Below are 109,916 nucleotides of genomic sequence, written 5' to 3'. Positions count from 1 at the left end.
TCACCGGGCTTCGCGCCCACGGCGTCGGCCAGACCGGACAGGTGCTCGGCGGACAGGTTCTTGGCGACCGGACCGCGCGCCTCGCCCGACTCGGCGTCCAGCACCACGTACGCGAGACCGCGCGCACCCCGGGCCTTGGCCCAGTCCTGCCAGCCGTCGAGCTCCTTGCGGGTCTGCGACGCGCCGCCGGGCATCACGACCGCGCCCACGTAACCACCGGCCGCGATGGCTCCGGCGAAGACGCGGAACTCGGTGCCCTGCAGGTAGGACGTGAGCTCGACCAGCTCGACGCCGTAGCGCAGGTCGGGCTTGTCGGAGCCGTACCGGTTCATCGCGTCGGTCCAGGTGATCCGCGGGATCGGCAGCTGCACCTGGTAGCCGGCGAGCTCGCTCCACAGCTTGGACACGATCTCCTCGCCGAGCGCGATGATGTCGTCCTGCGTGACGAAGGACATCTCGATGTCGAGCTGGGTGAACTCGGGCTGCCGGTCGGCCCGGAAGTCCTCGTCGCGGTAGCAGCGGGCGATCTGGTAGTACCGCTCCAGGCCCGCCACCATCAGCAGCTGCTTGAACAGCTGGGGCGACTGGGGCAGGGCGTACCACGTGCCGGGCTGCAGCCGGACGGGGACCAGGAAGTCACGGGCGCCCTCGGGCGTCGACCGGGTCAGCGTCGGCGTCTCGATCTCGTTGAAGTCGCGGGCGTGCAGCACCTCGCGGGCGATCTGGTTGGCCCGCGAGCGCAGGCGCAGTGCCTTGGCCGGGCCGGACCGCCGCAGGTCGAGGTAGCGATACTTCAGGCGCAGGTCGTCGGAGGCGGTGATCGCGTCGTCGACCGGCAGGGGCAGCGGCGCGGCCTCGGAGAGCACGGTCAGCTGCGACGCCACGACCTCGATCTCGCCGGTGGCCAGCTCGGGGTTGGCGTTGCCCTCGGGGCGGGCGTTGACCTCGCCCACCACGAGCACGCAGAACTCGTTGCGCAGCGCGTGCGCGTCCTCCTCGCGGAAGACCACCTGGACCACGCCGGAGGCGTCACGCAGGTCGACGAAGATGACCCCGCCGTGGTCGCGCCGGCGGGCCACCCACCCGGCGAGCGTCACCGTCGTGCCGGCGTCGCTCGCGCGAAGAGTGCCGGCTTCATGGGTACGGATCACGGGAAGGTCTCCTCACAGCTGTCACGGGGCGCACCCGACATTCTGTCAGGGGCGCCCGGCACGACCGCCGTCAGGCCGCTACTTTCCAGGACGTCGCGCGCATACCAGCGGTTCCGGTCCGGCCGACATCGGTGATCTCGACCAGCACCATGCGGGCCGGGCTGGCCGCCGTCAGCACGCAGAGCACGGCCCCCTTGCGGACGGGAACGCTCGCCCCCGGCCCGATGGGGCTGGTGCGGATGGCCCGGGCGCACCCCGCGGCGTCGGTGTCGTTGTTGCGGACCTGGCTGCCGCCGGCCGCGCCGGAACCGAGGGTCAGGCTGGGCGGCTGATCGCCGCAGCGGCTGTCGTAGCGCAGGTCACTCACCTTCTCACCGGCGTTCGAGCGAGGCTCGTCGAGGTCGAGGAAGAGCACCGCGGAGCAGCCCACCTGCACCCGCAACGGTTCCTGGGCGTACGAGACGTCGAAGTCCTCCCCCGGGCCGGGCGCGGCGGCCGCCACCGGCTGCTGCTGCAGCGCGGCCCGGGCCAGGTGAGCGGCCCGCCAGGCCACGAAGACGGCCACCCCGGCCACGTTCAGGGCGAACAACGCCACCGCCGTGACCAGGAGGAACCCCCAGTTGCGGCGCTTGCCCGGGCGGCGCTCGCCGATCTGCTCGGTCGGGCCGTCCGGGATCTCGGTTTTCGGCGGGGCCGCCACCGCGAACGGTTCGCGGGCCTTGGGTGGGGTGTTGTTGGTCGCGCGGAACGTGGACATCGGCGGCTCCGAGGGGGTGATGCCGGCGTGACAAAACGACCCTAAAACCACCATCGATCGCATCCCATCCCTCGCCGAGGGGACACGGTCATCGGCCCGCCGGCCCGTAGAATTCCCTGGTGGCGCCCGATCGGATCGATCAACGGATCCCGCCCGCGTTGCAGTTGCCGCCGCGGCGGTGGCGACCGTGCCCCTGCTGACCCGGATCGAGCAGGCCCACTTCCTCATGCAGAACGGCCGCGTACGAGAGCCCGGACCGCCCGCGGCACGGCCGCGTCGCTGATGTTGCCGTAGCCCAGCACCAGCCCCGGCGGGCCGGGCGCGACCCGGTAGTCGGCCAGCGTCATCACGTCGACGCCGGCCCCGCGGGCGGCCGCCGCCACCGCGCGCTCGTCGAGGCCGGGCCAGGAGCAGACCACGTGCAGGCCGGCCGAGACGCCCTGGGTGGTGCAGCCCGGCCGGTGCGCGGTGAGCTCGGCGATCAGCAGGTCGCGGCGGGCCCGGTAGCGCTGGCGGGCCCGGTGCAGGTGCCGGTCGTAGCGGCCCGCGGCCACGAACCCGGCGAACGCCGCCTGGTCGATGGCCGTGGGCGACGGGCCCGACTCCAGGGCGGGCCGCCAGCGGGGTGGCGCCACGGCCCAGCCGACGCCGACCGCCGGGGCCAGGGTCTTGTGGGCCGAGCCGACCAGCACCACGCGCGCCGGGTCGAGGCCCTGCAGGCAGCCCACCGGCTTGCGGTCGTAGCGGAACTCGCTGTCGTACTCGTCCTCCACGATCACGCCGTCGACCGCGCGGGCCCAGTCGACCAGGGCGGCCCGGCGGGCCGGGGCCAGCACGGCGCCGGTCGGGAACTGGTGGGCCGGGGAGAGCAGCACCGCCCGTACGGGGGAAGAAAGCTCAGCCACCCGCAAGCCGTCACCGTCGACCGGGACCGGCACGGGTCGCAGGCCCGCGTCGGCGGCGATCGCGCGCAGGGCACCCCAGCCCGGGTCCTCGACGGCGATCGCGCGGTGCCCGGCGGCGAACAGACCGCGGCAGAGCCGGCCGACCGCGTTGCGGATGCTGGTGCAGACGAGCACCGAGGCGGGGTCGGCGGCGGCGGCCCGGGAACGGGACAGATATTCGGCAAGCACCCTGCGCAGCTCGGGATGGCCGCCGGGTGGCGGGTAGCCGAGGTCTGCCGAGGCGGCCGCTTCGGACAGCGCGTCGGCCCACTGGCGGCGCGGGAAGAACCGGAGGTCGGGCCGGCCCGGCGCCAAGTCGAACGCCTTCCGGTCCGGAGTCGTCGCGACTTCGGTGGGCGGTGTGCCGTGATAGCGAACGCGGGTGGCCGAACCCGTCCGCCCCTCCAGATAGCCCTCGGTGGCGAGCTGCGCATAGGCCTGCGTGACGACCCACCGCGAGCAGCCCAGCACCGGCGCCAGCACCCGGCTCGGCGGCAACGCGGACCCCGACGGCACCCGCCCCGACCGGATCGCCGCCCGCAGCGCGGCCGCCAGCGCCACGTGCCGAGGGCCCCGGGCGGGCAGCTCGAGAAGCGTCTCCCAGGCCGAATTGGTACGGGATTCCGGCATGGAAATGGATCGTAGGCGCAGACCGATCCGGCCGTACTGTCGCATCATGCGCTATCGATTTCTGGGCCGCACCTCGCTGGCCGTCAGCGAACTCTGCCTCGGGGCGATGACCTTCGGGCGTGAGGCCGACGAAGAGACCAGCCTCCGCATGATGGACCGGTTCGCCGAGGCCGGGGGCACGTTCCTCGACACCGCCGACGCGTACGGGGCGGGACGCAGCGAACAGATCGTGGGCCACTGGCTGAAACAGCACGACCGGGCCGACTGGGTGATCTCGACGAAGGTGCGCTGGGGCCCCGGCGGCAACCGGGCCGGGCTCGGCCGCAAACACGTCATGGCCGCGGCCGAGGGCAGCCTGCGCCGGCTGGGCACCGACCACATCGACCTCTACCACGTGCACGGCTGGGACCCGGCCGCGGCCGTGGAGGACGTCGTCCGCACCCTCGACCTGCTGGTGACCAGCGGCAAGGTGCGTTACCTGGCCGTCAGCAACTGGGCCGCCTGGCAGATCCAGAAGGCGCTCGGCGTCGCCGACAAGCGCGGATGGGAACCGTTCGCCGCCGTCCAGCCGCGCTACAACCTGCTCGACCGCGAGTTCGAGTGGGAGCAGGGCCCGCTGGCGGCCGACGCCGGGCTGGGTGTGCTGCCGTGGAGCCCGCTGCGCGGCGGGTGGCTGACCGGGCGCTACACGCGGGGCGGGTCGGCCCCGGCGGACAGCCGGATCGGGATGGCCGAGGCCGAGAACTGGGGCGAACGCTGGGGTGTCTACGACACCGACCGCACGTGGCGGGTCCTCGACGAGCTGCGGGCGGTGGCCACGGCGGCGGGACGCGAGCCGGCCCAGGTCGCCCTGAACTGGCTGCTGCAACGGCCCACGGTGACGGCCCCGATCATCGGGGCGCGCAACCTGGAGCAGCTGGAGTCCGATCTGGGCGCCGCCGGCTGGGACCTCGACCCGGCGCTGGTGCGGAGACTGGACGACGTGACCGCTGTCGATCCGCTGCCGTTCCCGTACGACACGCTCGCCAACAGCGGCCACGACGCGGCCCCGGAGTAGAACCGGACCGCTAGGTGGTGGAAGGGGTTCCGCCAGGAACGAACCATCCGTCGCGCAATACCGGCACGACCGGGCTGGCCCCCACGTCCCCGGCCACCGTGACGTCCCCGGCGAACCCGTTGGCCCGCAGCTCCAGGCCGCTGGCCGACTCGGGCAGCTCCGCCTCGATCCGCCCGGCCACCCCCCGGTACGCCGCCAGGGCGGTCAGCGCCTCGGGCGAGAACCCGTCGGTGGAGTCCAGGTCGGCCAGCCGGGCCAGAAACGCGCCCGCGCCCCACAGGTCCTCGACGGCGGGCCGCAGCGACCCGTCCGGCCACCGCTCCCCGGCCGCCACCACGGCCACCGGCTTGTCCCCGGCCCGCTCCCACACCCAGGCCGCGGCGGCCGCCGCGTTGCGCAGGCAGACGCCGACCACCGTGCAGCCCGCGTCGGCCAGCCGCACCGAGATGGCCGAGCCGTTGGGCGAGGGCAGCACGAGCCGGTCGATCTTCGCCGCCTCCAGGTCGGTGCGCAGGATGCTCTCCGGCGACAGCGTCACCTGGCCGGGCCCGGCCTGCGAGCGCAGCACCGCGAGGATCGCCCCGTGCCGCCGGGCCACCGCCACCGCGGAGTCGTCCCGCCACCGGTACGGCAGCACGCTGATGCCCTGCTCGACGGCGACGGTCAGCGTGGTGGTGAACGAGAGCACGTCGACCACGGCCACGTAGGCCGCACCGGGGGCCACCGCGTCGGCGCCCAGCGGCCCCCAGTCGAATCGAACCCGAGACATGCTCGCAGTCTGCCAGCCGCGGCCCGGTCAGAAGTACGTGGCGAGCACGTCGACCACGCGCCGGTCGTCGTCAACCACCGGAATGTGCCGCCATTTGTCGAAAGCCGTGCAGGGGTGCGAGATGCCGAACCGGACGAGGTCGCCCGGCACCAGCGATGTGTCCGCGATGGACAGATAGGTGTGGTGGTCGTTGAGCTTGGTCACCTCGATGCCGGTGGTCGCCGCGTACGTGCCGTCGGCCCGGCGGATCTCCATCGGCACCGGCAGCCCCTCGTCGAACGGCGCGTCCCGCTTGCCCATGCCGGCCAGCGCCAGCCCCGGCTCGGGGACCGAAATGATCTGGGCCCAGAGGTCGAGCGCGGCGGCCAGCGGGCCCTCCTGCGGCACGCGCAGGAACGGCGTGCGCTCGCGATAGAAGCCGTCGTCGTGGGTCACCGAGGCGCCGCTGCGCAGCACGAGGGTGGCGTCCACGGGTTTGACCCGCTCGACCACGCGGTCGAACCAGGCGCTGCCGCCGGCGGACAGGACGGGCCGCTCCGGCAGGAGTCCCGCCGCCCGCAGCCGTTCGAAGGCGGCCACCACCTGGTCGAGGAAGCCGTCCACTTCCGCCTCGGTCCGGAGCTGGCCCTCGTACGCGGTCAGGCCGGCCAGCTGCACCTCGGGCGCGGCCGCGATCATCCGGGCCACTTCCTCGACCGCGGCCGCCGACCGGATTCCCGTACGTCCGTGCTCGTGGCCCAGTTCGATGAGCACCCGCACCGGCCCGGCGCCGGCCGCGGCGCGCACCCCCTCGACCGAGTCGACCTGGAAGTAGACCTCCCACCCGGCCGCGGTCTCGCGGGCCAGCCAGCGCAGCGTGGTCGGATCGAGCACCTCGTTGGCGATCAGCACCCGCGGCACGCCGAGCCTCCGCAGCACGAGGGCCTGGTTGGCGGTCGCGACGGTCATGCCCCAGGCGCCCGCCGCCAGCTGCCGGGCCAGCAGCCCCGGAGCCATGGTCGTCTTGGCGTGGGGGCTGAACTCCCAGCCGTGGCGCCGGCAGTAGGCGGCCATGGTCGCGATGTTGGCCTCGGCCGCCTCGCGCCGCAGCACCAGCAGGGGCCAGGTGAACTGCCCGCCGAAGAGGTCGGCCGGGAGGTCGAGCCTGCCCTCGGGCAGCCAGAACCCTTTGCTGCGCCAGTCGACGGCTGGTTCAGGCACGTCCATCGGTCACCTCGATCCCTAGGTCGCCCATCGGTTCCAGGGCGTTGAGCACCGACACGAGGCGCTTCTCCTCGCCGATGAAGTGGGTCTCCAGAACGGCGCTGATCGCGTCCAGTTCCTCGTACGTGGTGGAGCGCTGCAGCCGTCCCAGCATGTGCGCGAGCATGTTGTGGTCGCTCTTGAGGCTGCGCAGGAACGCCTCCAGCTCGGGGTGCCGCGCGGCCAGCAACGGGAAGACGTCGAGGTCCTCGGCCGTGTGGTGCTTGGTCACCGCCCCGCACAGCGTCAGGCAGTACAGCTGCAGTTCTTGCTCCCCGCGGCCCTCGTCCAGCGCCACGTAGAGGTCTTCGACCATCTCGCGCAGCCGCAGGTGCGCGCTGATCAGTTGATCGCCGTAGGCGCGGAACCGCGCCCGTTCGTTGTCATAGCTGTCCACGGATGTCCCATGGTTCCACGCCTCCATGCCCTCGGCGGTCTCCTTGCCGGGTACACCGCGACGCTGAGAGCAGCTCATCAGACCGGCCCACCGGATGGCAAGCGCCGGGTCATCTCGCGCAGCTCGGCCAGCCGGTCGGGCCAGGTGCGCGGGTTGCCGGGCGCGTCGGGCCGCGCGTCCCACGGCCGCGGCCCGGTCAGCGGGCGGTAGTTCACGCCGAGCGCGTCCAGCCGGGCCAGGTGCTCCGGCAGCCGCGACGCGAAGTCCTCGTACGACCGGCGGCCCCACACCGCCTCGGCGAACGCGCTGAGCCGCGGGTACGTCATGTAGTCGACGGCGCGGGCCGAGTCCATGTGCTCGGTCCACACGTTCGCCTGCCCACCCAGCACCAGTTCGCGTTCCTTTTCCGACAAGCCTTCCGGTACGGGCGTGAACGCGTACACGTCGGCCAGGGTGAGCCGGGTGCCCACCGGAGTCGGCTCGCCCGGGTCGTCGGACTGGCGGTAGTCGAGGTAGACCTCGATGTCGGGGCACGCCACCACCGGATGCCCGAGCCGGGCCGCGACCGATGCCGGTCCGGCCCCGCGCCAGGCGGCCACCACCGCGCCGGCCGGGGCGCCGCCCTCCAGGATCTCGTCCCACCCGTAGACGCGGCGGCCGCGATCCGCCAGGTGCTCGGCCATCCGCGCGGTGAACCAGGGCTGACGGTCGGGGTCGTCCCACTCCTCAGTCGGGCACTCGTCGCCGCCGATGCCGATCACCTCGCTGGGGAACACGTCGCAGAGGTGGTCGAGCACCGCCCGGCAGAAGGCCAGCGACTCCTCACCCAGGTTGAGCACGTGCGGCGAGATCCCCCAGCTCGTCCGCACCGGTTGCGGGCCCGCGCCGAGCTGCGGGTACGCCGCCACGGCGGCCTGCATGTGGCCCGGCATGTCGACCTCGGGCACCACGCGGACGTGCCGCTCCTCCGCGTACGCCACGATCTCGCGCAGGTCGTCGGTGGTGTAGAAGCCGCCGTGGGGCCGCCCGTCGAACGTCGCGTGCTGCCGCGCACCCAGCATCGACTCCGTCCGCCACGAGCCGGTCTCGGTCAGCCGCGGCCACCCCGGCACCTCGAGCCGCCAGCCCTGGTCGTCGGTGAGGTGCAGGTGCAGCACGTTGAGCTTGTGAAAGGCAGCCAGGTCGACGAAGCGCAGCACATCAGCCACGGGCATGAAGTGACGCGCGACGTCGAGCATGACACCCCGCCACCCGTACGCGGGCCGGTCCCGCACCCGCACGGCGGCCAGCGGCCAGTCGGCCGGCCCGGCCCGGCGCAGCGCCTGCGGCGGCAGCAACTGGCGCAGCGTCTGACACCCGTAGAACACCCCGGCGGCCGACCCACCCGTGATCGTCAGCCCGTCCAGCCGGTACGCCTCGGCGCCCAGGCCGGGGTCGAGGCGCAGGTCGAGGCCGCCCGCACCGACCGGCAGCGGCAGGCGCAGCGCACCCCGCAGCCACTGCGCCACGCCGGCCAGCTCCGGCGGGCAAGCCAGCGGCGTGCCTGCCCACAGCCGGAACCCGCCCTCCGCCGCGTCCACCGACTCCGGCTCCGGCACCAACCCCCGCGCGCTCATCCGTTCAAGATAGTGTCGGCCCGGGAGGTGGCCGTGACGTACGACTTGCTGCTGGCCGGCGGCGACCCGTTCGACGTGGCGGTCACCGCCGGCGTGATCACCGCGACCGGCCCCGGCCTGCCCCGCGACGCGCACACGGTCGTCGACGTCTCCGGCCTGCTCGTCACCCCCGGCCTGATCGACCTGCACACCCACGTCGGCCCCGGCTACTGGGGCATCGCGCCCGACCCGATCGCCTGGCACACCGGCGTCACCACGTGGGTCGACGCCGGCTCCGCGGGGGCGTACACGCTCGACGGCCTGCGCCAGGTCGCCGCCACCACCGCCGTACGGGTCCCGGCCCTGCTCAACATCGCCGCGCTGGGCCTGGCCGGCCGCACGGGCGAGAGCCGCGACCTGACCACCTGCGACGTCCCGCTGGCGATCGACACCGTGCAGCGCAACCGCGACCTGATCCGCGGGCTCAAGGTGCGCATCGACCGCGACACCGTGGGCGCGAACGGGGTCGAGCCGCTGCGCCGCGGCCTGGCCGTCGGAGAAGCCTGCGGCGTGCCGGTGATGGTCCACATCGGCACCACCCCGCCCGCGCTCGAGGAGGTGCTCGACCTGCTGCGCCCGGGCGACATCGTCACGCACAGCGCCAGCGGCATCGCCTCCCCGCTCGGGCCGGCCGTGCGGGCCGCGGTCGACCGGGGTGTGCTGCTCGACCTCGGCCACGGCTCCGGCGGCTTCGCCTTCGACGTGCTCGACCGGCAGCTCGGCCTGGGCCTGGGCCCGCACACGATCTCGACCGACCTGCACTGCCGCTCGCTCTACGGCCCCGTCTTCGACCTGCCGACCACGATGGCCAAAGTGCTCGCGGCCGGTGTGCCGCTGCCCGACGTGCTGGCGATGGTCACCGCGCGGCCCGCGCGCGCCCTGGGCCTGCCCGGCGGCACCCTCGACGTCGGGGCGCCGGCCGACCTGGCCGTGTTCGAGGTGCGCGCCGAGCCCCACGAGCTCGTCGACTCCCACCGCCAGACCCGGGTGGCCCCCGTACGGCTGATCAACGTGGCCACGTACGTCGGTGGCCGCCGCCTGCCGCCCGCCTGGCCCGCCGCACCCCCGCCGTGGTCGCCGCTGACCCCGGCCCAGCGGGCGGCGCTGGCCCACCGCGAACAGGCGCTGCGCGACCTGCTCAACACCCCCCTCGTCGGCGCCGAAGCCCTCGAGGAACAGTTCCCACGCACCTCCTAGGAGACACGAAATGCCCAAGCGCGCCATCAAGGCCGAGAACGCAGCCCCGGCCGGCGGCCCGTATTCGCACGCGGTCGTGGCCGGCGACTTCATCTACCTGGCCGGTTCGGTGCCCGCGCAGCCCGACGGCACCCGGGTGACCGGCAGCTTCGCCGAGCAGGCGCACGCCGCGTTCCGCAATCTGGCCGCGGTGGCCGAGGCCGCCGGGTCCAGCCTCGACCAGGCCGTCCGGGTCGGGGTCTACCTGCGCGACTTCGCCGACTTCGCGGAGCTGAACGAGATCTACCCGCAGTACATCAAGGGCCCGGAGCTGCCCGTACGCACCACGCTGCCGGTGCCGCTGGTCGGCTTCGACATCGAGATCGACGCGGTCCTCTACACCGGGGCCTGACCGTTTCTCCCCTGGGGAGCGCCCCGCGTCTGCTTTGATCGACATGGGTAACACGTCGGAAACGTCGAACTGCGAGCATCGCGGAGCGCAACCTGCGGGGAGGGATCCGTTTGTACCTCAGCCAGCACGAGCAGGAACGTCTGCTCATCCACGTCGCGGCCGACGTGGCCCGGCGGCGTCAGGAACGGGGTCTCAAGCTCAACCACCCCGAGGCGACCGCCATCATCACCGCCTTCCTGCTGGAAGGGGCGCGCGACGGGCGCACGGTGGCCGATCTGATGGACGCGGGGCGGCGCGTGCTGACCCGCGACGACGTCATGGACGGCGTGCCCGAGATGCTGGCCGAGGTGCAGGTGGAAGCCACCTTCCCGGACGGCACCAAGCTGGTCACCGTGCACGGGCCCATCTCATGATCCCCGGCGAGATCCTCTTCGGCGCGGGCGACATCGAGATCAACCCCGGGCGCCCCGAGCTGGCCCTCACCGTGCGCAACACAGGTGACCGGCCCGTGCAGGTCGGCTCGCACTTCCACTTCGCCGAGTCCAACGAGGCCCTCTCCTTCGACCGCCGGGCCGCCTGGGGGCATCGCCTCGCCGTCCCGGCCGGCACGTCCGTCCGCTTCGAGCCGGGCATCCCCCGCGACATCACGCTGGTGCCCCTGGCCGGCGCCCGCATCGTGCCGGGCCTGCGCGGCCTGGCCGGCGGCCCGCTCGACAACGGCCCCGCCGCACCCGACACCACCCCACCCAGCGCCACCCCACCCAGCGCCACGCCTGCCGGTGCCGCCTCTCCCCGACTTGGCAAATCCGACTTATCCGATTCGTCGGACGGCGGCGGGTTGGTCGACGACTCTGCGCAGCCCGAGAACGGGAGCTCGCGATGACCACTCTGGACCGGGGCCGCTACGCCGCTCTCTACGGGCCCACCGCCGGGGACCGCATCCGGCTGGCCGACACCAACCTGCTCATCGAGGTCGAGGAGGACCGCAGCGCCGGCCCCCGGCCCGGGGACGAGGTCGTCTTCGGCGGCGGCAAGGTGATCCGCGAGTCGATGGGCCAGTCGAGGGCCACCCGGGCCGAGGGCACACCCGACACGGTCATCACCGGGGCGGTCGTGCTCGACCACTGGGGCATCGTGAAAGCCGACATCGGCCTCCGCGACGGCCGGATCGTGGCCATCGGCAAGGCCGGCAACCCGGACACGATGGACGGCGTCCACCCCGACCTGGTGATCGGGCCGGGCACCGAGATCATCGCGGGCAACGGCAAGATCCTGACGGCGGGCGCGATCGACAGCCACGTCCACCTGATCAGCCCGACCATCCTCGACACCGCGGTCGCCGCGGGCATCACGACGATCATCGGCGGCGGCACCGGGCCGGCCGAGGGCACCAAGGCGACCACTGTCACCCCGAACGCCTGGCACCTGGCCCGCATGCTCGAGGCGATCGACCCGTACCCGGTCAACGTGCTGCTGCTGGGCAAGGGCAACACCATGTCGGCGGAGTCGATGTGGGAGCAGCTGCGCGGCGGCGCGGGCGGCTTCAAGCTGCACGAGGACTGGGGCACCACCCCCGCCGTCATCGACGCCTGCCTCCAGGTCGCGGACGCCTCCGGCGTACAGGTGGCCATTCACACCGACACGCTGAACGAGGCCGGCTTCGTCGAGGAGACGCTGCGCGCGATCGCGGGCCGGTCGATCCACGCCTATCACACCGAGGGCGCGGGCGGCGGCCACGCTCCGGACATCATCACGGTCGCCGGGCAGCCCAACGTGCTGCCGTCGTCGACCAACCCGACCCGGCCGTACACCCGGAACACCCTCAGCGAGCACCTCGACATGCTGATGGTCTGCCACCACCTGAACTCGGCCGTGCCCGAGGACCTGGCGTTCGCCGAGAGCCGCATCCGCCCGTCCACGATGGCCGCCGAGGACCTGCTGCACGACCTGGGCGCGATCTCGATGATCGGTTCCGACTCGCAGGCGATGGGCCGGGTCGGCGAGGTCGTCCTGCGCACCTGGCAGACCGCCCACGTCATGAAGGCCCGCCGCGGCGCCCTGCCCGGCGACACCACTGCCGACAACAACCGCGCGAAGCGGTACGTCGCCAAATACACGATCTGCCCCGCGGTCGCGCACGGCATGGCGTCGCAGATCGGCTCGGTCGAACCGGGCAAGCTGGCCGACCTGGTGCTGTGGGAGCCCGCTTTCTTCGGCGTACGCCCGGCGCTCGTGCTCAAGGGCGGCATGATCGCCTATGCCCAGATGGGCGACGCCAACGCCTCGATCCCCACGCCGCAGCCCATGCTGCCGCGCCCGATGTTCGGCGCCAAGGGCGTGGTGCCGGCCCAGACGTCGCTGGCTTTCGTGGCCGAGGCCGCCATCGACGCCATGCTGACCGACCGCATCGGCGTCAAGCGGGCCTTCGCCCCGGTCGAGAACACCCGCGAGGTCACGAAGGCCGACATGCCCCGCAACGACGCCCTGCCTCGCATCGAGGTCGACGCCGACACGTTCGAGGTGCGCGTGGACGGCGAGATCATCGACCCCGACCCGGTGACCGAGCTCCCCATGGCCCAGCGTTACTTCCTCTTCTGACATGTCCCTGGCCACCCTGCTCGTCCTGGCCGACGGCCGCCTGCCGTCCGGTGGGCACGCGCATTCCGGCGGGCTCGAGGCGCAGGTCTCGGCCGGGCGGGTGCGCGATGCCGACGCTGTGGCCGGCTTCCTGCGCGGCAAGCTGGCCACCGCGGGCCTCGTGGCCGCGGCGTTCGCGGCCGCGGCCTGCGCGCGACCGGGCGAGTGGGCCGAGCTGGATCAAGGGCTTGATTCCCGTACGCCGTCGCCCGCGCTGCGCAAGGCGTCGCGCGCGCAGGGGCGGGCGTTGCTGCGGGCCGCCCGGGCCATGTGGGCCCTGCCGCCCGTCGGCCGGGAGGTGCACCAGCCGGTCGCGCTCGGGGTAGTGGCGAGCGCGGCCGGGCTCGGGCCCGAGGCAGCCGCCGTGGCCGCGGCACACACGACCGTCAGCGGTGTGGCGTCGGCCGCCGTACGGCTGCTCGGTCTTGACCCGTTCGCCGTGCACGGGCTGCTGGCCCGGCTGGCCCCCGAGTGCGACCGGATCGCGGCTTCAGCGGCGGCCCGACGTGATCAACCAGTCGACGATCTGCCGGCCGCGGGCGGTCCCCTGCTCGATGTCGGCGCCGAGCTCCACGCCACCTGGGAGGTGCGTCTCTTTGCATCCTGAACATCAGCACTCCGTCGCCGGTGGGGCCCTCCCCCACCCGTCGGACGGTTACGTCGCGCCGCACGAGCACGGCCCGGACGAGGTGCCGCACACCCATCCCGACCCCGGTATCGACCCGCACCAGCCGCTGGGCAACGGCCCACGGGCCCTGCGGGTGGGCATCGGCGGCCCGGTCGGCTCGGGCAAGACCGCGCTGGTGGCCGCGCTCTGCCGGGCCCTGGGCGACGAGCTGCGCCTGGCCGTGGTGACCAACGACATCTACACCACCGAGGACGCCGACTTCCTGCTGCGCAACGGGGTGCTGCCGGCCGACCGGGTGCGTGCGGTCGAGACCGGCTGCTGCCCGCACACCGCGATCCGCGACGACATCTCGGCCAACCTGGACGCCGTCGAGGATCTCGAGGACGCGCTCGGGCCGCTCGATCTGGTGCTGGTCGAGAGCGGCGGCGACAACCTCACCGCCACGTTCAGCAAAGGGCTGATCGACCGGCAGATCTTCGTGGTCGACGTGGCCGGCGGGGACAAGGTGCCGCGCAAGGGCGGTCCCGGCGTCACCACCGCCGACCTGCTGGTCATCAACAAGACCGACCTGGCCCCGATGGTGGGGGCCGACCTGTCGGTGATGGACCGGGACGCCCAGGCCCGCCGGGGCGACCTGCCGACCGTGTTCCTGTCGCTGGTCGGCGACCGCACCGCCACGCCGGTGGCCGACTGGATCCGCGGCCTGATCGCCGCCGCGTGAGGGCGTTCTCCCGGGTCGTGGCCGAGCCGGACGGGCTCGGCGGCACCCGGCTGAGCGTCCTGCGCAGCGAGTCCCCGCTGCTGTTGCGGCGGACGGGGACCGACGGGGGCGGGCCGGGAGGCCCGACGGTGCATCTGGTGGGTGGCGGCGCGGGCCCGCTGCGCGGCGACGACCTGCGGCTCGACATCGTGGTCGGCCCGGGCGCGAGCCTGGAGATCCGCAGCGTGGCCGCCCAGCTGGCGCTGCCCGGCCGGGCGCACCTGCCGCAGTCCCGGTTCACGATCACCGCGACCGTCGCCGGCGGTGGCTGCCTGCGCTGGTGGCCGGAGCCGCTGATCGCCGCGGCGGGCTGCGACCACCTCACGGTCACCCGGGTCGACGTGGCGGAAGGCGGTTCGCTGCTCTGGCGCGACGACCTGGTCTGCGGCCGCCACCACGAGGCCGCGGGCGACGTCCGCACCGACACCACGATCCGGTACGCGGGCCGCACGCTCTACCGCCACGAACTGGCCGTCGGTCCGGGCGCGCCGGGCTGGTCGGGCGCCGCGGTGCTGGGCGGCGGCCGGGCGATCGGCACTCTGGTCACCGCGCCCACCGGCCCCGCCCCGCGGTCGGGGCCGGGCGACTTCGCGGTCATGCCGCTGGCCGGGCCGGGTGTGCTGGCCACGGCGGTCGGGGCCGACATCCGCCCGGTGCGAACCGCCCTCGATCCGCTCTGTGCGCAGGGATCGAGGGCGGCAACACCAGCGGGGGCCGCGGTCTAGGCCGCGACCGCGATCGGCACTCCGTGCTCGTCGGTGAGCGCCAGCCGGGTGTGCAGGTTGCCCTGCTGGGCGACCCGGGCGAAGTACTCCGAGCGGCGCCGCTGCATACAACCCTTGCGCGTACGGGGTCCGCCCGCGGCCACCGTGAGCAGCTCCGGCGCCAGCGAGCTGTTGAGTCCCTCGCGCAGCAGCTGCAACGCCTCGGTGCGCAGCTGGGAGATGCGCGACTCGGTCACGCCCAGCCGGGCCGCGACGTCGCTGAGCGGCTGTTCCTGCAGGAACGACTCCGTCACCACCATGCGCAGCCGCTCGGGCAGGGCCTGGATGGCCTGGTGCAGGTAGCCGAGCCGTTCCCGCTTGAGCAGCAGGTCCTCCGGCCCCTCGGACGTCTCCGGCACCATCTCCTCGGCCGCGCCCGTGGGGAAGCCCTGCAGGCTGAGCAGGGCCGCCTTCTGCACGTCGTCCTCGACCGTGGCCAGCTCGGCCACGCCGATGCCGAGCAGTTCGGCCACCTCGGCATCGGTCGGGGTCCGGCCCAGCGCCGCGGTGAGCTCCTGCCGGGCGGCAGCGCTCTTGCGGGCCCGGGCCCGCACCGATCGGCTCGCCCAGTCCTGCCCGCGCAGCTCGTCGAGGAGCGCACCGCGGATGCGGACCGCGGCGAAGCGGTGGAACGGGATACCTCGGGTCACGTCGAAGGATCGGGCGGCCCCCAGCAGCGCGGCGAAGCCGGCTGAGGACAGATCGTCCGCATGGACGTGACCCGGTACCCGGTTCAGAAGTTCCCGGACCAGATGGCCAACCATCGGCATGTGTTCGCGGACCAGGTCCTCGATGTCCCGCGCGGACGGCGCGTCGTGGGTCGTGCCGATGGTGGCGGGGAGTTCGGTCGCGTCGGTCACGTAGTCCTCCTCGCTCGTACGACCGGTTGGGTGAAAACCGGCTGATGAGGAGAACTTTTGCCGTCGAAAGGTGCGAAGGCGGCCGAACTCGGTTGCTTTTAGGGTGCTTTTCGCGAGAAAAGCTCAGGTTTTCAGTGGAAGACGGCGGCGCGCCGAGGCTCCATGACCTCGGTCAACTCGGTGTGCACCCAGTGCATGCGACGCACCGCGACATCCGGGTGGTCACCGAACTCCACCGCCACCTCGGCCGCGCATCCGTCGCTGCCGTGCAACAGGATCATGTCGGTCACAGCCTGCTCCACTGCCTCATTGCTGGGGCACTGGGACGGCTGCAGGTCGGAGACGAACAGAGCCTCCGCCGCCAGATCCTTGACAATGCTGATCATGTCGAACTCCCCGATGGACGACCTGCTGTGCGCAGCACCCATGGCCCGCGCACAGTTCCGCTATCTCATCTTTTGCCTGCGCACGGTCCCCGCCCGGCCGCCACGCCGGGGCGAAAAGGAGGAAAGTGCCTGATGCATCGGTTTCACAGTAACTCCGCAGCGTGCGGCGTCGCGTCCGATTTCGGCCGTTGACCGGTTCACCACCCGGCCCGCGGGCCCGCGCCGGTCCCGAGCGTCCGCGTCGACGCCCCCGGCCGTGCGCACCGGTCCCATCGGCAATGCGGTCGGCCGGACAAGAAAAAGGCCGGCTCGGATGAGCCGGCCTTTCCTGATGCAGCTTGCTACGGGGTCGTCTCACAGTCCGCCGGGACATCCGAGTCGCACTCCGTGCCCACGCCGGGGTTGTCCGGCGGCCGCTGAGTGGTGACCGGAGGCTCCGTCGTCACCGGAGGAGGCGGCGGCATAGACGATGGCGGAGGCGGAGGCGGCGGCGCCTCCGTAGTCGCGGGCGGCGTGGTCGCGGGCGGCGTGGTCGCCGGCGGCGTCTCCGAGGGAGTCTCTTCCGGCGGATTCACGACCCCCGGGCCCGGCTTCGTCGTACTGCCCGGCTTGGTCGGAGTGATGTTGATGATCCGGCCGTCATCACCGATCGAGACACCCGGTATCGGAGACGAAGTATTCGGCGACAACCGCTGCTGTCCGTTGACCGTCTCGACGTAGCGCGAGGGCTCGCCCGGCTTGGCCGACACGAACGTCTCGCACTGCTCGCCGTTGAGCTTGAACGCCATCGGCGGGTTGTTGCTGGACGCGTAGCGACCGTTCAGCTGCAGCGAGGCAGTCTTGAGCGCCCCGATCTGCTGCTCCGAGTTGACCGTGACGGCGCCGCCCTTGGGCGAGTCCTGTGTGAGGGCGACCTGACCGGCCCCCGACACCACCTGGTCGCCCGGCATCACGAACCAGAGGTTCCAGTCCTTGATCGGCGTCTGGTTGCGGTTGGCCACGGTCACCTGGGCCACGAAGCGTTTGTCCCTGTCGCTCCACACCGCGTAGCTGACGACGCACCGCTCGGTCTGCGGCGCGGCGACAGCGGGTGCGCCACCCGTGCCGCCCGTGCCGCTGGTCAGGCTCCACCCGTACGTCCCCACGCCCAGCAGCAGCACACCGAGGGCCACCACGAGCACGCGGCGCGTCTTGGTCTGCGAGATGCGGGCCCAGGACGGCGCGGTGGTGCGGCCCGGCTCCGACGGCGTCTTGTCGTTCCCGTACGCCGGGCGCAGCGCGCCCGAACCCGCCGACGCCACCGGAGCGGCGTTGTAGACCGGACCGGACGGCAGGTCGGCGAAGCGGCTGTTACGGGCCGGAGCGACCGGCTCAGCGGCGGCCGCGGCGGCACCGGCAGCGGCGGCACCGGCAGCGGCGGCACCGGCTGCGGCGGCCGGAGCAGCCGCGGCGGGTGAGACCGGAGCGGACGCCGGCGAGACCGGGGCGGCAGCCGGCGAGACCGGAGCCGCGCCCGCACCGAGGATCTCGGCGTACGCCTGCGGCGACGGCAGGATCGTGGTGTCCTCGCCGCCCTCGGACCAGTCGGGAACGTAGCCCCGCGCGGTCGCCGGCGCTCCCAGCGCGAGGGCGGCCAGCGTGCCGGCCAGCTCGGCGCTCGACGGCCGGTCGTCCGGGCGCTTCTCGAGACACCGCCCGACCAGCGCGTCGACCTCGTCGGGCAGGCCGTCGACGGGCGGCAGCGGCTCGGGCTCGGTGTACTGGTGAGCCCGCAGCAGCGCCGTCGTCGTGCCGACGTCCCACGGCAGCTGACCGATCAGCGTGCGATAGATGAGCAGGCCCACCGCGTAGACGTCGGTGGCCGGGCTCACCTGGCCGCCCTCGAGCCGCTCGGGCGCGAGGTAGGCCGGCGTGCCGAGCAGGCTGCCGTCGGGGTCGATGTCGTTCTCGCCGATCAGGGCGGAGATGCCGAAGTCGACGACCTTGGCCCCGGTCGCGGTGAGCATCACGTTGGCCGGGGTGACGTCACGGTGCACGATGCCCCGCGAGTGCGCGGCGGCCAGCGCCGCGGCCACCTCGGCCGTTATCCGCACGGCGTGCTGCCAGGGCAGCTTGCGCACGCGCGCGAGCACGGCGGCGAGCGACTCGCCGTCGATGAGCTCCATGACGACGTACGGCACGGGCTCACCGTCGACGGTGGTCGCCTCGCCGTAGTCGTAGACATTCGTAATGTTTGGGTGGCTGAGCCGAGCAGCAGCCTGAGCCTCCGCACGGAGTCGGCGCCGGAACGCCGGATCCGCGCTTGTCGACGGTGGCAGAACCTTCACCGCGACCTGGCGCCCGAGGACTTCGTCGAACCCTCGCCACACCACTGACATCCCGCCGGCGCCGAGCCGCTCGACCAGTCGATAACGACCGGCCAGCAGACTCGAACCCGGAAGGTCCGTCGTGCTCATGTGCCCCCACATGCGCGCTTCGAAGAAACACCGAGTTGCACCGCCATGCCCCTCGGCGTCGGGGTGCCCGGCCCTGTAGCCGAACGTTCCCCATCGACGGAAGGGATGCTAGCCGATGATCGGCCCCCTCACGATCCCGCGCACATACGGCCTTACCTGCGGTTCATCACCGTCCGTTTCCGAACGAATCGCACCCGCGACGGGTTCTCGTCCAGTACCCGAAAGTCGGATGCCTGACTGAAAACCGGGGGCATTAACCGGATGCGGCCGGTTATGCCCGCTTTATCGGAAGTTTCTTTTGGCACAAGTTTCCCGGTGTCCAGCATGGACGGTTCCACTAGTCGTCACCTCGCCGTCACGCAAGGCAATGTGACGCGAAAGTCGAGAAAAACGTGCCCGATGACAACTGTTCAGGGATCTACCTGTGCAACCCCGCCTGAACGGTCAGTTCCCTCAGCCGATCAGACCATTTTGCGTGCCAACCTCGACCGATGGAAGATCAACCGTGATAACCGGGGATCGGAACGCGCTCGTTCCCCATTAGCGATCTACCTGGCGACCGTACGGCACTCGGGGCACGTCCGGGAAGGGCCCGCGGCGCCTCGGCCGCGACCACGGCGCCCAGCTCGGACAGCAGCGCCAGCACCGGGGCGAGCTTCTCGTAGACGACCAGGACGACGTCGCCCGGCCGGGCCAGCCGCAGCGCCTCGGTCACGGCCGCCCGGCACCCCTCGGCCCGGACGGAGAAAAGCTTGGGCCGCCGCGCCCGCATCTCGCGCTCGACCAGCGCCGGCACCTCCCCGGGCGGACGGCCGCGGGGTTCCTCGTCGTCGTAGAGCACCACCCGGGTCACCGCGTCCGCCACCACCTGGGCGCACGCGGCGATCAGGTCGTCGCGCCGGTCGCCGGGCAGGGTCAGGGCGGCCACGCAGCGGTCCGCGCCCCAGAGCCGGTGCAGGGTGCGCAGGGTCGCCGCCAGCGCCGCCGGGTTGTGGCCGTAGTCGACGAACACCGACACGTCGCCGAGGCGGAACAGCGTGCCGCGGCCCGCGTTGTCGACCGCGGGATCGAACTCGGCCACCCGCCGCGCCACCGCGTCCTGACTGGCACCGAGCGCCCGGGCCGCCGCCATCGCCGCCAGCGTGTTGGCCACGACGTGCGGGGCGGCACCCCCGTACGCGCCGGGGATCTCCGCCACCCGCAGCAGCGACGTCCGCCGGGCCCCGGTCGCCTGCAGCACCCACCCGTCTTCGAGCAGGTAGGCCGTGCCGCCTCGCGCTAGATGCTCGACCACCACGGGCTGCCCGGCGTCGAGCCCGAACCACACCACACGCTTGCGGTCGGCGCGCACCCGCGGCCGGCTCACCAGCGTGCGCACCCACGGGTCGTCGGCGTTGAGCACGAGCGTCCCGCCGTCACGCACCCGCTCGGCCACCAGCGCCTTGACGTGGGCCAGATCCTCGATGGTGGCCAGTCCGTCCTGCCCCAGGTGGTCGGCGGTGATGTTGGTGAGCACCCCCACGTCGGTCCAGTCGTAGCCCAGCCCCCGGTTGAGCAGCCCGCCCCGCGCCGTCTCCAGCACCGCGGCCTGCACACCCGGGTCGCCCAGCACCATCTGCGCCGACCTCGGCCCGGTGGCATCGGCCCGGAAGACCACGCGCCCGCCGATCCGGACGTCGTCGGTGGTCGTCAGGCCCACCCGCAGCCCGGTGTCGGCCAGCAGGTGCGCGGTCATCCGGGCCACTGTCGTCTTGCCGTTCGTGCCGGTGATCGCGACCGCCGGGATCCGCCCGTCCGAGCCGGCCGGGAACATCGCCCGCACGATGGCGTCGCCCACGTCGCGGGCGCGGCCGCGCGCCGGGGCCAGGTGCATGCGCAACCCGGGCACGGCGTTGACCTCGATCACCCCGGCCGTGACGTCGGCGCCGATCTCGACCGGCGGCAGCGGCTCACCGATGCCGGGCAGCCGCAGATCGATGCCGGCGATGTCGAGCCCGAGCAGCGCGGTGACCCGCAGGCACAGCCGGGCCACCTCGGGATGCACGTCGTCGGTGACGTCGAGGCTGGTGCCGCCGGTGGACAGGTTGCCGGTGTCGGCCAGCCACACCCGCTGCCCGGCCGCGGGCACGCTCCGCTCGGTGAGCCCCTGCCGGTCCAGCAGCGCGGGCTCGAGGGTTACCCGGGTCAGCACCCGCGAGTGCCCGGGACCGCGGCGGGGGTCGGCGTTGACCCGCTCCACCAGCTCGCCGACGGTGCCGCGGCCGTCGCCGACGACGTGCGCGGCGATCCGTTCCGCGGCCGCGACGACCTCGCCCGCCACCACCAGAACGCGGTAGTCGCGGCCGGCCAGTTGCCGCTCGACGATCACGTCGGCGCCGGCCGCCCGGAACGCCCGCTCGACCTGCTCGGGCGTGCTCAGCTGCAGGGCCACGTGCCGGCCCTGATGTCCCTGCCGGGGTTTCACCACCACCGGGCCGCCGAGCCGGTCGAGCCAGGCCAGTGCGTCCGGGACCGTACGGGCGGCGCCGCCGGTGGGCATGGGCACGCCCGCCTCGGTGAGCAGCCGCCGGGTCACCTGTTTGTCACCGGCGATGTCGATGCCCACGCCGCTGGTCCGGTCGGTCATCGCGGCCCAGGCCAGCCGTCGGCGGTTGCCCCAGCCCAGGCGGAGCAGGCTCAGGTCGTCGTAGCGTTCGACCGGGATGCCCCGCCGCCGCGCCGCCGCGATGATCGAGCGGGTGCTGGGGCCGGCCGCCTCCCGTTCCGCGCGTGCCGCGAGGTCGTCCAGAACCGGTTTCTCCGTACGGCCGGCAATCACCGAAAGCACCAGGTCCACCGCGGCCTGCAGCAGATCGCGGGGCAACCGGGAGTCCGGGGACTCGTCGACCGGGCACTCGATGATCAGGTCGTAACGGCCGGGTTCCCCCGCCGACACCGTGCGGCCGAAGCTCACGTCCCGCCCGATCAGCTGCGACAGCTCGAGACACACGTGCTCGCTGACGTGCCCGAAGTAGGTGCCGCCGCGCAGCCGGCTGACGAACCCGCCCGGCGCCCCGGCCGCGCAGTGGTGCTCGGCCAGCCCCGGCAGGACCCGCAGCAGCCGCTCGGCGAACCCGGTCACGTCGGAGGTCTCGACGCCGGTCAGCTCGCCCAGGCGCAACCGTGCGACCACCGCCGGGCGGGAGAGATAGACGTTGGGCCCGCGCAGGTGACGCAGGCGTTCGATCTTCATGACGCCTCGCCACCCCCTCAGTCGGCCACCTCTGAGGTTAAACGGAACAAATACGAAACATCTCACTAATCGTCTTTGTCGGTGGGCAGCAGGTGGGTCACTTCGGCCGGGCCCTCGGCCAGCGCGACCGCCCGCTTCTCGGCCTGCTCGTCGCTGCCGGTCAGGCGGCCCTCGTGCTGGCGCAGATGGTCCTCCCACGTCGGCACCTGGTAGACCTCGACGAAACGCACCGGGTCCTCGCCGTCGCGGAACAGGCCCCAACGCGTCGCCCCCGTCCGCAATCGCGTCAGCCGGACGGCGTCCATCGCCTCGACAAAACCGCCGGCCTGCTCCTCCCGTACGCGATAGGTCGCGGTGACCAGCACGGGCCCGTCGTCACGGTGGGGTTCGAGCATGATGTGCGGCTCGGCCCAGAACACCGCGGGACTGCGGTCGGCGTCGTCGTGCTCGTGCACCGGCAGCCACGGCACGGTCGCCGTGCCCAGCAGCATGACCACCGCGGCCGCCACAAAAGTCGCGGGCAGCCCGAACGCCTCGGCCACCTGCCCCCACAGCAGCGCCCCCAGCGCCTGCGCCCCCGCGAAGACGACCTGATAGATCCCGAAACCGCGGGCGCGGACCCAGTTCGGCAGCAGCAGTTGCAGGCTCGCGTTCATCCGCGACACCAGGCACATCCAGCCCGCCCCGGCCGGCACCAGCACGGCGGTGACCGCGAACTCGTCCGGCACCAGCGCGACGACCAGCAAGGCCGCGGCGTAACCCAGCCCGGCCAGCACGATCAGCCGGTTCGCCGACAACGCCCGGCGGACGCGGGGCATCAGCAGCGCCCCCGCGATCGCCCCCACCCCCAGCGCGGCCAGCAACCCGCCGTACCCGCCGGCGCCCAGGCCCAGCTCGCGGCGCGCGACGACGGGCAGCAGACCCCAGACGACACTGCCCGGCACCACGAACAGGACCACGCGGATCAGCAGGCGGCGCACGTCGGGCGAGTACCGGACGAAGCGGCCCCCGGCGCGGACGGCGGGCCCGAACCGCTCCGGATGGCTCGGCCCGCGGCGCGGCCGGCGACGCCAGAACAGCAGAGCGAGGGCGAAGACCCCGTACGAGAAGGCATTGAGACCGAAAACGGCGGCCGGCCCGACATGAGCGACCAGCAGACCCGCGACGGCCGGACCGGCGGACCGGGCCACGTTGGTGTTGACGGCGCCCAGAGCGGACGCGGCGGGCAGCTCGTCGCGCGACACGACCTCGGGGATGACGGCCTGCCAGGTGGGCAACGTGAGGGCCTGCCCCACGCCGAGCAGGAAAGTGAAAAGGAGCAGCAGGGGCGGCGGCATCAGATCGAGCACGGTCAGCGCCGTGAGCACGCCACCGACGAGGAACAGCACGACCTGCACCACCAGCAGCAGACGGCGGCGGTCGAGCACGTCGGCGATCGCCCCGGCCGGCAGGGCCAGCAGCAGGACGGGCAGCATCGTCACGGTCTGCACGAGACTGGTCCAGGTGGCCGCGTCCGGCTCCTGCACGACCAGCCACTGCGCGCCGACCGTCTGCATCCACGTGCCGACGTTGCCTGCCAGCACCGCGACCCACAACATCCGGAAGACGCGGCCCCGCAACGGCGCCCAGGGTGAATCCACCCCGGGAATCTATCGACGGCGCGCGCCCGGCCCCGGCTCGGGCAACACTTCCCGTACGTCGGCCAGCTCATGATCATGCCCGCACGTGAGGGTGGCCCCGACCCGTGCGCCGCAGTCGCGGTGCGTGAACACCAGCGGCGGACCCTCCGGGCCGGCCAGGTAGCGATCACCCCAGGCGGCCACGGCAACCAGCACGGGATAAAGGTCGAAGCCCTTGGCGGTGAGCCGATACTCGTGGCGGGCGCGGGCGCCCGGCACCTGATACGGCACGCGGTGCAACACGTCGTTGCCGACGAGCATGGCCAGCCGGTTGGTGAGCACCTGCCGGGGGATGCCGGTGCGCACCCGCATGTCGTCGAAACGCCTGACGCCCGCGAACACCTCCCGCAACACGACCAGGGTCCACTTCTCGCCGAGAACCTCCATGGCCCGGCCGATCGTGCAGTTGTCGATCGACCAGTTGAGCGCCTCAGGAGTGGTTGTGGAACTCATGACAGAACCCTAAGTCCACTGGACAGACCCAGCAAGCGAGTGCCAGGCTGCGTCCATGACCCAGACTCAGCCCCGCACCCGCACGTTCAGCTGGACCGACCCCTCGGTGCACGCGGCGATGATCGGCCGGAGTTCGGGGCTGGAGCTCCTGCAGGCCATGGCCGCGGGTTCGGTCCCGGCCCCGCCGATCATGTCCCTGATCGACCTCGCGTCGATGTCCGTCGCCCCGGGGTCGGTGACCCTCCTGCTCGATCCCCAGGAGTTCCACTACAACCCTCTGGGCACCATGCACGGGGGCGTCATCTCCACGCTCCTCGACACCGCGGCCGCCTGCTCGGTCCATTCGACCCTGCCGGCCGGCGTCGGATATACGTCGCTCGATCTGAACGTGAAGTTCTTGCGGGCGGTGACGCTCTCTTCGGGACGTCTCACCTGTGTCGGCACTGTCCTTCAGTCCGGGCGGCGTACTGCGCTGGCGGAGGCCCGCCTCACCGATTCATCCGGGCGGCTCGTTGCTCAGGCGATGTCCAGTTGCATGGTGTTCCCCCTGCCCGGCGCCTAGGTGCCGCGCTCAGGCCGGGCGAAACGAGGGAACCCGATCAGCGAGCCAACCGCACCCGACGGGCTTCACGCTTCTCCTCGAACCGAGCCGCCTGCACCTCGAGAGAAGCCATGTGATCGGCCAACTCATCCCGAGCAGCAGCCCCGTCGGCACTCAGATCGGTGCGGGAGAACACGTCCCACTGCCGCAGAACAGGCTGCAGGACCTCATCCCGATGCTGCCGCAGGTCATAGATCCCGGCCAAAGCGATAGACAGAGCCTTACGGCCGAACCCCTCGATGTTGGCCCCTGGCATCTGGAACGACGAAACCACATCGGTCACCGCACGCATGGCCGCGTTGGGGTCCAGATCGAACGCAGCCGACAGCAGGTTGCGGTAGAAGACCATGTGCAGGTTCTCGTCCGCCGCCACCCGGGCCAGCAACTGCTCGGCGATCGGATCCCCCGTCGCCTTGCCCGTGTTCCGGTGCGAGATACGCGTAGCCAGTTCCTGGAAAGCCACGTACGCCAGCGAGTGCAGCATCTCTTCCGGATGGTCGTTGGAATACCCGGCGGACATGTGCGTCATCCGCGCCCGTTCGAGTTCGACCGGGTCCACCGCCCGCGTCACCGTCAGATAGTCACGCAAGGCGATTCCGTGCCGGCCCTCTTCGGCCGTCCACCGATGCACCCATGTCCCCCAGGCCCCGTCCCGCCCGAACAGGGTCGCGATCTCGTGGTGGTAGGAGGGCAGGTTGTCCTCGGTCAGCAGGTTCACGATCAGCGCGGTCCGCGCCACGTCGGGCAGTTTCGAGTCGTCCGGGGAGTAGGCCTCGCCGCCCAGCAGCCCGTCGAAGGTGCGCCCCTCGCTCCACGGCACGTATTCGTGCGGGAACCATTCTTTGGCCAGCGTCAGGTGCCGGTCGAGGTTGGTCGCCACGACGGGTTCGAGTTCGATCAGCAGGGCGGTCTGGTCCAGCGGCATGACGATCACTCCCTACGGTGGCGTAACTTACGGCACCGTAGGTAAGGGTACCGCTGCCGAGCTGCGCGACCGCGGCCGGACGAGCCGCACCCGATCAGCGTGGCCGCGGCGACGTTCCTGGTCACCGTGTTCTGTGGGGACCGGGCCGCTGCCACGACCACACCGAGGCAGGCGGGTGGCTAGCCCGCGATGACGGGGTGCAGGTCGCCGGAGGGCGGCTGCCAGGCGGCGGCGTCGGCTTCGACCTGTGCCCCGGAGCGGATGTCTTTGACCGTGTCCGGCTCGCCCGGGAACCACACATACGGAATGCCGCGCCGGTCGGCGTACTGGATCTGTTTGCCGAACTTGGCCGCGGTCGGCGCGACCTCGGTGGGGATGCCCCGTTTGCGCAGGGCGGCCGCGACCCGGTCGCACGTCGTGCGCTGCTCCTCGGCCGGCACGGCGACCAGCACGCAGGTCGGCACCGAGCGCGACACGTTCAGCGCGTTGTGCCCGAACAGCAGGCCGAGGATCCGGGTGACACCGATCGAGATGCCGACGCCGGGGAACGTCTCCTTGCCGGTGGAGGCCAGGCTGTCGTACCGGCCACCGGAGGTGACCGAACCGAACCGCTCGTAGCCTTCGAGCTGGGTCTCGTAGACCGTGCCGGTGTAGTAGTCGAGGCCGCGGGCGATCTTCAGCTCGGCCACGACCAGGCCCGGGGCGTGCTCGCGGGCGGTTTCGACGACGCGCAGCAGTTCGTCGAGACCCTCGTCGAGCAGCGGGTCGGTGACGCCCAGTTTGCGGACGGCGTCGGCGAACGAGCCGTCCTCGGCCGTGATCGCGGCCAGTTCGAGGCACGCGTCGGCCTGGGCCCGGGTGGCGCCGGCCGTCTCGATCAGCGCGTCGGCCACGCGGGCCGGGCCGATTTTGTCGAGCTTGTCCACCGTACGGAGAACCTGGGCCGTGTCCTCGAGTCCGAGCCCACGGTAGAAGCCCTCGCAGACCTTGCGGTTGTTGACCTGGATGCGCACGCGCGGGATGGGCAGGCCGCCGAGCGCGTCCCCGATCACCAGCGGCATCTCGGTGTCGTAGTGGAACGGCAGCTCGCCGCGGGCCACCACGTCGATGTCGGCCTGCAGGAACTCGCGGTAGCGACCCTCCTGCGGGCGTTCGCCGCGCCACACCTTCTGGATCTGGTAGCGCCGGAACGGGAACTGCAGCTTGCCCGCGTTCTCCACCACGAACCGGGCGAACGGCACGGTCAGGTCGAAGTGCAGGCCGAGGGAGTCGTCGTCCTTGGCGTTCTCGTCGGCCTGCAGACGGCGCAGCAGATAGACCTCCTTCGAGGTCTCACCCTTGCTCAGCAACGTGTCGAGCGGCTCCACCGAGCGAGTTTCCAACGGGGCGAAGCCGTACAGCTCGAATGTGGTGCGAATGCGATCGAGAAGACGCTGCTCGATCATGCGCTGGGGCGGCATCCATTCGGGAAAACCGGAAATGGGCATTGCTCAGAGTCTCCTCAAAAAAGGCTTAGAGTCCGCGGCGCGGCGCGGCGACCAGTTCCCGCAGGTACGGATTCTGGGCGCGCTCGCGGCCGATGGTGGTGGCCGGTCCGTGGCCGGGCAGGACGACGGTGTCGTCGGCCAGCGGCAGGATCTTTTCCCGCAGGCTGGTCATCATCGTCTCGGTGCTGCCGCCCGGCAGGTCGGTGCGTCCGATCGACCCGGCGAACAGCACGTCCCCGGAGAGGCAGACCTGTTCCGCCTCGAACTCCGAGCCCGTGCCGGGCAGCCGGAAGAGCACCGACCCGCCGGTATGGCCGGGCGCATGGTCGACGGTCACTTCGAGGCCGGCCAGCGTGAGCGTCGCGCCGTCGGTCAGCTCGGCCACGTCCTCCGGCTCCGAGTACGGCAGGCGGCCGCCGAACAGCTGCGTGAGGTCCATGCTCAGGCCCTTGGCCGGGTCGGCCAGCATCTCGAGGTCGGCCGGGTGCACGTACGCCGTGATGCCGCGGGCGCCGCAGACCGGCGCGACCGAGAAGGTGTGGTCGAGGTGGCCGTGGGTGAGCAGCACGGCGGCCGGGCTCAGGCGGTGCTCGGCGAGGACCTCGTCGAGCCGGTCGAGCACACCGATGCCGGGATCGACGATCAGGCATTGCTCCCCCGGGCCGGCGGCCACCACATAGCAATTGGTGCCGAAAGCCTGGGCCTCCACGCCGGTGACGAGCACAACGGGCCTCTCTGGAGAAGCGAGCAGAAAAAACAGTAGCGAATCGTAACGAGCCTAGCCCGGCGGGCGCACACCACTTTCTCAGGAGGTACCCGTACACTCTTGCGGGCGTGTGACATGGGTCGTACGAGAGGAAAGCGTTCGGTGGCATCAAGCAGGGACCGGCAGCGCAAGCTGGCGCGCGCGAAGCTCGATCGGCAAATGGCACGACGGGCTGTTCAGGAGCGCCGCAAGCGCCGATTGCTGGCCGGTGTCGGCGCCGGTGTCGCGGTCCTGCTCATCGTGGCCGGCGTGGCGTGGATCGGTGGGGCGTTCGACTCCGACGAGCCTTCGACCGACGCGGCCGATCAGGACATCTGTCTCTGGACCCCGCAGAACGCGAGCACCAACTCGAACCTCAAGGACGTGGGCACGCCCCCGACCAAGGACATCCCGACGCTGGGCACGCAGACCATGACGGTCACCACCAGCCAGGGTGCGCCGATCGTGGTGGGCCTGGACAGCGAGCTCGCGCCGTGCGGCACGGCCGACATCACGTACCTGGCGAGCAAGAAGTTCTACGACAACACGGACTGCCACGAGATCACCTCGTACGGGGCTCTGCGCTGCGGCGACCCGAGCGGCACCGGTCTCGGCGGCCCGACGTACAGCATCTACAACGAGAACGTGCCGACCGCTCCGGAGCCCAGCGCGTCGCCCGCCCCGGACGCGGGCGCGAAGACGCCGCTCTACCCGAAGGGCACCGTGGCGCTGATCGGCGATCCGCCCGGCACCAACGGCAGCCAGTTCCTGATCTTCTTCAAGGACTACAGCCCGCCCACCCCGGAGTATTCGATCGTGGGCAAGGTGACCGGCGGGCAGGCCACACTCGACAAGATCGCCAAGATCCCGACGTCGAACAACGACGCCGGCGAGAAGGTCCGGCCCACCCAGAAGATCACGATCAAGACCCTGACCGTCGGCGACGCTCCAGCGTCCGCAGCCCCGTCGGCGAGCACCCAGTCCTAGGAAATCCCCCAGGCCGACATATTCAGCAGGAGGAACACCGTGTCGTCGATCAAGGACCGGCAGCGCGCGGCGGCGCGGGCCCGGCTCGAGAAGGAGATGGCCGAGCGCTCCGCGGCCGCTCGCAAGCGCCGGCAGAAGCAGGCCATCATCGGTTCCGCGATCGCCGTCGTGCTGATCGCGGGAGCGGCGGTGTGGATCGTGACCGCGCTCGGTGACGACGACAAGCCGGCCGACAAGACGGCTGCGAGCACCGTGCCCGCGGGCCAGGTCGCCTGCACGTGGACACCCGACCAGGGCGGCGGCGGCAAGGTCAAGGACGTCGGCGGCACCCCGCCCGCCAACGTGCCCAACACCGGCAAGGACGTGCTGACCATGGACACCAACCTGGGTGTCATCAAGGCCAGCGTCGACAAGAGCAAGGTGCCGTGCACCGCGGCCAGCTTCGAGTTCCTGGCGGGCAAGAAGTTCTGGGACAACTCGAAGTGCCACCGTCTGGTCAACGAAGCGACCTTCAAGGTGCTGCAGTGCGGCGACCCGTTCGCGACCGGCAAGGGCTGGCGCGAGACCGACGGTCAGGGCGGCCCGAGCTACACCATGGGCGAGGAGAACCTGCCGACCGACACCCAGAAGCCGTACCCGGCGGGGTCGCTCGCGATGGCCAACACGGGCCAGCCCAACAGCACGGGCAGCCAGTTCTTCATCGTCTCGGAGGACACGCAACTGCCGGCGAACTACACGCTGCTCGGCACGATCACCGAGGGCCTCGACATCATCAAGGGCGTCGTCAAAGCCGGTGACGACGGCGCGTTCGCGCAGTCGGCGGGGGGTGGCCACCCGAAGAAGGAGGTCACCATCAAGACGCTGACGATGGCCGCCGCGTAACAGGGTTTTTCAGAGCGGGGCCTCCGATCGGAGGCCCCGCTTTTTCATGCTCCTGAGGTGACGCGGTAGGCGTCGAAGACGCCGTCGACCTTGCGCACGGCGGCCACCAGGTGGCCCAGGTGCTTGGGATCGGCCATCTCAAACGTGAACCGGCTGACGGCCACCCGGTCGCGGGTGGTGGTGACCGTGGCCGACAGGATGTTGACCCGCTCCTCCGAGAGGACCCGGGTGACGTCGGCCAGCAGCTTGTGCCGGTCGAGCGCCTCGACCTGGATGGCCACCAGGAATGTCGACGCGCTGGTCGGCTTCCAGGTCACCTCGACCACACGCTCCACCTGGTCGCGCAGGTCCTCGGCGTTGGCGCAGTCCTCCCGGTGGACGCTGACGCCGCCCGAGCGCGTGACGAAGCCGAACACCGCGTCGCCGGGCACCGGGGTGCAGCAGCGGGCCAGTTTGACCCACACGTCGCTGACACCCTTGACGACCACGCCCGGGTCCTGCGCCGTGCTGCGGTTGCGCGGCGGCCGGGTCGCGACGGCGGTCTCGGCGATGTCCTCGACCGCGCCCTCCTCGCCACCGAAACCGGCGACCAGTTTCTGCACGACCGACTGGGCCGACACGGTGTTCTCCCCGATCGCCGCGTAGAGCGAGGCGACGTCGGGCAGGTGCAGGTCACGCGCGATGGTCGTGAGGTTCTCGTTCGTCAGCATGCGCTGCAGGGGCAGGCCCTGCTTGCGCATCGCCTTGACGATCGCCTCCTTGCCGACCTCGATCGCTTCCTCGCGGCGCTCCTTGTTGAAGTACTGCCGGATCTTCGTGCGGGCGCGCGGGCTCTTGACGAAGCCCAGCCAGTCCTGCGTGGGGCCGGCGTTTGACGACTTCGACGTGAAGATCTCGATGACGTCGCCGTTGGACAGCGTCGACTCGAGCGGCACCAGCTTGCCGTTGACCCGGGCCCCGATGCACTTGTGCCCGACCTCGGTGTGCACCGCGTACGCGAAGTCGACAGGCGTGGAACCCGTCGGCAGCGGGATGACGTCGCCCTTGGGGGTGAAGACGTACACCTCCTGGCTCGACAGGTCGAAGCGCAGGGCGTCGAGGAACTCCGACGGGTCGCTCGCCTCGCGCTGCCAGTCGAGCAGCTGCCGCAGCCAGGTCATCTCGTCGATGTGGGCCGGCGGGCCGACGATCGTCGCGCCCTTCTGCTCCTTGTACTTCCAGTGCGCGGCGATGCCGAACTCGGCCGTGCGGTGCATCGCGAACGTACGGATCTGCATCTCGACCGGCTTGCCGGTGGGGCCGATGACCGTCGTGTGCAACGACTGGTACATGTTGAACTTCGGCATCGCGATGTAGTCCTTGAACCGGCCCGGCACGGGCTGCCAGTTCGCGTGGATGACTCCGAGCGCGGCGTAGCAGTCCCGAACCGTGTCGACCAGGATGCGGACGCCGACGAGGTCGTAGATGTCGTTGAAGTCGCGGCCCCGCACGATCATCTTTTGGTAGATCGAGTAGAGGTGCTTGGGGCGGCCGGTCGTCTCGGCCTTGATCTTCGCCGACTTGAGGTCGAGGCTGACCCTGTTCGTCACCTGGCGCAGCAGCGCCTCACGCTGCGGCTGGTGCTCCCCGATGAGGCGGTTGATCTCCTCGAACCGCTTCGGGAACAGGGTGCCGAACGCGAGGTCCTCGAGCTCCCACTTGATCGTGTTCATGCCGAGGCGGTGGGCCAGCGGCGCCAGGATCTCGAGCGTCTCCTTGGCCTTCTGCTCCTGCTTGGGGCGGGGCAGGAAGGTCAGGGTGCGCATGTTGTGCAGCCGGTCGGCCAGCTTGATGACCAGGACGCGCGGGTCCTTGGCCATCGCGACCACCATCTTGCGGATGGTCTCGGCCTTGGCCGCGTCGCCCAGCTTGACCCGGTCGAGCTTGGTGACACCGTCGACCAGCAGCGCGACCTCGGGGCCGAAGTCGCTGCGCATCGACTCGAGCGAGTAGTCGGTGTCCTCGATGGTGTCGTGCAGGAGAGCCGCTACCAGGGTGGTCGTGTCCATGCCGAGGTTGGCCAGGATCGTCGCCACGGCGAGCGGATGCGTGATGTAGGGGTCGCCGGATTTCCGGTACTGACCCGAGTGCCACCGCGCGGCGACGTCGAACGCACGCTGAAGCATGCGGCCGTCGGCCTTGGGGTGGCTCGCCCGGTGGGTGGCGATCAGTGGTTCGAGAACCTCACTGACCTGGGTGCTCTGCCACGGCGCGTTGAACCGGGCCAGGCGGGCTCGCACCCGGCGGCCGGTCGGCGCGCTGGCCAGCCCGAAACCACCAGCCGAACTGTCGGCAGGCGGCATCGGCTGGGTGACATCGGGGTCGGAGACCTCGGCCGGCCGTGCCTCGTCGGCGGGCACCGCAGCGCCCGCGCCGTTTTGTGAGTCCTCGGTCGGCTGCACCGTGCCCTCCGCCGGAGGGACGACGTCGCTGGACACCGGCCTCCTCACACCATCGCTCGGGACCTCACCGATCGTCGCCGGCCGGGGAAGTCCGCCAATGCCAGGGTTGGTCACCTGGTTAGGAACGCCATCCTACCCGCACACTCTTCCCGGATGGCCCGGCCGAACCTCCGAAAGAGCGGGTCCGACCGGGCAAAGAGCCATCAAACGGTCAGCAGCGCATGGACCGTGCGGGGACTGAGACGCTCGCGGCCCTTCAGGAAGGCCAGTTCCATCAGCACGGTGAAACCCACGACCGTGCCCCCCGCCCGCTCCACCAGCTCGAGCGCGGCCCCCGCGGTGCCCCCGGTGGCCAGCACGTCATCGACCACCAGCACGCGCTGACCGGCGATGAAAGCGTCCTCGTGCACCTCGAGGGTGGCCTCGCCGTATTCGAGCTCGTACGACGCCGACAGGGCCTGCCGCGGCAGCTTGCCCGCCTTGCGCACCGGCACGACGCCCACCCCCGTCGCATACGCGATCGCGGCCGCCACGACGAAGCCGCGGGCCTCGACACCGGCCACCACGTCGAACGACTCGGGCCCGTAGTGGGCGACGATGCCGTCGATCACCTCGTGGAACGCCCGCCCGTCGGCGAACAGCGGCATCAGGTCCTTGAAGACGACGCCCGGCTTGGGGAAATCCGGCACGTCGATCGTGCCGCCGAGCACGACGGCGGCCAGGTCGCGGCCACTGTCGCCGGTGGCGCGGGGGATCTCATCGCTCACCGGGCCAGCCTAACGACAGTGGGGGCGGCCGCATGGCGGCCGCCCCCACTGATCAGTTACGTACGTCTAGCGCCGCTTGTTGCCCCCGCTGGGCCGGGGCCCGGCGCCACCGGGACGTCCGCCCCGGTTGGTGTTGCGCTTGCCCGTGGGCCGCGAACCGGGCCGCGGGGCGGCCGACGCGAGCGCCGGGGCTTCCTCGTCCGAGTCGGTGGCGTTGGCGTTGCGGCCCGAGCGCTCGGCGCGCGGGGCCACGTCGCCCGAGCGGGCCGCGGCCCGCCGGGCCAGCACCCGGGCGGTGTGCGCCTTGATCTTGGGCTCGCGCTCTTTGAGCACGGTCAGCACGGGCGCCGCGAACATGATCGAGAAGAGCACGCCCAGGCCCATACCGACGAACAGCACCAGGCCGAGGTCCTTCAGCGTGCCCGCGCCGAGCAGGCCGGCCCCGATGAAGAGCAGACCACCGACCGGCAGCAGCGCCACCAGACCGGTGTTGATCGAGCGCATCAGGGTCTGGTTGACCGCCAGGTTGGCGGCCTCGCTGTAGGTGCGCGTGCTGCCCGCCGTGATGCCGCGGGTGTTCTCCTGCACCTTGTCGAACACCACCACCACGTCGTACAGCGAATAACCCAGAATCGTCAGGAAGCCGATCACCGTGGACGGCGTGACCTCGAACCCGACGAGCGAGTAGATGCCCGCGGTGACGATCAGGTCGAGCAGCAGCGACGAGATCGCCGCGACGGCCATCCGCCACTCGAACCGGACGATCAGATAGACCATCACCAGCACGAGGAAGATGACCAGGCCGAGCATGGCCTGCCGGGTCACCTGACCACCCCAGGCGGCCGACACCTGGTCGTCGCTGATCTCCCCAGCCGGCACGCCCAGGTCCTCGACCAGGGCCGCCTTGGCCGCCTCGGCCTGCTGCGCGGTCATCGCCGACGCGCGGACCGTGAACCGCTGGTCGCCGCCGGTCAGACCGACCTGCTGGGCGGCGCCGATCTCGGCCGCCGGGTCGACCGACTGGATCGCCCGCTCGACGGCCTCGGACGCCTCGGCCTGGGTCAGGGTCCGGTCGTCGCCGACCTTGGCCGGCACGCTGAACGACGTGCCACCGGCGAACTCGATGCCCAGGTGGAACCGGTTGATCGCGAAACTGCCGATCGAGAGCAGCACCAGCGCCGCGGCGATCGCGAACCAGATCTTCCGCTTGCCGATGATGTTGACGTTTGCCTCACCCGCGTACAAGCGGGCGGCGAGACCTTCGCGGGCCATGTCAGGCCTCCTTGGGGTCGGTCGAAGCGCGGCGCAGGACACGGCCGAGACCGCTGACCCGCGGCGACAGGAACGCCTTGGTGCTCGCGAACATCGTCATGATCGGGTGACGGAAGAGGAACACCACGAGCAGGTCCAGAACCGTCGACAGACCCAGCGCGAAGGCGAAGCCCTGCACCGCGCCGACCGAGACGATGTAGAGCACGACCGCGGCCAGGATCGTGATCGCGTTGGCCGAGATGATCGTACGCCGGGCGCGGACCCAGGCTCGGGGCACCGCACTGCGCGGACTTCGGCCCTCGTGGATCTCGTCCTTGAGTCTCTCGAAGTAGATGACGAACGAGTCGGCCGCGACACCCAGCGAGACGATGAAACCGGCGATGCCGGCCAGGGTCAGGGTGAAGCCCATCGACCGGCCCAGCACGACCAGCGCGCCGAAGGTGAGCAGACCCGAGATGATCAAGCTCAGGAAGATCACGGAGCCGAGCAGGCGGTAGTAGAAGAACGCGTAGATCGCGACCAGGCCCATGCCGATCGCGGCGGCCAGCAGACCGGCCTGCAGCTGCTGGATGCCCAGGGTGGCCGAGACGGTCTGGGCCGGGCCCGAGGTGAACGTGACCGGCAGCGCGCCGAAGTTGAGCTGGTCGGCCAGCTGCTTCGCCGACGACGAGTTGAACTGGCCGGTGATCTGCGAGGTGCCGCTGAGCACGCCCTGGATCTGCGGGGCCGAGACCACGGTCTTGTCGAGCACCACGGCCACGGCGCAGTGGTCGACCTGGCCGTAGAGCGACTGGGCGGCCACGAAGCACGGGTCGCTCTGGGTGGCCTCGTACGCCTTGCGGGTGAGCGCGGCCCACTTGGCCGAACCCTCGCTCTTGAAGTCGAGCGAGACGACCCACTGGCCCGACTGCTGCTCGATCTGCGGGCTGGCCTTGGAGATGTCGTCCCCGACGACCTCGGCCTTGTCCAGCAGCACCTTGGCGCTCTGGTAGCAGACGGCGGCCTCGGACTTGACGTCGTCGATCGTGCCGTTGGGCCGGTCGTCGAGCTGCTTGCAGCTGATCGTCGGCACGTTGAACTGCATCTTCGCCGGCAGCACGCCGACCTCGGGGCCGGTCAGCTTGGCGAAGGGCGCGAACGGCTTGCCCGCCTCGGGGTTGCTGCTCAGGTCGACCGGGGCGGTCAGCTTCTCGGCCGCGGCCCACGCGGCCGCGCCCACCTTCTTCTCCACGTCGGCGCGCTGCGCCTGCTGCTCGGCCGAGACCGGCGCCTCCGCGGGGGCGGAGGCCGACGGGGCCGGCGCGCTCGGGGTCGGGGTCGGCGTCGGGGCCTTGGCCACCTCGCCACCGCCCTGGCCGCCCGACGACGGGCTGCTGGTGGCGGCGGGCGCGCTGCCGCCCGGGGCGGCCGGAGCCGAGGCCGGGGCGCTGCCCGACGAGGCCGCGCCGCTGGGCTGCGCCGACGGCGGGTTCAGCGCGACCGAGGAGACGTCACCGGTCGTGCCGATCAGCAGGCGGAACCGCATCTGGGCGGCCTGCGACAGGTCCTTGAGCTGGTCGTCGGCCTTGCCCGCGAGCGAGACCACGATGTTGCGGTCACCCTGGATGACGACCTCGGCCTCGGAGACGCCCAGCGCGTTGACGCGCTGGTCGATGATCTCGCGGGCCTGCTCCATGCTCTCCTTCGACGGCACCTGACCGCCCTGCACCGACGCGATGTACGTGGCCTGCGTGCCACCCACCAGGTCGAGACCGAGCTTGGGGTGCAGACGGTCGGTGAAGCTGCCGCTCGCACCGCCCGTGAAGAAAACCAGCAGGTACAGGACGACGAAGATTCCGCCGAGCACGGCTAGCTGCCGTCCGGGATGCATCTGTCCCTGTGGTGGTCGTGCCACGGCTTCGGTCTCCCTGTTGTCTTACGGCTCTGGTCTGTTCTGGTCGGTCACGTTCACGCGGCTGCGTCCGCGCACGCCCGACGAACCGGCCCGGCAGCTAGAAGTCGCCGCGGGCCGGCCCGTAGGGACTAACGTCAGTCCTTTTTACGCGTATCGGTCACCGGGTCGACAACCGGCTCCTCCACCACGGGCTCGAGGGGCTCCTCGATCGTCTCGGCCACGGGTTCGACGGACTCGGCGGGCAGGACGCGGGCGATCGCCGGGCGGGCGAACTGCACGTGCACACCGTCGGCGATGTCGAGGGTCACCACGTCGTCGTCGACGGAGACGACCGTGCCGTGCAGGCCGCCGATGGTGACGATGCGGTCGCCCGGGCCCAGGGCGTTCTGCATCTGCTGAGCCTCACGGCGCCGCTTCTGCTGCGGCCGGATCATCAGGAAATACATCACGGCGAAGAGCAGAACGATGAGGAGCAGCGGCGTGAAGCTGCCACCGCCGGATGCCTCGGCTGCCTGAATCACGAATTAAAGCCTTCCGTTGGCCGCCGGCGGCGCGGATCACGCGCACCGGGGCGATAAGCACATCCCGGGTTGAACCGCGGCGAGTCTAATCGGTCAACCTGGGAAGTCCGAATGCGGCACACATCACGTTCGCATTACGAGGGGATTTCACGCATCCCGCGCGAACAAATCACCTTGGATCGTGCCGGACGGCGGCGTCTTTCCCAAATGGGCCCAGCCCGCCTCGGTCGCGACCCGCCCGCGCGGCGTCCGCGCGAGCAACCCCGCCCGTACGAGAAAAGGCTCGCAGACCTCCTCGACGGTGTCGGACTGCTCGCCGACGGCAACCGCCAGCGTGGACAGACCGACCGGGCCACCCTTGAACGACTCGATCAGCGCGCGCAGCACGGCCCGGTCGAGCCGGTCCAGGCCCAGAGCGTCCACGTCGTACACCTTGAGCGCCTCGCGCGCCGTCTGCTCGGTCACGACCCCGTCGGCCCGCACCTCGGCGAAGTCCCGCACGCGCCTGAGCAGGCGATTCGCGATACGCGGGGTGCCTCGCGACCGGCCCGCGATCTCGGCCGCGCCGCCCTCGGTGATCGGCACCCCCAGAATGCGGGCCGACCGGTGCAGCAGCGAGTCGAGATCCTCAGGCGAATAGAAGTCGAGATGTGCCACGAACCCGAACCGGTCACGCATCGGCCCCGACAGCAGACCGGCCCGTGTCGTCGCCCCCACCAGCGTGAACGGCTCGACATCGATCGGGATCGCGGTGGCCCCGGGCCCCTTGCCCACGATCACGTCGACCCGGAAGTCCTCCATCGCGCTGTAGAGCAGCTCCTCGGCCGGCTTGGCGATGCGGTGGATCTCGTCGATGAACAACACGTCGCCGGGCCCGAGGCTGGTCAGGATCGCGGCCAGATCCCCCGACCGCTCGATCACCGGCCCGCTCGTCGTCCGGATCCCCGTCCCCAGCTCAGCCGCGGTGATGTTGGCCAGGGTGGTCTTACCCAAGCCGGGTGGCCCCGACAGCAGGATGTGGTCGGGTGGGGTGCCACGGCCCATCGCGCCCTTGAGCAGGAGTTCCAGCTGGTCGCGGACGCGGTGCTGGGCGATGAAGTCGGCCAGGCGGCGCGGGCGGACGCTCGCCTCGGCGTCGAGCTCGTCGTCGCCCGCGTCGGCCGAGACCAGGTCGCTCATCGGGTCTTGCCCAGCAGCCGGATGGCCCGGCGCAGCAGCTCGGGCACGGGCGGGACGTCGCCGTCGATGCTCTCGGCGACCGCGGCCACCGCCTGGTCGGCCTGCACGGCGGACCAGCCCAGCGCGAGCACACCCTGGCGCACCTGGTCGTGCCAGGCGCCGTTGAGCACCCCGGCCGGGCCGCCCTCGACCGTGGGCATCGGGCCGATGCGATCGCGCAGCTCGAGCACCATGCGCTCGGCGCCCTTCTTGCCGATGCCGGGCACCCGGGTCAACGTGGCCAGGTCGCCCCCGGCGATCGCCCGGCGCACGGTCTCGGGCTGGTGCACGGCCAGCACGGCCTGGGCCAGCCGGGGGCCGACCCCGCTGGCCGTCTGCAGCAGCTCGAACAGGTGCTTCTCGTCGTCGTCGGCAAAGCCGTACAGGGTCAGCGAGTCCTCCCGCACCACCATGCTGGTGGCCAGCCGGGCCTCGGCGCCCGCTTTCAGGCCGGCCAGGGTGCCCGGGGCGCACTGCACCTGCAGGCCGACGCCGCCGACCTCGATGACCGCGCCATCCGGCATGATCGCCGCCACCACCCCGCGCACGCTGGCAATCATCGCTTCCTGACCCCTCTCCGAGCGGCGGCCACCGCGGCCGCTTGAATGCGGGCGCGGGTGCCGCCGCGCCAGATGTGGCAGATGGCGAGGGCGAGCGCGTCGGCCGCGTCGGCCGGTTTGGGCGGCGCGTCGAGCGACAGCAGCCGCGTGACCATCGCCGTCACCTGCGCCTTGCCCGCCGTGCCGGAGCCGGTGACGGCCGCCTTGACCTCGCTCGGCGTGTACGTCTCGACGGGGAGCCCGGCCCGGGCGCCGGAGAGCACGCCGACCGCGCTGGCCTGCGCGGTGCCCATGACCGTCCGCACGTTGTGCTGGGAGAACACCCGCTCCACGGCGACGCTGTCGGGTCTGTGCTCGGCCACCAGCTCACCCAGGGAACGGTCGAGATGCAGCAGGCGCAGCGAGATGTCGTCGTCGGGGTCGGTGTAGACCACGTAATAGCCGACCAGCTTGCACGGCCGGCCCGGCACGCCCTCGACGACCCCGACCCCGCAACGGGTGAGACCCGGGTCGATCCCGAGCACGCGCACCACGGACCTCCCCTGCCTCACGTACGTGTGTTCGACACCCTAATACCCCGCCCTCTTGCGCCCGGCGGCGACACGCCTCGACGATGAGGGGCGGGGGTGAGTGATGTATCTCGTTCCACCCATGGACGACGAGCCGCCACCGGGCTACGTCACCTTTGTCGCGACCCACCTGGACGACCTCCGCCGGGAGACGAACCGGCTGGTCGGCGGGGACACCGAGGCCGCTCACATCTACATGGACGTGCTGGCCGACGTGGCCGGGCACTGGCGCCGGTTGTCGTGGCGCCGGCGGCTGCTGGGCCGGCCGGACGCCGCGCGCGAATACCTGCAACACCGTCTGGCCGTACGCACGAAGCAGTGGCGCGACGAGCAGATCTACGAGGTCGACGTGCGGGTGCTGCGCCCTCCGGCGTACTCCCCAGAGGTCTACGGCCGGGGCGGCAGCCTGGCCCTGCGCAAGGCCGGACTGGTCGGCGGCACAGTGCGCAGCGGAGTGGTCGCGCGGGCCGACGCCGGGATCGCGTGGTGTCAGGCGTACCGGCGGCAGCAGTGGCACGCGGTGGGTCGCCGGATCGTGTTCGGGGTGCTTCTCATCGCCACCCTGATCCAAACCATGCAGTGGCTCTCCGTCGATTACTGAAGAATTCCCGGGACATAGACCAGCGACATTAGCCAACCGCTGAATCGGGATACTCGGTCTCCAGTTCGGACAGGAGCACGTTGCGTTCCCGTCCGTAGATCGGTTCGCCGCCGGCCAGCAACAGCCGGTGCACCAGAACGAAGGCATCGTCCTCGGCCCGGTCGGGCGTCCGGTCGACGATCCAGTACTCCGGGATGCCGTGCTCGGCGTACCAGGCGGCCTTGTCCGTGTACTCGCCGTTGGCCGCGCCCTCGCTGACGATCTCGACGACCAGGCTGAACGAGCTCGCGGGCAGGTTGGAGTAGGTGGCCCGGCCGGCCGGCAGGCGCGAGACGACGCCGAGGTCGGGCACCCGGTTGTCGCGTGGCCGATCCCCCCGTACGCCGGGATCCTGGAACACGTTGAGCCCCGACGCGTGCAGCATGAGCAGCACGCGGCGGGCCATGACCTTGTGCCAGAAACTGGACGGGGCCGCGATCACGAGGTTGCCCTGACGCAACTCGTAGCGGTAGGGCTTGGGCAGCGACGCGAGGTCGTCGAGCTCGAGATCTTCGATGGGCGGTAGCGAGAGGCCGGACATGGCGGGTCACACCCCCCGGAAAGACGAAACGGGGCCGATCACCGATCGGCCCCGCCACAATACTGTGCGTCAGGCGTCGATGGCCGCCATGACCTCGTCGCTGATGTCCGCGTTGGGGTAGACCTCCTGGACGTCGTCGCAGTCGTCCAGCGCGTCGACCAGCTTGAGGAACTTGCGCGCGGCCTCCTCGTCGAGCGGCACGGTCATCGTCGGCAGCAGCGAGGAATCGGCCGAGTCGTACTCGATGCCGGCCTCCTGCAGGGCCGTGCGCACCGCGATCAGGTCAGTCGGCTCGCTGACGACCTCGAACGAGTCGCCGAGGTCGTTGATCTCCTCCGCGCCCGCGTCGAGCACGGCCAGCATCAGGTCGTCCTCGCTGAGGCCGGCCTTGGGGACGATCACGACACCCTTGCGGTTGAACAGGTAGGACACGGAACCGGCGTCCGCGAACGTGCCGCCGTTGCGGGTCAGCGCGGTGCGCACCTCGGTGGCCGCGCGGTTGCGGTTGTCGGTGAGGCACTCGATCAGCAGAGCGACACCGTTCGGGCCGTAACCCTCATACATGATCGTCTGCCAGTCGGCGCCGCCGGCCTCGAGACCCGACCCGCGCTTGACCGCGTTGTCGATGTTGTTGTTGGGGACCGAGCTCTTCTTCGCCTTCTGGATGGCGTCGTAGAGGGTCGGGTTACCGGCCGGGTCCCCGCCGCCGGTGCGCGCCGCAACCTCGATGTTCTTGATCAGCTTGGCGAACATCTTGCCGCGCTTGGCGTCGATGACGGCCTTCTTGTGCTTGGTCGTCGCCCATTTTGAGTGGCCGGACATGCGAAAAACCTCCGTGTCGTACCTAAGCGTCTACGGCCTGGCGGACCATCTCGACGAAGTACCGGTGGACGCGGAGGTCGCCGGTGAGCTCCGGGTGGAAAGCCGTGGCGAGCAGGTTCCCCTGCCGAACGGCGACAATCCTACCGGCGGCCGGCCCGTCCGTGACGCGGCCCAACACCCGCACGTCGCCACCGACCTCCTCGACCCAGGGCGCGCGGATGAAGACGGCGTGAAAATCCCCGCCCCCGATGTCGTCGATCGCGACGTCACCCTCGAACGAATCGACCTGCCGGCCGAACGCGTTGCGCCGCACAGTCATGTCGATGCCGTGGAACGACTCCTGGTCTGCCCGCCCGTCGAGCACCCTCGTAGCCAGCAGGATCATGCCCGCGCAGGACCCGTAGACCGGCATGCCGTCGGCGATCCGCTTCCGGATCGGGTCGAGCAGCCCGAACGACACCGCCAGCTTGCTGATGGTGGTCGACTCGCCGCCCGGGACGACCAGCGCCTCCACGTCGGCCAGCTCCTCGGGCCGGCGGACCGGCCGGGCCAGCACGTCGCTCTCGGCCAGCGCGGCCAGATGCTCCCGCACGTCGCCCTGCAGGGCCAGCACTCCGATGTTCACGAAGGTCAGCTTAGGCTCGACCGGTGTTCGCTTTGCGAAGGGTGCGCGACCCGCTGGTCGGCGAAAGCCCGCTCGCGTACCAGCGGCGCTACGCGGGTGGGTCGCCGCACATTCCCGGGTGCTGGCTTTTCATGCGCGGGGTGATTGCCATCGGCTCGGGTGATCGCGATCGCTCGTCAGCGCAATTCGGGAGAAGCCTTCCCATCCCCGTACGGCCTAGCGTCGAACCATGATTCTCAACGTCTCGCTGATGACCGTCTACTGCCTCGACCAGGACGCCACCCGGGAGTTCTACGTGCGCCACCTGGGGTTCGAGCCGCGCGTGGACGCGCGCATGGGCGAAATGCGCTGGGTCACTCTGGCCCACCCCAACCAGCCCGAACTCGAACTGACCCTGATGACGCCCGGGCCGCCGCTGTCGCCCTCCGCCGCGGACTTCATCCGGGGGCAACTGGAAGCGGGCCAGATGGGCGGCTTCGGCCTAAGGGTCGACGACTGCCGCAAAACCCACGCTGAGCTGGCCGCGGCCGGGGTGGAGTTTCTGCAGGAACCGGCGGAGCGCCCGTACGGGGTGGAGGCCGTGATGCGCGACAACACCGGCAACTGGTTGGTGCTGGTCGAGAAGAAGAACTTCGCCCCGGCTGAGTTGGCGTGAGCAGGACCTGGATCCGGTCCTGGCCCTGGGTGATGCGTGCCAGCGACTGTCGGGAGCCGGGCCGGACAGAGCAGATCGGGCGGCTGCCACGAATTCGGGCCAGAGTCGGGTCGGGGCCGGCCGTGACGGTGCCAGGCGGGGCAGCGCCTCGGATGAGGCGGCGCCGGGGGCGAGGCGGCGCCAGGGCGGTGACGCGGGGCGGCGCCGGGGCGGTGGTAGAGCTGCGGGACCCGTGAGGACGTTGGGGCTGCGAGCAGGCCACCGGGGGGTCGATTGGCCATCGGCCGGGCCCTTCGGCGTGGTTACGATCCGGCTGACCTGAATGCCTGTCTGAGGAGCCGTCCATGTCTGAGAACCAGCCCGCCGTCGGCACTGCGCGGGTCAAGCGCGGTATGGCGGAGATGCTCAAGGGCGGCGTGATCATGGACGTGGTCACGCCGGAGCAGGCGAGGATCGCCGAGGATGCGGGGGCCGTGGCGGTCATGGCCCTGGAGCGGGTGCCGGCCGACATCCGTGCTCAGGGTGGGGTGTCGCGCATGTCCGACCCTGACATGATCGACGGGATCATCAGCGCGGTGTCGATCCCGGTCATGGCCAAGGCCCGCATCGGGCATTTCGTGGAGGCGCAGGTGCTGCAGGCGCTGGGCGTCGATTACGTGGACGAGTCCGAGGTGCTGACCCCGGCCGACTACGCCAACCACATCGACAAGTGGAACTTCACGGTGCCGTTCGTGTGCGGCGCGACCAATCTGGGTGAGGCGCTGCGCCGCATCACCGAGGGCGCGGCCATGATCCGGTCGAAGGGCGAGGCCGGTACGGGCGACGTCTCCAACGCGACCACCCACATGCGCAAGATCCGGCAGGAGATCCGCCGGCTGCAGACGCTGCCCGAGGATGAGCTGTTCGTCGCGGCCAAGGAGCTGCAGGCCCCGTACGAGCTGGTCCGTGAGGTGGCCGAGCTGGGCAAGCTGCCGGTCGTGCTGTTCACCGCGGGCGGCATCGCTACCCCCGCCGACGCGGCGATGATGATGCAGCTGGGCGCCGAGGGTGTGTTCGTCGGTTCCGGCATTTTCAAGTCGGGCAATCCGGCCCAGCGCGCGGCCGCGATCGTCAAGGCCACCACGTTCCACGACGACCCGGACGTGCTGGCCAAGGTGTCGCGCGGCCTGGGCGAGGCCATGGTCGGCATCAACGTCGAGGACGAGCCGGTCCCCCACCGCCTCGCCGAGCGGGGCTGGTGAGCTAGACCGGCTCGAGAGGGACCGCCGGCACCGGGGCGGCCGGGGCGGGGATCGCCGGGGGCATCGGCGGTTCCTCGATGTCGAAGTACTGCGGGAGCGGATACCGCCGGGCCATGCGCAGGGCTCGCACCAGGGGGCGGCGGCGGGCGGTCAACGCATCCCGGACGAGGTCGGTGTGCACCTGGCGGGCCAGCACCACGCGCCGGCTGGAGGCGACCAGCGTACGGGTGGCGGGGTCGCCCCCGGACAGCGTGATCGACTGCAGTTGGCGGGTGAGGTCGTTCTCGGCGGACTCGCGTTCGTCGGCGCCGGCGTCGAGGGCGAGCCGCGCGGCGGCGTAGAGCTCGACTATGTCGGCTTGTTCGGCGACGACGGCCGCGGCGGCGGCCCGGCGCATCAGGTGGGCGTCGAGCGCCCGTTCGGCCGACTGGGCCCGCACGTGCACCCGCTCGACCCGGTGGGCCGTCCAGCCGAGGTAGGCCGCGAGCAGCACGACCGCCGCGACGGCACCCACGACCCACCACATGGCGGGAATCGTAGTGCCCCCGAGCCCGCCGGTGTCAGGTGCCGGAGCGTGGTTCGGCCCACTCCTCGTCCATGACACGCCCGTCCGTGGCCTCTATCGCCGTTGTGTAGACCTCGAGCACACGCTGCGCGACGGCAGGCCAGTCGAAGGCGGTCACCGCGGCCGACGCCGCCTCGGACAGGGCCGACCGCCGGGCTTCGTCGTCCAGCAGTGAATCAAGGAGAACACACAGCGCTTGGGCATCGCCCGTGCGGAAGAGGGCACCCGCGCGGCCGCCGTCGAGCACCCGCCGGAAGGCGTCGAGGTCGCTGGCCGCGATCGCCGTGCCGGCCGCCATCGCCTCGGTGAGGATCATGCCGAAGCTCTCCCCGCCCGTGTTCGGCGCCACATAGACGTCGACGCTGCGCAACATGCGAGCTTTGTCCGCCTCGGAAACCAATCCGAGAAATGTCACCCGGTCGTGCAGATCAACCGGAATTTCGCGGTAAAGGTCGGAACGGTCACCGGGGCCCGCCACGAGCAGCCGCAACCCGGGCCGGGCACGGGCCAGCTCGACATAAGCCGACCGCAGCAGATCAAACCCCTTACGCGGCTCGGTGAAGCGCCCCAGGAAGCCCAAGGTCCCATCGGGGCCGGGCCACCCGTCCAGCGGCACAGCGGAGGCGAACTTGGCCACGGCCACCCCGTTGGGGATCTCCACCGCTCCCCCGCCCAGATGCTCGACCTGCACCTTCCGGGCCAGCTCACTGACCGCGATCCGCGCCGTGATCTTCTCGACGACCAGCTGCAGCATGCCCTGAGCGGCCGACAAAGCCCGCGACCGGGTCATGGCGGTATGGAAGGTCGCCACCACCGGCCCCCGTGCGGAGAGCACGGCCAGCAGCGACAGGCTGAGCGTCATCGGCTCGTGCACGTGCAGCACGTCGAACTGCCCGGCCTTGAGCCACCGCCGCACCCGCGCGGTCGACACCGGCCCGAACGCGATCCGCGCGACCGACCCGTTGTACGGCAGCGGCACCGCCCGGCCGGCCGAGACCACGTACGGGGGAAGCTCGGCGCCCTCCTCGGCCGGGGCCAGCACGCTCACCTCGTGCCCGAGGCCGAGCAGCGCCTCGGCGAGGTCCATGATGTGGTTCTGCACGCCACCGGGCACGTCGAACGAGTAGGGCGAGACGATCCCGATCCGCATACCGACTCCTCAGAGCCACAGTTTCTGCAGCATGTGCCAGTCCTGCGGATGGTCCGCGATGCCGATGGCGAAGGCGTCGGCGAGCAGTTGAGTGGTGGCCTTGACCCGTACGTCGAGCGCGCCCTCGGTGGGCGGCGTGATGCGGCGCAGCACGGCCCGGGTCTGCGTCTCGGTGAAGAACAGGTCGACCGCGAACAACGGAGCCCCGGTGCGGATGGCCAGGATCGCGGGCCCGGCCGGCATCTTGGTGCGCCCGCCGAAGAATTCGACCTCGACGCCGTTGCGGGACAGGTCACGGTCGCCGAGCAGGCACACCGCGAAGCCTTGGTCGAGCCGTTCGGCCAGCACGTCGAGCGGGGCACGCCGGCCGCCGGTGAGCGGCAGCACCTCCATACCGAGCTTTTCCCGGTACGCCACGAACTGCTCGAAGACGCCCTCGGGCTTGAGCCGCTCGGCCACCGTGACCATGCGCCAGTCGTTCGAGACCAGCCAGGCGGCGGCCGCGTCCCAGTTGCCGACGTGCGGCAGCGCGAGCACGACGCCCTTACCGTCGGCGATCACCGACTTGAGGTCGGCGAAGTTCTCGTCGGACATGCCGAAGCTGTCGAGGAAGAACTGTTTGCTCTGCGAGGGCAACCGGAACGCCTCGAGCCAGTACCGCGCGTACGATCGCAGCCCGTCGCGCACCAGCGTGTCGTCCATGTCCGGCTTGACCTGCTGCAGGTTGCGGCGCAGCCGCTGGGTGCCCGGACCGTTCTTCGCGTACGCCCGATCGGCCGCAGCCTGGAAGAGCCGGCGCGCGACCGGCAGCGGCAGTGTCCGCACGACACGCCACCCGGCGGCATAGCCGAGCTCGATCAGCCGGTCCTTCACGCAGGGTCGTCCTTCGCGGTGAGGGGAGCCGTAGGGTCGATCGGCACCGTGGCCCGCTCGGCCGGGGTGGGCGCCGGTTCCGTACGGAACGCGTGGATCAGCCGCTGACACACGGTGATCATGGAGAGCGCGGCCAGCACCCACAGCGCGGCGGACAGACCCCAGTCGAGGCCGAAACCGCTGAGCAGACCGCCGGCGCCCACGATCAGCAGCCGCTCGAGGCGCTCGGCGATGCCCACGTCGGCGTTGAGGCCCAGGCTCTGAGCGCGTGCTTTAACGTACGAGACGACCTGACCGGCGGCCAGGCTGACCAGGGCCGCGACCATCCCCCCGTACGGGTTGCCCTCGGTGTGCAGGTAATAGACGACCGCACCGAAGACCGCCGCGTCGGCGATCCGGTCCATCGACGAGTCGAGCAGGGCGCCGTATTTGCTGGAGCCCCCCCGCATCCGGGCCATCGTGCCGTCGAGCACGTCGGTCAGCGCGCACGCGGTGACGAAGAGCGTGGCGAAGACGAGGTGGCCCATCGCGCCGAAGTAGGAACCGATCAGCACGCCGACGGTGCCGGCGATGGTGACCGCGTTGGGCGAAATGCCGATCCGCAGGAGAAAACGGGCGGTCGGGTTGACGCCGTAGGACACAACGGCGCGCGCAGTTACTTGGACGATCTTTGCCATGGCCGTCCCACCATATCGGCCTGGACCCCGCACCCCCGACTTCGGCGAGCGGCCTTGGCCGTATCGTCATTTCTGCGACGTTTGCCAACTACAAAGGGTTGCCCTGCGCACACCGGCGGGTGTGGGATTCAACAACAGCGTCGTAACAGTCACGAAACGACGGGAGCGGCAGCCATGGCCCAAAAAACCTCGGAGAAGGGGCTCAACGGCGCGGCGGCGCCGGTGGTGACCGAGCCCGGCAGAGTACGCAACGTGGTGCTGGTGGGACACTCCGGCGCGGGCAAGACCACCCTGGTCGAGGCCCTGCTGGCGGCCACCGGGACGATTTCCCGGGCCGGTTCGGTGGCCGAGGGCACCACGGTGTCGGATCACGACCCGGCCGCGATCCGTCAGCAGCGCTCGGTCGCGCTGGCGTGCGCGCCCCTGGTCCACCAGGACGTCAAGATCAACCTGCTCGACACCCCCGGGTACGCCGACTTCGTCGGGGAGCTGCGCGCCGGCCTGCGGGCCGCGGACGCCGCGCTCTTCGTCGTCTCAGCCGTCGACGGCGTGGACGACGCCACCGTTGCCCTGTGGGAGGAATGCGCCTCGGTCGGCATGCCCCGGGCCGTGGCGATCACCCGGCTCGACCACCCGCGCGCCGACTACGAGGAAACCCTGGCCACCTGTCAGGAGGCGTTCGGCGAAAATGTCATGCCGATCTATCAGCCCATGCTGGGCGACGACGGCGAATCCGTGGTGGGCCTGATCGGCCTGGTCACGCTGCGCGTGCTCGACTACTCCGAGGGCTACCCGCCGCGCGCGGGCGAGGCGGAGCCCGAGCATCTCAACCCGATCGCCGACGACCGGAACGCGCTCATCGAGGGGATCATCGCCGAGAGCGAGGACGAGTCGCTGATGGACCGCTACCTCGGCGGCGAGCTGATCAGCACGGCGACCCTGCTGCCGGATCTGGAGAAGGCGGTCGCGCGGGGCAACTTCTACCCCGTCATCCCGGTCTGCGCGGGCACCGGCGTCGGGCTTGACGCGCTGCTCGACGGGCTGGTCAGCGGGGCGCCGTCGCCGCTGGAGCACGAGCTGCCGGTGGTCACCGGCGTCGACGGCTCGGCCCGGCCGCCGCTGACCTGCGACCCGGACGGCCCGCTGGTGGCCGAGGTGGTGAAGACGACCATCGACCGGCACGTGGGCCGGGTCTCGCTGGTGCGGGTCTTCTCGGGCACCCTGCGGCCGGAGCAGACGCTGCACGTGTCGGGGCACGGCATGGCCGAGCGCGGCCACCCCGACCACGACGCCGACGAGCGGGTCGCGCACATCTACTCCCCGCTCGGCGCCCAGCTGCGCGAGGTGGGCCAGTGCGTCGCCGGTGACATCTGCGCGATCACGAAGTCGGGCAGCGCCGAGACCGGTGACACGCTCAGCAGCAAGGAACTGCCGCTGCTGATGGAGCCGTGGTCGATGCCGGAGCCGCTGCTGCCGATCGCCGTGGTCGCCAAGTCGCGCTCGGACGAGGACGCGATGGCCAAGAACCTGGCCCGGCTCGTGGCCGGTGACCCGACCATGCGGCTCGAGCGCAACCCCGACACCCATCAGCTGGTGCTCTGGACCATGGGCGAGTCGCACGCCGACGTGGTGCTCGACCGGCTCCGCGCGGGCGGCGTCGAGCTCGACACCGAGCCGGTCAAGGTGGCGTTGCGCGAGACGTTCGGCTGCGGCTCGCAGGGCCACGGGCGGCACGTCAAGCAGTCCGGCGGTCACGGGCAGTACGCGGTCTGCGACATCCGGGTCGAGCCGCTGCCGCGCGGGTCGGGCTTCGAGTTCGTCGACAAGGTGGTCGGCGGGGCGGTGCCGCACAACTACATCCCCTCGGTCGAGAAGGGCGTACGGGCGCAGCTCGACCGCGGCCTGGTGGCCGGTTATCCCGTGGTCGACCTGCGGGTGACCCTGTACGACGGCAAGGCGCACAGCGTCGACTCGTCGGACGCCGCGTTTCAGACCGCGGGGGCCCTGGCGCTGCGCGAGGCGGCCACGAACGGGCAGCTCACGCTGCTCGAGCCGATCGACGAGATCGTGGTGCGGGTGCCCGACACCTACGTGGGGGCGGTGATGAGCGACCTCTCCGGGCGCCGGGGCCGGCCGCTGGGCAGCGAGGCCGACGGCGACGGCGCGTACAGCCTGGTGCGGGCCGAGGTGCCGGCCACCGAGCTGGTGCGGTACGCGGTCGAGCTGCGCGCGCTCTCCTCGGGCGCGGGCACGTTCACCCGTACGTACGCCCGGCACGAGCCGATGCCCCCGCACCTGGCCGAGACCGTGAAGAAGGAGTCGGCCGCGAAGTAGCTAAGGCCACGCCCCGATGAGCAGGCGGCGGGTTTCGTCGAGCAGCTGGGGCAGCACCTTGGTCTGCCCCACCACCGACATGAAGTTCGCGTCGCCGCCCCACCGCGGCACGATGTGCTGATGCAGGTGGGCGGCGATGCCCGCGCCCGCGATGGCACCCTGGTTCATGCCCAGGTTGAAGCCGTGCGGGCTGCTGATCGACCGGATCACCCGCATCGCCGTACGGGTGAAGGCGGCGACCTCGACCGTCTCGGCGTCGGTGAGATCGGTGTAGTCGGCCACGTGCCGGTAGGGGCAGACCATGACGTGCCCGGGGTTGTACGGATAGAGGTTGAGCAAGGCGAACACGAGCTCGCCGCGGGCCACCACCAGGCTGCCGGCCTCGGGATCGCTCGGGGCCGCGCAGAACGGGCAGCCGTCGGGACGGTCCTCACCCGTGACGTAGTCGAGGCGGTGCGGCGTCCAGAGCCGCTCGAGGCCGTCGGGATCGCTCACAGGGGCACCCTACGTCAGCGCGGGCTCGGCCTCCGGCACCCCGTGCAGGTGGTGACCGCCCCCGCCGCGGCGCTTGGCCCGATACATCGCGGCGTCGGCCAGGCGCAGCAGTTCGTCCGGGCCGGTGACCTCGCTGTGCGACAGGGCGATGCCGACGCTGGCCGGGGTGCGCAACCGGTGCGGCCCGATCGGGATGACCGCGTCGAGCGACGCGACGATCCGCTCGGCCACCACGACGGCGTCCCGGGCCGAGGTCAGATCCTCGGTGATCACCACGAACTCGTCGCCGCCGAGCCGGCCGACGACGTCCTCGGCCCGCACGCATTCGTGCAGCCGCGCGGCCACCGCCTGCAGCAGCTCGTCGCCGACGTGGTGCCCGTACCTGTCGTTGACCTGCTTGAAGCCGTTGAGGTCGAGTAGCAGCACGCCGGCCGGGCGGCCGCTGCGCCGGGCCCGGGCCAGCGCGGCGCCGAGCCGTTCGCGCAGCATCGCCCGGTTGCCCAGACCGGTCAGCGGGTCGCTCAGGGCCTGATCGCTCAGCTCGGCGGTCAGGGCCACGCCGGCCAGTGCCGGCGCCACCTGGCCGCGCAGGGCCTGCAGGGCCGGGAAAACCTCGGCCGGCAGGTCGGCGTCGGCGCTGACCGCGAGCGTGCCGAAGAACCGGCCGCCGGCGGTCAGGGACAGCTGCGTGCCGTGCCGGTCGGTGGCCGCGCCGAGGTCGGTGCAGCCCGGAGCGGCCACCGCCGCGCGGGCGCCGGGAATGTCGGCCAGCAGGGCGCCGGCCGCCTCGACGGCGAGCCGGTGCACGTCGGCCCGAGTGGTGGCGGTGATCAGCGCGGCGCCCAGCTCGCCGAGGACCCGCTCGCGGGCCACCGCCCGGCGCAGCGCGCGCAGGTCGGCGTCGCGCCGGGCCAGCACGCGGACCACCATGAGCAGCACGGCGATGACCACCGCGGCCTGGGCGGCGCCGGACCAGGTCCGGTGCAGCACGGACCAGGCCGCCGTGACCGCGAGGCCGGCGACGACGACGAGATTCGTACCGCGGAGCATGCCCGCTGTTTCGGCCCGCCGGCGGGCGAGCTGAGCCGGCACCGGGTAGCGAACCGGTTGGTTCTCGCCCTAGGCCCGTTCTGTAACTGGACCCTGCGGCAGCCCCGTCCCCGTTACAGAACAGGCCTCAGCCACCCGGGCAGCGGCTCGCGGGCCGCCCGCCAGCCGGCCGGGATGCCGTCGATTCCCGTGTACGCCGCCACGATGCCCCCGGCGATGGCGCAGGTGGTGTCGACGTCGCCGCCCGCGCGCAGACAGGCCGCGATCGCCGCCGGGTAGTCGTCGAGGAACCGGTCGGCCACCCAGATCGCGAACGGCACCGTGTCGCGCGCCATCGCCCTGGTCCCGTTGCCCAGCTCGTACGCCGCCAGGCCGGGCTCGGTGAGCCGGCCGGCCGCGATCAGGCCGTCGCGGACGAGCCCGTCGGGGGTGTGCGCGGCCACGGCGCCCAGCAGCGCGGGCCGCACCCCGTCGAGCCGGCCCGCCGCCGCGGCAGCCGCGGCCACGGTCACCGCCACTCCCCCGGCGACGCCCTCGGCGTGGGCATGGGTGACCTCGGCGGCCCGGGCGCCCTGAGCGGCCGCGTGCGCCAAGGAGTCGGCGTGCCAGGCGCCGAGCGGGGCGGCCCGCATGGCGGCGCCGTTGCCGGCCGAGCCCTGCCCGTCGAAGGCCGCGGCGGCCGCGATCGGCCAGGGCAGTCCCTCGCGGATCTCGCGCAGCATCACGACCGCGCCCGGGCCGTAGCCGCGATAAGGGTCGTGGTGGCGGCCCAGCAGCTCGGCGAACGTGTCGCGGTCGAAGTCACCCTCCGCGAGCACGGCGACCAGGCAGCACGCCTCCTCGGTGTCGTCGGTCCACGGCCACGGGCCGGGTGGCGGGGCGGCCGGATCGACCGCCGACACGAAATGCTGGGCGCCCAGCGCGTCACCCACGCTCAGGCCGGCCAGGCTGGCGAGGGCCAGCGCCTTGCGCGTATCGGGAAAAAGAGTGAACGACATCGGCACAACGGATGGTATTCCACCACGCTCGGTAATCGAGAGGTGTCCCTGCATCACCGGTTAGGCCCTGGCTGCCGGGCGCAGTACCTTCTTCGGCATGGCCACGGTGTTGCTCGTCGAGGACGATCACGTCGTGCGCGGTGCCATGCTCCGATCGCTCGCCGACCGGGGGCATGCCGTGCACGCCGTCGGCACGGCGCTGGACGCGCTCCGGCGGGTCGCCGCCGAGACGCCCGACCTCGTCGTGCTCGACCTCGGTCTGCCCGACCTGGACGGTTCCGACGCCCTGCGCATGCTGCGCGGCATCACGGACGTGCCGATCATCATCGCCACCGCCCGCGACGACGAACAGACCGTGGTGCGGTTGCTGCGGGCCGGCGCCGACGACTACATGGTCAAGCCGTTCACCGGCGCCCACCTCGACGCCCGCATCGGCACGGTGCTGCGGCGCGTGGGCCGGGCCAGCCGCACCGCCCAGCCCGCCGTGCACGAGGTGGGCGAGCTGCGCGTCGACATCGGCGAGCGCAGCGCCACCCTGGCCGAGCAGCCCCTGGCGCTCACGCGCAAGGAGTTCGATCTGCTGGCCTATCTGGCCGCCCGCCCGGGCCGGGTGGTTTCCCGTCGTGAGCTGTTGGAGGAGGTATGGCGACAGCCATCGGTCGGCGAGGACCAGACGATCGACGTTCATCTGTACTGGCTGCGCCGGAAACTGGGCGAGTCCGCGGCGAAACCTCGCTACCTGCGCACCGTGCGGGGGGTCGGATTCCGGTTGGTGGCGCCGGACTGAGGGGCCGCCTGGCCTACATCACCGCCGCGACCACCGCCGTCGCCGCCCTCGCCTTCCTCGTCCCGCTCGGCTGGGAACTGCGCAACGACCACCGCGACCAGGCGATGAGCGCCGCCGAGCAGCAGAGCGCCAAAGTCGTGGGCGCGATCACGGCCGGCGCCGGGGCCAAGGGGCTGGCCGCCGCGACGGCCGGCACCGGGGGCCGGGTCAAGGTCTACGGCCCCGGCGCGACGACCGGCGGCCGTGCCTCCGGTGAGGAGGTCCGGCACGCGGCCGGCAGCGGTTCGACGGTGACCGAGGAGGTCGACGGCGGCGTCGTGCGCCTGGAGCCGGTGACGGCCGGGACCCGTACGTCGGTGGTCGAGGTCTTCGTGCCCGACAGTGAGCTCAGCGCGGGCACCGCGGGCGACTGGTGGCTGCTTCTCGGCATCGCGCTGGCCCTGGTCGGGGGCAGCGTCGTCGTGGTCGACCGGCTGGCCCGGGGCGCGGTCAACTCGGCCCGCAACCTCGTGCAGGTGGCGATGGCCGTGGGCGGCGGTGACCTCGGGGTGCGCATCCAGCCCTCCGGCCCGCGCGAGCTGGCCGAGGCCGGTTACGCGTTCAACCGCATGGCCGATCGGCTGGTGACCTCGCGCACCAACGAGCGCGAGCTGATCGCCGACCTGTCGCACCGGCTGCGCACCCCGCTGACCGCGCTGCGCCTGGACGCCGAGGCCCTCGACCCGGACGACACCCAGATCATCAGCCTGAGCCCCGACGAGATCGACCGGCGGCGCGGCATCCGGCGCATCCGGCAGGCCATCGTCACCCTCGAGGGCGAGGTCAACCAGCTCATCAACACCACCCGCAAGGCCGTCGCGGCCCAGGTCGCGGCCGCGCCCGAGACCGGGGTGTGCGACGCCAGCGAGGTCGTGCGGGAACGGATGACGTTCTGGTCGGCGCTGGCCGGCGACCAGAACCGCAGCTATCGCGTGGCCGGGGCAAGTGTTCGCATCCCCGTACCTGTTGCCCGCGCCGAACTGGCTGCCGCGCTCGACGCCATTCTGGGTAATGTGTTCCGCTACACCCCCCAGGGAACGGCATTCGAGGTGGGCATCTCACGGCGTGACGGATGGGTCGCCGTGCGTGTCGACGATGCCGGTCCCGGCATCCCCGATCCGGAGAACGCAATGCAACGTGGCCAGAGCAACCAGGGTTCGACAGGCCTGGGGCTCGACATCGCCCGCCGGGCGGCCCAGTCCGCGGGCGGCTCGGTCAGCCTCGACCGCGCGGCCATGGGCGGCGCCAGCGTGGTCATGCTCTTCTCCGACGCCGAGGCGACGCCCAAACAGGCGAGCCGTTTCGGCCTGGTCGGCCGGCTGGCCCGGGAACGCGGCGGCCGCCCTGCCCGGTCCGAGTGAAGCGGACCAAGTTCTTGCTTAGATCTGTATTAAAGGCGTTCCGCTCGCCGGGCCGGGCTGGCAGTGTTCCCCCCGATCCCATCCGGTCTCCCGGTTCGACGCCCGCACCCGCGAGCCGGCGAGGCCCCCGCGCGGTGAGGGGTGGTAACCCCATGACCACCTCCCACCGCGCGCCCGCAAGACTAGGAGTGGCCTTGTCCGCGCACCGCCCGCCGGCCCCGCGTGGTCACCGCCGGGCCGTTTCCCGGCGGCCCCACCGGCTGGTCCCGGTGGCCCTGGGCCTGGCCCTGCTGGGCATCGGCGGGGTCGTCGGCCCGAGCGTGGTGGACAACGTCGCCGGCAGCAACGGCTCGCGCAACTTCGCCCTCACCGCCCTGCCGGCCGACAAGCCCGATCAGGGCCTGGTCTATGAGGGACTCAAGCCGGCCAAGGCCGGGTCGCTCTGCGCGGGGTCGTACGAACTGGACAAGCAGACCTGCACGCACGGCCCCGACGAGGCGCCGGCCGGGCTCAAGGTGCGCACCGCCGTCAGCCCGGTGACCGCGAAGGCCCCCGAGCCCAAGAACCCCGTACGGGAATCCGCCGCGGCCACGCCGACCGACGCCGAGATCGCCCGCGACGAGGGTGGCAGCGCGCTGACCGCCGACGCGCCGGCGCTGGTGCCCGACGCGGCCCCCGGCGACGCCGACTTCATCATGGGCGCGCACGACGTGGCCTGCGAGGGCGACGGACGCAGCGGCAAGCGGGTCCAGGTGCTCTACCTCCACGAGTACGGCACGCCGAGCCGTTACAGCGAGTTCGTGGGCTCGATCCGCAACTGGTCGGCCGGCGTCGACCAGATCTTCGACGAGAGCGCGGCCGAGACCGGCGGCTCCCGGCACGTGCGCTTCGTGACCACTCCGCAGTGCCGGGTCGACGTGTCCGAGGTGCAGTTGCCGACCGGCGGGCTGGCCTCGTTCGCCGGCAGCATCGCCGCGCTGGACAAGCTGGGCTACAACCGCACCGACCGCAAATACCTGATCTTCGCCGACGCCACGGTCTACTGCGGCATCGCGACCTACGTCGCCGACCGGCGGCCGGGTCTGGGCAACCGCAACAACGGCGGACCGTCGTACGGGCGGGTCGACTCGGGCTGCTGGAGCTCGGCCATGGCCGCCCACGAGCTGACCCACACGCTGGGCGCGACGCTGATCGACTCGCCCAACTCGAGCGGCGCCGGCGGCTGCCTCGACGAGTACGACCTGCTCTGCGGCCCCGACCGTTCGGGCCGGCAGGTGCGCACGGCCTGCCCCAAGAAGAACGAGATGCGGCTCGACTGCGGCAAGGACGACTACTTCAACACCAACCCGAAGCCGGGCAGCTACCTCGACGAGAACTGGAACATCGCGCGCAGCGAGTTCCTGCTGCGCAGCGACGGCGGCGACGACATCCCCGACGCGATCGGGGCGCCCCAGCCGGTCGAGACGCCCAGCGCCGCCCCCAGCCGGCCCGCCGCCCCCACCCCGACCGCCGTGCCCACCCCGACGGCGACCGAGCCGGGTGAGGCCGATGGCGGCGGCGACGCCCCGCCCTCGCCTGGTGTGCCGCCGAGCGAGTCGGCGCCGGCCTCCGAGCCCGCCGATCCGGTCGAGACGCCCGGTGACGAGGCCGGCGTGCCGTCGGTGCCGGTCGCGGCGACCACCGCGCCCCCGGCCGAGCCCGCCGCCGGCGTGCAGGCCGAGCCGGTGCAGGCGGTCGTCGAGGTGCGCGACGCGACCAGCGGCTCGGTGCGGCTCAACTGGAGCGCGGCGTCGGCCACGGCGACCTATCAGGTGCTGGTCGACAACGAGCCGGTGGCGACGACCAAGGCCACCCGGGCCCGGCTGATCGGCCTCAAGCCCGATGCGAAGTATCAGGTGACCGTCAAGTCCGGCCCGAAGTACACCGCGCGGGCCACGGCCGAGACGGCGCCCGCGGCCCGGCCCGCCGAGAATTCGTGGTTCACGCTGACCAACGCCCTGACCGGCGGCGCGGCCAACCTGTACGCCGCCCGCGGGACGACCGGCACGCCGATCACTTTGAGCAACGCCGACGACGACGCCCAGCAGCAGTGGCAGCTCGTGCCGGCCGGCAACAAGACGTACTCGATGGTCTCGCGGGCCTCCGGCAAATGTGTCGGCCCGCTCGGCCGCGAGCCGGTCGCGGGCGCACCGCTCGTCCAGACCGATTGCGACACCAGCGCGGCGAAGTGGACCCTGCAGGCCTCGCCCTACGGGTTCACGCTGCGCACCACGGACGGCGGCCTCGTGGCCGGCGTCGGCGACCAGCGGTACGGCGCCCACCGGGTGCTCGTGCTGCAGGCCGGCAACGACCAGCGCTATCAGAGCTGGACAGCGGTACCCGACTAGGCGGGAGGCAAGCTGTGCGCGACACCCTGGAACGCCCGATGACCGAGCCCGAGGAGGGCCCGGCCAGGTTCACCAAGCGGCGGCTGGTGCGCTGGATCGCGGTGCTGACGATCGGCATCGTCGTCGTGCTGGCGATCTGGCAGGAACCCCTTTACGCGCTCCGGCCCGAGTAGGCGTCGATCTCGGCGAGCAGGGCGGCCTTACCCGACGGGTCGAGGAAGCTCTGCTCGACGGCCGCCTTGGCCAGCCCGGCGACCCCCTGTTCGTCGAGGCTGAGCAGCCGCGCGGCCACCGCGTACTCCGCCTCCAGCGTGGTGCCGAACATGGGCGGGTCGTCGGAGTTGATGCTGATCGGCACGCCCGCGCCGACCAGCGCGGCCAGCGGGTGCTCCTCGATCGCGGCGACCGCACGGGTGCGCACGTTCGAGGTGGGGCAGACCTCGAGCGGGATCCGGTGCTCGGCCAGATAGGCCATCAGCTCGGGGTCCTGCGCCGCGGCGATGCCGTGCCCGATGCGTTCCGCGCCGAGTTCCCGTACGGCGTCCCACACGGTCTGCGGCCCGGTGGTCTCGCCGGCGTGCGGCACGCTGCGCAGCCCGGCCGCGCGGGCCTGGTCGAAGTACGGCTTGAACTGCGGCCGGGGCACGCCGATCTCGGGGCCGCCCAGCCCGAAACTGATCAGACCCTCGGGCCGCTCCTCGAGCGCGATCCGCAGGGTCTCCTCGGCCGCGGGCAGACCGGCCTCGCCCGGAATGTCGAAGCACCAGCGCAGGTCGATGCCGAACTCGGCCGCGGCTCCCCGTCGTGCGTCCTCAATGGCCTCGCAGAAGGCCTTGGCCGGGATGCCCCGCTTGACGCTGGAATACGGCGTGACGGTCAGTTCGGCGTACCGGACCTGCTGGCGGGCCAGCTCGCGGCCCACCTCGAAGGTCAGCACGCGCACGTCCTCGTCGTCGCGGATCAGGTCGACCACGGTCAGGTAGACGTCGATGAAGTGGGCGAAGTCGCGGAACGCGAAGTAGTCGGCCAGCGCGGCCGGGTCGGCCGGCACCGGCGAGGCGCCCTCGTGCCGGGCGGCCAGTTCGGCCACGATGCGCGGTGAGGCCGAGCCCACGTGGTGCACGTGCAGCTCGGCCTTGGGCAGGCCGGCGATGAACGAGGTCAGCTCGGTCACCTCGAGTCCTTTCTCACGAGCGTTCGGTCCGGGCCACCACGAAGATGCGGCGGAACGGGAACGCGACGTACGGGCCGGTCGCCGGATAGGCGCCGGACAGCTTCCGGGCCAGGTCGGCCCGGAAGGACTGCCATGCATTGTCGTCCAGGGCGGCCTTGACGGGCCGCAACGCCGTGCCCTCCATCCAGCGCAGCACGGGATGCTCACCGGCGACCGGCAGCAGGTGCAGGTAGGTGGTCTCCCACGCGTCCACCTCGGCGCCGGCCCCGGTGAGCAGCGCGGCGTATCCGGCCGGTTCGTCGACGGGGGCCTCCCGCAGCACCTCGCTCAGGCCGTAGCGCTGCCCGACCTCGCGCAGCAGCACGTGCGAGGGCGCACCGAAGTTGCCCGGCACCTGCATGGCCAGCCAGGCGCCGGGGGCCAGCTCGCGGGCCCAGCGGACGAGCAGGTCGCGATGCTCGGGCACCCACTGCAGGGTGGCGTTGGTGATCAGCACGTCGACGTCGGGTCCGGGCCGCCACTCGCGCACGTCACCGACCCGGAACTCGGCCGGGCCCCCGTGCGCCAGCGCCTTCTCGATCATCTCGGGCGAGGAGTCGACCCCGGTCAGGCGGGCGCCGGGCCACCGCTCGGCCAGCGTCAGGGTGAGCTCGCCGGGGCCACAGCCGAGATCGGTGACGGCTCGGGGCCGTTCGGCGCCGACCCGGGCGGCCAGGTCGAAGAACGGGCGCGAGCGCTCGGAGCCGAAGCGACGGTAGACGGCCGGATCCCACATGATCGTCCTCCCAAACCGTACGTACGTTTTGCGAGCACGATAACACCGGAAGAGTAGGGTCTCGAACCGTGGAGAAACGCGAATTCGGCAGGATGGGCCGCTCGGTCGGCGTCGTGGGCCTGGGCGCCTGGCAACTCGGGGCCGACTGGGGCGACGTGAGCGAGGCCGACGCCCACGCGACCCTGCAGGCGGCCGTGGACGGCGGGGTCACGTTCATCGACACCGCCGACGTCTACGGCGACGGCCGCAGCGAGCAGATCATCGGCTCCTTCATCAAGGGCCGCCCGGAGTTGACCGTGGCCACCAAGATGGGCCGCCGGGTGGCGCAGGAGCCCGGCAACTACACCCTCGACAACTTCCGCGCGTGGACCGACCGGTCCCGGGCCAATCTGGGCGTCGACACGCTCGACCTGGTGCAGCTGCACTGCCCGCCGACCCCGGTCTTCTCGTCCGACGCTGTCTACGACGCGCTCGACACGCTCGTCCAGGAGAAACGCATCCGCTCGTACGGTGTGAGCGTCGAGAAGGTGGAGGAGGCGCTGGCCGCCATCGCCCGCCCCGGCACCGCCAGCGTGCAGATCATCCTCAACGCGTTCCGGCTCAAGCCGCTCGAGCGGGTGCTGCCGGCCGCGGCCGAGGCGGGGGTGGGCATCATCGCCCGCGTGCCGCTGGCCAGTGGGCTGCTCTCCGGCCGCTACGACGAGCACACCACGTTCTCCAGTGACGACCACCGCAACTACAACCGGCACGGTGAGGCGTTCGACGTCGGCGAGACGTTCTCCGGGGTCGACTTCGCGACCGGGCTCGAGGCCGTACGGCGGCTGCGCCCGCTGGTGCCCGAGGGCCTCACCATGGCCCAGTTCGCGCTGCGCTGGGTGCTCGACCAGGCCGGCCTCACGGTCGTCATCCCGGGCGCCCGCAACCCGGAGCAGGCCCGGGGCAACGCCGCCGTGGCCGGGCTCGCGCCGCTGAGCGACGAGGCGAAGGCCGGGGTCCGCGAGATCTACGACGAGCTCATTCGCCCGCAGGTGCATGACAAATGGTGAACGAACCGGCACCGCCGTTCAAAAAGCTGCACGGCTGGCTGCCCATGGCGCTCGGCGTGCTGGCCGTCGTCATCGGTGCTCTGTGGACACTGCAGGGTTTCGACGTTCTTGACGACAGCCGGATGAGCGGGGTCGGGATCTGGTCGGTGATCGGTCCGGTCGTGGCCATCGGCGGACTGATTTTGATCATTCTCGGTGAGCGTACGAGATCGCGCGCGAAGCGAGCCGAAAGAGACCTGGGCCAATGACGAAACCCCCGCATCCTCGGGTGAGGATGCGGGGGTTTCTGCGCTAGAGCCGATCTCCGCCAGGCGATCGGCGGCCGGTCTCGCGACCGGCGTGGGGTTCTCAGAGCGGGCGAACCTGCTCCGCCTGCGGGCCCTTCTGGCCCTGGGCGATCTCGAACTCGACCCGCTGGTTCTCTTCCAGACTGCGGTAGCCGCTCGTCTGGATGGCCGAGAAGTGGACGAACACGTCAGCACCCCCGCCGTCGACGGTGATAAAGCCGAAGCCCTTGTCTGCGTTGAACCACTTCACGGTTCCTTGCGCCATGCTGAACTCTCCTTCTGAAAATGCCGGCCCCGTGATGCCCCGGGCCGATGACCGTTTTCGAGCAGCGGCGCCGTGAGGCGGCCTTTCAGAGGACGTCCCATCCGCTCGACTCGGGGGCCCCGGTTGGTGACCGGCTTCCCTTCATCGGGCGGAAGCAGCGAACCACGTACGCAAAAACTGGACACACTGTACCCGAGATTCGGGTCACAAAGCTGCCCCTGGAAGGAATCGAATAAACGGCCGCCGATATGGAAAAGGCCCCCCACTTCGCTCTCGCGATGTGGGAGACCAGTGACTGTTAACCTAACTTCACGAAGGCCATTGACCAGTCATTTTCCGTACACCAACGGCACCGCCTCGATCGACGGCCGCCTTCACGAGTGCGAAGATGGCGCCCTGCAGTGCGGCCGCCGCGAGAATCTCGCCCCAGCCCCGATCCTCGTCGGTGGCGTTCGGAGCATCGTCGTCACCTGCGGTTAGTTTCCAGACTTCCTTGAAAACCAGCCCGGCCACCGCGCCCGCACCGATGCCGAGCAGCAACCCGACCGGCTTGTAGGCCAGCTTCGAAACCTTGCCACTCACCGACGACTCCCTCGCACGATCAGAATGATGCCCACGATCGCGACCGCGCCCGCGAAAACGAGGGAAATCGGAACCGGACTGTTCCGTATCTGTTCCCGCGCTTGCACCGCGAGGTCGCTCGTGCTGTTCTGGTTGACCTTCTCAGTGGCCTGGTCGGCCACCTCGTGAACCTTTCCGGAGACGGCTCCCGCGGCGGCCGCGGCCACCCCGCGCACGCGCTCGGTGGCTTCCGCGGCCTGAGCCTTGACCTTGAGCTTGGTCTGCTCGACCTGCTCCTTGGCCCGGGCCTTGACGTCCGCCTTGGCCGCGAGGGCCTGAACCGTCTCACCGAGCTCCGCGCGCGTCTGCTTGATCTCCGCGCGCAGCTCCTCGACCGTCGGCTTGGGATCCGACGATCCGTTGTTCTCGCTCATCCGCGACTCCGCTCCTTGACCGCGTGCTTGACCTCTTCGACATCGGCCTTGACGCTCTCGATCGCGGCCTTGGGCTCCGGCGGAACGGCCTTGGTCACCTGCTTCTTGCCGAGCAGGGCGAGAATGCCGGCGACGAGGAACAGCGCCACCGTGATGATCAGCGCCGCCAGCCACAGCGGCAGGAAAAGATCGAAGACAATGATCAGAGTGGCGATGAGGGCGCCCACGCCGTACATGGCCAGCACGCCGCCGCCGCCGAAGAGCCCGATGCCGATGCCGGCATGCTTGCCCTTCTCGGCGAGCTCGGCCTTGGCCAATGCGATCTCATCACGAACGAGCCGGCTGACTTGCTCGCTCGCGCGCTGAACCAGCTCGGCGGTGGACTGATCGGCGCCCGGGGTGGTGCGACCGTTCAGGACATCGGCCATGGTGTTCTCCCTTCCGTGTCCCGGTGTATGCCCTGATCACCAGTGCGTCAATCCTCCTGCCCAGAACCCGGCAGAACGGGTCACCGGCGGGCGCTCACGTGCATCTGCTCGTCGGGCCCGCCGAAGGCCGCGGCGCGCTCGTCGGCGTCGTCCCCGCCGGAGAAGACCCGGGCGTCGTCCGAGTCGGGGCGCGGGGCCGGGCGCAGACTCTCCGCCACGGGCCGCGTCACGTTGGCCATGTCGGCCCGGTAGCGCGGCAGCGCGGTGCGCTGGTGGGCCCAGATGAAGGTGACCAGGCGTTCGCGCACCAGGCAGCGCAAGTCCCACAGCGAGGGCGCGTCGCTCGCGCTGACCAGGGCCCGCAGGCGCACCATGCCGCCCACGGCCTCGGTCACCTGCAGCACGCAGACCCGGCCGTCCCACAGCTCCGATCCCTCACACGTGGCCCGCAGCTCGGCCCGCAACGGCTCGATCTCGGTCGACCAATCGACGTCGACCTCGGCGGTGCCGAGCACGGCCGAGGACGAGCGGGTCCAATTCTGGAACGGCTTGGTGGTGAAGTACGAGGTCGGCATCAGCAGCCGGCGGTCGTCCCAGATCTGCACCGCGACGTAGGTCAGCGTCATCTCCTCGATGCGGCCCCACTCCCCCTCGACGACCACCACGTCGTCGACCCGGACGGCGTCGCTGAACGCCAGTTGCAGGCCGGCGAAGACGTTGCCCAGGGTGCTCTGCGCGGCCAGGGCGGCAATCACGCTGACGATGCCGGCCGAGGCGAGGACGCTGGCGCCCAGCGCCCGGATGCCCGGGAACGTCATCAGCACGACGCCCAGGGTGAGGACCACGATGGTGGCCACGGTGATCCGGCGGAGCATCACGATCTGGGTCTTGAAACGGCGGCGGCGCAGATTGTCGGGCACGTCGGTGCGCCAGTGCGCGAGTGCCGCGTCCTCCAGCGCGAGCAGGAACGCCGCCACGAGCCAGGCGAACGCGGCGATGAAGAGGATCACCAGCGCGTGCAGGACGCCGTCGCGGCCGGGGAACTCGTTGGTCACGACCCGCAACGCCTGCTGCAGCGCAAAGAGGATCATTGTGGCCAGGAACGGCTTGTGCGCCGTCCGGGCCAGATCGGCGGCGAGCTTCGACCTGCGGCCGAGCCGGGCGAGAAGCCAGTGCAGGACCGTGACCGCAAGAATCGCCGCTCCGGTGGCGGCGACGACGATGAGTACGGCCTTCACAGTGCTGGGCACTAATCTCTCCTTCGCAGGAAAAAGGTGCGGGTACCAGCGACCTAGCTTGCCCAGGTCACCGATACCCGCAACTGTCCCGCACCGAGATCAGAGGTTGCTCACACTTTCCGGTACTTGGCCTGGGCGAAGCAGTAGACGCCGAAGCAGGCGATACCCAGCGCGATCAACGCCAGCACCCACACGCCCCACGAGTAACCGGCCAGCGTCTTGAGCGCCGCGTCGAGACCACGGGCCTTCTCCGGGTCGTAGTTCACGGCGGCCACCACGACCAGCACACCGGCGATGGCGTACGCGGTGCCCTTGGCCATGTAACCCGCCTTGCCGAGCCGGATGATCGGCTTACGGGTGCCCTGCGGCATCTGGCCGGTGTTGAGGTGCTTGGTGAACTTCTCTTTCCAGCCGTAGATGGCCATGCCGACGCCGACGCCGATCACCACGAGGCCCACGAAGCCGATCAGCCAGCGGCCGCCGGTGTTGTCCATGATCGACGAGGTCTTGCTCTGAGAGTTGTCGCCCATCGAGGAGTTGGAGCCCTGCAGCACCTTGATGGCGATCCAGGCCAGGTAGAGGTAGAGGATGGCGCGGGCGCCGTTGAGCACGCGCTCGGCCTTGGCGGTGTTGTCCTGCTCGCCGCTCTCGCCGATGGCAGCCTCGAAGGCCTGCCAGATAGCCATGGCGATCATGCCGACGGCGATGACGACGAGCAACGTCTTGCCCAGGCCGTTGCCGGCCAGGGTCTGCAGCGCCCCGGACTGGTCGCTCTCCTGCGACGAGCCCTGGAACGCCACCTGCAGGGCGATCCACGCGAAGATCAGGTGGATGATGCCGTATCCGACGAAGCCGCCTCGAGCCAGAAGTTCGAGCGGCTTGCTGTTGGCGGCCCGCGATGCGGTGCCTTTCACATTCGAGGCGGCGGTCATGGCAGCCACATTGACCCGTCCCGGATTTTTTCAAACCCGGGACGGGCACGTCGGCACGTGCTACGCCGCTAGTTGCGGGAGACCTGCAGGCCGATCTGGTCCTGAGTGACGCTGTCGAGCGACACCTGCAGGCCCGCCACCTCGATGGCCTGCTGCCCCTTGGTCAGGCTGATCTGCTCTCCGGCCACCTCGAGGGTGACGGTGTTGGCGTCGGCGCTGAGGAACTTGGCCTCCACCCCCAGGAAGCTCGCGCTCGCGTTCGTCTCCCGGGCGATCGAGACGGTGCACTGGTCGAGGCCGCAGCTGACGTTGTCGCTGCTGCAACCGGCGAGGAGCGCGAGGCCGAGGACGGCCGAGCTGACAAGGGCGGCGAGGCGAGGGGTGGGTTTCAACACCCTTCCAGCGTACGGGGCCCGCGCGACCCTAAGCTGGGCCGATGAGCGACGTCGATGTGCGCGACCACCCGGACCAGCACCGCTTCGAGCTGACCGTCGACGGGGAACTGGGCGGCATGGCCGTCTACCGCATCCGCGACGGCGTCGTCGTCGTGACCCACAGCGAGATCGACCGCCGGTTCCGCGGGCAGGGCCTGGGCAACGTGCTGGCCCAGCGCACGCTGGACGAGCTGCGGACGCGGGGCGCGCGGGTCTACCCGGCCTGCCCGTTCTTCGCGAAATACGTCGCCGAGCACCCCGAGTACGACGACATCATCGAGCAGTGACCCGGTTGCCGGCGGTCGAGCCCCCCGCCCTGACCGCCGGCAACCGGAGGTTCTACGCCGCCAGCGGCTGCGGGGCCGGCGCGGGCACCCGGGTGCCCGCGATCAGCTCGGCCGCGGCCAGGCCGCAGGCGCGGGTCGCGCCGTAGGTCGCGATGTGCACGGCCCCGGCCACGGTCTCGGGCAAGCCCATCTCGACCACGATCGCGTCCGGCCGCTGGGCCAGCACGGCGGTCAGCGCGCCGGAGAGCCAGGCGTGCCGGTGCACGTCGCGCACCACCAGCACCAGCGGGCGCCCGGCCGCGCCGGCCAGCACCGTGGCGGCGGGGTCGGCGCCGAGCTCGTCCTCGGTCAGCCGTACGGATGTGGTGCCCGGCAGCAGCTCGTCGAGCGGCGTGCCCACGCCCCACGGGGTCTCGGCCCCGATCGCGATGTTGCGCGGCGGGGCGAACTCGACCACGTGCGGCGGCGCGGTGACCGGCAGCACGGCGTCGCCGGTCGTGGTGACCCGCACGGCGCGCCGGGCGGCGGCGAACCCGACCCCATCGGTGCGGGTCAGCACGGCCACCTCGCGGGCGGCATCGGCGATCGCGCGGGAACCGGTGGCGGTCTGGGTCGAGGTGGCCCACGCGCCGAGCAGGTGGACCCGGGCCGCGGCCGCGCGCAGCCGCTCCTCGGCGAGCTCGCCCGACCGCACTGCGGCCACGATCGCGTCGCGCAGCAGGGTCGCGGTCTGCTCGTCGGCGTGGTCGCCGCCCACGCAGATCGCGTCGACCCCGGCCGCCAGCGCCTTGACCGTCGCCCCGGCCAGCCCGTAACGCCGGCGTACGGCCTGCATCTCGATGCCGTCGGTGACGATCAGCCCGTCGAAGCCGAGTTCCTCGCGCAGCAGCCCCGTCATGATCCTGTGGCTGAGGGTGGCCGGCAGTTCGGCGTCGTAGGCCGGGACCAGCAGGTGCCCGGTCATGATCACCTGGACGCCGGCCTCGATCGCGGACCGGAACGGCACCAGCTCGCACTCGGCCAGCTGGGCCCGGTCGCGGTCGATCAGGGGGACGTCGTGGTGCGAGTCGACGCTGGTGTCGCCGTGACCCGGGAAGTGCTTGGCGCACGCGGCGACCCCGGCCGACTGCAGGCCGCGCACGAAGGCGGCCGAGTGCCGGGCCACCAGCTGGGGCTCGGCCCCGAAAGCCCGTACGCCGATCACGGGGTTGGCCGCGTTGCTGTTGACGTCGGCATCGGGCGCGTAGTCGAGGGTGATGCCGGCGTTGGCCAGCTCGGCGCCCAGGTCGCGGGCGACCTCCTCGGTCAGCAGCACGTCGTCGATCGCCCCGAGGGCCAGGTTGCCGGGCCGGGAGCTGCCGTGCCGCGACTCGAACCGGGTGACGTCGCCGGCCTCCTCGTCGATCGCGACCAGCACGTCGGGGCGCTCGGCGCGCAGCTGCGCGGTCAGCGCGGCCACCTGCGCAGGCGACTCGACGTTGCGGGCGAACAGCGCGACGCCGCCCAGACCCTCACCCAGCCACCGCCGGACCCAGTCGGGCGCGGTGGTGCCGGTGAAACCCGGCTGAAGCACCGCCGCGGCGAGTTCCGGCAATTCGCCATGGTTCGGCATAGGCCCCCGTACCTCCGGTGACGTTTGAGCGCGCTCGGCGGAGCACACCCGGAGTTGTGCCGACCCATGGTCACACCCCGGACCTGTTTCAGTCAACAAACCTTTCTATTAGCTGTACGTAAAAGGGGTCGATACCATGCGCTGGTGACCCCCTCCACGCTTGCCGCGTCCGGTGTCGACTGGTCCGAGGTGCACGCCGTTCGTCTGCTCGGCGTGGCCCTGGCGTTCCTCATCCTGATCTGGGCCATCCGCCGCATGTTCGGCGGTAAGAAATAGGGGTACACCGGCGCATATGCGTATCGGATACTTCCTCTCCTGCGAGGAGTACGGCCCCGCGGAACTGCTCGAGCAGGCCCGCGGCGCGGAAAAGGCCGGCTTCTCCGCCCTCTGGATCTCGGACCACTACCACCCGTGGGTCGACGCCCAGGGCAACAGCCCGTTCGTGTGGTCGATGATCGGCGCGCTCAGCCAGGCCACGTCGCTGCCGATCACCACGGCGGTCACGTGCCCGACGGTGCGGATCCACCCGGCCGTCATCGCCCAGGCCGCGGCGACCAGCGCCGTGCTCACCGGGGGCCGCTTCCGGCTCGGGATCGGCACCGGGGAGGCGCTCAACGAGCACATCTTCGGCGACGCCTGGCCCGAGTTGGACGTACGGCTGGAAATGCTCGAAGAGGCCGTCGAGGTGATGCGCGGCCTGTGGGAGGGCGGCATGTACTCGCACCACGGCAAGCACTACACAGTGGAGAACGCGCGCATCTACACGCTGCCCGAGAAGCCGGTCGAGATCTACATCTCCGGGTTCGGGCCCAAGGCGGTCGACACGGCGGCGCGGCTCGGCGACGGCTACGTCAGCACGATGCCCGACGGTGACCTGGTGTCGCGTTTCCGCGAGAACGGCGGCGGCTCCAAGATCGCCCAGGCCGGGTTCAAGGCGGCGTTCGCGGCCACCGAGGACGAGGGCGCCCGGATCGCGTACGAGAAATGGCCGAACGCGGGCGTGCCCGGTGAGCTCTCCCAGGTGCTGCCCTCGCCCAAGCACTTCGAGCAGGCGGCCCAGCTGGTCACCGAGGACATGGTGCGCGAGGCGTTCGTCTGCGGCAGCGACGCGGCGGGCCACCTCGAGATGATCGACCAGTACCGCCAGGCCGGCTTCGACGAGGTCTACGTGGCGAACACCGGGCCGCACTACGCGGGGCTGTTCGAGCTGTACGCCAACGAGATCCTCCCCAAGATTGCGTAAGCGTTTGCCTGACATGCCGGCGGGGCACAATGGCCGCTCGATGAAGCTTCCCGTCTACGGACCACGTCTGCGCAAGGTCGCCCGGCAGCACTTCGGGTGGCCCTCCCTGCGCCCGGGCCAGTTCAAGCCGATGCGCGCCGTGCTGCGCCGCCGCGACGCGCTCGTGGTGCTGCCGACCGGCGCCGGCAAGTCGGCGATCTATCAGATCCCGGCTGTGCTGCTGCCCGGCCCCACGGTCGTGATCTCGCCGCTGCTGGCCCTGCAGCAGGATCAGATCGCCGCGCTCAACGAGCGGGACGATCCCAAGATCCGTGCGGTCCGGGTCAGCTCGGCCGAGACGCCGGCTCAGCAGCGCGAGGCGATCCAGGAACTGCGCGAAGGCCGGGCCGAGTTCCTGTTCATCACGCCCGAGCAGCTCAGCGACCCCGAACGGATGGCCGAGGTGAAGGCGCTCAAGCCGGGCCTGGTGGCCGTGGACGAGGCGCACTGCATCTCGGCCTGGGGCCACGACTTCCGGCCCGAGTTCCTGGCCCTGGGCGACCTGATCAAGGGGATCGGCCGCCCGCCCGTGCTGGCGTTGACCGCGACGGCCTCGCCGCCGGTGCGCGACGACATCATCGAGCGGCTGCACCTGAAGAAGCCCGAGATCCACGTGCACGGGCTCGACCGTCCCAACCTGTTCCTCGAAGTGGCGTACTGCCCCGACGAGAACTACCGCTGGCGCAAACTGACCGCCCTGCTCGAGTCGAAGCCGGGCGCGGGCATCATCTACGTCGCGACCCGTCGTACGGCCGAGGAACTGGCGGCCAAGCTGACCGACGCGGGGTATCCGGCCGAGTTCTACCACGGCGGCATGGCGGCCAAGGAACGCGAGCAGAAGCACGAGGACTTCACGGCCGACAAGACCGACATCATGGTCGCCACGTCGGCGTTCGGCATGGGCATCGACAAGCCCAACATCCGCTGGGTCGCGCACGTGGCCCTGCCCGACTCGCCGGACAGCTACTTCCAGGAGATCGGCCGCTCCGGCCGCGACGACGAACCGGCCCAGGCCCTGCTGCTGTGGCGGGCCGAGGACGAGGCCATCCAGCGGTTCTTCACCGGTGGCGCCCCCGACGAGGTCGAACTGCGCGAACTGGCCGGGGCCCTGCGCAAAGGCCCGCAGACCAAGGCCGAGCTCAAGGAGGCCAGCGGGCTCGGGCCGCGCAAGCTGGGGGCGTACATCGGTCTGCTGGAACAGGTCGGCGCGGTGACCACCGGGCGCGGCAACAAGCTGACGGTGCCGGTCTTCGCGCCGCTGCCCGCCGCGGCCGCGGAAGCCGCCGTCAAGGAGCACGAGCGGCAGCAGGTGGTGTCGCGCTCGCGGACCGACATGATGCGCGGCTTCGCCGAGACCCGGGCCTGCCGCACCCAGACCCTGCTCGCCTACTTCGGCGAAGACCTGGCCAAGCCGTGCGGGCACTGCGACAACTGCGCCGAAGGCACCGCCGAGGAGGTCGAGACGGCCACCGCCGACGAGCCGTTCCCCGTGCACGCCAAGGTCCGCCACGGGGAATGGGGACCGGGCACGGTGATGGGCTACGAAGAGGACCGGATGACAGTGCTCTTCGACGAGGTCGGCTACAAGACGCTGTCGGTACCCGTGGTCAAGGAGAACAAGCTGCTCACCGACGCCTGAGCGGCGCCCTTGCCCGGGCCCGGCACTATCGACTGATGCGGATGTCCGGCGGGCTGGTCTGCGGGGCGATCACCACGACGGCCCTGGGGGTCGTGCTGATCATGCTGCCCGGGTATCAGGTGCGCGACTACGCCGACATGGACCCGGTGTACGGGCTGGGCGGGGCGTTGCCGGCCGCGATCGGGGCGGCCCTGCTGATCGCGAAAGTGCGAGTGGGCAACACCTGGCCCCCGGCCCACGTGCTGATCCCGCTGCTGTTTCTGCCGCTCGCGATCGCCCCGCTCGTGCTGGGTCTCGAACGCAACCGGCTCGAGTCGGTGATCCTGCTCGGCGCGGCCGCGTTCGCGATCCACCTGTCGCTCGGGCGCCGGCTCGCGGTGGCCTGGATCGCCGTTGCCGTCGCCGTCGCCGGACTGGGCCTGTGGGGCCTGCAGGACCGATGGCGGGCCCAGAAGTTCGAGGCGGTCGGCGTCCCCCTGTACCTGCCGGAGGTGTCCGGCTATCGGCTGAGCGCCGTGTGGGCCGGACGCTACAGCGTGACCCTGAAGCTGACGGAGCCCGGCGGGGCCTGGTTCGACGCCCTGCTCCTGCGTTCGACCGGCGAAGTCCCCTGTGGACCGGGCCGGCCCGGGCGGGCGCTGCTGCCACCGATCGGGGCCCCGGACCGGCTGGGCATCTGCCTGCCCGCGGGCGGGTCGCTGATCGTGACCCCGAGCAACCCGGGGCCGGACGTCGCGGCGCTCCGGTCGCAGCTCTCCCTGCGCAAGGTCGACGGCGCCACGCTGGCCGAGCACCCCGACGGCGTGACGTCGTACGAGCCGGACTGAAACACTTCGGCCGTGAAGCACTGGCGCGAGCTGAAAGAAGACCGACTGCGGGAAGCGATCACGGTGCTGGGCCGGGTGCCCGGCGTCCGCGGCTTCCTGATCGGTGGCAGCCTCGGCCGTGGCGATCCGTGGCCCATGTCCGACATCGACCTGCTGCCGGTCTACGACGATCCCGCCGCCGACGATCCCGTACGCCGGGGCCAGCTCGAAATGGTCGACTGGTGGGCCGGCTCCGGCCTGGCCCAAAGCCTCGACCTCTCCTGGCTCTCCTTCACCACCGCCGAGGTCCGCGCGGCGATGGCCGCCGGCCCCGAAGCCCTGGCCGCCACGATCACCGGGGACCGCAGGTGGTTCCACGGCATCGACAAGGCCTACGGCGGCCGCCCCTCCGACCCCGCCGACGACCTGCTGTCCGGCTTCGCCGCCTGGATCACATCGAACCGCTTCCACCCCGCCGTGGTCGCCGCCCGCATCGCCGAATGGCGGCGCCAGGCCGTAGCCGCCGCCGAAGCCGCCTTCGCCGCCGCCCCTCCCGTCATCGCTCCCGACGGCGTCGCCGCTCCCTTTTCCGGGCCTCTGCCTGACGCCACTGATACGAGTCGGATAAATCCCGATTTGCAGGCTGACGCCGAATCCGGCGTGGCTGCGGCCGCGGAAGGTGCCCGTAGGAGACGCGAGGCGACTTTCCTGATGCGCGAATCAGCGCGGGCCCTGCGGATGGTGATGGTGGAGAGCTGGGGTGAGCGGCTCGGCTCGATGGGCCGGGAGTGGACCCGTTTCGAGCGCATGGCCGACCAGCACGGCCACCGTGCGACGGCCGACCGGATCGCCGTGCTGGCCGGGGCCGACGTGCCGGGCACGGCCGGCCGGGCCGAGGTCGCGCCGCTGTGGTTGCGGGAACGCGTCACGCTCTGCTGGCAGGCCCGGCAGGCCGTGGGCGAACCCGTCACCGAGGCGCAGAACGCCCGCGACCAGGTGGCGGCGTACGTCGTGCACGTCACCCGGCACCGCCCCGACCTGGACGGACCGTGGACCGCGACGCCCGACCCGGACCTCGACGCGCACCTTCTCGACCTGCGGCGTGTGATCGAGGAGCTAGCCGGTGGGGTATAAGAGCCCGACGAGGTTTCACCGACCGTGAGGATTCACCGTGAGCGACACTCCGCTGTACTCGATGCTGGGTTTCACCGACTCCGAGTGGGGGCTGCTCGTCGGCCTGCCCCAGTCGGTCCTCACCGCGGCCAGCGCGGCCACCCCCGACAGCGCCCGTAAGACGCGGGCCGAGACGGCGGCCGGTCTCGAGGTCATCTCGGACGCCCGGGCCTCCGCCAGCACGCTGGTCGCCGCGGTGGCCGGGGCGATCGTGTCACGCGTGGGCGACCCCGAGATCGGTGAGGAGCCGCCGGTTATCGAGCCGAGCGACCCGATCGCGTACACCGAGGACGTGCTGGGCCGGGCCGCCGAGGCCAACGCCCTGCTGGTCGCGAAGGCCGAGCAGGCCGACGCCGAGACGTACAAGCACTGGCTGGTCGAGATCGCCGAGAGCGTGGTCGGCGCCGCCTCCACCGGTGGCGTGCTGGGCATCGGCGGCGAGGCGGTCACCGACACCGAGCGCGCCTTCCGCGACGACCTGGCCAAGGCCCTCGCCGACTGACCTCACCGCGGCGGCCGCCACGCGAAGATCGGGTCCATCTGGCGCAGCACCAGGTTGGGCCCGAGCTTTCCGGCCAGCGCCAGGCCGGCGTCGCGCAGCCGGGCCGGCAGGCCGCTCAGCCCGGCCATCCGCCCGATCCGGCGCGAAGCGGCCGCCACCGCCGTCGTGCGGAGCACCCGCTCCGCGGAGTATCGGGCGAGCCCGCCCGGTTCGCCGGCGTAGGCGGCCAGCACGACGGCGTCCTCCAACGCCTGGCACGCGCCCTGCCCGAGGTTGGGCGTCATCGCGTGCGCGGCGTCGCCCAGGAGAACCACGCGTCCTCGATGGAATGTCCGCGGCGTCGGGTCGAGGCAGCGAATGTCGGTCCGGATGACGGCGCCGGCCGCCGCGATCAAAGCCGGCACCGGCGCGTGCCACCCGTCGAACAGGCGCGCGAGGTCCGCCGCCGCGGACTCCCCCGGCGGCGCGGGCGCGGTGGCGTAGCAATACACCCGTCCGTCGCCCAGCCCCACGACACCGAACACCTTCCCGTCGCCCCAGGTCTCCGACAGCACCAGTTCCCCCGGCGGCCGCGGGACGACGAACCGCCAGCTCGTCACCCCGGCGTAGAGCGGCGCCGGCCCGCTGGGCCAGAGTGCCCCTCGTACGGGGGAATGAAGCCCGTCGGCCGCGACCACCACCTCGGCCATGAGGGTGCCGTCCGAGGTGACCACCGTGCCCTGCTCGGGCGACACGGCGCCCGCCGTCACGCCGAGGCGCAACGTGCCCGGCTGCAGCGCGTCGGCCAGCACGCTGATCAGGGCCGCGCGGTGCACGACGACTGTCGGCTCGCCGAACCGGGCTTCGGCCGCCGCGGCATCGGTTCGCGAGATCCACCGGCCGTCGGGCCGCTGGATGCCGGCTGTGCCCTGCAACGCGGACAGCGCCCGCACCGGCCGGCCGGCCCCGAGCCGGTCGAGGGCGCGTAACCCGTTGGGCGCGACGGCCAGCCCCGCCCCCACGTCCTCGAGGGCGGCCGCCCGTTCGAGCACGGTCACCGACCACCCGCGCCGCTGCAGCGCCAGCCCTGCGGCGAGCCCACCGATGCCACCGCCGATCACCACCGCGTTCGCCATGGCCCGATGCTCGCATCTTCGGGCCGGGCAATGCGGCACGAAGAAGCCGTAGGCTGGGCCCGGACGGACGGAGCTTCGGATGGTCGTCGACGAGTACGCGCAGGCTCGCCCCTCGGCTGCCCTGCGGCCGTTCGTCGCGGCCTACTCGGGTTACCGCCAGCGCGGCGTCCCGCCCATGCGGCATCTGGGTCTGCCCTCGCCCTACCTCACGATGATCCTTACCTTGGACGACCCGCTGGTCATGGAGTCGCATCCCGATCCGGGGCAGCGTCCGGGGCGGTACGACGCCCTGATCGGCGGCCTGCACCTGACGCCCGCGGTGATCACGCACGACGGGCGGCAGTCGGGTCTGCAGGTGGCTTTGTGGCCGCTGGGCTGCCGGGCGCTGCTGGGGTTGCCCGCGGGTGAGCTGGCCGGCCTCGACGTCGACGCGGCGTCGCTGCTGGGCGAGCGGGCCGTCGCCGAGATCCGGGAGCGGCTCGTGGCGGCGCCGGGCTGGGCCGGCAAGTTCGCGCTGCTCGACGAGTGGCTGGGCAGGCGAACGAGCGCGACCGAGGTCAGACCCGAGATCGCTTACGCGTGGGGCCGCGTCCTGGGCAACGCCCCGGTGCGGTCCGTGGCCGCCGAGGTCGGGTGGAGCGGTCATCACCTGACCGACCGGTTCCGGGCCGAGACCGGTCTGCGGCCCAAGGAGGCGGCCCGGGTCGCGCGGTTCGACCGGGCCCGGCGGGCGCTGCGGCCCGGCCGGTTGATCGCCGAGGTGGCCGCCGCCTGCGGGTACGCCGATCAGTCGCATCTGGTGCGCGAGTTCCGCTCGCTGGCCCGGTGCACCCCGTCCGAGTGGTTGGCCGACCAGTTCGATTTTGTTCAAGCCCAGCGGCTCGAGCCCGCGCACGATGGGTGGCATGACTGACACGAGGACGCCGCCACCGCAGGTGTGGCCGACGCTGCGGGCCACCGACGCCCGTGCCTTGATCCGGTTCCTGGCCGACGCGTTCGGTTTCGTGGAGGTGGTCGTCTACGGTGACGGCGCCCGGGTCGATCACGCGCAGCTGTCCTGGCCGCTCGGCGGCGGCATCATGCTGGGTTCGGCGAGCGGCCGCGGCGACGACGACAAGTGGGCGCTCAAGCCGGGCACGTTCGGCTGCTACGTGGTGGCCGACGACATCGACGGCCTGCACGAGCGGGCGGCCAAGGCGGGCGCCGAGATCGTCAAGCCGCCGCACGACACGGGTTACGGCTCGCGTGACTTCATCGCCCGCGATCCCGAGGGCAACCTGTGGAGTTTCGGCACCTATCGGGGCGAACCGGCTTAGGGTCTGTCCGGCCGATCACGTGCGCGGCCCCGTGTGATCGGCAGGACAGGCCTAAAGCAGGCCGCGTTCGAAGGCCACGGCGACGGCTGCCGCCCGGTCGCGGACACCCAGTTTCGCGTACGCGTGCAGGAGGTGGGTCTTGACCGTGGCCTCGCTGATGAACAGCTGACCGGCGGCCTCCTTGTTCGAGTTGCCCCGCGCGATCAGCGCCAGCACCTCGAGTTCGCGCTGGCTGAGGGGCTCCTTCGGCGCGGGGGAACGAAGGTTGCCCATCAGCCGGCCCGCGATCGCCGGGGAGAGCACCGACTCGCCCCGGTGGGCCGCCTCGACCGCGCGGAACAGGTCCTGCCGGGAGGCGTCCTTGAGCAGGTAGCCGGTGGCGCCCGCCTTGATCGCGGGGAGCACGTCGGCGTCGGTGTCGTACGTGGTGAGCACCAGTACCCGGGCTCGCGATCCGCGCTTGTGCAGCTCCTTGATCGCGGTCACGCCGTCCATGCCGGGCATGCGCAGGTCCATCAGCACGACGTCGGGGTCGACCGTGCGCACCAGGGCCAGCGCCTCCGCGCCGTCGCCGGCCTCGCCCAGCACCGCGAAGCGGTCGTCGCCGATGAACATGCCGCGCAGGCCGTCGCGCACCACCGGATGGTCGTCGACGATGAGCAGCCCGATCACGCGGCGGCCCCGATCGCGATGGCCGGCACGCAGGCGGACAACGCGGTGCCGGCGCCCGGTTCGGACTCGACCTCGAGGCTGCCGGCGATGCGGGCCAGCCGTTCCCGCATCGCGTCGAGCCCGTAGCCGCCGTTCTCGGAGACCTCGCGCGGCAGCGTGGGGTCGAATCCGTGCCCGTCGTCGCGGACGTCCAGCGTGACCACATCCTCCATGTAGGACAGCGTGAGTCCGACCCGTCCCGCTTCGGCGTGCCGCGCGACGTTCGCGAGAGCTTCCTGCGCCGTACGCAGGAGGGTCGTCTCGATCTCGGGCACGAGTGGCCGCGGCGTGCCCGTCGTGACCAGTTCCGCGGCCACCTCGTGCACCCGCGACCAGTCGGTCACCAGGTCGCCGATCGCGTCGGGCAGCGCGGCTTCGTCCAGGGTCTGCGGGCGCAGCGCCTGGACGGAGCGGCGGGCCTCGGTGAGGCTGTCGCGGGCCAGGGTCTTGGCGTGGCCGAGGTGGCGCCACCAGTCCTCGGGCCGGTCGGCGGCGGCCCCGGTCGCCTCGAGCTGGGTCACGATGCCGGTCAGGCCCTGGGCCAGCACGTCGTGGATCTCCCCGGCCATCCGCTGCCGCTCGTCGAGCACGCCGGCCTCGCGGGCCTGGGCCAGCAGCTGGGCGTGCAGGCCGGCGTTCTCGTGGAGGGCCGCGGCCAGCTTGCGGTTGGCCTCGGCCAGGTCCTCGATCATCCGGTTGCGCCTAAGACCCTGCTCGTGAGTCCACAGGGTCACCCAGATCATCAGATTGGCGATTCCGATGTTGATCAGCAGCACCACGAGCGCGACGGGGAGGATGCCGGGTTCACTGAGGCTGCCGAAACCGCCGAGTTGCGAGACCGCCGAGACGGCCGCGACGAGGGTGGCCGCCAAGATCCGCCGCCAGCTCTTCAGCCCACGGGTGACCAGCAGGTAGGCGCTCCACGCGAAGAAGCCGAACAGCGTGCTCGACCAGATCAGGGCAACGAGCAGGGCGCCCAGCCCGAACCAGAACACGACCATCTTCGGCTCGTCGTGCTCCCACTCGGGGTGCAGCTGCACCCAGAAGAGCAGCCAGGCCAGGGTGGCCACCACGACGAGAGCGACGATCGGCCACGGCTGGTGCGGCACGCCCACCGTGGAGCCCGCCACCACCAGGACGACCGAGGCGCCGAGGGCGACGTACGGCAGCCTCGCCATGATCCGATCGGTGCGATCCATTGCGTCCACCCCCGTTAGGACCAGCGGAACAACCGGACCGCGGCCAACCCGAACACGGCCAGATATCCCACCAGCACCGTAGCCGACAGCAGGTTGGGCCAGCTTCCCGTCATCGCGTCGCTGAGCGCCCGTTCCCCGGCGCCCAGCGGCGTGAAGTCGGCGATCCGCTGCAGCACGCCCGGCATCGCCTCGCGCGGCAGCCACAGCCCGGCGAAGAACATCAGCGGGAAGAACAGCAGCGTGCCGATCGCGTTGCCGGCCTTGCCGCTGGGGGCGATGGCCGCGACGAACAGGCCGATGGCCAGCGTCCCGGCCGCGGTCAGCAGGAAGGCCAGGACGAACCCGGCGACGTTGCCGGCCAGCGGCACGTCGAAGACGATCCGGCCCACGGCCAGGACCAGCGCGGTCGAGACGATCGCGGCCAGCCCGTTCGACGCCAGCTGCGCGCCCAGCATCGTCAGCGGCGAGACCGGGGTGGTCGCGAGCCGGCGCAGCACGCCGCGTTCCCGATAGAGGGCGAGCACGGCCGGCGTGACCTGGACGGCCGCCATGGCCAGGGTCAGGATGACCGCGATGCCGACGTACAGGTCGATGCCGCGGGCGCCGCCCAGGTCGTCGGACGGCTCCCGGAAGTCGGGGATGCTGCCCAGGATGATCACGAGCAGGGTCGGGAAGAACAGCACGAAGAAGGCCGCCATCGGCTCCCGCAGGAACAGCTTGATCTCGGTCAGGGTCAGCTTGGTGAAGACGCGCATCGGGTTCACTCCTTGGCCGATCGGCCGGTCAGCTGCACGAACGCGTCGTCCAGGCTGGCCTGCTCGATCCGCAGGTCGGCGGCGATGATCTGGTTGACGGCCAGCACCGAGGTGACGGCGTGCAGCAGGTTGCCGACGCCCACGACCTCGATCTGCGGGCCGTGGCGGCGCACCTCGCGCACCTCGGGCAGCGCGGTCAGCAGCTCGTCGGCGATCGGCGCGGACGGGCGGAACCGGATGCGTTGCTCGGCGCCGAGCCCCGCGATCAGGCCGGCCGGGGTGTTGAGCGCGACGACGTGGCCGTGGTCGATCACGGCGAGCCGGTCGCAGAGCCGCTCGGCCTCCTCCATGAAGTGGGTGACCAGCACGATCGTGACGCCACTGGCGCGCACCGACTCGATCAGATCCCACGTGTCGCGGCGGGCCTGCGGGTCGAGCCCGGTGGTGAGCTCGTCCAGAATCGCGATCTGCGGCCCCCCGATGAGCGCGAGCGCGATGGAGAGCCGCTGTTTCTGGCCACCCGAGAGTTTCCCGTACGCCGTGGCCAGCTTCTCGGTCAGGCCGAGCTCACGGGTCAGCGCGCGCCAGTCGGCCGGCTCCGGATAGAACGACGCGTACAGGTCGAGCGCCTCCGAGACCGTGAGCTTGTCCGGAAGCTGGCTCTCCTGCAGCTGCACGCCGACGTCGCGGCGCAGGGACTTGTCGCCGGGGTCGCGGCCGAGCACCCGGATCGTGCCCGAGTCGGGTGCCCGCAAACCGGCGATGCTCTCGACCGTGGTGGTCTTGCCGGCGCCGTTGGGGCCGAGGATGCCGAAGATCTCGCCGGGCTCCACTGTGAACGAGACATCCCGCACCGCGACCGTGTCCCCGTACGTCTTGCGCAGGTTCTGGACCTCGATGACTGCCATGCATCGAGCGTCACATCACGGCCGCCCGCAGAAATCGAACAGCTCGCTCGACCGGACATCCACCAACCGGTGGATGGGGGCTTACGACGCCACTGCCTCTTCGGCGCTCACACCGGCCCGCCGGCCCGTCACGGCCGAGTAGACCGAGCCCACCTGAGCCGCGACCCGCTTCCAGCTGTACGCCTGCCGGGCCCGGTCGAGGGCCGCCGTGGCGTACGCGAAACGCCGGACCTTGTCGTTGACCAGCCGTCGCAGCGCGCCGCCGAGCGCCCGGGGGTCACGGGCCGGCACCAGGTCGCCCGTCAGCCCGTCGACCACTGTCTCGGTCAGGCCGCCGACCGCCGTGCCGATCACCGGGACGCCGCAGGCCATCGCCTCCAGCGCGGCCGGCTCGAACTGCTCCTGCCAGGGCGCGGCCACCAGCAGGTCGGCCGAGCGATACCAGGCCGGCATGTCCTTGGCCGGGACCGCCCCGACCAGCCGGAACCGGTCGGCCACCTGCAGCCGCTCGGCCAGCGCGCGCAGCTTGCGGGCGCCCGGGTCGGCGGTCAGCTGGTCGGCCGCGGGACCCCCGACGACGACCACCTCGGCCGTCGGCACGTACCGCATGGCCTGCAGGACGTCGCCGAAGCCCTTGCGCTCGACCAGCCGGCCCACGGAGAGGATGCGCGGACGCTCGGGGTCGCGCTCGACCGACGGGCCCTCCGGGCTGAACCGGATGCTGTCGACCCCGGCGGGCACCACGGTCAGCTGGGCCCGCGGCACCCCGAGCCGGACCAGGCCCTGCACCTCGTCCTGCGTCTGCGCGACCACCCGGTCGACCGCCCGGCCCAGAGCGCGCTCGTAACCCGTACGGGAAGGCTTGCTCGCACCGGCCTCGATTTCGCCGAGCTCGTGGAACGACTGCACGACGGGGATGCCGATCTGGCGGGCGGCCGTCACCGCGGCGAGCCCGCTCGTCCAGAAGTGGGCGTGCGCGACCTCGGGAACCCACTCCCCCGTACGCCAGTGCTGCTCGAGCCACTTGGCGAACTCGCCCATGTGCGGCAGCATCAGGTCAGGCGGGAGGAACTGGGGCGGACCGGCCGGAACGTGCACGACTCGGATGCCGTTCGGCGTGGTGACCACTTCGGCCACCGTGGGGTTGTCGCGCCGGGTGTACACGCAGACGTCGTTGCCGAGCTCGGCCAGCGCCGCGGAGAGTCCGGCGACGTGGTCGTGCTGCCCGCCGTCGCCCAGGGGGCTGGCGTGCTCGGAAATCATGGCAATGCGCACGTGGTCCCCTCCAGCTGGCATGCGTTTCGCGGTGGCAAGTGCCCGACCGCCGAATCCGTAAACCTTCGCCTATCCGTTACGCCGACTCTTCGCAGGGTATGTCCTGGTCGTGGCTACCGTGCAGCGTACCGTTCAGGCTCCTCCGGAGACCGTCTTCGCCGTGCTCTCGGACGGGTGGACCTACAGCGACTGGGTGGTCGGAACCGTCCACATCCGGGACGTCGATCCGCACTGGCCCGCAGTCGGCTCCGAGTTGCACCACAAGGCCGGCCCATGGCCGCTCTCGCTGCACGACTCCTCGACCGTACTGGCGATGGAGCCCGGCCGCCACCTGCGCCTGCGCGCGGGTCTGTGGCCGCTGGGCGAGGCCGTGGTCGACCTCCGCCTCGAGCCCGCCGGCGTCGGCGCCACCCGCGTGACGATCCACGAGCAGTTCGAGCGCGGCCCGCTCCTGGCCGCCCGCAACAAGATCAACGACCTCCTGCTGCACCGGCGCAACGTCGAGGCGCTGCGCCGGCTGGCCGACATCGCCGAGAACTCCGACCGCTACTACGCCGAGCGCACGCGCTGAGGCGTGGGCCCAGCACCGCCGCTGTTCAGCGTCGGTCCAGGGGCCCGGCCTCCTGGCCGTAGACCGCCCGGTGGCCCGCGTTGATCACGGCCCGGTAGGCGTCGCCGAGCAGGGTGCGGTCACGGGTCAGGGCGGCACGGGCCGCGTTGGCGCCGGGAGCGCCGTGCACGCCGCCGCCGGGGTGGGCCGACGAGCTGGCGAGGTAGAGGCGGTCGACCGGGGTGTCGGGGCGGCCCAGCCCGGGGATCGGGCGCAGGAACAACTGCTGGAAGGCGGCCGCCGTGCCGCCACCGAGGGCGCCCCCGACCAGGGACGGGTTCTCCCGCTCCATGTCGGCCGGGGAGAAGACGTTGCGTCCGACGACCTCCTGCCGGAAGCCGGGCGCCTGCTCCTCGATCACCGACTCCATCCGCTCGACGTGGGCCGCGATGTCGTCGGGGTTCCAGTGCTTGCGGTGCGGCAGGTGGGTGTACGCCCACAGCGACTCCGTGCCCTCCGGTGAGTGCAGCGGGTCGGCCGTGGTCATCTGGCCCAGCAGCAGGAACGGGTGGGGCGGGATCTCGTCGGTCGCCAGGTACGACGAATAGCGGGTCAGGCCGTTGAGGTCGGCGCCCAGGTGCACCGTGCCCGCGCCGGCGGCGGCCGGGTTCTTCCACGGCACCTTCGTGCGGACGGCCCAGTCGACCTTGACCGTCGCGCCGTCCCAGCGGAAGTGGGCCAGATCCTCCACCAGCCGCGGCGGCAGCCAGCGCTCCCCGACCAGGTCGAGATACATCGCCGGGGCGGGGACGTCGGCCACCACGGCGCGATACGCCCGGAAGGTCTCGCCGCCGGCCGAGCGGACACCCATGGCCTTGCCCCGGGCGATCAGGACCTGCGACACCGGCGTCTCGTAGACGATCCGCCCGCCCCGCTGCTCCAGCCGGGAGACCAGCGCGTCGGTGATCTTCTGGGCCCCGCCCTCCGGCACCGGCCAGCCGTACTGCTGGCCCAGCATGGCCAGCAGCCACCCGTACACCCCGCCCCCGGCCTCCTCGGGCGACAGGTCGGTGTGCAGGGCGCACCCGGCCATGAGCATCGTCGCGCCCTCGCCGCGGAACATCTCGGTGCCCATCTCACGCACCGACAGCAACAGGCGGCGAGCCAGCCGCAGCGAACCGGGCGCGCCCAGCCGCCGGGCCACCCCGAGCCCGTGCCGCACCGGCGGGAACGGCCGCAGGATGGTGTCCAGCATCGTCTGGGAGACCGAACGCCATTCCCCGTACGTCGTGCGCCAGCGCTCACCGTCGCCGTCGGCGAACCGGTCGATCGACTCCATGGTGCGCGAGATGTCGCGGCTCAGTGTGGCCGCCCGCCCGTCCGGCATGAGGTGGGTCAGCACGTCGGGCGCGTGGGTCCAGCGCAGGCCGTGCTCGCCCAGATCCAGGCCCTTGAGCACCGGCGAGGCATACCCGAGCGGATAGAAGGAGCTGAAAAGATCACTGAGGTAGCCGGGTGCGGTCACGTAGCCCGACCGCACCGCCCCGCCCGGATGCGGGGTCGCCTCGAGCACGAGGACCGACCATCCGGCGTCGGCGAGAAGGTTGGCCGCGACCAGGCCGTTGTGCCCGGCGCCGATCACGATCGCGTCCGCGCTCTCCATGGGAGCCCCCTGTGTTTGTCGCCGAGCGTGCTCGGGTAGCTGCGCTGTGAAGAACCTCAAGGAGCCGGCATGACCGAGCCCACCGTCGACCGCGATTCCGAGGCCGGCGCCGACGACGTTACGCCGCGGCCCGTGCCCCGCCGTCTGCGTCAGCTGCGCTGGCGCTACTGGCGGTCCGTGCTGTGGCGCAGCGTCGTCGGCTACATCGAGGACGACTGTTCTGACTTCGCCGCCGCGATGACATATCAAACCTTCACGGCGCTGATTCCTTCGCTCGTCGTCATCGTCGCCCTGATCAACCTGGTCACCGACGGCTCCACGGTGCTGACGGCCGCCGTCGGCATCCTGAACGACCTGGGCGTCGGCTCGGTCGTCGACAATCAGGACCTGCTCACCGTCGTGCAGGCGCTGCTGGTCCAGCAGGACTCGGCCAAGGTGCTCTTCGGCTTCGGCCTGCTGCTGGCGCTGTGGTCGTCGTCGGGCTACGTGTCCACCTTCTCGCGGGCGTCGAACCGGATCTACGGCGTACGGGAAGGTCGTAGCTGGTGGAAGTTGCAGATCCTGGAAATCCTGCTGGCCGCCGTCGCACTCGTGCTGATGGCCGCGATCGGGGCCGGCCTGATCATCAGCGGCCCGCTGGTCGACGCCGTCGGGGACGCGCTGGGCGCCGGCGAGACGGCCCGGCAGTTCTGGCACGCGGGCCGCTGGCCGGCGCTGGTGGCCGCGGCCACGCTCGTCCTGTCGCTGCTGTTCTGGATCGCCCCCAACGTCAAGCAGCCCCGGTTCCGCTGGCTGACCGTGGGCGGCGCGGTGGCGCTGTTCCTGTGGGCGATCGCGTCGTTCGGCTTCGGCCTGTACGTGGCCAACTTCGGCTCCTACAACCGCACGTACGGCAGCCTCGGCGCGATCATGGCGTTCCTGGTCTGGATCTACCTGTCGAACATCGCGGTGCTGCTCGGGGTGCAGGTCAACGCCGAGGTGCAGCGGGCCCGGCTGCGGCAGGCCGGCGACACCAATCCGAGGACTCCACTGGCCCCTCGTTTAGCCCCCACGGACCCGGGCACCAATTAGTGCATGAGCACTGTGACTGAGTCCGTAGACGTTGACGTTCCCATCCGCGCCGCCTACAACCAGTGGACCCAGTTCGAGGAGTTCCCGCGCTTCATGGAGGGCGTACAGGAAATCCGGCAGCTGGACCCCACGCACACGCACTGGAAGACCGAGATCGCGGGCGTCAAGCGCGAGTTCGACGCCGAGATCACCGAGCAGCTTCCCGACGAGCGGGTGGCCTGGAAGTCGACCGAAGGCGAGAAGCAGGCCGGCGTGGTCACTTTCCACCGGCTGGACGACACCCACACCCGGGTGACCGTGCAGATGGATTTCGACCCGCAGGGCTTCGTGGAGAACGCCGGCGACAAGCTCGGCATCGTCGACCGCCGGGTCAAGGGTGACCTGAAGCGGTTCAAGGAATTCATCGAGGGTCGCGGTGGCATCGAGAGCGGCGCCTGGCGCGGCGAGGTCGACCGTCCCGGCGCGTAGACAGGACCGTCGCTGCGGCGTCACTTCCGCCGCAGCGACAAGATCCCGACCGTCGATCTCGTACGCAGCGAGTAGCGGTCCCGCGCCGTAGGCCAGACGGCCGGCGCGAAGGTGGTGGCCGGCGGGATCTCCTCGTCGGCCGTCCACGGGGTCAGAGCCGAACGCGCGCCCCGGACCAGATGCAACCGCAGCGGCACCCCGCGCGGAGCGGTGACAGCCAGGGTTCCCACCCCACCGGTGACGACCAACGGCACCGTCCCGTACGGCTGGGGAAGGCGCACCTCGATGAGCCCGGACGCACCCACGCTGAGCCGGGACACGCGCCCCCGGCTCAGGTCGAGCCGTTGCTCGCCGGCCCCCGCGGGCAGGCGCAGATCCCACACCACACCGCGATTGAGCACGATGGTCAACTCGTCCGGCCCGTGCCCACCGGACGGCTGCAGCGACACCCGCACCTGACCGGCCCGACGGGTCACCCGCGGGGTCAGACCGGCCCCGGCCGGAGTGGTGATCCGGTACAGCACACCCGGCAAGTTCGCGAACACCACCCGTACGCGGGAAGCGGCTTCGGAGACGACCAGAACAGCGCCCGTACGCCCCAGCAGCGGCCCCGCCACGACATTTTCGGTGATCTCGGGCGGGCGCGCGACCCGAGCCTCACAGCCCGCTATCGCCAACACGCTGACCAGCAGAAACGCGATTGTTGAGCGATGGTGACGCAACGCTGGAGGCACTATCGGACAACGGAGAATCGTACGAACGGGTGACGGCGATCCGCCCGATGCGAGCCAGACTGTCCGAATGCGTTCTGCCGGTTTCCTCTCCGAGAATCAGCGCCGCCTCGCCTGGGTCGGCTTCCTGCTGGCCGCCTTCCAGGCCCCCCTGGCGGCGAACCTGATCGACGATGCTTCCTGGCTGTTTGCCGTGGTCGTGGCGCTTGTCGTCGCCACCGTGATCCTCGCCGACGACGCGCAGCGCCGCCGACCCGCGCAGGTCGAGGCGGAGTAACTACCCGCTTTACTCGGCCTCATGCCCCGGCTTGCCGTGGGTGCGTCGCCGCTCCTTCAGCGCCGCCTCGTGCAGGTGACGCTTCCCGTCGGCCAGCTCGTCACGCGCCGCGCGCTCGACAGTGCGGAACTCGCTCCAGTAACCGTCGTCGTACTCCTCGACGAGCTGGAACGTCCAGTGCCCGGGCGTGACGTTGCGGCCGATCAGATCCTGCTGGATCCGGTCAGCGATCTTGTCGTGGCCGGCCTCGCGGAACAATGCCACCGCCTCGTCCAGCTCGAAATCGGCCTTGCCGGTGAGCTGATGGAACGAGTAAAGGTGCCCGCGAGCACGATCAGTCGTCTCGAGCGCCGAGCTCAGCTTCCCGAGCGCCGCAACCGTGGTGTCGTCCATGCCGCCATGATTTCCCCACCGGCCCAGCTTCAACCGAGCTGCACCGAACAGGCGAACCATTGGCTACCCGAAGCTCCTTAACGTTTCTCCACATGAATGGTTTGTTCTCCGGCGCTGCCGCCCGTGCTGCCCTCCGCTCCGCCCACGCCAGCCTCAACGAGCTGCACCAGACCGTCGGTGGCGGCCTGGAGGTGGCCGACACCAACCCCGGCCTGATGGCCGTCGTCGACCAGCACTGCGCGGGCATCCGCGACAGCCTGTCGGCCGACATCCGCCCGCTGACCGCGGTGCTGCTCGCCGCCTACGCCGAGGGTGTGCGCGACGCCGCCTTCACCCACGGCTGGCGCCCGCCGGCCGCCGACATCGACTGGACCGCCGGCGACTGGGTGCTGCGCCGCCTGCTGGCGGTGTGCGTCCTCGCCCGCACCCTGCCCCAGCCCTGACCGCTCCGACCGAGGCGCCGTAACAGGACCGACCTTTCATCGAGGGCCGGTGCCGGGATCATCTCCCGGCACCGGCCCTCCTCTGTTCCCGCTTTCCCGCTCTCCGCTGGTCCCGCTTTCCCGCTCTCCGCTGGTCCCGCTTTTCCGCTGGTCCCGCTTTTCCGCTGGTCCCGCTGGTCCCGCTGGTCCCGCCGATCCCTCAAGATCGCCGCCGCTTCAAGATCGCTGGTACAGCCACCGCCTCCCCCGCCCACCCAAGGGAAATGCCGCAGACGTTAGCGCTTGTCAAGCTCGGAAATCGGATCGTCCACAGGCCCTCGTGTGCCAACCTGCGGGCCCCTACCGCCCGGGCGCGTGTCGTCCTGCTCCGGGCATGCTCAGCTGCTCCCGGGCGCGCCCTCCGCTACTTTGCGGCGCGCCTTCCTCTACTTCCGGGCGCACGTCGCCTGCCTCCAGGCGCGTCCTTGGCTACATTCCGCGCGCGTCACCTGCCTCCAGGCGCGCCCTGGGCTACATTCCGCGCGCGTCACCTGCCTCCAGGCGCGCCCTGGGCTACTTTCCGGGCGCGTCCTCGTCGTCGCGGGGCAGTGGGCGGGTCGTCGTGGTGTCGGCGGGCGGGATCACCTGGGTGCTTTCGGTGTCTTCCGTACCGCTGCCGATCACGATCGTGTCGTTGGGGCCCGGGTTGATGATCATGCTGTCTCCGGCCGCCGCCGTGATGACTGTCGCCTGGGTCTCCTGCTTCTCCCCCTGACGCGGAATCACCTGCGTCTCGTCGGGCTCAAAAGACTCGTCGCGTTCTCCCGAAGGCTCGGCCCTGACACCCGCCGCGGCGGGCGCGTTGGTTCGGGCGTGTTCGCGGATCACCGCCGACTCGGTCGCGGCGCGGTCCAGCCAGGTGTCCCAGCGCTGCTGCATCGGGCGGATCAGGCCGCCACCGACGCCGACGATCACCACCCCGGCCAGCGTGGCCAGCACCGCGATCAGCACCGGCTGGGTGATCGTGGTGGCGATCCGCACCTGGTCGAGCGCCGCGATCACCCCCAGCGCCACGATCACGACCGAGGCGGCTCGGGCGAGCAGACGCCCGTACGGGAGGGAGCCCAACGCACCCCCGATCAGGTCCTCCGCCGCTCGCGCGACGGTGGCGGCCACGACGATCAGCACAATCGCCACGAGGAGCCGCGGCAGCCAGGCGATCACGTCGGTCAGCAGGTCACTGACCGGGTTGGGCCCCCACAGACCGAACGCCACCTGCAGCGCGAACAGCAGAACGCCGTAGAACAGCAGCTTGCCTGTGAGCTCGCTTGCGCTGACCCGGGTGAACAGCGGGGCGGCGGCGCCACGCTCCACGACGCGGTCGAGGCCGGCCCGATGCAGCGCGCGGGTCGCCGCGGTGCGCAGCAACCGGGCGATCAGATAGCCGACCAGCAGAATCGCGGCAAAGGCGAGTGCGGTCGGGAGGAACAACAGCACCGACCGCCACATGTCGCTGAGCCCGCGGCCCAGCCCGTCCCCGGTCATCGAACGCTCCCTGCGTCAGGTCGTCCGGCGGGCTGCCGGCCCGTTTCGACCACAGGAGCAACGACGCAGAGCGACTTTCGACCACATTTGTCACACCAGCGGGCCGGAGGACCGGACCCGGGGCGGGCGCGGCAGCCGGCCGGGCGGGCGAGCGCGGCAGCGGGCGGGCCGGCGGGCGCGGCAGCGGGCGGGCCGGCGGGCGCGGCAGCGGGCGGGCCGGCGGGCGCGGCAGCGGGCGGGCCGGCGGGCGCGACAGCCGGGTGCGAGCGTGCGCGCAACTAGGGGGCGGGCGCGGCAGCGGGCCAGGCGGTCACGGCAGCCCAGAGCGGGCGGGCGCGCGACTTGGGGCGCGGGGGTGAGAGCGAGGACGCAGCAACGGGCCGGGCGGGCACGGCAGTCCAGGGCGTGCGCGCAACTGGGGGCGAGAGCGCGGCAGCGGGCCGGGCGGGCACGGCAGCCAGGGCGGGCGCGCGACTGGGGCGAGGCGAGAGCGAGGACGCGGCAGCGGGCCGGATGGACACGGCAGCCCAGGGCGGGCGTCCGCGCGACTGAAGCGCGAGGGCGCGGCAGCGGGGCCGGGTGGACGGGGCGACCCAGGGCGGGCGATTGGAGGGTGAGGCGCGGCAGCCGAGCGGGCGCGGCAGAGGCGAGGCGAGGACGCTTCGGATGGAGGTGGGGCGGAAAGCGAGCGTGGCCGAGGCCGGAAAGGTCAGCGCGCCGCCGGGCTTCGGTGAGCCGGCTCGGCCGCCGCATCCGGGATTCCCGTACGGCCGACCGGCGCCTCGGGTGGCAGTGAAGCCTCGGCCGTGACACCGGGCACAGCGGGCGACAGCACCGGCGCCGGACGCAGGGCCGCGTAGCTGACCCCGCCCGCCAGGAACACCACGACCGCACCCCCGAGGACGGCGCCGAGGGGCCACCGGCCACCCGCGATCATCACTCTCCGTGAGCGACGCTGGGCCGGAGTGGTGGGTCGCGGCAGCGCCGACAAGTCGATCAGCGGTTCGCCCTCTGCGGGAACTCGCTGGCCCGGGATCATCGAGGACCGAGCGACATCGGGAGCGGCGGCACGGCGTTGATCGGTCACGATGAACACGTTAAGTGATAGCGCGGGCAAAAGACCAGGCGAGGGGGCTACTCAGGGTCAGGTTTCGCACAGAACACCCGAGTGGGATCAGGGGGTCGTACCGTCAAGAATCGGACGGTTGGCCGGTGCGGCATCGTCCGAATGGCGGAGTCGGGATACTCTTTTCGCATGGCCGGGACGGGTGGCGGGGTGAGCCCCTCAGTGATGCCGGCCCTGCCGACACAAAACCCGTCGCCCGGGCGACCGAGTTGTGCCGATCTCGTGCACGGGCGCGACTGGGGCGCCACCGAGCTCGGCCCGCGCGACCACTGGGATCCGGCTGTCGCCGCCACTGTCGAGCTGGTGCTGTCCTCCCCCATGCCGATGGCGTACAGCCACGGCCACGGCTTCCTGCTGATCTACAACGACGCGTACGCGGATCTGATCGGCGCCCTGCACCCGGCCGCCCTGGGCCGGCCCGCCGCCGAGGTGCTGGGTGATCTGTGGCGCGGCTTCGGCAGCGTCGTCGAGGAGGTCTACCGCAACGGCCGCCCGAAACTCGAGGCCGAGACGCCGCTGACGGTCACCCGCGGTCCACAGGGCCGCCCCGAGCAGGCCTTCTTCACTCGTGGCCACTCAGTCGTGCGTGATCTGCGCGGCAAGGTCACCGGCGTGTTGACCGTCGCCGCCGAGACCACGCAGGTGACCCGGCGCCTGCAGAATCTGGGCGAGCTGACTGCCAAGCTGGCCGGCGCGCTCACCATCGACGACGTGGCCCGGGTCGTGCTGGGTTATGCCATGACTTCGTTCGACCTCGATCACTGCACGTTCGCGGTCGACGACGGCGGCGCGTTCCGCTATGTCCGGCGGATCCGGGGCGAGATGCTCGACGAGGCCGACGAGCGGCTCCCGCCGGTGTGGAAGAGGGTGCCCAACGACCCGCGGGCGCCGATAGTGGCCGCGGCCCAGTCGGGGCAGGCCACGTTCGTGCCGGACGGGGAGCCTCTGCTGGCCGTGGCGTCCGACCGGCACGAGCGGCGGATCCGGGCCTTGGCCGCGCTGCCGCTGCGCACGCCGCTGCTGAGCGGGGCGCTGACGATCGGCTACCGGGAGGCGCACACCTGGCTCCCGGCCGAGCGGGCCCTGCTCAACGCGGCGGCCCAGCTGGTCGCGCAGGCCGCCGAGCGGGCCCGCCGGTTCGAGGCCCAGCACGGCACGGCTCAGCTTCTGCAGCGCAGCATGCTGCCGGAACACCTGCCCGAGCTTGAAACGTTCCGGATCGCCGCCCGCTACGACGTGGGGGTCGACGGCAACGCGGCCGGTGGCGACTTCTACGACGCGTTCCGTCTGCTCGACGGCCGGCTCGCCATGGTGCTGGGCGACGTGGCCGGTCACGACGTGCGCGCGGCGGCGGTGATGGGCCAGGTGCGGGCCGCGCTGCGGGCGATGGCGCTGACCGATCCGGCGCCGCCGAGCGTGCTGGCCGGGCTCGACCGGCTGGTGGGCTCGCTGGGCGCCGAGTCGCGCAACGAGGAGATCTTCGTGACGGTCGTCTACGGGGTGCTCGACCCGGCCGACGGCACGATCACGATGTCCAGCGCCGGGCATCCGCCGCCGGTGCTGCGCCGCGCGGGCCAGGGCGGCGGGCGGCCGACGGCCGAGCTGGTCAAGGTGCCGCCGGGCGCGCCGCTGGGCCTGGGTGGGCGCTGGCAGACCGGGCAGGTGCGGCTGGAGCCGGGCGATTCGATCCTGATGTTCAGCGACGGGGTGGTGGAGCGCCGCGGCAGCGCGCTCAACGACGGCTTGGACGCGCTGGTGGCGGCGACCGCGGCGGCGGCGAGCGGCGACCCGCGCAATCTGTGCTCGCTGGCCACGTCGGCCGTGGCTGGTTCGACCGACGACGACGTGGCCGTACTCGCGGTAGAGCATGCGATGGCGATGAGCCGGTCGGCGACGATGCTGGTGCCGGCCGAGCCGACGGGCCCGAGCCGCGTACGGCAGTGGATGACCACGCGGCTGCGCGAGTGGTCGGTGCCCGAGCCGGTCGTGGGGGCGGCGATCCTCTGCACGAGCGAGCTGACCACCAACGCGTTGCTGCACGCGGGCACGCCGGCGCAGGTCCACATCGACCTCAACGCCGAGCGGCTGCTGGTCTCGGTGGCCGACACCGGCACGCGCGGCAGCGTCATCCGGGCCCACGCCGACACGATGAGCAGCCGCGGCCGAGGGCTGGGGCTGATTGAGGAATTGAGCGATTCGTGGGGCACCGATCCGACGGTCCGGGGCACCACGGTGTGGTTCGAAATGCTCATTCCGCGGTCCTCGACCGATTGATCGGAGCAGATGCACGTGCATCCGTTTCTTGCAGAATCGGCAAGATTCCGGGGTGTTAACGCAGGTGTGACATAGGACTTACCGGCAGTTACTTTAGGTAGCGAAAAGATGCTCTAAATCGGACATTGAACCCCAGGGTAGTGACGGCGCGTATAGATTGCCGTAGAGTCGTAGCCATTCGGGGACGTCCACGTTGGAGCGGTATATGCGGATTAGAGGCTTTGCGCCGTCGACTCCTTGCTGGGTCGAGCTGACGACTTCCGATCCGGACGACGCGGCGGGTTTCTACGCCGGGCTCTTCGGTTGGCAGGTCGAGGGTGATCGATTCCTGCGGAACGGGCAGGCGGTAGCCGGCATCAGCCGCACCCGCCCCGACCGGCCCGAGGGCTGGCTGACCTATCTGGCCGCTCCCGACCTGGCGGCGACGGCCGAGCGCGTGACCCGGGCATACGGGCGGCAGCTGACCTGGCCCGAGGAGCGCCGGGGCGCGTGCAGCGCCATCATGGCCGATCCCTCGGGTGCGATGTTCGGGTTGTGGCAGGCCGCCGGGTTCGCCGGGGCCCAGGTGCGCGGCGAGCCGGGCACGATGGAGTGGGCCGATCTGCTCACCGACGACGTGAACGCGGCGACCTCGTTCTACGGATCGGTGTTCGGCTGGACGCTGAGCCACGAGTTCGGCAGCGGCGAGTGGCTGTCCGAGGCGCACGACTCGGTGGCGGGCCTGATCACCGGCCGCTACGACGTCCGCTGGCAGCCGTCGTTCCAGGTGGCCGACACGACCGAGACCATCGACCGCTGCGCCGGGCTGGGCGGCCGGGTCCTGACCGGGCCGGTCGAGATGGGCCTGGGCAGCTACGTCGAGATGATCGATCCGCTGGGCGCGCCGTTCGCGGTGACCGCGCCGGTGCATCGCCCGGTCGAGTTGAATGTCGCTTACAACGACATCATCGGCATGGAGTTGACGTACGGCGGGTAAGGGAACAGGCGTTCGAACAAAAGGAGCGCCTGATGACCGACACGAACCCCGTCAAGGATCCTTCGGACTGGACCACCGGCGATGAGCCGGCGACCGGCCCGCAGGAGTCCTACCTGCATACGCTGGCCAACGAAGCTCAGGAAGAGGTTCCTGACGGCCTGACCAAGGCCGAGGCGTCCGAGAAGATCGAAGAACTGCAGGAAAAGACCGGCCGCGGCCGGTAACGAGAAAGCCGGCCTTCACGGCCGGCTTTTTTGTGCCCGCTTCGTCAACCAGGGTTGACAGAATCAGCGAGTCAACCTAAGTTGACAGTATGACCGAAGCAACCGACCTCGCCGCGGCGGCGAGCAGCGCCGATCCCCGGGTCGGCCTGCGCGCGGTCGTGGCGTTGCGCCGCCTGCTCGAGGGCCTCGAGCACCTGCAGGTGGCGAACGCCCGCCGCAAAGGCTGGTCCTGGCAGGAGATCGCCGACGCACTCGAGGTGACCCGTCAGGGCGTACATAAAAAGCACGCGCGCTTGATGCCGGCGCCGGACCCACGGGAGGACTGAGATGTTCGAGCGATTCACCGCGGCCGCGCGTTCCGTTGTGGTCAACGCCCAGAGCGAGGCCCGTTCGCTGCACCACGAGCACATCGGCACCGAACACGTGCTGCTCACGCTGCTCGCCGACCCCGAAGGGCCGGTCGCCCGGTCGACCGGTCTCGACGCCGCGACCGTGCGGGCCGACATCCTGGCCCGGATCGGCGGGCACACACAGGACGGCCCGGTGCTCAGCGACGCCGACGCGGAGGACGCGGCCGCGCTCAAGGCCATCGGGATCGACCTGGCCGCCGTACGGGAAGCAATCGAGGCGAACTTCGGGGCCGGCGCGCTGACCCTGCCCCGCCCGGCGCCGAAGAAGAGGGGGCTGTTCGGCAAGTTCTCCGCCGGCCACGGACACATCCCCTTCACCAACCGCAACAAGAAGGTGCTCGAGTTGTCGCTGCGCGAGGCGATCCGGCTCAAGCAGAAGTTCATCGCGCCCGAGCACATCATGCTGGGGTTGCTGCGGGAGGGTAACGGGCTGGCCGCGCTGATCCTGGCCGAACGCGGCGTGGACTTCGACCGTTTACGGGCGGACATGGAGCGCTCGGTGAACGCCGCGGCCGCCTAAGGCTGGAAGTAGACGCGCAACTGGTGACCGTCGGCGGTGTGGTGCCAGCCGACGTCACCCAGGGTCGTGATGTCCGGCCGCTTCTCGAGCCAGGCGGCCGCCATCGCGAACGCGTCGGCCGGGGTCTCCCCGATGAACACGACCCGGCGCTCCCACTCCTCGAAGACGGCCGGCCGGGCGCGGGGCCCCGACACGACGGCGGTGGGACCGATCCGCCGGCCGTTGCGCACACCCCTGACGTACCAGTCGTTGAGTTCCTCGTCGTGGTCGACCGCCCAGCCGTCGATGCGCCCCAGATCGTTGACGATCGCATTGCGCGCACAGTCGAGCGCAGCGTCCAGCGCGGCGAACTCGATCACTTCGCCGTCGTACTCCACCCGGTACGCCATCCGCTGCCCCCACAGGCCCGGCCGAACCCAGGGCCCGATGATAGGCGATGTTGCGAAGAAGTTTCGTGAGCCGGGCCACTTGGTGTTTCAGATTTGAAAGAGTTACAGTTCTCCGGTGGCCGAACCCCTGAGCGACAGTCAGCAGCTCGCCTGGCGCACCTTCATCGAGAGCTCATGGGCGCTGCACACCCACCTCGAGGACGAGCTGCGCGCGCAGACCGGTCTCAGCATGAATGACTACCACGTTCTGGTGGTGCTGTCCGAGGCCCCCGCGCGCCGGCTGCGCATGGGTGAGCTGGCCGGCCGCCTGTGGTTCTCCCCCAGCCGCGTCACCTATCAGATCAGCTCGATGGTCAAGCGGGGCTTGGTGCGCAAGCAGCCGTGCCCCGAGGACGGCCGCGGCCAGGAGGCTGTGCTCACCGACGAGGGTATGGCGGCGCTCGAATCGGCCGCCCCGCTGCATCTCATCACCGTGCGCGACAGCTTCATCGACCGCCTCGAACCCGACGAGCTCGAAGTGATCACACGAGTGTTCGACAAGGTGCGGAAGAACTGACCCGGTCCGGGTGTTCTTTCAGTTTTGAAAGAGTTAGAGTTCAGGCACGACCACCCAGGAGGCATGCCATGCCCGCCATCACCGTCGACGACGTCCTCGTCCTGCCGCGACTGCCTCAGCTCGACCCCGCCGCCACGAGCTTCCGTCCCGTCCGCCGCCTGACCACCGCCCCCAGCGGATACGAGGGTGAGGGCTTCCCCGTACGGCGGGCGTTCGCCGGGGTGCCGCTCAACGAGCTCGACCCGTTCATCCACCTCGACCAGATGGGCGAGGTCGACTACGCGCCGGGCGAGCCGAAGGGCACCCCGTGGCACCCGCACCGCGGCTTCGAGACGGTGACCTACATGATCGACGGGATCATGGACCACCAGGACTCGCTGGGCAGCGGCGGCACGATCGCCAACGGCGACACCCAGTGGATGACCGCCGGCCAGGGCATTCTGCACATCGAGGCGCCGCCCGAGCACCTGGTGACCAGCGGTGGCCTGTTCCACGGCCTGCAGCTCTGGGTCAACCTGCCCCGCGCGGCCAAGATGATCACCCCGAAGTACCAGGACATCCGCGGTCGTGAGGCCGGCCTGCTGACCACCCCCGACGGCGGCAGCCTGATCCGGGTGATCGCGGGCGAGGTCGGCGGCCACGCCGGGCCCGGCTCCACCTTCACCCCGATCAACCTGGCCCACGTCACCCTGCAGCCCGGCGCGCGGCTCGACCTGCCCTGGCAGCCCGACTACAACGCGCTGGTCTACGTGCTGGCCGGCCGGGGCACGGTCGGCGCCGAGGCCCGCCCGATCCACATCGGCCAGCTGGCCGCGCACGGCCCGGGCGACGCCATCCGGGTCACCGCCGACGCCACGCAGGACTCGAACATCCCGGCCATGGAACTGTTCATCATGGGCGGCCGCCCGATCCGCGAGCCGGTGGCCCACTACGGCCCGTTCGTCATGAACACCCAGGCCGAACTCAAGCAGGCCTTCGAGGACTTCCAGAAGGGCCGCCTGGGCGTCATCCCGGCCGAGCGGATGCCGCACACCGACTGACGTCGCGGACGGCCCTCACAGCACGTCGGTGAGCGCCTCGCCGTCCGGATCGCCGCTCTTGTCGACGACGGAGCAGTAGCGCCACTTCGCGCCCTCGCGCACCAGTGTCATCGTCAGCATCGTGGCGGGCAGCTCGGCCCGGTCCTCGAGCCAGATCGTGCGGGCCGACGGGCTGAGGCTGGTGTGGCCCTTGACCACCACCGGTTCCGCGGCCCGCGACACCGACGCCTCGACGACCACGCGGCGGCCGGTGGCCGAAGCCGGGCCGTCGACCGCGGTGATCACAGCCGGGCTCGTCCGGACCATGGCGTTCGAGGCCAGCAGGGACTGCAGTTCGCCGGTGAGGGCGTCGTGGCTCGCGCAGCCGGGGTCGGCGATGACCTCGGCGAGCGCGGGGTCCGGGTCGGCCAGCAGCCATTGCCCGTACGTGATGAGGGACCCCACGATCGTGGGCCAGGCCGAACCGGTGTTGTCGACGACGGGTGCGGGCACCGGCGCGGGCGAGCTGATCGCGGGCCGGGGCCGGGCCGAGGCGCTCGTGCCCGCGCAGCCGCCCAGAGTGGCGACAGCGACGGCGAGCAGGACGGAGAGGCGCACGCCGTTCCGATCGGTGCGGTCCGGGTGGCGCTGAGAGCAGACCGGTTGCCGGACGGTTGCCCCCGTATGGTGAGGGGATGGCTGGGCCGCGAGAGGGGTTCGTCGATCGGATCCGGCACGGGGGCGTCGTCCTCTCGCCGCCGCTGGCGGCCGCCTTCGCCGCGGTGCCGCGTGAGGTGTTCGTGCCCGACGGGTTCCAGCGGCGCGACGGCACGTGGGCCGAACCGGCCGACCCCGACTTCCTCGACCTCGTGTACAGCGACGACGTGCTGGTCACCAAGGTCGACGGCCGTACCCCGGTCAGCTCGTCGAGCCAGCCGTCGCTGATGGCACTCATGATCGAGGCGCTGGACGTGCGGCCCGGCATGACCGTGCTCGAGATCGGAGCCGGCACCGGCTACAACGCGGCGCTCCTGGCCACGATGGGCGCGCGGGTGATCAGCATCGACGTGCAGGAGGACGTGGCCGGCCGGGCCCGCGCCGCCGTGGCCCGCGCCGGGGTCAGCGGCGTACGGGTCGAGCTCGGGGACGGTTATGCGGGCCGGCCGGACGAGCCGGTCGACCGCGTGATCGTCACCGTGGGGGTGGCCGGTGTGTCGCCGCGGTGGCAGACCCCCATCGTGGCCCCGGTCGAGCACGCCGGCACGCACCCCGTCCTCGAGATCAGCCCCGGCCACGCGGCTCGTGTCGTCACCCCGGCCGGCTTCATGGTCGCCGCGGGTCCGCTGACGGCCGCGCGTCCGTTCCCCGCGCCCGCACCGCCGGGCGCGCTCAAAGACCTCCACCCGTACGGGAAAAGCCGTTTCGATCCCCCGCTGGATCCGCCCGCATATCGGGATCTCTGGTACGCGGCCGGCATCTGGAACCGCCGGGCGACCCTTGCCGCCGTGCCCGGCCGTGAGCAGAGCTGCCTGGTGCTGCTGGACGAGGACCGCAGCGGCGGCGCGATCGTGTTCCCGGACGGGAGCATCACCTCCAGTGGCCCCGGGGGCGCGGAGGCGGCCGCCATCATCGACCGCTGGCTGGAACGGGGCCGGCCGCCGATGGGCGCGTGGCGGATCGGTCTCGCTGCGGGCGGTGACCCCGACTCCCCGATCCTGATGCCGAGCAGCTGGGAGCTGTGACATGAGCCGAGTTGACGACGTCCGCGCGTGGTTGCGGGAAAGAGGCGCAGAGTCGATTGCGCACGCCGGCGGCTCGCTCTACGAGCACCTGAACCGCGTGCACGATCGGCTGGCCGCCCACGGGCTGAGCGAGGACGAACAGCTGGCCGGGCTCACGCATGCGGCGTACGGGACCGACGGTTTCGCCGTGGTGCTGCTCGAGGTGACCGCCCGCCGTGAGCTGCGCGCGCTCGTCGGGGCCCCGGCGGAGGCGCTGGTCTACCGATACGGCGGGTGCGACCGCGACCGTACGTGGCGGGCGCTGCCCGAGACCCAGACCGTATGGAGCCGCTTCACCGGTCACGCCGAGTCGCCGACGCCGGCCCAGGTGCGGGCCTTCGCCGACCTGAGCATCGTCAACGAGCTGGACGTCTTCGAGCGCTCGGCCGAGATCGCGGCGAAGGCCGGCCCCTACTTCCGGTCGGTGTTCCCGACGTGGGCGCCGCTGGCCTCACCCTCGGTCATGGACGACTGCCGACGGGTGCTCACCATCGGATAGCCCTTGACGGAGGCCCGAAAGCTCACCATCGGTTGGCCAGCCGATCCCGCCAGCGCCGCCCGTCCGGGTCGTAGACCAGCCGGTAGACCGGGGACGCCCACCACCGCTGGAACCAGGAGAGGCGCTCGATCGAGTGCGGCATCAGGCGGCCCGGTGGGCGCAACCCCGTACGGCCGCCGTCGGCCCACTTCTTCAGCGCGTCGGCCGCCCCGGTCATCTCGCGGACGAAGTCGGCCGGATCGATCAGGTCGGTGTGCTCGGTGCGGCACAGGTGTTCGCCGGCCAGCGTCAGACGCAGCTCCCGCGGGAACCGTCGCGCCTGGTCACCCAGCCCCGCCGGGTCGACGGGCTGCCGCTCGTCGCGTGTGTCGTCGAGGATCGCGTTGGACAGCTCACTGTCGTGCGTCCAGGACCGGCGGTTGAAGTTGTCGCTGCCCACGCTGCACCACACGTCGTCCACCACGCACACCTTGGCGTGCACGTAGATCGGCGTGCCGGCCTCGTTCTCGAGGTCGAAGATGTGCACGCGGTCGGGCGCGGCCGACGTGCACAGCTCAATCGCCTTCTCGCGGCCGATCTGATTGGGCGGCAGCGCGAACGCACCGTCCACATCGGGGTGCCGCGGCACGACGGCCACCAGGTGCAGGTCGGGGTTGGCCCGCAGCGCGTCGGCGAACAGCTGGGCCACCTCGGTGGACCACAGATACTGGTCCTCCAGGTAGATGAGCCGCCGGGCCCGCTTGATCGCCTTGGTGTAGCCGCGGGCGATGCTCTGCTCGCCGTTCGGCGCGAAGTCGTACTTCGGGCGCATCGCCGGGTAGGTCCGCAACGTCTGGATCGTCAGCGGCCCGCACTCGGGCGGGTCGGGCGGCTGCGGCGGCAGTTTGTCGGCGCTCATGTCGGCGTGCTGCAGCTTGTCGGTGATCGTGGAGATCGGGCCGTGCTGGTCGAGATCGTCGGGCTCGTTCCAGCGCTCGCGGAACGTCAGGTCGAGCACCCCCACGACCGGCCCGCGCAGCGCCAGCTGCACGTCGTGCCAGGGCGGGTTCGGCCCGTACGCCTCGGCCATGGCCACCGCCTGCGGATCACCGAGGTGCCGTTCGTCGTCACGGCGGCTGTGACACAGGTCGATGCCGCCGGCGAACGCCACGTCGAGTTCGGGGCGGCCCGGGTGACGCAGCACGACCAGCTTCTGGTGGTGCGAACCGCCCCGGCGGACGCGCTGGTCGAGCAGGACCTCACCGCCGGCCTCGCGGATCGCCTGGCTGAGGTTGCGGTTCTCCTCCTCGCTGTAGGCGAGCTTGTCGAGGTGGGAGCGCCACAGCAGACCCTTGACGACCACGCCCCGCCGGGCCGCCGCGCTGAACAACTCGGCGATCGTCGGGCCGTCGTCGCGCATCTTCTCGTCGGGGTCGCCCCGCCAGTCGGTGAAGAACAGGTGGTCACCCTCGCGGAGACTTTCCACCTCCGTCACCAGACGGTCAAAATATGTTTTGCCGTGAATAAGCGGTTCGGCCGCGTTTCCGGCGCACCATCTGGGTATGGAGGAGTCCGGGTTGCCGCGCTCCTCTGCACTGAGAAACCAGTCCGGAATTGGCACGCCCTCGAATCTAAGTCGCCAGACCGGCGCATGCACGCCGAGACGCTCCGGAGGGGCCAGTAATGAGCAGTGAGCCGCTCGCCACCACGACCGACACCGTCACCCCTGACGCCGCCGCCGCTTCCGCTGAGAAGGGCCTGCTCATCGCGATGCTGCTGCTCGTCCTGCTGGGCGTCGGCGCCATGATGTTCATGGTGTGATCTTCGTCGCGCGCACCGCCAGCGTGGTCGGCACCGGCTCGCCGCCCTCGCTGAAGCTCGTCAGCGTCAGGCCCGCGTCGAGCACGGCTTGCAGGAGCACGGGCAGGGGGTAGTGGGTCGCACCGACCCGGTTCCGCACCCCCTCGTCAGTCCACGAATCCTTCGTCCAGTGACCGTCCAGATAGCCCGGCCTGATCACCACGGCCGCGGGATCGCTGCGATCGGCGAACCCGCCGCAGAAGGCCGGATGCACCCCGACGTGGACGAACACCCCGCCCGGCCGCAGCACCCGGCCGACCTCCCGCAGCACGGCCGGGTAGTCGGGCATGTCGGTGTGCACCAGCATCGCGACCACAGCGGGCACGGCGCCGTCCCCGACCGGCAGACAAGTGGCGTCGGCCCGCGCCACGGGCAGCCTTTTCTTCCCGTACGCCAGCATGCCCGCCGACAGATCCACCCCGACCGGTGTCCACCCCAGGCCACGAATCTGCTCCGCGTGCACGCCGGTGCCGCAGCCCACTTCGAGGCAGAGGCCACCACCCGGACCGAGCAGCTCGTCGAGCTGGCGCTGCACCCCGATCGGGTCACCGGGCCGCGACCTGGGCAGAAAGTCGTTCTCGTACCAGTCCGCAATCTCGTCGTACGCCGCTGTGGAAGCCATACCGCCATCGTGCCCGCCCGAGCAGCCCGCGCGCGACGGAGTCAACGGTCTCGGCGACGCAGCAAGAGCGTGAGAACCTCCCGCGCCGCCTGACGGCGGACTTCCGTCGGGGCCATGATCGCAGTCAGGGCACTGACCGAGACGGTGGCGGCATACAGCAAGCTGACGGCCGTGGCGGCTTGACTGCCCTGCTCGATGGCGGTGAGGATCGTCGCGGTCATCATCGCGGTCAGCCTTTCGATCGGTCGGCTGGATCTGCCGTCAGCACAGCCCGTCAGCGGGCTCGTGATCGACCACGCGTGTCGGTACTGTTACTGAATGTGCTGCTCAGTGGACGGATCCGGACCGTCCGATCCGGGTCCGGACCGGACGGTGCACCGCCGGAGACGGCAATGAGCGATCCGGACATCGCGGCGGACGCGCAGTTCACCGAAGAGTTGATGTGGCTCTACGAGGCGGCCGGCTCACCAACGCATGAGGCGCTGAGCAGGGCCGCTATGCGCTGGGACCCGCCGGTCAAGCTGGCCAAGCAGACACTCAGTGACTGGCTGACCGGCAAGTCGGTGCCCGCGGATCCAGGAACCGTCCAACGCCTGACCAGTCATCTGACCGTGTTGGCCCGCCGCCGATCGACGTTCGTCGCCCGTCCGGTCGACTGGCGGCAGCTCCACGCGAACGCAAAGGCCGCGCGTCGAAGCTCCCGCCGCCGATCCGAGGATCCTGAACGAGGACCGGCACGGGAGGCACCAGACGTCCCAGCCGACGAGTCACAGGACGCGCACGCACTGCCGTACGGCGATCCCGGGCCATCGCCGTTGGGGCTTCCGGTCGCTGAATGCGACCCGATCGCACTTGAGGTTCACCGAGCCATCGATATCCCCGGGAGTGACCGGCAATCGATCCTGCCGGCGTACGTCGAACGAGCGCACGATCGGCGGCTCCGGCGCATCGCCGATGAAGTCTTGGCTGGAGCACGGCGGATGATCACGCTCGTTGGCGAGTCATCGACCGGAAAGACGCGCGCCTGCTGGGAGCTTGTGCAATACATCGGCAGCCGAAGTCCGGAACCATGGCGGATCTGGCATCCGTTCGATCCGACCCGGCCCGAGGCGGCGGCAGAAGACATCGGACGAGTCGGCGCGCGCACGATCGTCTGGCTGAACGAGGCCCAGCTGTATCTGGCTCCGCCGGACTCACGCCTCGGTGAACGGGTGGCCGCGGGTCTGCGCACCCTCCTGGCTGCCAAGGACGCAGGTCCCGTTCTGGTGCTGGCAACCATGTGGCCGAACCACTGGACAGCCCTCACCGGCCGCCCGGAAACGGGTCTGGCCGACCCCCAGGCTCAGGCGCGTGAACTGCTCGGCGGCACCGACATCGACGTGCCGGACGCGTTCACTGCCGCTGACCAGGCTGGTCTGGCCGGCCGCGATGACCCTCAGTTGAACCACGCGCGCGCCTACGCGTCGGGCGGCCGGATCACTCAATACCTGGCCGGGGCGCCGCTCCTGCTCGACCGCTATCTCAAAGCGCGGCCGGCCGCGCGGGCGGTTCTCGATGTGGCCATCGACGCGCGGCGTCTCGGTCATCCTCCAGCGATCCCCCTCGCGCTGCTCGAGCAGGCGGCACCGGGATATCTCGACGACGACCAATGGGCACGGGACGGCCGTAGCGGCTGGCTCGAAGAAGTCCTCGACCACCTGGCGGTGCCCTGCAACGGCGCCCGTGGACCGTTGACCAGTCTGCGCCCCCGTCCTGGCGAACCGCACGCGAACAATGGCCTGATGTACCGGCTGGCGGACTATCTGGAACAGGTCTGCACTCCGTCACGGCTCGGCGTGTACCCGCCGCCGAGCTTCTGGCATGCCGCCGTGTCCGTCATCGAGGATGTTCCTACGCTGCAGGCATTCGGCCAGGCCGCCGAACGCCGTGGCCGTTACCGGCACGCCGCACTGCTCTACCGAGCGGCTGCCGAGCTGGGTGACATCGACGCTCTTGTCGCCGTCGCACGACTACGCGACCAAGCAGGTGACAAAGCCGGGGCTGCCCGGATCTACGAACAGGCCGGCCGTCACGAGCATGCCGGAGCTCTGACTGTTCTCGCCTTCCAGCGCGAGCGAGCCGGCGACCTTCCTGCCGCCTCTGACCTTTATCGGCAGGCCGCCGGCCACGGCGATGCTCGTGCGGCACGGGCGCTGGCTCGGCTCGGTGGCAATGCGGCCGAGCCGCCGGGCAATGGCGATGCCGCTGACGGGGCTCCGGGCCTCGAGACGAGCGGGAGCCTCTCTCCGGCCGAGCGGACTCCGACGAGCGACCCACGCCGCGCACGTCCTGCCAGAACCGAAGCCCCGTTCAACCGCGGCGATGCGGGGCGGCTACGTCAACGGTCCGTTGACCGAGCCGCCGTCGTGCTCGCCGATCTGACCCGGGAACGCGAGAACGAGAACGATCACGAGGGCGCGGAAGCGGCCGCGTATCGGGCTGCCGACCTCGGCTACACCGGCATTCTGAGCCGGCTGGCGCTGCGGCGTGAGGCGTCCGGCGACGTGTCCGGGGCTATTCGTCTGGGCCGCGCGGCGGCCGATCGAGGGAACCCCGTCATTTTGAGCAGCCTCGGCCGGCGGCGGGAGCGGGCCGGTCACTTGGCCGAAGCCACGGATCTATATTGCGAAGCCGCGAATCGCGGCGATCTCAACGCCTTGGTTCATCTGGCTCTGCTGCTCGAATCATCCAGCGACACCGACGGCGCGCACAATGTCCGTCGTTTCGGCATAGGCGCCGACGGAGCGCCTCAGGAGCCATGGGACTTCGACGACCCAGTAGTGCTGCCGGCGAGCCAGGCCAGCACGTCGCGAACGGTTGTCTCGAGTGGTGTCACCGTCTGACCCTCGGCGGGCTCCCGGTTCTGGGTGACCCAGAGCTCGCGCGGCTTGACCAGCGGGAAATGCGTGTCTGCGGACACCGGCACGACCTCGACCTGCGTGCCCGCCGCCGCGGCGCAGATCGCCATCAGGCCGGCCAGGTCTGTGGTCGGGCCGGCCGCCGTGAAAGCGCCGCCGCGGTCCTCGGTCAGCAGCGTGAGCACCAGGCGGGCCAGGTCGCGGGAATCGACCAGTTGCACGGGCTGGGCCGGGTCGCCGGGCAGCTCGAAACGGCCGCCGCGCAGGGCCGCGCGGACCCAGTCGGTGAGGCCGTTCTGGTTGTCGTGCGGGCCGGCCACCTTCACCGGGCGCACGATCGTCGCGCGGTCGCCGAAGCGGGCGACCACCTCCTGCTCGCAGGCCACTTTGGACGGGCCGTACGTGTCGTTGGTCAGCGGCGGCGTGGCGTCGGTGATCGCGGGGCGCAGCTCGGGCCCGGCCCCGGCGAACACGGCGTGACTCGACACGAACAGATAACGCCCCACGCGGTCGCCCAGCGCGTCCATCGTCTGGCGCACCTGCCACGGGAAGTAGGCGGTCGTGTCGACCACCGCGTCCCACGCGCCGGTGGCCAGCGACGCGTAGTCACCGGTCTCGCGGTCGCCGCGCCGCCGCTCGGCGCCGGGGAACAGCGTGTCGTCCGTGCCGCGGTTGAACAGGGTCGGCTCGTCGAGCAGCTCGGTGACGGCTCGCCCCACGAAACCGGTGCCCCCCAGGACCAGAACTCGCATCACAGCACCCATTCGTCGTCGCGGATGATCTCGACCGTACCGCGGGGGCCGCGACCCGTGACCGAGATGCCCTCGCCCCCGATCACCACGTCGGTGTGCACGCTCGACATGTTCAGCCCGAGGCCGGCCCGCTGCTGCTCGGTCATCGCGCCGCCCCCGGCGATCGCGAACGGGAAGCTCTGACCCCACGCCACGTGGCAGGCCGCGTTCTCGTCGAACAGCATGTTGTGGAACACCACCCCGGTCCGGGCGATCCGGCTGTCCCGGTCGACCAGGGCGACCTCGCCCAGCCGCCGCGCGCCCTCGTCGGTGTCGAGGTGGGCCCGCACCACGTCGGCGTTGTCGTCGGCGGTGACCTCGGTGATCTGCCCGCCCGCGAACGTCACGCGCAGGCCGGTGATCACCTGACCGGCGATGACAACGGGCCGGGTCACCCGGATCACACCCTCCGCGCGGCGCCGGTCGGGGCTGGTGAAGACCTCCTCGGTCGGGATGTTGGGCAGGTACGGAATGCCGTCGGCGTCGATCAGGCCGCCACCCTTCCAGCGGCTGTCCGGCAGCAACCCGACGGTCAGGTCGGTGCCCTCGCCGGCGTAGCGCAGCTCGGTCAGCTCCAGCGCGTCGAGCTGACGGCCCCGCTCGGCCAGCATCTCGGCCCGCTCCCGCCACGCGGCCACCGGGTCGTCGAGGTCGAGGCGCATGGCCGTACCGACGGCCTCCCACAGCCGCTCGACGTCGGGCTCACCGAAGACCTCGCGCGCCCAGCCCGGGTTGGGCGCGCCGACGACGGTCCAGCGCATGCCGTTGAACACGGCCCGGCGCATGGCCTGCGTCTCCTCAGCCGGGGAGGCGGCGACCTTGGCCGGGTCGAGACCGTCGAGCAGGTGCGGATCGGCCTCGCCGAGCAGCCGGATCCACGCGGCCCCGGCGTCGCGCCACTCCTCGATGCGGGCGAGGGCCCACGGACGTACGGCGGAAAGGTTCTCGATCGTGGCGTGCCGCACGGCGGAGCGGCGCATCGGGCCGTCCGACCAGATCGGCTCGACCCAGCCGGCGCCCGCCGCGTACGCCGCCTCGGTCAGGGCTCGGGCGATCTCGAGATGGGCCGTATCGGTATACAGCACCACACCCTGCCCCGGCTGGACGTTGATGCCACCCCGCACGACAAGCTCCGCGAACCGCTCGATCACTACCATGCGGAGCAGGGTAGATCAATCGGGGCAGTTCGGTGTCCATACTGTTACGCCCCCGATACGCTCCTTATGGAACCGTTTCGGCGACCGCCGCAGCCAGACGTTCCGGCACGTCAGCGGCGTGATAGGGCCATTCCGTGGGCTCGATGTGGTCGAGGAACGCAGCGTAGACGAGCGCCGAGCGCAGCGGGGCCACCGGTCGCATCAGCTCCGCCGCGCGCACCGGATCGCAGCCGGGCACGGTCTGTTTCCAGCGGTCGGCCCAGGCCGCGAGCGTCTCGTCGTGGGGCGCGAAACCGCCGGTGCGGCCGTCGGTGAGCCGCAGGATGTCGAAGACCGGATTCCCGTACGTGCAGTCGCCCCAGTCCATGATGGTCAGCCGGCCCTCGTCGTCGGTGCGGGCGTTGCCGGGATGCAGGTCGCCGTGCACCAGGGTGTCGGGCAGGCCGCACGCGGCGATCGCGGCGAACCGGGCGGGCAGGTCGTCGATGAGCCGCCGCAGGCCGGGGATCGACGCGTAGTGCGGCTCGGCCACCCGCGCGAACGGCTCGACCGTGAGCCGGGCGTCGGGGATGCCGGCCAGCGGGGCCGGGTGGGCCGCGAAATGGGCCTGGATCGGATGGAACGCCTCGGCGATCCGCGCGCACACCTCCGGGCCGGCGCCGTAACGATCCTCGCCGGGGGCGTGGGCCAGCAGCACCCGGCCGTCCTCGCCGTCGGCGATCAGTCTCGGGACCAGCTGCGGGGCGACTTCGGCGACCATCCGCAACGCATAGGCCTCGTGGCCGAAGAACCGGGGCACCTGTTTGAGCCAGGCGACCGGGTGTCCGTCCTTGTCGTCGAGCCGCCAGATCGCCGACAGGTTCCAGGTGCGCTGCTGGTGGGCGGTGGTGCCGGGCACGATGCCGGTCGCCCACGAGATCGAGGCGGTGGGACCGCCCACCTCCGCGTACGGGGCCCGGCGGGGGTGCGGCCCCACCTCGTACGGGGAAACGGGGTTGATCTTGCCGGGGAAAGCACCGGTGACCTCGGCCAGGTAGGTGACGTGACCGCCGGGCGGCGCCGGGCGATCGGCGCCGAGCAGCCGCAGCACCTGCAGGCCGGAGCCGAAGCCGCTGACCTCCTGCCACCACGGGACGTCGGCCTCGAACGGCTCGGCCTGCCCGAGGACGGTGCCGTCGGGGCGGACCAGCACGAGCGTCACGATTCGCTTCACGGCCGCACACCGTAACGCGAACGGCCGGTCCGTTCACGCGATTTTCGGCGCTCCGGTGCCACCGCCGATCTGGTGCCGCGGGCAAGCGGCCCATACGATGCGCGGATGTTGGGACGACCCGGGAACGCCCTGCCCGAGCTCTGCACCGGCCTGGCTGACGCCGTGAGCCGGCTCGACTCGCGGGCCTCGACCCGGAGCTACCGCGCCATTGTGGACCGGCTCCCCCACGCCGGCCCGGAGGAACTGAGCGCCGCTCTGGTGCCGCTGGTGCCGGCCCTGGATCAGGTCGCGCTGGGCAACGGCGGGCTGCTGGCGACGCTGGTGGCCGGGCTGATCGAGCAGGGCGCCGACCCGCTGCCGGTGCTGCCGGTGCTGGCCGACCGGCTGTCGACCGGGCTCGAGCTGGCCGCCCAGTTCGGGGTGCTGGCCGACAAGCTGGGTGACCGGGTGGCCCCGCCGACCTCCGCCGACGACTATCGCGACCTGCGTGAACGAGTCGTGCAGGCGTCGGCCGGGCTGACCCCGGAGGAGGCCGGCGAGATCACCCAGGCCTGGTTCACGGTGCCGGACTGGATCCCCAGCCTGCTGCTGGCCCTGCAGCAGAAGCAGGCCCGCCAGGCCCTGCCGCAGCGCGATCGCCTGACCGCGGCCGCGGCCGCGATGGTGCCGCACTCCGAGGACGCGGCGTGGCTGCACGGCCTGCTCGAGGTGCTCGACGACGAGCCGCTGCTGGTGGTGCACCGGCCCACCCAGCAGGCGTACGACCTGACGATCAGCGGGGTGGGCGACAACTTCCAGCTGCACACGCTGCTGGCCGCGACCCTGATCGGCGCCCCCGCCCGCGGCCTGCTGCCGGGCACCCCGCCCGACCCGGCGTGGGTGACCGCGGCGACCGAGGGCGAGCTGTCCCCGCCGGAGCCGATCCGGGGGCAGTTCTATCTGGCCGACGCGACCGGCGAGACCATCTGGAACGAGGGCCGGCCGGCCGACATCCCGCTGCTCGGCGATCATCGGGTGGTGGTGCTCGACCCCCCGCCGTACGAGCGGAGCTGGAACCTCGGCCGCACCTATCCCCTGATGCGGCCCGAGGTCGTGCTCAACCGCGTGCTGCCCGCGACCGAGGCGGTGGAGTGGGCGGCCCGGGTCGCGCCCGCGTCCTGATCGATCGTCTTTTCTTGTCACACGGGGCCGGTAGTGTCGGCTCATGGTCGAGCTGGTGTTGCGGTCGCGGCGGGTGGTCACGGGTGGTGGCGAGCGCGCGGCCGCCGTGGCGATCCAGGGCGGCACGATCGTGGCCGTCGGGAGCTATGACGACGTCTTCGACACCGAGGCCGACACCGACCTGGGCGGGACCGCGCTGCTGCCGGGGCTGGTCGACACGCATGTGCATGTGAACGAGCCGGGGCGTACGGAGTGGGAAGGGTTTGCCTCGGCCACGCGCGCGGCGGCCGCCGGGGGCGTCACAACGATCATCGACATGCCGCTCAACAGTCTGCCGCCGACCGTCGACGTGCCGGCTCTGCGGGTCAAGCAGGCGGCGGCGCGGGGTCAGACCTTCGTCGACGTCGGGTTCTGGGGCGGGGCCATCCCCGGCAATTCATCCGCTTTGCCCGCGCTGCACGAGGCAGGCGTCTTCGGCTTCAAGGCCTTCCTCGCCGATTCCGGTGTGCCGGAGTTCCCGCCGTTGTCGCCGCCGGAGCTTGCGGCGGCGCTTGACGCGGCGCCTGCCCTGTTCGTGATCCACGCTGAAGACCCTCGCTACTTGTCCGATCTATCCGGTGGGGCAACGTACGACGAGTTCCTCGCGTCCCGGCCGCCCGAGGCCGAGCACGCCGCGATCGCGACAGCCGTCGAAGCCGCCCGCCGCGCCGGCCGCCGGGTCCACATCCTGCATCTCTCCGCGGCCACCGCGCTCCCGCTGATCGCGGCCGCCCGGGCCGAGGGTCTGCCGGTCACCGCCGAGACCTGCCCGCACTACCTGACCCTCGACGCCGGCCACATCCCCGACGGCGCGACCGAGTTCAAGTGCTGCCCGCCGATTCGCGACGCCGCCAACGCCGACCTGCTCTGGCGGGCGCTGGCCGACGGGCTGATCACCTGCGTCGTCAGCGACCACTCCCCCTGCACACCCGAGCTCAAGCGGCGCGACACCGGTGACTTCGCGGCGGCCTGGGGCGGCATCGCGTCGGTGCAGCTGGGCCTGCCGGTGATCTGGACAGCGGCCCGGGCCCGGGGCCATGCGCTGGCCGACGTGGCCGACTGGATGGCGCGCCGCCCGGCCGACCTGGTGGGATTGCACCGCAAGGGCCGGATCGAGGTGGGCGCGCAGGCCGACCTGGTCGCGTTCGACCCCGAGGAGACGTTCGTCGTCGAGCCGGCCCGGCTCCATCACAAGAACCCCGTAACGCCGTACGCGGGCAAGAAACTGTCCGGTGTGGTGCGCACGACCTGGCTGCGCGGGCATGCCGTGACCGGCGACGTGGCGCGGGGCCGCTTCCTGACCCGGGAGGACACCTGATGGAAGACTTCGCCACGCTGCCCGACCTGGCCTCGCGCGCGCTCGGCGGCGGTGTCGTGTGGGCCGACGACGAGTTCTTCGCCGCGGCCGACCATCTGGTGCTGCCGGCCCCGCCGGTGTTCGCGCCGCGCACCTTCGACCACAAGGGCCAGGTTTACGACGGGTGGGAGACCCGCCGGCGCCGCGAGCCCGGCCACGACACGGCGATCGTTCGGCTCGGCGCGCCCGGCGTGATCCGCGGCGTCGACGTCGACACGGCCTTCTTCACCGGCAACTATCCGCCCCACGCGGCGATCGACGGGCTGGCCGCCGACGGCTATCCGGCCCCGGCCGACCTGCTGGCCGCCGAGTGGACCCCGCTGGTCCCGAAGTCGCCGCTCGCCGGTGACAGCCGCAACCTGTTCGCCGTCACGAGCGAGAAACGATTCACCCACGTCCGGCTCACGATCTTCCCCGACGGTGGTGTGGCCCGGCTGCGGGTGCACGGTGTGGCCGTCCCCGACCCGCGGCTGCTGCCCGAGGTCTTCGACGTGGCCGCGCTGGCCTACGGGGCTCGGATCACCGAGTGCAGCAACATGTTCTACGGCCATCCGGAAAACGTGCTGATGCCCGGCCTGGCCCAGCACATGGGCGACGGCTGGGAGACGTCCCGCCGCCGCGACGACGCCAACGACTGGCTCACGGTCCGGCTGGCCGCCCCGGCCGAGATCGCGCTGGTCGACCTCGACACCACCCACTTCAAAGGCAACGCCCCCGGCTGGGCCGCCGTCCGCGGCACCGAGGACGGCGCCGAGTGGTTCGACATCCTGCCCCGCACCGCCCTGCGCCCCGACACACCACACCGTTTCCCCGTACGGCCCGGGCGCGTCGCCGCCGCGGCCCGCCTCGACATCTACCCCGACGGCGGCCTGGCCCGGCTGCGCCTGCACGGCCGGCCGGTCGACGGTTTCCTCACCGACCAGTTCCGCCGATTCAGCTGACGCTGCGAGGGTTTCGCCATGGCCTACGACGAAGTGCTGGCCCAGCGCCTGCGCGACCGGCTCACCGACCCGGCCGTCACCGAACGCAAGATGTTCGGCGGGCTCGCCTTCTTCACGAACGGCAACATGACGGTCGGCGTGACCGGCGACTCGCTGATCGTGCGGCTGGGCGCGCCCGAGGTCGAGGCGGCCCTGAGCCGTCCCGGCGTCCGGCCGTTCGAAGGCAACGGCCGGGTGATGAAGAGCTGGCTCCTCGTCGGCGGTGACCATCTCGACGACGCCACCCTCGACTCCTGGCTCGACGAGGCGCTCGACTACGTGACCGGGTTACCGGCCAAGTGACGGCGCTTGGCCCGATACGGCAGCAGATACAGGTAGAGCCCCGAAAAGAACAGCACGGCCAGCGGCAGCAGCGGTGTGTAGGACACCCACAGCAGTGACTCACCCCCGGCGGTGATGGCGACTGTCGTCGCCACCACCGTCACCGTGAACAGAACTGCCATCCAGCGGTGCGCCTGCCGAACCCACGTCTTCATCCCGGACCTCCCAGTCGTGTCGTTCACGCAGCTCACGCTAGGGGTCGACGGCGTTCACCGGCTTCTCGATTCCTGACCGGTCCAGCGCCACGAGGTGCCCCTTACCGGCGGCGGGCATGCTCTCGCTTCACAGGAAGGTGAGCAACTCCTCCCGGGCGAAGCCGGCGTCGGTGAGGGCGCCGCAGTTGAGGCCGCGGAGCAGGTAGGCGGCGAGGGCGCGGGCGGTCGCGGGCTCGTCGGCGATGCCGCTGCCGGCGCGGGACAGGTAGCGCTGCAGGCGGGTGACGGCGACGTCGCGGCCCTCGCGGAAGAACGCGTACGTGGCGGCGTAGCGGGTCGGCAGCTGGGCCGGGTGCAGGTCCCAGCCCTGGTAGAAGCCACGTTCGAGGGAGCGGCTGACCAGGCGGTGGTGGACCGACCAGGCTTCCTGCACCTCGGTGCGCGAGCCGACGGGCAGCAGGTTGGTGGAGCCGTCGGAAAGGCGGATCCCGGTCTGGGCGGCGGCGGCCTGCATGACCGCTTTGGCGTGATCGGCCACCGGGTGGTCCATCGCCTGGTAGGCGGCGGCGATCCCGGCGGCGGCGCTGTAGTCGTACGTGCCGTAGTGCAGGCCGGTGCAGCGGCCGCCGGCGGCGGTGATCAGGCGGGTCACGGTGGCGGTGCCGTCGGCGGCGAGCACGGCCGACGGCAGCTCGATCTGGATCTCGAAGCGGAGCGTGCCGCCGGCCAGACCGTACGCGTGCTCCAGCTTCTCCAGCAGCGCGACGAACGTGGCGACCTGCTCGGTCCCGCTCACCTTGGGCAGCGTGAGCATGAACCGATCATCCTGATAGGACGACAGGAACAGGTCGAGCGTGCGCAGGGAGCGCCGCCGCGTGGTGGCTTCGAGCGACTTGACGCGCAGCCCGAGGAAGGGCGGGCGGTCACCGGCCCGCAGGATCGCCGCCGCTTTGCGGACCGCCGCGTCCTCCTGGTCGTCGTCGCGGACGCCGTATCCGTCCTCGAAGTCGACCCGCAGATCCTCGATGGGTTCGCGGGCCAGCTTCTCACGTACGCCCGGCACCGACCACGGGAAGTCGTGCTCGTCCATGACCCGCAGCGCCTCGGCGCCCCATTCGCGGAAGCCGTCGAGCCGGTCGGCCGGGATGTAGACGGTGTGCACGGGTTGCCGGTCGGCCCGTTCGCCCGGGTAGCGCGCCGCGAGGAACGCGTCGTGGGCGGCGAGCCGGCTGTCGGCCTCGTCGTAGTCGGCGCCGGTGAGCCGCATCAGTCGATCGAGTCGTAGGCGGCGGTGGTGAGGAAGTCGGCGAAGTCGTCGGCCAGCGCGACCCGCTCGAACAGTTTGCGCGCGTCGTCGAAGCGGCCGGCCGACCACGCCTCGTCGCCGACCGTCTCACGGATCTTGGCCAGTTCCTCGTCCTCGATCCGGCCGACCAGTTCCGCCGTGATCTCGGTGCCGTCGGGGAGCCGTACGCCGTTGTGAATCCACTGCCACACCTGCGAGCGCGAGATCTCGGCGGTGGCGGCATCCTCCATCAGGTTGTTGATCGCCACGGCGCCGTTGCCGCGCAGCCACGCCTCCAGGTACTGCAGGCCGACGGAGACGTCGTTGCGCAGCCCGTCCTCGGTGACCTCGCCCGGTGTGGCCGCCACGTCGAGCAGTTGCTCGGCGGTGACGCTCACGTCGGGCCGCTGCCGGTCGAGCTGGTTGGGCCCCTCCCCGAGCACCCGGTCGAAGATCTCCTGACAGACCGGCACGAGGTCAGGGTGCGCGACCCAGGAACCGTCGAACCCGTCGCCGGCCTCGCGCTCCTTGTCCTCACGCACCTTGGCCAGCGCGACCTCGTTGACCGCGGGGTCACGCCGGCTGGGGATGAACGCGGCCATGCCGCCCATCGCGAACGCGCCGCGCCGGTGGCAGGTGGAGACGAGCAGTTCCGTGTACGCCCGCATGAACGGCGCGGTCATCGTCACCGAGGCGCGGTCGGGCAGCACCATCGACGGGTTGTCGCGGAAGTACTTGATGATGCTGAACAGGTAGTCCCAGCGGCCGGCGTTGAGCCCGGAGATGTGCGGCCGCAACGCGTGCAGGATCTCCTCCATCTCGAACGCGGCCGGGATCGTCTCGATGAGCACCGTGGCCCGGATCGTGCCGACCGGG

At 71.3% G+C, this 109,916-nt stretch carries 116 protein-coding genes and 2 pseudogenes (2 of these 118 cut by a window edge); 52 read left to right on the top strand and 66 right to left on the bottom strand.

From position 1 onward, the window contains the following. From aspS to pdxR, 3 genes are all read right to left on the bottom strand, one after another. On the bottom strand, positions 1–1,151 hold the 5' portion of the coding sequence (aspS, locus tag BKA14_RS42215; protein ID WP_184956317.1) for an aspartate--tRNA ligase. The gene continues 652 nt to the left of window position 1, outside the view; the window shows 1,151 of its 1,803 coding nt (coding positions 1–1,151); its start codon is at positions 1,149–1,151; the stop codon falls past the left edge of the window. A 70-nt stretch (positions 1,152–1,221) separates the two neighbouring features. Next, a complete protein-coding gene (locus BKA14_RS42210; RefSeq protein ID WP_184956316.1) occupies positions 1,222–1,908 on the bottom strand; it encodes a hypothetical protein in 687 nt (228 codons plus the stop codon). A 224-nt stretch (positions 1,909–2,132) separates the two neighbouring features. Further along, positions 2,133–3,482, bottom strand: a complete 1,350-nt coding sequence (gene pdxR / locus BKA14_RS42205; protein ID WP_184956315.1) for a MocR-like pyridoxine biosynthesis transcription factor PdxR — start codon at positions 3,480–3,482, stop codon at positions 2,133–2,135. 46 nt (positions 3,483–3,528) lie between these two features. Here pdxR and BKA14_RS42200 point away from each other — a divergent pair, with 46 nt between their 5' ends. Further along, a complete protein-coding gene (locus BKA14_RS42200) occupies positions 3,529–4,539 on the top strand; it encodes an aldo/keto reductase (RefSeq protein WP_184956314.1) in 1,011 nt (336 codons plus the stop codon). A gap of 10 nt (positions 4,540–4,549) precedes the next feature. Here the strand turns inward: BKA14_RS42200 and BKA14_RS42195 are convergent, their stop codons facing one another. The 4 genes from BKA14_RS42195 to BKA14_RS42180 form a co-directional block, all read right to left on the bottom strand. Continuing rightward, entirely contained in the window at positions 4,550–5,308 is a 759-nt protein-coding gene (locus BKA14_RS42195) for a 2-phosphosulfolactate phosphatase (RefSeq protein ID WP_184956313.1), read from the bottom strand. 27 nt (positions 5,309–5,335) lie between these two features. Next, positions 5,336–6,514 (bottom strand): alanine racemase, encoded by a 1,179-nt coding sequence (locus BKA14_RS42190; RefSeq protein ID WP_184956312.1) that lies wholly within the window; start codon positions 6,512–6,514, stop codon positions 5,336–5,338. Further along, positions 6,501–6,947, bottom strand: coding sequence for a hemerythrin domain-containing protein (locus BKA14_RS42185; protein ID WP_203722118.1), 447 nt, complete (start codon positions 6,945–6,947; stop codon positions 6,501–6,503). Before BKA14_RS42185 ends, BKA14_RS42190 begins: the two co-directional genes overlap by 14 nt. A gap of 77 nt (positions 6,948–7,024) precedes the next feature. Continuing rightward, the gene (locus tag BKA14_RS42180; protein ID WP_184956311.1) at positions 7,025–8,563 is read right to left on the bottom strand and encodes a beta-N-acetylhexosaminidase; all 1,539 of its coding nucleotides are present in this window, start codon (positions 8,561–8,563) and stop codon (positions 7,025–7,027) included. Between the two features lie 33 nt (positions 8,564–8,596). Between BKA14_RS42180 and BKA14_RS42175 the strand changes: the two genes are divergently transcribed. From BKA14_RS42175 to BKA14_RS42140, 8 genes are all read left to right on the top strand, one after another. Then, on the top strand, positions 8,597–9,799 hold the full coding sequence (locus BKA14_RS42175; RefSeq protein WP_184956310.1) for an amidohydrolase/deacetylase family metallohydrolase: 1,203 nt from the start codon (positions 8,597–8,599) through the stop codon (positions 9,797–9,799). Between the two features lie 10 nt (positions 9,800–9,809). Then, a complete protein-coding gene (locus BKA14_RS42170; protein WP_184956309.1) occupies positions 9,810–10,190 on the top strand; it encodes a RidA family protein in 381 nt (126 codons plus the stop codon). Between the two features lie 110 nt (positions 10,191–10,300). Continuing rightward, a complete protein-coding gene (locus BKA14_RS42165; RefSeq protein ID WP_184956308.1) occupies positions 10,301–10,603 on the top strand; it encodes an urease subunit gamma in 303 nt (100 codons plus the stop codon). Further along, positions 10,600–11,073, top strand: coding sequence for an urease subunit beta (locus BKA14_RS45780; RefSeq protein ID WP_184956307.1), 474 nt, complete (start codon positions 10,600–10,602; stop codon positions 11,071–11,073). The genes BKA14_RS42165 and BKA14_RS45780 overlap by 4 nt, the downstream gene beginning before the upstream one ends. Then, positions 11,070–12,788, top strand: coding sequence for an urease subunit alpha (locus BKA14_RS42155; RefSeq protein WP_184956306.1), 1,719 nt, complete (start codon positions 11,070–11,072; stop codon positions 12,786–12,788). The genes BKA14_RS45780 and BKA14_RS42155 overlap by 4 nt, the downstream gene beginning before the upstream one ends. A 1-nt stretch (position 12,789) precedes the next feature. Further along, on the top strand, positions 12,790–13,434 hold the full coding sequence (locus tag BKA14_RS42150; RefSeq protein WP_184956305.1) for an urease accessory protein UreF: 645 nt from the start codon (positions 12,790–12,792) through the stop codon (positions 13,432–13,434). A gap of 109 nt (positions 13,435–13,543) precedes the next feature. Continuing rightward, a complete protein-coding gene (gene ureG, locus BKA14_RS42145) occupies positions 13,544–14,176 on the top strand; it encodes an urease accessory protein UreG (protein ID WP_308441176.1) in 633 nt (210 codons plus the stop codon). After that, a complete protein-coding gene (locus BKA14_RS42140; protein WP_184956304.1) occupies positions 14,173–14,940 on the top strand; it encodes an urease accessory protein UreD in 768 nt (255 codons plus the stop codon). Before ureG ends, BKA14_RS42140 begins: the two co-directional genes overlap by 4 nt. Here the strand turns inward: BKA14_RS42140 and BKA14_RS42135 are convergent. The 6 genes from BKA14_RS42135 to BKA14_RS42110 all read right to left on the bottom strand — a co-directional run bounded on the left by BKA14_RS42135 (position 14,937) and on the right by BKA14_RS42110 (position 24,045). Continuing rightward, positions 14,937–15,839, bottom strand: a complete 903-nt coding sequence (locus BKA14_RS42135) for a sigma-70 family RNA polymerase sigma factor (protein WP_184956303.1) — start codon at positions 15,837–15,839, stop codon at positions 14,937–14,939. The two genes, BKA14_RS42140 and BKA14_RS42135, sit on opposite strands and share 4 nt — an antisense overlap. A 131-nt stretch (positions 15,840–15,970) precedes the next feature. Beyond that, on the bottom strand, positions 15,971–16,225 hold the full coding sequence (locus BKA14_RS42130; RefSeq protein ID WP_184956302.1) for a hypothetical protein: 255 nt from the start codon (positions 16,223–16,225) through the stop codon (positions 15,971–15,973). Positions 16,226–16,566: 341 nt separating this feature from the next. Beyond that, positions 16,567–18,681, bottom strand: coding sequence for a serine/threonine-protein kinase (locus tag BKA14_RS42125; RefSeq protein WP_239092626.1), 2,115 nt, complete (start codon positions 18,679–18,681; stop codon positions 16,567–16,569). A gap of 499 nt (positions 18,682–19,180) precedes the next feature. Next, positions 19,181–21,913, bottom strand: coding sequence for a cyanophycin synthetase (gene cphA / locus BKA14_RS42120; protein ID WP_184956300.1), 2,733 nt, complete (start codon positions 21,911–21,913; stop codon positions 19,181–19,183). A 65-nt stretch (positions 21,914–21,978) separates the two neighbouring features. Beyond that, the gene (locus tag BKA14_RS42115; RefSeq protein ID WP_184956299.1) at positions 21,979–23,553 is read right to left on the bottom strand and encodes an MFS transporter; all 1,575 of its coding nucleotides are present in this window, start codon (positions 23,551–23,553) and stop codon (positions 21,979–21,981) included. A gap of 9 nt (positions 23,554–23,562) precedes the next feature. Next, positions 23,563–24,045: a winged helix-turn-helix transcriptional regulator gene (locus BKA14_RS42110; protein ID WP_184956298.1), complete on the bottom strand. Its 483-nt coding sequence runs from the start codon at positions 24,043–24,045 to the stop codon at positions 23,563–23,565. A 55-nt stretch (positions 24,046–24,100) separates the two neighbouring features. Here BKA14_RS42110 and BKA14_RS42105 point away from each other — a divergent pair, with 55 nt between their 5' ends. Beyond that, the gene (locus BKA14_RS42105) at positions 24,101–24,607 is read left to right on the top strand and encodes a PaaI family thioesterase (RefSeq protein WP_184956297.1); all 507 of its coding nucleotides are present in this window, start codon (positions 24,101–24,103) and stop codon (positions 24,605–24,607) included. A 37-nt stretch (positions 24,608–24,644) separates the two neighbouring features. Here BKA14_RS42105 and BKA14_RS42100 read toward each other — a convergent pair whose 3' ends face one another. The 3 genes from BKA14_RS42100 to BKA14_RS42090 all read right to left on the bottom strand — a co-directional run bounded on the left by BKA14_RS42100 (position 24,645) and on the right by BKA14_RS42090 (position 27,782). Further along, positions 24,645–25,571, bottom strand: coding sequence for an acyl-ACP desaturase (locus BKA14_RS42100; RefSeq protein WP_184956296.1), 927 nt, complete (start codon positions 25,569–25,571; stop codon positions 24,645–24,647). Between the two features lie 179 nt (positions 25,572–25,750). Continuing rightward, positions 25,751–27,058, bottom strand: a complete 1,308-nt coding sequence (gene hisS, locus BKA14_RS42095) for a histidine--tRNA ligase (RefSeq protein WP_184956295.1) — start codon at positions 27,056–27,058, stop codon at positions 25,751–25,753. A gap of 25 nt (positions 27,059–27,083) precedes the next feature. After that, a complete protein-coding gene (locus tag BKA14_RS42090; RefSeq protein WP_184956294.1) occupies positions 27,084–27,782 on the bottom strand; it encodes an MBL fold metallo-hydrolase in 699 nt (232 codons plus the stop codon). A gap of 144 nt (positions 27,783–27,926) precedes the next feature. Here BKA14_RS42090 and BKA14_RS42085 point away from each other — a divergent pair, with 144 nt between their 5' ends. Both BKA14_RS42085 and BKA14_RS42080 read left to right on the top strand, forming a co-directional pair. Next, a complete protein-coding gene (locus BKA14_RS42085) occupies positions 27,927–28,790 on the top strand; it encodes a peptidylprolyl isomerase (RefSeq protein WP_184956293.1) in 864 nt (287 codons plus the stop codon). A 39-nt stretch (positions 28,791–28,829) separates the two neighbouring features. Then, positions 28,830–29,672 carry a peptidylprolyl isomerase gene (locus BKA14_RS42080; protein WP_184956292.1) on the top strand — a complete coding sequence of 281 codons (843 nt, stop codon included), beginning with the start codon at positions 28,830–28,832 and terminating at the stop codon, positions 29,670–29,672. A 44-nt stretch (positions 29,673–29,716) separates the two neighbouring features. Here the strand turns inward: BKA14_RS42080 and BKA14_RS42075 are convergent, their stop codons facing one another. The 8 genes from BKA14_RS42075 to ruvC all read right to left on the bottom strand — a co-directional run bounded on the left by BKA14_RS42075 (position 29,717) and on the right by ruvC (position 38,875). Further along, positions 29,717–32,149: a RelA/SpoT family protein gene (locus BKA14_RS42075; RefSeq protein WP_184956291.1), complete on the bottom strand. Its 2,433-nt coding sequence runs from the start codon at positions 32,147–32,149 to the stop codon at positions 29,717–29,719. Between the two features lie 167 nt (positions 32,150–32,316). Beyond that, on the bottom strand, positions 32,317–32,880 hold the full coding sequence (locus tag BKA14_RS42070) for an adenine phosphoribosyltransferase (protein ID WP_184956290.1): 564 nt from the start codon (positions 32,878–32,880) through the stop codon (positions 32,317–32,319). A 66-nt stretch (positions 32,881–32,946) separates the two neighbouring features. After that, positions 32,947–34,152 carry a protein translocase subunit SecF gene (gene secF / locus BKA14_RS42065; RefSeq protein ID WP_184956289.1) on the bottom strand — a complete coding sequence of 402 codons (1,206 nt, stop codon included), beginning with the start codon at positions 34,150–34,152 and terminating at the stop codon, positions 32,947–32,949. Between the two features lies 1 nt (position 34,153). After that, positions 34,154–36,022 carry a protein translocase subunit SecD gene (gene secD / locus BKA14_RS42060; RefSeq protein ID WP_184957271.1) on the bottom strand — a complete coding sequence of 623 codons (1,869 nt, stop codon included), beginning with the start codon at positions 36,020–36,022 and terminating at the stop codon, positions 34,154–34,156. A gap of 158 nt (positions 36,023–36,180) precedes the next feature. Continuing rightward, entirely contained in the window at positions 36,181–36,567 is a 387-nt protein-coding gene (gene yajC, locus BKA14_RS42055; protein WP_184956288.1) for a preprotein translocase subunit YajC, read from the bottom strand. Between the two features lie 147 nt (positions 36,568–36,714). After that, positions 36,715–37,746, bottom strand: coding sequence for a Holliday junction branch migration DNA helicase RuvB (ruvB, locus tag BKA14_RS42050; protein WP_184956287.1), 1,032 nt, complete (start codon positions 37,744–37,746; stop codon positions 36,715–36,717). Continuing rightward, entirely contained in the window at positions 37,743–38,345 is a 603-nt protein-coding gene (gene ruvA / locus BKA14_RS42045; RefSeq protein WP_184956286.1) for a Holliday junction branch migration protein RuvA, read from the bottom strand. Before ruvA ends, ruvB begins: the two co-directional genes overlap by 4 nt. Beyond that, a complete protein-coding gene (gene ruvC / locus BKA14_RS42040; protein WP_184956285.1) occupies positions 38,342–38,875 on the bottom strand; it encodes a crossover junction endodeoxyribonuclease RuvC in 534 nt (177 codons plus the stop codon). Before ruvC ends, ruvA begins: the two co-directional genes overlap by 4 nt. Before the next feature lie 121 nt (positions 38,876–38,996). Between ruvC and BKA14_RS42035 the strand changes: the two genes are divergently transcribed. Then, complete coding sequence (locus BKA14_RS42035) at positions 38,997–39,515, top strand: hypothetical protein (RefSeq protein ID WP_184956284.1); 519 nt, start codon at positions 38,997–38,999, stop codon at positions 39,513–39,515. Positions 39,516–39,543: 28 nt separating this feature from the next. On the opposite strand, the gene BKA14_RS42030 is transcribed toward BKA14_RS42035, so the two are convergent. The 3 genes from BKA14_RS42030 to pdxT all read right to left on the bottom strand — a co-directional run bounded on the left by BKA14_RS42030 (position 39,544) and on the right by pdxT (position 41,542). Further along, positions 39,544–40,095 carry a Uma2 family endonuclease gene (locus BKA14_RS42030; RefSeq protein WP_184956283.1) on the bottom strand — a complete coding sequence of 184 codons (552 nt, stop codon included), beginning with the start codon at positions 40,093–40,095 and terminating at the stop codon, positions 39,544–39,546. 69 nt (positions 40,096–40,164) lie between these two features. Then, positions 40,165–40,917 (bottom strand): YebC/PmpR family DNA-binding transcriptional regulator, encoded by a 753-nt coding sequence (locus tag BKA14_RS42025; protein WP_184956282.1) that lies wholly within the window; start codon positions 40,915–40,917, stop codon positions 40,165–40,167. Positions 40,918–40,939: 22 nt separating this feature from the next. Beyond that, positions 40,940–41,542 (bottom strand): pyridoxal 5'-phosphate synthase glutaminase subunit PdxT, encoded by a 603-nt coding sequence (pdxT, locus tag BKA14_RS42020; RefSeq protein ID WP_239092627.1) that lies wholly within the window; start codon positions 41,540–41,542, stop codon positions 40,940–40,942. Positions 41,543–41,771: 229 nt separating this feature from the next. Between pdxT and BKA14_RS42015 the strand changes: the two genes are divergently transcribed. Further along, positions 41,772–42,197, top strand: a complete 426-nt coding sequence (locus BKA14_RS42015) for a VOC family protein (RefSeq protein ID WP_184956281.1) — start codon at positions 41,772–41,774, stop codon at positions 42,195–42,197. 344 nt (positions 42,198–42,541) lie between these two features. Next, the gene (gene pdxS / locus BKA14_RS42010; protein WP_184956280.1) at positions 42,542–43,438 is read left to right on the top strand and encodes a pyridoxal 5'-phosphate synthase lyase subunit PdxS; all 897 of its coding nucleotides are present in this window, start codon (positions 42,542–42,544) and stop codon (positions 43,436–43,438) included. Between the two features lies 1 nt (position 43,439). On the opposite strand, the gene BKA14_RS42005 is transcribed toward pdxS, so the two are convergent. The 4 genes from BKA14_RS42005 to pgsA are packed head-to-tail and all read right to left on the bottom strand — an operon-like array spanning position 43,440 to position 46,703. Beyond that, positions 43,440–43,973, bottom strand: coding sequence for a hypothetical protein (locus tag BKA14_RS42005; protein WP_184957269.1), 534 nt, complete (start codon positions 43,971–43,973; stop codon positions 43,440–43,442). Positions 43,974–43,998: 25 nt separating this feature from the next. Then, positions 43,999–45,153 (bottom strand): glycosyltransferase family 4 protein, encoded by a 1,155-nt coding sequence (locus BKA14_RS42000; protein WP_184956279.1) that lies wholly within the window; start codon positions 45,151–45,153, stop codon positions 43,999–44,001. A 9-nt stretch (positions 45,154–45,162) separates the two neighbouring features. Further along, complete coding sequence (locus BKA14_RS41995; protein WP_184956278.1) at positions 45,163–46,026, bottom strand: phosphatidylinositol mannoside acyltransferase; 864 nt, start codon at positions 46,024–46,026, stop codon at positions 45,163–45,165. Then, complete coding sequence (gene pgsA / locus BKA14_RS41990; protein ID WP_184956277.1) at positions 46,023–46,703, bottom strand: phosphatidylinositol phosphate synthase; 681 nt, start codon at positions 46,701–46,703, stop codon at positions 46,023–46,025. Before pgsA ends, BKA14_RS41995 begins: the two co-directional genes overlap by 4 nt. Before the next feature lie 174 nt (positions 46,704–46,877). Here pgsA and BKA14_RS41985 point away from each other — a divergent pair, with 174 nt between their 5' ends. Continuing rightward, on the top strand, positions 46,878–49,037 hold the full coding sequence (locus tag BKA14_RS41985; RefSeq protein ID WP_184956276.1) for an elongation factor G-like protein EF-G2: 2,160 nt from the start codon (positions 46,878–46,880) through the stop codon (positions 49,035–49,037). On the opposite strand, the gene BKA14_RS41980 is transcribed toward BKA14_RS41985, so the two are convergent. From BKA14_RS41980 to BKA14_RS41970, 3 genes are all read right to left on the bottom strand, one after another. Next, positions 49,038–49,532 (bottom strand): HIT family protein, encoded by a 495-nt coding sequence (locus BKA14_RS41980; RefSeq protein WP_184956275.1) that lies wholly within the window; start codon positions 49,530–49,532, stop codon positions 49,038–49,040. A 9-nt stretch (positions 49,533–49,541) separates the two neighbouring features. After that, positions 49,542–50,582 (bottom strand): GGDEF domain-containing protein, encoded by a 1,041-nt coding sequence (locus BKA14_RS41975; RefSeq protein ID WP_184956274.1) that lies wholly within the window; start codon positions 50,580–50,582, stop codon positions 49,542–49,544. A 113-nt stretch (positions 50,583–50,695) separates the two neighbouring features. Next, positions 50,696–51,580 carry an ADP-ribosylglycohydrolase family protein gene (locus tag BKA14_RS41970; protein WP_184956273.1) on the bottom strand — a complete coding sequence of 295 codons (885 nt, stop codon included), beginning with the start codon at positions 51,578–51,580 and terminating at the stop codon, positions 50,696–50,698. Positions 51,581–51,677: 97 nt separating this feature from the next. Between BKA14_RS41970 and BKA14_RS41965 the strand changes: the two genes are divergently transcribed. The 4 genes from BKA14_RS41965 to BKA14_RS41950 all read left to right on the top strand — a co-directional run bounded on the left by BKA14_RS41965 (position 51,678) and on the right by BKA14_RS41950 (position 56,327). Continuing rightward, positions 51,678–52,367, top strand: a complete 690-nt coding sequence (locus BKA14_RS41965) for a response regulator transcription factor (protein ID WP_184956272.1) — start codon at positions 51,678–51,680, stop codon at positions 52,365–52,367. A 104-nt stretch (positions 52,368–52,471) separates the two neighbouring features. Then, positions 52,472–53,767 carry a HAMP domain-containing sensor histidine kinase gene (locus BKA14_RS41960; RefSeq protein WP_239092628.1) on the top strand — a complete coding sequence of 432 codons (1,296 nt, stop codon included), beginning with the start codon at positions 52,472–52,474 and terminating at the stop codon, positions 53,765–53,767. A 152-nt stretch (positions 53,768–53,919) separates the two neighbouring features. After that, the gene (locus tag BKA14_RS41955; protein ID WP_184956271.1) at positions 53,920–56,154 is read left to right on the top strand and encodes an RICIN domain-containing protein; all 2,235 of its coding nucleotides are present in this window, start codon (positions 53,920–53,922) and stop codon (positions 56,152–56,154) included. Positions 56,155–56,168: 14 nt separating this feature from the next. Beyond that, positions 56,169–56,327, top strand: a complete 159-nt coding sequence (locus BKA14_RS41950; RefSeq protein WP_184957307.1) for a hypothetical protein — start codon at positions 56,169–56,171, stop codon at positions 56,325–56,327. Here the strand turns inward: BKA14_RS41950 and BKA14_RS41945 are convergent. Then, positions 56,306–57,328 (bottom strand): adenosine deaminase, encoded by a 1,023-nt coding sequence (locus tag BKA14_RS41945; protein ID WP_184956270.1) that lies wholly within the window; start codon positions 57,326–57,328, stop codon positions 56,306–56,308. The genes BKA14_RS41950 and BKA14_RS41945 overlap by 22 nt on opposite strands. A gap of 13 nt (positions 57,329–57,341) precedes the next feature. Continuing rightward, complete coding sequence (locus BKA14_RS41940) at positions 57,342–58,103, bottom strand: trans-aconitate 2-methyltransferase (RefSeq protein ID WP_184956269.1); 762 nt, start codon at positions 58,101–58,103, stop codon at positions 57,342–57,344. 68 nt (positions 58,104–58,171) lie between these two features. Between BKA14_RS41940 and BKA14_RS41935 the strand changes: the two genes are divergently transcribed. Together BKA14_RS41935 and BKA14_RS41930 are read left to right on the top strand one after the other, a co-directional pair. Beyond that, positions 58,172–59,149, top strand: a complete 978-nt coding sequence (locus tag BKA14_RS41935) for an aldo/keto reductase (protein ID WP_184956268.1) — start codon at positions 58,172–58,174, stop codon at positions 59,147–59,149. After that, positions 59,143–59,397 carry a hypothetical protein gene (locus tag BKA14_RS41930; RefSeq protein ID WP_184956267.1) on the top strand — a complete coding sequence of 85 codons (255 nt, stop codon included), beginning with the start codon at positions 59,143–59,145 and terminating at the stop codon, positions 59,395–59,397. Before BKA14_RS41935 ends, BKA14_RS41930 begins: the two co-directional genes overlap by 7 nt. 100 nt (positions 59,398–59,497) lie before the next feature. Here the strand turns inward: BKA14_RS41930 and BKA14_RS41925 are convergent, their stop codons facing one another. The 7 genes from BKA14_RS41925 to BKA14_RS41895 all read right to left on the bottom strand — a co-directional run bounded on the left by BKA14_RS41925 (position 59,498) and on the right by BKA14_RS41895 (position 63,689). Next, the gene (locus BKA14_RS41925) at positions 59,498–59,701 is read right to left on the bottom strand and encodes a cold-shock protein (RefSeq protein ID WP_007458127.1); all 204 of its coding nucleotides are present in this window, start codon (positions 59,699–59,701) and stop codon (positions 59,498–59,500) included. 309 nt (positions 59,702–60,010) lie between these two features. After that, a complete protein-coding gene (locus BKA14_RS41920) occupies positions 60,011–60,283 on the bottom strand; it encodes a DUF4235 domain-containing protein (protein ID WP_184956266.1) in 273 nt (90 codons plus the stop codon). Beyond that, the gene (locus tag BKA14_RS41915; protein WP_184956265.1) at positions 60,280–60,696 is read right to left on the bottom strand and encodes a DUF3618 domain-containing protein; all 417 of its coding nucleotides are present in this window, start codon (positions 60,694–60,696) and stop codon (positions 60,280–60,282) included. The genes BKA14_RS41920 and BKA14_RS41915 overlap by 4 nt, the downstream gene beginning before the upstream one ends. Next, positions 60,693–61,124, bottom strand: coding sequence for a phage holin family protein (locus tag BKA14_RS41910; protein WP_184956264.1), 432 nt, complete (start codon positions 61,122–61,124; stop codon positions 60,693–60,695). Before BKA14_RS41910 ends, BKA14_RS41915 begins: the two co-directional genes overlap by 4 nt. Before the next feature lie 80 nt (positions 61,125–61,204). Continuing rightward, positions 61,205–62,374 (bottom strand): mechanosensitive ion channel family protein, encoded by a 1,170-nt coding sequence (locus BKA14_RS41905; protein ID WP_184956263.1) that lies wholly within the window; start codon positions 62,372–62,374, stop codon positions 61,205–61,207. 98 nt (positions 62,375–62,472) lie between these two features. Continuing rightward, positions 62,473–63,294, bottom strand: coding sequence for a DUF1206 domain-containing protein (locus BKA14_RS41900; RefSeq protein ID WP_184956262.1), 822 nt, complete (start codon positions 63,292–63,294; stop codon positions 62,473–62,475). 68 nt (positions 63,295–63,362) lie between these two features. After that, entirely contained in the window at positions 63,363–63,689 is a 327-nt protein-coding gene (locus BKA14_RS41895; protein ID WP_184956261.1) for a hypothetical protein, read from the bottom strand. 41 nt (positions 63,690–63,730) lie between these two features. Here BKA14_RS41895 and BKA14_RS41890 point away from each other — a divergent pair, with 41 nt between their 5' ends. Then, positions 63,731–64,015: a GNAT family N-acetyltransferase gene (locus BKA14_RS41890; RefSeq protein WP_184956260.1), complete on the top strand. Its 285-nt coding sequence runs from the start codon at positions 63,731–63,733 to the stop codon at positions 64,013–64,015. A gap of 52 nt (positions 64,016–64,067) precedes the next feature. Here BKA14_RS41890 and BKA14_RS41885 read toward each other — a convergent pair whose 3' ends face one another. Further along, positions 64,068–65,627 (bottom strand): glycoside hydrolase family 3 protein, encoded by a 1,560-nt coding sequence (locus BKA14_RS41885; RefSeq protein WP_184956259.1) that lies wholly within the window; start codon positions 65,625–65,627, stop codon positions 64,068–64,070. 144 nt (positions 65,628–65,771) lie between these two features. On the opposite strand from BKA14_RS41885, the gene BKA14_RS44800 reads away from it, so the two are divergent. Genes BKA14_RS44800 through BKA14_RS41860 form a run of 6 tightly spaced genes read left to right on the top strand, consistent with a single transcriptional unit; the run spans position 65,772 to position 71,029 of the window. Continuing rightward, positions 65,772–65,903: a hypothetical protein gene (locus BKA14_RS44800; RefSeq protein ID WP_260416701.1), complete on the top strand. Its 132-nt coding sequence runs from the start codon at positions 65,772–65,774 to the stop codon at positions 65,901–65,903. 16 nt (positions 65,904–65,919) lie between these two features. After that, the gene (locus tag BKA14_RS41880; protein WP_184956258.1) at positions 65,920–66,870 is read left to right on the top strand and encodes a TIGR03557 family F420-dependent LLM class oxidoreductase; all 951 of its coding nucleotides are present in this window, start codon (positions 65,920–65,922) and stop codon (positions 66,868–66,870) included. Positions 66,871–66,910: 40 nt separating this feature from the next. Further along, on the top strand, positions 66,911–68,548 hold the full coding sequence (locus tag BKA14_RS41875) for a RecQ family ATP-dependent DNA helicase (protein WP_184956257.1): 1,638 nt from the start codon (positions 66,911–66,913) through the stop codon (positions 68,546–68,548). A 35-nt stretch (positions 68,549–68,583) separates the two neighbouring features. Further along, complete coding sequence (locus tag BKA14_RS41870; RefSeq protein WP_184956256.1) at positions 68,584–69,375, top strand: hypothetical protein; 792 nt, start codon at positions 68,584–68,586, stop codon at positions 69,373–69,375. Between the two features lie 12 nt (positions 69,376–69,387). Beyond that, positions 69,388–70,488: a nucleotidyltransferase domain-containing protein gene (locus tag BKA14_RS41865; RefSeq protein ID WP_184956255.1), complete on the top strand. Its 1,101-nt coding sequence runs from the start codon at positions 69,388–69,390 to the stop codon at positions 70,486–70,488. Positions 70,489–70,525: 37 nt separating this feature from the next. Beyond that, on the top strand, positions 70,526–71,029 hold the full coding sequence (locus BKA14_RS41860; protein ID WP_184956254.1) for a hypothetical protein: 504 nt from the start codon (positions 70,526–70,528) through the stop codon (positions 71,027–71,029). 2 nt (positions 71,030–71,031) lie between these two features. Here BKA14_RS41860 and BKA14_RS41855 read toward each other — a convergent pair whose 3' ends face one another. Continuing rightward, positions 71,032–72,144 (bottom strand): FAD-dependent monooxygenase, encoded by a 1,113-nt coding sequence (locus BKA14_RS41855; protein ID WP_184956253.1) that lies wholly within the window; start codon positions 72,142–72,144, stop codon positions 71,032–71,034. A gap of 79 nt (positions 72,145–72,223) precedes the next feature. Here BKA14_RS41855 and BKA14_RS41850 point away from each other — a divergent pair, with 79 nt between their 5' ends. Together BKA14_RS41850 and BKA14_RS41845 are read left to right on the top strand one after the other, a co-directional pair. After that, a complete protein-coding gene (locus tag BKA14_RS41850; protein ID WP_184956252.1) occupies positions 72,224–73,057 on the top strand; it encodes a helix-turn-helix transcriptional regulator in 834 nt (277 codons plus the stop codon). Further along, entirely contained in the window at positions 73,050–73,460 is a 411-nt protein-coding gene (locus tag BKA14_RS41845; RefSeq protein ID WP_184956251.1) for a VOC family protein, read from the top strand. Before BKA14_RS41850 ends, BKA14_RS41845 begins: the two co-directional genes overlap by 8 nt. Before the next feature lie 51 nt (positions 73,461–73,511). On the opposite strand, the gene BKA14_RS41840 is transcribed toward BKA14_RS41845, so the two are convergent. The 5 genes from BKA14_RS41840 to BKA14_RS41820 all read right to left on the bottom strand — a co-directional run bounded on the left by BKA14_RS41840 (position 73,512) and on the right by BKA14_RS41820 (position 78,308). Continuing rightward, the gene (locus BKA14_RS41840) at positions 73,512–74,132 is read right to left on the bottom strand and encodes a response regulator (protein ID WP_184956250.1); all 621 of its coding nucleotides are present in this window, start codon (positions 74,130–74,132) and stop codon (positions 73,512–73,514) included. Next, positions 74,129–75,370, bottom strand: a complete 1,242-nt coding sequence (locus BKA14_RS41835; RefSeq protein ID WP_184956249.1) for a sensor histidine kinase — start codon at positions 75,368–75,370, stop codon at positions 74,129–74,131. Before BKA14_RS41835 ends, BKA14_RS41840 begins: the two co-directional genes overlap by 4 nt. Positions 75,371–75,384: 14 nt before the next feature. Beyond that, positions 75,385–76,125 (bottom strand): ABC transporter permease, encoded by a 741-nt coding sequence (locus BKA14_RS41830; RefSeq protein WP_184956248.1) that lies wholly within the window; start codon positions 76,123–76,125, stop codon positions 75,385–75,387. A 5-nt stretch (positions 76,126–76,130) separates the two neighbouring features. Further along, a complete protein-coding gene (locus tag BKA14_RS41825; protein ID WP_184956247.1) occupies positions 76,131–77,033 on the bottom strand; it encodes an ABC transporter ATP-binding protein in 903 nt (300 codons plus the stop codon). Between the two features lie 81 nt (positions 77,034–77,114). After that, positions 77,115–78,308 carry a glycosyltransferase gene (locus BKA14_RS41820; RefSeq protein ID WP_184956246.1) on the bottom strand — a complete coding sequence of 398 codons (1,194 nt, stop codon included), beginning with the start codon at positions 78,306–78,308 and terminating at the stop codon, positions 77,115–77,117. A gap of 118 nt (positions 78,309–78,426) precedes the next feature. Here BKA14_RS41820 and BKA14_RS41815 point away from each other — a divergent pair, with 118 nt between their 5' ends. Next, the gene (locus BKA14_RS41815) at positions 78,427–78,879 is read left to right on the top strand and encodes an SRPBCC family protein (RefSeq protein ID WP_308441175.1); all 453 of its coding nucleotides are present in this window, start codon (positions 78,427–78,429) and stop codon (positions 78,877–78,879) included. A gap of 25 nt (positions 78,880–78,904) precedes the next feature. On the opposite strand, the gene BKA14_RS41810 is transcribed toward BKA14_RS41815, so the two are convergent. Then, positions 78,905–80,521: a phytoene desaturase family protein gene (locus BKA14_RS41810; RefSeq protein WP_184956244.1), complete on the bottom strand. Its 1,617-nt coding sequence runs from the start codon at positions 80,519–80,521 to the stop codon at positions 78,905–78,907. Between the two features lie 69 nt (positions 80,522–80,590). On the opposite strand from BKA14_RS41810, the gene BKA14_RS41805 reads away from it, so the two are divergent. Together BKA14_RS41805 and BKA14_RS41800 are read left to right on the top strand one after the other, a co-directional pair. Next, entirely contained in the window at positions 80,591–81,592 is a 1,002-nt protein-coding gene (locus BKA14_RS41805) for a YihY/virulence factor BrkB family protein (RefSeq protein WP_184956243.1), read from the top strand. A gap of 3 nt (positions 81,593–81,595) precedes the next feature. Further along, the gene (locus tag BKA14_RS41800) at positions 81,596–82,060 is read left to right on the top strand and encodes an SRPBCC family protein (protein ID WP_184956242.1); all 465 of its coding nucleotides are present in this window, start codon (positions 81,596–81,598) and stop codon (positions 82,058–82,060) included. A gap of 20 nt (positions 82,061–82,080) precedes the next feature. On the opposite strand, the gene BKA14_RS41795 is transcribed toward BKA14_RS41800, so the two are convergent. Next, a complete protein-coding gene (locus tag BKA14_RS41795) occupies positions 82,081–82,740 on the bottom strand; it encodes a toast rack family protein (protein ID WP_239092629.1) in 660 nt (219 codons plus the stop codon). A gap of 121 nt (positions 82,741–82,861) precedes the next feature. Between BKA14_RS41795 and BKA14_RS41790 the strand changes: the two genes are divergently transcribed. Continuing rightward, positions 82,862–83,068 carry a hypothetical protein gene (locus tag BKA14_RS41790; RefSeq protein WP_184956241.1) on the top strand — a complete coding sequence of 69 codons (207 nt, stop codon included), beginning with the start codon at positions 82,862–82,864 and terminating at the stop codon, positions 83,066–83,068. A gap of 9 nt (positions 83,069–83,077) precedes the next feature. Here BKA14_RS41790 and BKA14_RS41785 read toward each other — a convergent pair whose 3' ends face one another. Then, positions 83,078–83,521, bottom strand: a complete 444-nt coding sequence (locus BKA14_RS41785; RefSeq protein WP_184956240.1) for a hypothetical protein — start codon at positions 83,519–83,521, stop codon at positions 83,078–83,080. 32 nt (positions 83,522–83,553) lie between these two features. Here BKA14_RS41785 and BKA14_RS41780 point away from each other — a divergent pair, with 32 nt between their 5' ends. Further along, the gene (locus tag BKA14_RS41780; protein WP_184956239.1) at positions 83,554–83,904 is read left to right on the top strand and encodes a DUF6401 family natural product biosynthesis protein; all 351 of its coding nucleotides are present in this window, start codon (positions 83,554–83,556) and stop codon (positions 83,902–83,904) included. A 552-nt stretch (positions 83,905–84,456) separates the two neighbouring features. On the opposite strand, the gene BKA14_RS41775 is transcribed toward BKA14_RS41780, so the two are convergent. Further along, positions 84,457–85,428, bottom strand: coding sequence for a mechanosensitive ion channel family protein (locus BKA14_RS41775; protein WP_184956238.1), 972 nt, complete (start codon positions 85,426–85,428; stop codon positions 84,457–84,459). Positions 85,429–86,137: 709 nt separating this feature from the next. Then, entirely contained in the window at positions 86,138–86,515 is a 378-nt protein-coding gene (locus tag BKA14_RS41770) for a hypothetical protein (RefSeq protein WP_184956237.1), read from the bottom strand. 168 nt (positions 86,516–86,683) lie between these two features. Between BKA14_RS41770 and BKA14_RS41765 the strand changes: the two genes are divergently transcribed. The 6 genes and pseudogenes from BKA14_RS41765 to BKA14_RS45770 all read left to right on the top strand — a co-directional run. Beyond that, positions 86,684–88,828 carry a SpoIIE family protein phosphatase gene (locus tag BKA14_RS41765; RefSeq protein WP_184956236.1) on the top strand — a complete coding sequence of 715 codons (2,145 nt, stop codon included), beginning with the start codon at positions 86,684–86,686 and terminating at the stop codon, positions 88,826–88,828. Positions 88,829–89,033: 205 nt separating this feature from the next. Continuing rightward, entirely contained in the window at positions 89,034–89,804 is a 771-nt protein-coding gene (locus BKA14_RS41760) for a VOC family protein (protein ID WP_184956235.1), read from the top strand. A 32-nt stretch (positions 89,805–89,836) separates the two neighbouring features. Then, positions 89,837–90,028 carry a DUF3072 domain-containing protein gene (locus BKA14_RS41755; protein ID WP_184956234.1) on the top strand — a complete coding sequence of 64 codons (192 nt, stop codon included), beginning with the start codon at positions 89,837–89,839 and terminating at the stop codon, positions 90,026–90,028. Between the two features lie 89 nt (positions 90,029–90,117). Beyond that, entirely contained in the window at positions 90,118–90,354 is a 237-nt protein-coding gene (locus tag BKA14_RS41750; RefSeq protein WP_184956233.1) for a helix-turn-helix domain-containing protein, read from the top strand. A 1-nt stretch (position 90,355) separates the two neighbouring features. Beyond that, positions 90,356–90,496: pseudogene (locus BKA14_RS45775) on the top strand (Clp protease N-terminal domain-containing protein); the annotation flags it as partial. 234 nt (positions 90,497–90,730) lie between these two features. Further along, positions 90,731–90,958, top strand: a pseudogene (locus tag BKA14_RS45770) (Clp protease N-terminal domain-containing protein); the annotation flags it as partial. On the opposite strand, the gene BKA14_RS41740 reads toward BKA14_RS45770, so the two are convergent. Beyond that, positions 90,955–91,347 carry a hypothetical protein gene (locus BKA14_RS41740; protein ID WP_184956231.1) on the bottom strand — a complete coding sequence of 131 codons (393 nt, stop codon included), beginning with the start codon at positions 91,345–91,347 and terminating at the stop codon, positions 90,955–90,957. The pseudogene BKA14_RS45770 and the gene BKA14_RS41740 sit on opposite strands and share 4 nt — an antisense overlap. A gap of 115 nt (positions 91,348–91,462) precedes the next feature. Here BKA14_RS41740 and BKA14_RS41735 point away from each other — a divergent pair, with 115 nt between their 5' ends. Both BKA14_RS41735 and BKA14_RS41730 read left to right on the top strand, forming a co-directional pair. Beyond that, a complete protein-coding gene (locus BKA14_RS41735) occupies positions 91,463–91,903 on the top strand; it encodes a MarR family winged helix-turn-helix transcriptional regulator (protein WP_184956230.1) in 441 nt (146 codons plus the stop codon). 68 nt (positions 91,904–91,971) lie between these two features. Then, positions 91,972–92,943, top strand: a complete 972-nt coding sequence (locus BKA14_RS41730) for a pirin family protein (RefSeq protein ID WP_184956229.1) — start codon at positions 91,972–91,974, stop codon at positions 92,941–92,943. A gap of 15 nt (positions 92,944–92,958) precedes the next feature. Here the strand turns inward: BKA14_RS41730 and BKA14_RS41725 are convergent, their stop codons facing one another. Next, positions 92,959–93,540, bottom strand: coding sequence for a hypothetical protein (locus tag BKA14_RS41725; RefSeq protein WP_184956228.1), 582 nt, complete (start codon positions 93,538–93,540; stop codon positions 92,959–92,961). Between the two features lie 77 nt (positions 93,541–93,617). On the opposite strand from BKA14_RS41725, the gene BKA14_RS41720 reads away from it, so the two are divergent. Continuing rightward, positions 93,618–94,664 (top strand): protein-L-isoaspartate O-methyltransferase family protein, encoded by a 1,047-nt coding sequence (locus tag BKA14_RS41720; RefSeq protein WP_184956227.1) that lies wholly within the window; start codon positions 93,618–93,620, stop codon positions 94,662–94,664. Position 94,665: 1 nt separating this feature from the next. Continuing rightward, positions 94,666–95,202 (top strand): DUF6817 domain-containing protein, encoded by a 537-nt coding sequence (locus BKA14_RS41715; RefSeq protein ID WP_184956226.1) that lies wholly within the window; start codon positions 94,666–94,668, stop codon positions 95,200–95,202. Between the two features lie 22 nt (positions 95,203–95,224). Here BKA14_RS41715 and BKA14_RS41710 read toward each other — a convergent pair whose 3' ends face one another. Next, on the bottom strand, positions 95,225–96,802 hold the full coding sequence (locus BKA14_RS41710; protein WP_184956225.1) for a phospholipase D family protein: 1,578 nt from the start codon (positions 96,800–96,802) through the stop codon (positions 95,225–95,227). Positions 96,803–96,864: 62 nt separating this feature from the next. On the opposite strand from BKA14_RS41710, the gene BKA14_RS41705 reads away from it, so the two are divergent. Then, on the top strand, positions 96,865–97,002 hold the full coding sequence (locus BKA14_RS41705) for a hypothetical protein (RefSeq protein ID WP_184956224.1): 138 nt from the start codon (positions 96,865–96,867) through the stop codon (positions 97,000–97,002). Here BKA14_RS41705 and BKA14_RS41700 read toward each other — a convergent pair. Both BKA14_RS41700 and BKA14_RS41695 read right to left on the bottom strand, forming a co-directional pair. After that, a complete protein-coding gene (locus BKA14_RS41700) occupies positions 96,992–97,663 on the bottom strand; it encodes a class I SAM-dependent methyltransferase (RefSeq protein ID WP_184956223.1) in 672 nt (223 codons plus the stop codon). The two genes, BKA14_RS41705 and BKA14_RS41700, sit on opposite strands and share 11 nt — an antisense overlap. Before the next feature lie 41 nt (positions 97,664–97,704). Then, positions 97,705–97,887, bottom strand: a complete 183-nt coding sequence (locus BKA14_RS41695) for a hypothetical protein (protein WP_184956222.1) — start codon at positions 97,885–97,887, stop codon at positions 97,705–97,707. Between the two features lie 168 nt (positions 97,888–98,055). On the opposite strand from BKA14_RS41695, the gene BKA14_RS41690 reads away from it, so the two are divergent. After that, positions 98,056–100,545, top strand: coding sequence for a sel1 repeat family protein (locus tag BKA14_RS41690; RefSeq protein WP_184956221.1), 2,490 nt, complete (start codon positions 98,056–98,058; stop codon positions 100,543–100,545). Here the strand turns inward: BKA14_RS41690 and BKA14_RS41685 are convergent. The 3 genes from BKA14_RS41685 to BKA14_RS41675 all read right to left on the bottom strand — a co-directional run bounded on the left by BKA14_RS41685 (position 100,452) and on the right by BKA14_RS41675 (position 103,721). Next, the gene (locus tag BKA14_RS41685) at positions 100,452–101,312 is read right to left on the bottom strand and encodes an NAD-dependent epimerase/dehydratase family protein (RefSeq protein WP_184956220.1); all 861 of its coding nucleotides are present in this window, start codon (positions 101,310–101,312) and stop codon (positions 100,452–100,454) included. The genes BKA14_RS41690 and BKA14_RS41685 overlap by 94 nt on opposite strands. Beyond that, entirely contained in the window at positions 101,312–102,508 is a 1,197-nt protein-coding gene (locus tag BKA14_RS41680; protein WP_184956219.1) for an aminopeptidase, read from the bottom strand. The genes BKA14_RS41685 and BKA14_RS41680 overlap by 1 nt, the downstream gene beginning before the upstream one ends. Before the next feature lie 64 nt (positions 102,509–102,572). Further along, complete coding sequence (locus BKA14_RS41675) at positions 102,573–103,721, bottom strand: phosphotransferase (RefSeq protein WP_184956218.1); 1,149 nt, start codon at positions 103,719–103,721, stop codon at positions 102,573–102,575. Between the two features lie 105 nt (positions 103,722–103,826). Here BKA14_RS41675 and BKA14_RS41670 point away from each other — a divergent pair, with 105 nt between their 5' ends. Genes BKA14_RS41670 through BKA14_RS41655 form a run of 4 tightly spaced genes read left to right on the top strand, consistent with a single transcriptional unit; the run spans position 103,827 to position 107,561 of the window. Next, positions 103,827–104,882: a hypothetical protein gene (locus BKA14_RS41670; protein ID WP_184956217.1), complete on the top strand. Its 1,056-nt coding sequence runs from the start codon at positions 103,827–103,829 to the stop codon at positions 104,880–104,882. A 43-nt stretch (positions 104,883–104,925) separates the two neighbouring features. Then, positions 104,926–106,239, top strand: coding sequence for an allantoinase AllB (allB, locus tag BKA14_RS41665; protein WP_184956216.1), 1,314 nt, complete (start codon positions 104,926–104,928; stop codon positions 106,237–106,239). Continuing rightward, positions 106,239–107,219 carry an allantoicase gene (gene alc, locus BKA14_RS41660; protein ID WP_184956215.1) on the top strand — a complete coding sequence of 327 codons (981 nt, stop codon included), beginning with the start codon at positions 106,239–106,241 and terminating at the stop codon, positions 107,217–107,219. Before allB ends, alc begins: the two co-directional genes overlap by 1 nt. Before the next feature lie 18 nt (positions 107,220–107,237). Then, positions 107,238–107,561 carry a TfoX/Sxy family protein gene (locus tag BKA14_RS41655; protein ID WP_184956214.1) on the top strand — a complete coding sequence of 108 codons (324 nt, stop codon included), beginning with the start codon at positions 107,238–107,240 and terminating at the stop codon, positions 107,559–107,561. Here BKA14_RS41655 and BKA14_RS41650 read toward each other — a convergent pair. From BKA14_RS41650 to aceB, 3 genes are all read right to left on the bottom strand, one after another. Further along, complete coding sequence (locus tag BKA14_RS41650; protein WP_184956213.1) at positions 107,534–107,755, bottom strand: hypothetical protein; 222 nt, start codon at positions 107,753–107,755, stop codon at positions 107,534–107,536. The genes BKA14_RS41655 and BKA14_RS41650 overlap by 28 nt on opposite strands. Before the next feature lie 127 nt (positions 107,756–107,882). Beyond that, entirely contained in the window at positions 107,883–109,022 is a 1,140-nt protein-coding gene (locus tag BKA14_RS41645) for a DUF6986 family protein (RefSeq protein WP_184956212.1), read from the bottom strand. Beyond that, on the bottom strand, positions 109,022–109,916 hold the 3' portion of the coding sequence (aceB, locus tag BKA14_RS41640) for a malate synthase A (protein ID WP_184956211.1). The gene runs 653 nt beyond the window's last position; only the last 895 of its 1,548 coding nucleotides appear in the window; its start codon lies beyond the right edge, outside the window; its stop codon occupies positions 109,022–109,024. Before aceB ends, BKA14_RS41645 begins: the two co-directional genes overlap by 1 nt.

The organism is Paractinoplanes abujensis, from assembly GCF_014204895.1.
Taxonomy (GTDB): Bacteria; Actinomycetota; Actinomycetes; order Mycobacteriales; family Micromonosporaceae; genus Actinoplanes; species Actinoplanes abujensis.
Note: the sequence above shows the minus strand (reverse complement) of the source record. Positions and strands in the feature narration are given on the sequence as shown.

Coding starts and splice junctions, on each gene's coding strand:
- ruvA (WP_184956286.1), bottom strand. CDS start 38,345: ATGATTGCCAGCGTGCGCGGGGTGGTGGCGGCGATCATGCCGGATGGC.
- BKA14_RS41835 (WP_184956249.1), bottom strand. CDS start 75,370: ATGGATCGCACCGATCGGATCATGGCGAGGCTGCCGTACGTCGCCCTC.
- BKA14_RS41785 (WP_184956240.1), bottom strand. CDS start 83,521: ATGGTTCGCCTGTTCGGTGCAGCTCGGTTGAAGCTGGGCCGGTGGGGA.
- BKA14_RS42190 (WP_184956312.1), bottom strand. CDS start 6,514: ATGGACGTGCCTGAACCAGCCGTCGACTGGCGCAGCAAAGGGTTCTGG.
- BKA14_RS41940 (WP_184956269.1), bottom strand. CDS start 58,103: ATGTGGGATCCGGCCGTCTACCGTCGCTTCGGCTCCGAGCGCTCGCGC.
- BKA14_RS41720 (WP_184956227.1), top strand. CDS start 93,618: ATGGCTGGGCCGCGAGAGGGGTTCGTCGATCGGATCCGGCACGGGGGC.
- BKA14_RS41900 (WP_184956262.1), bottom strand. CDS start 63,294: ATGACCGCCGCCTCGAATGTGAAAGGCACCGCATCGCGGGCCGCCAAC.
- BKA14_RS41910 (WP_184956264.1), bottom strand. CDS start 61,124: ATGGCCGATGTCCTGAACGGTCGCACCACCCCGGGCGCCGATCAGTCC.
- BKA14_RS41855 (WP_184956253.1), bottom strand. CDS start 72,144: ATGGCGAACGCGGTGGTGATCGGCGGTGGCATCGGTGGGCTCGCCGCA.
- BKA14_RS42195 (WP_184956313.1), bottom strand. CDS start 5,308: ATGTCTCGGGTTCGATTCGACTGGGGGCCGCTGGGCGCCGACGCGGTG.
- BKA14_RS41695 (WP_184956222.1), bottom strand. CDS start 97,887: ATGATGACCGCGACGATCCTCACCGCCATCGAGCAGGGCAGTCAAGCC.
- BKA14_RS41690 (WP_184956221.1), top strand. CDS start 98,056: ATGAGCGATCCGGACATCGCGGCGGACGCGCAGTTCACCGAAGAGTTG.
- BKA14_RS41755 (WP_184956234.1), top strand. CDS start 89,837: ATGACCGACACGAACCCCGTCAAGGATCCTTCGGACTGGACCACCGGC.
- BKA14_RS41960 (WP_239092628.1), top strand. CDS start 52,472: ATGAGCGCCGCCGAGCAGCAGAGCGCCAAAGTCGTGGGCGCGATCACG.
- pdxR (WP_184956315.1), bottom strand. CDS start 3,482: ATGCCGGAATCCCGTACCAATTCGGCCTGGGAGACGCTTCTCGAGCTG.
- BKA14_RS41985 (WP_184956276.1), top strand. CDS start 46,878: ATGGCCCAAAAAACCTCGGAGAAGGGGCTCAACGGCGCGGCGGCGCCG.
- secD (WP_184957271.1), bottom strand. CDS start 36,022: ATGCATCCCGGACGGCAGCTAGCCGTGCTCGGCGGAATCTTCGTCGTC.
- BKA14_RS42210 (WP_184956316.1), bottom strand. CDS start 1,908: ATGTCCACGTTCCGCGCGACCAACAACACCCCACCCAAGGCCCGCGAA.
- BKA14_RS42110 (WP_184956298.1), bottom strand. CDS start 24,045: ATGAGTTCCACAACCACTCCTGAGGCGCTCAACTGGTCGATCGACAAC.
- BKA14_RS42035 (WP_184956284.1), top strand. CDS start 38,997: ATGGACGACGAGCCGCCACCGGGCTACGTCACCTTTGTCGCGACCCAC.
- BKA14_RS42130 (WP_184956302.1), bottom strand. CDS start 16,225: ATGATCAGCATTGTCAAGGATCTGGCGGCGGAGGCTCTGTTCGTCTCC.
- BKA14_RS42180 (WP_184956311.1), bottom strand. CDS start 8,563: ATGAGCGCGCGGGGGTTGGTGCCGGAGCCGGAGTCGGTGGACGCGGCG.
- BKA14_RS41740 (WP_184956231.1), bottom strand. CDS start 91,347: ATGGCGTACCGGGTGGAGTACGACGGCGAAGTGATCGAGTTCGCCGCG.
- BKA14_RS41965 (WP_184956272.1), top strand. CDS start 51,678: ATGGCCACGGTGTTGCTCGTCGAGGACGATCACGTCGTGCGCGGTGCC.
- BKA14_RS42030 (WP_184956283.1), bottom strand. CDS start 40,095: ATGTCCGGCCTCTCGCTACCGCCCATCGAAGATCTCGAGCTCGACGAC.
- BKA14_RS41925 (WP_007458127.1), bottom strand. CDS start 59,701: ATGGCGCAAGGAACCGTGAAGTGGTTCAACGCAGACAAGGGCTTCGGC.
- BKA14_RS45780 (WP_184956307.1), top strand. CDS start 10,600: ATGATCCCCGGCGAGATCCTCTTCGGCGCGGGCGACATCGAGATCAAC.
- cphA (WP_184956300.1), bottom strand. CDS start 21,913: ATGAAGATCGAACGCCTGCGTCACCTGCGCGGGCCCAACGTCTATCTC.
- BKA14_RS41930 (WP_184956267.1), top strand. CDS start 59,143: ATGGTGAACGAACCGGCACCGCCGTTCAAAAAGCTGCACGGCTGGCTG.
- BKA14_RS42100 (WP_184956296.1), bottom strand. CDS start 25,571: ATGCCGCTGGACCAGACCGCCCTGCTGATCGAACTCGAACCCGTCGTG.
- BKA14_RS41955 (WP_184956271.1), top strand. CDS start 53,920: ATGACCACCTCCCACCGCGCGCCCGCAAGACTAGGAGTGGCCTTGTCC.
- BKA14_RS41790 (WP_184956241.1), top strand. CDS start 82,862: ATGCGTTCTGCCGGTTTCCTCTCCGAGAATCAGCGCCGCCTCGCCTGG.
- BKA14_RS42200 (WP_184956314.1), top strand. CDS start 3,529: ATGCGCTATCGATTTCTGGGCCGCACCTCGCTGGCCGTCAGCGAACTC.
- BKA14_RS42015 (WP_184956281.1), top strand. CDS start 41,772: ATGATTCTCAACGTCTCGCTGATGACCGTCTACTGCCTCGACCAGGAC.
- BKA14_RS41700 (WP_184956223.1), bottom strand. CDS start 97,663: ATGGCTTCCACAGCGGCGTACGACGAGATTGCGGACTGGTACGAGAAC.
- BKA14_RS41800 (WP_184956242.1), top strand. CDS start 81,596: ATGAGCACTGTGACTGAGTCCGTAGACGTTGACGTTCCCATCCGCGCC.
- BKA14_RS42105 (WP_184956297.1), top strand. CDS start 24,101: ATGACCCAGACTCAGCCCCGCACCCGCACGTTCAGCTGGACCGACCCC.
- BKA14_RS41730 (WP_184956229.1), top strand. CDS start 91,972: ATGCCCGCCATCACCGTCGACGACGTCCTCGTCCTGCCGCGACTGCCT.
- BKA14_RS41830 (WP_184956248.1), bottom strand. CDS start 76,125: ATGCGCGTCTTCACCAAGCTGACCCTGACCGAGATCAAGCTGTTCCTG.
- ruvB (WP_184956287.1), bottom strand. CDS start 37,746: ATGAGCGACCTGGTCTCGGCCGACGCGGGCGACGACGAGCTCGACGCC.
- pdxS (WP_184956280.1), top strand. CDS start 42,542: ATGTCTGAGAACCAGCCCGCCGTCGGCACTGCGCGGGTCAAGCGCGGT.
- secF (WP_184956289.1), bottom strand. CDS start 34,152: ATGGCCCGCGAAGGTCTCGCCGCCCGCTTGTACGCGGGTGAGGCAAAC.
- BKA14_RS41970 (WP_184956273.1), bottom strand. CDS start 51,580: ATGTCGTTCACTCTTTTTCCCGATACGCGCAAGGCGCTGGCCCTCGCC.
- BKA14_RS41650 (WP_184956213.1), bottom strand. CDS start 107,755: ATGAAGACGTGGGTTCGGCAGGCGCACCGCTGGATGGCAGTTCTGTTC.
- BKA14_RS41975 (WP_184956274.1), bottom strand. CDS start 50,582: ATGCTCCGCGGTACGAATCTCGTCGTCGTCGCCGGCCTCGCGGTCACG.
- BKA14_RS41825 (WP_184956247.1), bottom strand. CDS start 77,033: ATGGCAGTCATCGAGGTCCAGAACCTGCGCAAGACGTACGGGGACACG.
- BKA14_RS42125 (WP_239092626.1), bottom strand. CDS start 18,681: ATGAGCACGACGGACCTTCCGGGTTCGAGTCTGCTGGCCGGTCGTTAT.
- hisS (WP_184956295.1), bottom strand. CDS start 27,058: ATGCCCATTTCCGGTTTTCCCGAATGGATGCCGCCCCAGCGCATGATC.
- BKA14_RS42170 (WP_184956309.1), top strand. CDS start 9,810: ATGCCCAAGCGCGCCATCAAGGCCGAGAACGCAGCCCCGGCCGGCGGC.
- BKA14_RS41765 (WP_184956236.1), top strand. CDS start 86,684: ATGGCCGGGACGGGTGGCGGGGTGAGCCCCTCAGTGATGCCGGCCCTG.
- BKA14_RS41870 (WP_184956256.1), top strand. CDS start 68,584: ATGCGGATGTCCGGCGGGCTGGTCTGCGGGGCGATCACCACGACGGCC.
- BKA14_RS41780 (WP_184956239.1), top strand. CDS start 83,554: ATGAATGGTTTGTTCTCCGGCGCTGCCGCCCGTGCTGCCCTCCGCTCC.
- allB (WP_184956216.1), top strand. CDS start 104,926: ATGGTCGAGCTGGTGTTGCGGTCGCGGCGGGTGGTCACGGGTGGTGGC.
- BKA14_RS41875 (WP_184956257.1), top strand. CDS start 66,911: ATGAAGCTTCCCGTCTACGGACCACGTCTGCGCAAGGTCGCCCGGCAG.
- BKA14_RS42155 (WP_184956306.1), top strand. CDS start 11,070: ATGACCACTCTGGACCGGGGCCGCTACGCCGCTCTCTACGGGCCCACC.
- BKA14_RS41750 (WP_184956233.1), top strand. CDS start 90,118: ATGACCGAAGCAACCGACCTCGCCGCGGCGGCGAGCAGCGCCGATCCC.
- alc (WP_184956215.1), top strand. CDS start 106,239: ATGGAAGACTTCGCCACGCTGCCCGACCTGGCCTCGCGCGCGCTCGGC.
- BKA14_RS41670 (WP_184956217.1), top strand. CDS start 103,827: ATGTTGGGACGACCCGGGAACGCCCTGCCCGAGCTCTGCACCGGCCTG.
- BKA14_RS41685 (WP_184956220.1), bottom strand. CDS start 101,312: ATGCGAGTTCTGGTCCTGGGGGGCACCGGTTTCGTGGGGCGAGCCGTC.
- BKA14_RS41805 (WP_184956243.1), top strand. CDS start 80,591: ATGACCGAGCCCACCGTCGACCGCGATTCCGAGGCCGGCGCCGACGAC.
- BKA14_RS42000 (WP_184956279.1), bottom strand. CDS start 45,153: ATGCGGATCGGGATCGTCTCGCCCTACTCGTTCGACGTGCCCGGTGGC.
- BKA14_RS41705 (WP_184956224.1), top strand. CDS start 96,865: ATGAGCAGTGAGCCGCTCGCCACCACGACCGACACCGTCACCCCTGAC.
- BKA14_RS41850 (WP_184956252.1), top strand. CDS start 72,224: ATGGTCGTCGACGAGTACGCGCAGGCTCGCCCCTCGGCTGCCCTGCGG.
- BKA14_RS41880 (WP_184956258.1), top strand. CDS start 65,920: ATGCGTATCGGATACTTCCTCTCCTGCGAGGAGTACGGCCCCGCGGAA.
- BKA14_RS41655 (WP_184956214.1), top strand. CDS start 107,238: ATGGCCTACGACGAAGTGCTGGCCCAGCGCCTGCGCGACCGGCTCACC.
- BKA14_RS41645 (WP_184956212.1), bottom strand. CDS start 109,022: ATGCGGCTCACCGGCGCCGACTACGACGAGGCCGACAGCCGGCTCGCC.
- BKA14_RS42025 (WP_184956282.1), bottom strand. CDS start 40,917: ATGTCCGGCCACTCAAAATGGGCGACGACCAAGCACAAGAAGGCCGTC.
- pgsA (WP_184956277.1), bottom strand. CDS start 46,703: ATGGCAAAGATCGTCCAAGTAACTGCGCGCGCCGTTGTGTCCTACGGC.
- BKA14_RS41885 (WP_184956259.1), bottom strand. CDS start 65,627: ATGCCGAACCATGGCGAATTGCCGGAACTCGCCGCGGCGGTGCTTCAG.
- BKA14_RS41775 (WP_184956238.1), bottom strand. CDS start 85,428: ATGACCGGGGACGGGCTGGGCCGCGGGCTCAGCGACATGTGGCGGTCG.
- BKA14_RS41915 (WP_184956265.1), bottom strand. CDS start 60,696: ATGAGCGAGAACAACGGATCGTCGGATCCCAAGCCGACGGTCGAGGAG.
- BKA14_RS41715 (WP_184956226.1), top strand. CDS start 94,666: ATGAGCCGAGTTGACGACGTCCGCGCGTGGTTGCGGGAAAGAGGCGCA.
- BKA14_RS41680 (WP_184956219.1), bottom strand. CDS start 102,508: ATGGTAGTGATCGAGCGGTTCGCGGAGCTTGTCGTGCGGGGTGGCATC.
- BKA14_RS41810 (WP_184956244.1), bottom strand. CDS start 80,521: ATGGAGAGCGCGGACGCGATCGTGATCGGCGCCGGGCACAACGGCCTG.
- BKA14_RS41760 (WP_184956235.1), top strand. CDS start 89,034: ATGCGGATTAGAGGCTTTGCGCCGTCGACTCCTTGCTGGGTCGAGCTG.
- BKA14_RS41845 (WP_184956251.1), top strand. CDS start 73,050: ATGACTGACACGAGGACGCCGCCACCGCAGGTGTGGCCGACGCTGCGG.
- BKA14_RS42150 (WP_184956305.1), top strand. CDS start 12,790: ATGTCCCTGGCCACCCTGCTCGTCCTGGCCGACGGCCGCCTGCCGTCC.
- BKA14_RS41890 (WP_184956260.1), top strand. CDS start 63,731: ATGAGCGACGTCGATGTGCGCGACCACCCGGACCAGCACCGCTTCGAG.